Annotated in this window: 91 protein-coding genes, 1 tRNA gene and 3 rRNA genes (2 of these 95 cut by a window edge); 44 read left to right on the forward strand and 51 right to left on the reverse strand. The window is 65.3% G+C overall.

Annotated features, from left to right (window positions below):
- On the reverse strand, positions 1-328 hold the start of the coding sequence (locus tag EOHIBHHM_RS21600; RefSeq protein ID WP_497258156.1) for a M24 family metallopeptidase. The gene continues 947 nt to the left of window position 1, outside the view; the window shows 328 of its 1,275 coding nt (coding positions 1-328); it begins with the start codon at positions 326-328; its stop codon lies beyond the left edge, outside the window.
- A gap of 75 nt (positions 329-403) precedes the next feature.
- On the opposite strand from EOHIBHHM_RS21600, the gene EOHIBHHM_RS21605 reads away from it, so the two are divergent.
- The 3 genes from EOHIBHHM_RS21605 (at position 404) to EOHIBHHM_RS21615 (ending at position 2,358) form a co-directional block, all read left to right on the forward strand.
- Positions 404-1,129: an EthD domain-containing protein gene (locus tag EOHIBHHM_RS21605; RefSeq protein WP_497258158.1), complete on the forward strand. Its 726-nt coding sequence runs from the start codon at positions 404-406 to the stop codon at positions 1,127-1,129.
- A 2-nt stretch (positions 1,130-1,131) separates the two neighbouring features.
- Positions 1,132-1,734: an HD domain-containing protein gene (locus EOHIBHHM_RS21610; RefSeq protein WP_497258160.1), complete on the forward strand. Its 603-nt coding sequence runs from the start codon at positions 1,132-1,134 to the stop codon at positions 1,732-1,734.
- Positions 1,735-1,998: 264 nt separating this feature from the next.
- Positions 1,999-2,358, forward strand: a complete 360-nt coding sequence (locus EOHIBHHM_RS21615) for a cupin domain-containing protein (RefSeq protein WP_497258162.1) — start codon at positions 1,999-2,001, stop codon at positions 2,356-2,358.
- Between the two features lie 15 nt (positions 2,359-2,373).
- On the opposite strand, the gene EOHIBHHM_RS21620 is transcribed toward EOHIBHHM_RS21615, so the two are convergent.
- From EOHIBHHM_RS21620 to EOHIBHHM_RS21630, 3 genes are all read right to left on the reverse strand, one after another.
- Positions 2,374-3,339, reverse strand: coding sequence for an NAD-dependent epimerase/dehydratase family protein (locus tag EOHIBHHM_RS21620; RefSeq protein WP_497258164.1), 966 nt, complete (start codon positions 3,337-3,339; stop codon positions 2,374-2,376).
- A gap of 184 nt (positions 3,340-3,523) precedes the next feature.
- Positions 3,524-3,808 (reverse strand): hypothetical protein, encoded by a 285-nt coding sequence (locus EOHIBHHM_RS21625; protein ID WP_497258166.1) that lies wholly within the window; start codon positions 3,806-3,808, stop codon positions 3,524-3,526.
- A gap of 56 nt (positions 3,809-3,864) precedes the next feature.
- Positions 3,865-5,562, reverse strand: a complete 1,698-nt coding sequence (locus EOHIBHHM_RS21630; protein WP_497258168.1) for a thiamine pyrophosphate-binding protein — start codon at positions 5,560-5,562, stop codon at positions 3,865-3,867.
- A 249-nt stretch (positions 5,563-5,811) separates the two neighbouring features.
- Here EOHIBHHM_RS21630 and EOHIBHHM_RS21635 point away from each other — a divergent pair, with 249 nt between their 5' ends.
- Together EOHIBHHM_RS21635 and EOHIBHHM_RS21640 are read left to right on the forward strand one after the other, a co-directional pair.
- Positions 5,812-6,585, forward strand: coding sequence for an IclR family transcriptional regulator (locus tag EOHIBHHM_RS21635; protein ID WP_497258170.1), 774 nt, complete (start codon positions 5,812-5,814; stop codon positions 6,583-6,585).
- Between the two features lie 97 nt (positions 6,586-6,682).
- The gene (locus tag EOHIBHHM_RS21640) at positions 6,683-6,826 is read left to right on the forward strand and encodes a hypothetical protein (RefSeq protein ID WP_497258172.1); all 144 of its coding nucleotides are present in this window, start codon (positions 6,683-6,685) and stop codon (positions 6,824-6,826) included.
- A gap of 80 nt (positions 6,827-6,906) precedes the next feature.
- On the opposite strand, the gene EOHIBHHM_RS21645 is transcribed toward EOHIBHHM_RS21640, so the two are convergent.
- Positions 6,907-8,850: an archaea-specific SMC-related protein gene (locus tag EOHIBHHM_RS21645; protein WP_497258174.1), complete on the reverse strand. Its 1,944-nt coding sequence runs from the start codon at positions 8,848-8,850 to the stop codon at positions 6,907-6,909.
- A gap of 260 nt (positions 8,851-9,110) precedes the next feature.
- Positions 9,111-9,740 (reverse strand): rod-determining factor RdfA, encoded by a 630-nt coding sequence (gene rdfA, locus EOHIBHHM_RS21650; RefSeq protein WP_497258176.1) that lies wholly within the window; start codon positions 9,738-9,740, stop codon positions 9,111-9,113.
- A gap of 434 nt (positions 9,741-10,174) precedes the next feature.
- On the opposite strand from rdfA, the gene EOHIBHHM_RS21655 reads away from it, so the two are divergent.
- The 7 genes from EOHIBHHM_RS21655 (at position 10,175) to EOHIBHHM_RS21685 (ending at position 18,679) form a co-directional block, all read left to right on the forward strand.
- A complete protein-coding gene (locus EOHIBHHM_RS21655; RefSeq protein WP_497258178.1) occupies positions 10,175-11,272 on the forward strand; it encodes a DUF2334 domain-containing protein in 1,098 nt (365 codons plus the stop codon).
- A gap of 132 nt (positions 11,273-11,404) precedes the next feature.
- Positions 11,405-12,088, forward strand: coding sequence for a PIG-L deacetylase family protein (locus EOHIBHHM_RS21660; protein WP_497258180.1), 684 nt, complete (start codon positions 11,405-11,407; stop codon positions 12,086-12,088).
- A gap of 74 nt (positions 12,089-12,162) precedes the next feature.
- Positions 12,163-13,341 (forward strand): WbqC family protein, encoded by a 1,179-nt coding sequence (locus tag EOHIBHHM_RS21665; protein ID WP_497258182.1) that lies wholly within the window; start codon positions 12,163-12,165, stop codon positions 13,339-13,341.
- A 108-nt stretch (positions 13,342-13,449) separates the two neighbouring features.
- On the forward strand, positions 13,450-14,808 hold the full coding sequence (locus EOHIBHHM_RS21670) for an endo-1,4-beta-xylanase (RefSeq protein WP_497258184.1): 1,359 nt from the start codon (positions 13,450-13,452) through the stop codon (positions 14,806-14,808).
- A 70-nt stretch (positions 14,809-14,878) separates the two neighbouring features.
- Complete coding sequence (locus EOHIBHHM_RS21675) at positions 14,879-16,204, forward strand: glycosyltransferase family A protein (RefSeq protein ID WP_497258186.1); 1,326 nt, start codon at positions 14,879-14,881, stop codon at positions 16,202-16,204.
- Between the two features lie 148 nt (positions 16,205-16,352).
- Entirely contained in the window at positions 16,353-17,666 is a 1,314-nt protein-coding gene (locus EOHIBHHM_RS21680) for a nucleotide sugar dehydrogenase (RefSeq protein ID WP_497258188.1), read from the forward strand.
- 2 nt (positions 17,667-17,668) lie between these two features.
- Positions 17,669-18,679, forward strand: coding sequence for an NAD-dependent epimerase/dehydratase family protein (locus EOHIBHHM_RS21685; protein WP_497258190.1), 1,011 nt, complete (start codon positions 17,669-17,671; stop codon positions 18,677-18,679).
- Positions 18,680-18,941: 262 nt separating this feature from the next.
- On the opposite strand, the gene EOHIBHHM_RS21690 is transcribed toward EOHIBHHM_RS21685, so the two are convergent.
- Positions 18,942-19,448, reverse strand: a complete 507-nt coding sequence (locus tag EOHIBHHM_RS21690) for a DUF7970 domain-containing protein (protein ID WP_497258192.1) — start codon at positions 19,446-19,448, stop codon at positions 18,942-18,944.
- A complete protein-coding gene (locus tag EOHIBHHM_RS21695) occupies positions 19,441-20,259 on the reverse strand; it encodes a ParA family protein (RefSeq protein WP_497258194.1) in 819 nt (272 codons plus the stop codon). The genes EOHIBHHM_RS21690 and EOHIBHHM_RS21695 overlap by 8 nt, the downstream gene beginning before the upstream one ends.
- A gap of 309 nt (positions 20,260-20,568) precedes the next feature.
- Here EOHIBHHM_RS21695 and EOHIBHHM_RS21700 point away from each other — a divergent pair, with 309 nt between their 5' ends.
- Positions 20,569-20,985, forward strand: a complete 417-nt coding sequence (locus EOHIBHHM_RS21700; protein WP_497258196.1) for a Rieske (2Fe-2S) protein — start codon at positions 20,569-20,571, stop codon at positions 20,983-20,985.
- 267 nt (positions 20,986-21,252) lie between these two features.
- Here EOHIBHHM_RS21700 and rrf read toward each other — a convergent pair.
- The 4 genes from rrf to EOHIBHHM_RS21720 all read right to left on the reverse strand — a co-directional run bounded on the left by rrf (position 21,253) and on the right by EOHIBHHM_RS21720 (position 26,378).
- Positions 21,253-21,374 (reverse strand): 5S ribosomal RNA (gene rrf, locus EOHIBHHM_RS21705).
- 125 nt (positions 21,375-21,499) lie between these two features.
- A 23S ribosomal RNA gene (locus EOHIBHHM_RS21710) occupies positions 21,500-24,425 on the reverse strand.
- 269 nt (positions 24,426-24,694) lie between these two features.
- A tRNA-Ala gene (locus EOHIBHHM_RS21715) sits at positions 24,695-24,766 on the reverse strand.
- A 140-nt stretch (positions 24,767-24,906) separates the two neighbouring features.
- Positions 24,907-26,378: ribosomal RNA gene (locus tag EOHIBHHM_RS21720) — 16S ribosomal RNA — on the reverse strand.
- Together the 16S, 23S and 5S rRNA genes with 1 tRNA gene alongside form the textbook arrangement of a ribosomal RNA operon.
- A gap of 650 nt (positions 26,379-27,028) precedes the next feature.
- Between EOHIBHHM_RS21720 and EOHIBHHM_RS21725 the strand changes: the two genes are divergently transcribed.
- A complete protein-coding gene (locus EOHIBHHM_RS21725) occupies positions 27,029-27,412 on the forward strand; it encodes a CopG family transcriptional regulator (protein WP_497258198.1) in 384 nt (127 codons plus the stop codon).
- Between the two features lie 142 nt (positions 27,413-27,554).
- On the opposite strand, the gene EOHIBHHM_RS21730 is transcribed toward EOHIBHHM_RS21725, so the two are convergent.
- Both EOHIBHHM_RS21730 and EOHIBHHM_RS21735 read right to left on the reverse strand, forming a co-directional pair.
- Positions 27,555-27,818 (reverse strand): DUF7344 domain-containing protein, encoded by a 264-nt coding sequence (locus EOHIBHHM_RS21730; RefSeq protein WP_497258200.1) that lies wholly within the window; start codon positions 27,816-27,818, stop codon positions 27,555-27,557.
- Between the two features lie 170 nt (positions 27,819-27,988).
- Positions 27,989-29,233 carry a Cdc6/Cdc18 family protein gene (locus tag EOHIBHHM_RS21735; protein ID WP_497258202.1) on the reverse strand — a complete coding sequence of 415 codons (1,245 nt, stop codon included), beginning with the start codon at positions 29,231-29,233 and terminating at the stop codon, positions 27,989-27,991.
- A 1,610-nt stretch (positions 29,234-30,843) separates the two neighbouring features.
- Between EOHIBHHM_RS21735 and EOHIBHHM_RS21740 the strand changes: the two genes are divergently transcribed.
- The 6 genes from EOHIBHHM_RS21740 (at position 30,844) to EOHIBHHM_RS21765 (ending at position 37,248) form a co-directional block, all read left to right on the forward strand.
- Entirely contained in the window at positions 30,844-31,845 is a 1,002-nt protein-coding gene (locus tag EOHIBHHM_RS21740) for a DUF8471 domain-containing protein (protein ID WP_497258204.1), read from the forward strand.
- Positions 31,846-32,064: 219 nt separating this feature from the next.
- Entirely contained in the window at positions 32,065-32,490 is a 426-nt protein-coding gene (locus tag EOHIBHHM_RS21745) for a hypothetical protein (RefSeq protein ID WP_497258206.1), read from the forward strand.
- A gap of 350 nt (positions 32,491-32,840) precedes the next feature.
- Positions 32,841-34,100: a polysaccharide deacetylase family protein gene (locus EOHIBHHM_RS21750; protein WP_497258208.1), complete on the forward strand. Its 1,260-nt coding sequence runs from the start codon at positions 32,841-32,843 to the stop codon at positions 34,098-34,100.
- A 175-nt stretch (positions 34,101-34,275) separates the two neighbouring features.
- Positions 34,276-35,325, forward strand: coding sequence for a thermonuclease family protein (locus tag EOHIBHHM_RS21755; RefSeq protein ID WP_497258210.1), 1,050 nt, complete (start codon positions 34,276-34,278; stop codon positions 35,323-35,325).
- A 782-nt stretch (positions 35,326-36,107) separates the two neighbouring features.
- A complete protein-coding gene (locus EOHIBHHM_RS21760; RefSeq protein WP_497258212.1) occupies positions 36,108-36,800 on the forward strand; it encodes a hypothetical protein in 693 nt (230 codons plus the stop codon).
- Positions 36,801-37,038: 238 nt separating this feature from the next.
- Positions 37,039-37,248 carry a hypothetical protein gene (locus EOHIBHHM_RS21765; RefSeq protein WP_497258214.1) on the forward strand — a complete coding sequence of 70 codons (210 nt, stop codon included), beginning with the start codon at positions 37,039-37,041 and terminating at the stop codon, positions 37,246-37,248.
- Between the two features lie 123 nt (positions 37,249-37,371).
- Here EOHIBHHM_RS21765 and EOHIBHHM_RS21770 read toward each other — a convergent pair whose 3' ends face one another.
- Positions 37,372-37,713, reverse strand: coding sequence for a HalOD1 output domain-containing protein (locus EOHIBHHM_RS21770; protein WP_497258216.1), 342 nt, complete (start codon positions 37,711-37,713; stop codon positions 37,372-37,374).
- Positions 37,714-37,788: 75 nt separating this feature from the next.
- Entirely contained in the window at positions 37,789-39,123 is a 1,335-nt protein-coding gene (locus tag EOHIBHHM_RS21775) for a right-handed parallel beta-helix repeat-containing protein (RefSeq protein ID WP_497258218.1), read from the reverse strand.
- A gap of 383 nt (positions 39,124-39,506) precedes the next feature.
- Between EOHIBHHM_RS21775 and EOHIBHHM_RS21780 the strand changes: the two genes are divergently transcribed.
- The 3 genes from EOHIBHHM_RS21780 (at position 39,507) to EOHIBHHM_RS21790 (ending at position 44,461) form a co-directional block, all read left to right on the forward strand.
- The gene (locus tag EOHIBHHM_RS21780; protein WP_497258220.1) at positions 39,507-41,447 is read left to right on the forward strand and encodes a hypothetical protein; all 1,941 of its coding nucleotides are present in this window, start codon (positions 39,507-39,509) and stop codon (positions 41,445-41,447) included.
- A gap of 406 nt (positions 41,448-41,853) precedes the next feature.
- The gene (locus tag EOHIBHHM_RS21785) at positions 41,854-43,161 is read left to right on the forward strand and encodes a polysaccharide deacetylase family protein (protein ID WP_497258222.1); all 1,308 of its coding nucleotides are present in this window, start codon (positions 41,854-41,856) and stop codon (positions 43,159-43,161) included.
- Positions 43,162-43,462: 301 nt separating this feature from the next.
- Positions 43,463-44,461, forward strand: coding sequence for an AAA family ATPase (locus EOHIBHHM_RS21790; protein ID WP_497258224.1), 999 nt, complete (start codon positions 43,463-43,465; stop codon positions 44,459-44,461).
- A 50-nt stretch (positions 44,462-44,511) separates the two neighbouring features.
- Here the strand turns inward: EOHIBHHM_RS21790 and EOHIBHHM_RS21795 are convergent, their stop codons facing one another.
- The 5 genes from EOHIBHHM_RS21795 to EOHIBHHM_RS21815 form a co-directional block, all read right to left on the reverse strand.
- Complete coding sequence (locus EOHIBHHM_RS21795) at positions 44,512-44,958, reverse strand: hypothetical protein (protein ID WP_497258226.1); 447 nt, start codon at positions 44,956-44,958, stop codon at positions 44,512-44,514.
- A 274-nt stretch (positions 44,959-45,232) separates the two neighbouring features.
- A complete protein-coding gene (locus EOHIBHHM_RS21800; RefSeq protein ID WP_497258228.1) occupies positions 45,233-45,997 on the reverse strand; it encodes a DUF7519 family protein in 765 nt (254 codons plus the stop codon).
- Positions 45,994-47,334, reverse strand: a complete 1,341-nt coding sequence (locus EOHIBHHM_RS21805; protein ID WP_497258230.1) for a DUF58 domain-containing protein — start codon at positions 47,332-47,334, stop codon at positions 45,994-45,996. The genes EOHIBHHM_RS21800 and EOHIBHHM_RS21805 overlap by 4 nt, the downstream gene beginning before the upstream one ends.
- The gene (locus EOHIBHHM_RS21810) at positions 47,331-48,050 is read right to left on the reverse strand and encodes a DUF7269 family protein (RefSeq protein WP_497258232.1); all 720 of its coding nucleotides are present in this window, start codon (positions 48,048-48,050) and stop codon (positions 47,331-47,333) included. The genes EOHIBHHM_RS21805 and EOHIBHHM_RS21810 overlap by 4 nt, the downstream gene beginning before the upstream one ends.
- Positions 48,047-48,796 carry a DUF4129 domain-containing protein gene (locus EOHIBHHM_RS21815; RefSeq protein WP_497258234.1) on the reverse strand — a complete coding sequence of 250 codons (750 nt, stop codon included), beginning with the start codon at positions 48,794-48,796 and terminating at the stop codon, positions 48,047-48,049. The genes EOHIBHHM_RS21810 and EOHIBHHM_RS21815 overlap by 4 nt, the downstream gene beginning before the upstream one ends.
- Before the next feature lie 359 nt (positions 48,797-49,155).
- Here EOHIBHHM_RS21815 and glmM point away from each other — a divergent pair, with 359 nt between their 5' ends.
- The 7 genes from glmM (at position 49,156) to EOHIBHHM_RS21850 (ending at position 60,140) form a co-directional block, all read left to right on the forward strand.
- Complete coding sequence (glmM, locus tag EOHIBHHM_RS21820; protein ID WP_497258240.1) at positions 49,156-50,499, forward strand: phosphoglucosamine mutase; 1,344 nt, start codon at positions 49,156-49,158, stop codon at positions 50,497-50,499.
- Positions 50,500-50,678: 179 nt separating this feature from the next.
- Positions 50,679-51,716: a DUF7972 family membrane protein gene (locus EOHIBHHM_RS21825; protein WP_497258236.1), complete on the forward strand. Its 1,038-nt coding sequence runs from the start codon at positions 50,679-50,681 to the stop codon at positions 51,714-51,716.
- Positions 51,717-51,989: 273 nt separating this feature from the next.
- The gene (gene glmU / locus EOHIBHHM_RS21830) at positions 51,990-53,177 is read left to right on the forward strand and encodes a bifunctional sugar-1-phosphate nucleotidylyltransferase/acetyltransferase (RefSeq protein ID WP_497258242.1); all 1,188 of its coding nucleotides are present in this window, start codon (positions 51,990-51,992) and stop codon (positions 53,175-53,177) included.
- A 64-nt stretch (positions 53,178-53,241) separates the two neighbouring features.
- Positions 53,242-55,884: a lipopolysaccharide biosynthesis protein gene (locus tag EOHIBHHM_RS21835; protein ID WP_497258238.1), complete on the forward strand. Its 2,643-nt coding sequence runs from the start codon at positions 53,242-53,244 to the stop codon at positions 55,882-55,884.
- 220 nt (positions 55,885-56,104) lie between these two features.
- Entirely contained in the window at positions 56,105-56,737 is a 633-nt protein-coding gene (locus EOHIBHHM_RS21840) for a DUF7344 domain-containing protein (RefSeq protein ID WP_497257871.1), read from the forward strand.
- Positions 56,738-56,870: 133 nt separating this feature from the next.
- Entirely contained in the window at positions 56,871-58,415 is a 1,545-nt protein-coding gene (locus EOHIBHHM_RS21845; RefSeq protein WP_497257873.1) for a helix-turn-helix transcriptional regulator, read from the forward strand.
- A 498-nt stretch (positions 58,416-58,913) separates the two neighbouring features.
- Positions 58,914-60,140 carry a Cdc6/Cdc18 family protein gene (locus EOHIBHHM_RS21850; RefSeq protein ID WP_497257875.1) on the forward strand — a complete coding sequence of 409 codons (1,227 nt, stop codon included), beginning with the start codon at positions 58,914-58,916 and terminating at the stop codon, positions 60,138-60,140.
- Positions 60,141-60,264: 124 nt separating this feature from the next.
- On the opposite strand, the gene EOHIBHHM_RS21855 is transcribed toward EOHIBHHM_RS21850, so the two are convergent.
- The 14 genes from EOHIBHHM_RS21855 to EOHIBHHM_RS21920 all read right to left on the reverse strand — a co-directional run bounded on the left by EOHIBHHM_RS21855 (position 60,265) and on the right by EOHIBHHM_RS21920 (position 77,128).
- Positions 60,265-61,605, reverse strand: a complete 1,341-nt coding sequence (locus EOHIBHHM_RS21855) for a CapA family protein (protein WP_497257877.1) — start codon at positions 61,603-61,605, stop codon at positions 60,265-60,267.
- A 59-nt stretch (positions 61,606-61,664) separates the two neighbouring features.
- Positions 61,665-63,374 (reverse strand): asparagine synthase-related protein, encoded by a 1,710-nt coding sequence (locus tag EOHIBHHM_RS21860; RefSeq protein ID WP_497257879.1) that lies wholly within the window; start codon positions 63,372-63,374, stop codon positions 61,665-61,667.
- Between the two features lie 18 nt (positions 63,375-63,392).
- Positions 63,393-65,201, reverse strand: coding sequence for a glutamine--fructose-6-phosphate transaminase (isomerizing) (glmS, locus tag EOHIBHHM_RS21865; RefSeq protein WP_497257881.1), 1,809 nt, complete (start codon positions 65,199-65,201; stop codon positions 63,393-63,395).
- A 931-nt stretch (positions 65,202-66,132) separates the two neighbouring features.
- Positions 66,133-66,753: a DUF7344 domain-containing protein gene (locus EOHIBHHM_RS21870; protein ID WP_497257883.1), complete on the reverse strand. Its 621-nt coding sequence runs from the start codon at positions 66,751-66,753 to the stop codon at positions 66,133-66,135.
- Between the two features lie 163 nt (positions 66,754-66,916).
- Positions 66,917-67,867, reverse strand: a complete 951-nt coding sequence (locus EOHIBHHM_RS21875) for a glycosyltransferase (protein WP_497257885.1) — start codon at positions 67,865-67,867, stop codon at positions 66,917-66,919.
- Positions 67,864-68,892, reverse strand: coding sequence for a DUF354 domain-containing protein (locus EOHIBHHM_RS21880; protein WP_497257887.1), 1,029 nt, complete (start codon positions 68,890-68,892; stop codon positions 67,864-67,866). The genes EOHIBHHM_RS21875 and EOHIBHHM_RS21880 overlap by 4 nt, the downstream gene beginning before the upstream one ends.
- Before the next feature lie 84 nt (positions 68,893-68,976).
- Positions 68,977-70,299, reverse strand: a complete 1,323-nt coding sequence (locus EOHIBHHM_RS21885) for a nucleotide sugar dehydrogenase (protein ID WP_497257889.1) — start codon at positions 70,297-70,299, stop codon at positions 68,977-68,979.
- Entirely contained in the window at positions 70,292-71,680 is a 1,389-nt protein-coding gene (locus EOHIBHHM_RS21890; RefSeq protein WP_497257891.1) for a nucleotide sugar dehydrogenase, read from the reverse strand. Before EOHIBHHM_RS21890 ends, EOHIBHHM_RS21885 begins: the two co-directional genes overlap by 8 nt.
- The gene (locus tag EOHIBHHM_RS21895) at positions 71,677-72,261 is read right to left on the reverse strand and encodes an acyltransferase (protein WP_497257893.1); all 585 of its coding nucleotides are present in this window, start codon (positions 72,259-72,261) and stop codon (positions 71,677-71,679) included. Before EOHIBHHM_RS21895 ends, EOHIBHHM_RS21890 begins: the two co-directional genes overlap by 4 nt.
- 1 nt (position 72,262) lies before the next feature.
- Positions 72,263-72,421, reverse strand: coding sequence for a hypothetical protein (locus EOHIBHHM_RS21900; RefSeq protein ID WP_497257895.1), 159 nt, complete (start codon positions 72,419-72,421; stop codon positions 72,263-72,265).
- A gap of 158 nt (positions 72,422-72,579) precedes the next feature.
- Positions 72,580-73,050 (reverse strand): DUF7522 family protein, encoded by a 471-nt coding sequence (locus EOHIBHHM_RS21905; RefSeq protein WP_497257897.1) that lies wholly within the window; start codon positions 73,048-73,050, stop codon positions 72,580-72,582.
- The gene (locus EOHIBHHM_RS21910) at positions 73,047-74,756 is read right to left on the reverse strand and encodes a glucosamine inositolphosphorylceramide transferase family protein (RefSeq protein ID WP_497257899.1); all 1,710 of its coding nucleotides are present in this window, start codon (positions 74,754-74,756) and stop codon (positions 73,047-73,049) included. Before EOHIBHHM_RS21910 ends, EOHIBHHM_RS21905 begins: the two co-directional genes overlap by 4 nt.
- Before the next feature lie 247 nt (positions 74,757-75,003).
- On the reverse strand, positions 75,004-75,999 hold the full coding sequence (locus EOHIBHHM_RS21915) for a Gfo/Idh/MocA family oxidoreductase (protein WP_497257901.1): 996 nt from the start codon (positions 75,997-75,999) through the stop codon (positions 75,004-75,006).
- Entirely contained in the window at positions 75,992-77,128 is a 1,137-nt protein-coding gene (locus EOHIBHHM_RS21920; RefSeq protein WP_497257903.1) for a DegT/DnrJ/EryC1/StrS family aminotransferase, read from the reverse strand. Before EOHIBHHM_RS21920 ends, EOHIBHHM_RS21915 begins: the two co-directional genes overlap by 8 nt.
- Positions 77,129-77,452: 324 nt before the next feature.
- Here EOHIBHHM_RS21920 and EOHIBHHM_RS21925 point away from each other — a divergent pair, with 324 nt between their 5' ends.
- The 4 genes from EOHIBHHM_RS21925 (at position 77,453) to EOHIBHHM_RS21940 (ending at position 82,340) form a co-directional block, all read left to right on the forward strand.
- Positions 77,453-78,451 (forward strand): DUF8471 domain-containing protein, encoded by a 999-nt coding sequence (locus EOHIBHHM_RS21925; protein ID WP_497257905.1) that lies wholly within the window; start codon positions 77,453-77,455, stop codon positions 78,449-78,451.
- On the forward strand, positions 78,452-79,027 hold the full coding sequence (locus EOHIBHHM_RS21930; protein ID WP_497257907.1) for a metal-dependent hydrolase: 576 nt from the start codon (positions 78,452-78,454) through the stop codon (positions 79,025-79,027).
- 140 nt (positions 79,028-79,167) lie between these two features.
- The gene (locus EOHIBHHM_RS21935; RefSeq protein ID WP_497257909.1) at positions 79,168-80,625 is read left to right on the forward strand and encodes a right-handed parallel beta-helix repeat-containing protein; all 1,458 of its coding nucleotides are present in this window, start codon (positions 79,168-79,170) and stop codon (positions 80,623-80,625) included.
- A 191-nt stretch (positions 80,626-80,816) separates the two neighbouring features.
- Positions 80,817-82,340 (forward strand): right-handed parallel beta-helix repeat-containing protein, encoded by a 1,524-nt coding sequence (locus EOHIBHHM_RS21940; protein WP_497257910.1) that lies wholly within the window; start codon positions 80,817-80,819, stop codon positions 82,338-82,340.
- A 162-nt stretch (positions 82,341-82,502) separates the two neighbouring features.
- On the opposite strand, the gene EOHIBHHM_RS21945 is transcribed toward EOHIBHHM_RS21940, so the two are convergent.
- The 4 genes from EOHIBHHM_RS21945 to EOHIBHHM_RS21960 all read right to left on the reverse strand — a co-directional run bounded on the left by EOHIBHHM_RS21945 (position 82,503) and on the right by EOHIBHHM_RS21960 (position 86,313).
- The gene (locus tag EOHIBHHM_RS21945) at positions 82,503-83,762 is read right to left on the reverse strand and encodes a glycosyltransferase family 4 protein (protein ID WP_497257911.1); all 1,260 of its coding nucleotides are present in this window, start codon (positions 83,760-83,762) and stop codon (positions 82,503-82,505) included.
- Between the two features lie 134 nt (positions 83,763-83,896).
- The gene (locus EOHIBHHM_RS21950; protein WP_497257912.1) at positions 83,897-85,012 is read right to left on the reverse strand and encodes a sensor histidine kinase; all 1,116 of its coding nucleotides are present in this window, start codon (positions 85,010-85,012) and stop codon (positions 83,897-83,899) included.
- Positions 85,002-85,418 carry a response regulator gene (locus EOHIBHHM_RS21955; protein ID WP_497257914.1) on the reverse strand — a complete coding sequence of 139 codons (417 nt, stop codon included), beginning with the start codon at positions 85,416-85,418 and terminating at the stop codon, positions 85,002-85,004. Before EOHIBHHM_RS21955 ends, EOHIBHHM_RS21950 begins: the two co-directional genes overlap by 11 nt.
- Before the next feature lie 25 nt (positions 85,419-85,443).
- Positions 85,444-86,313: a winged helix-turn-helix transcriptional regulator gene (locus EOHIBHHM_RS21960; protein ID WP_497257916.1), complete on the reverse strand. Its 870-nt coding sequence runs from the start codon at positions 86,311-86,313 to the stop codon at positions 85,444-85,446.
- Positions 86,314-86,511: 198 nt separating this feature from the next.
- On the opposite strand from EOHIBHHM_RS21960, the gene EOHIBHHM_RS21965 reads away from it, so the two are divergent.
- The 4 genes from EOHIBHHM_RS21965 (at position 86,512) to EOHIBHHM_RS21980 (ending at position 92,940) form a co-directional block, all read left to right on the forward strand.
- Entirely contained in the window at positions 86,512-87,819 is a 1,308-nt protein-coding gene (locus EOHIBHHM_RS21965) for a right-handed parallel beta-helix repeat-containing protein (RefSeq protein ID WP_497257918.1), read from the forward strand.
- A gap of 185 nt (positions 87,820-88,004) precedes the next feature.
- Entirely contained in the window at positions 88,005-89,096 is a 1,092-nt protein-coding gene (locus EOHIBHHM_RS21970) for a glycosyltransferase family 2 protein (protein WP_497257920.1), read from the forward strand.
- Between the two features lie 34 nt (positions 89,097-89,130).
- On the forward strand, positions 89,131-91,116 hold the full coding sequence (locus EOHIBHHM_RS21975; RefSeq protein WP_497257922.1) for a hypothetical protein: 1,986 nt from the start codon (positions 89,131-89,133) through the stop codon (positions 91,114-91,116).
- Between the two features lie 195 nt (positions 91,117-91,311).
- On the forward strand, positions 91,312-92,940 hold the full coding sequence (locus tag EOHIBHHM_RS21980; RefSeq protein WP_497257924.1) for an alkaline phosphatase family protein: 1,629 nt from the start codon (positions 91,312-91,314) through the stop codon (positions 92,938-92,940).
- Between the two features lie 93 nt (positions 92,941-93,033).
- Here the strand turns inward: EOHIBHHM_RS21980 and EOHIBHHM_RS21985 are convergent, their stop codons facing one another.
- On the reverse strand, positions 93,034-94,521 hold the full coding sequence (locus tag EOHIBHHM_RS21985; RefSeq protein ID WP_497257926.1) for a sensor histidine kinase: 1,488 nt from the start codon (positions 94,519-94,521) through the stop codon (positions 93,034-93,036).
- 350 nt (positions 94,522-94,871) lie between these two features.
- Here EOHIBHHM_RS21985 and EOHIBHHM_RS21990 point away from each other — a divergent pair, with 350 nt between their 5' ends.
- Positions 94,872-95,075 carry a hypothetical protein gene (locus EOHIBHHM_RS21990; protein ID WP_497257928.1) on the forward strand — a complete coding sequence of 68 codons (204 nt, stop codon included), beginning with the start codon at positions 94,872-94,874 and terminating at the stop codon, positions 95,073-95,075.
- A 136-nt stretch (positions 95,076-95,211) separates the two neighbouring features.
- Here the strand turns inward: EOHIBHHM_RS21990 and ddfA are convergent, their stop codons facing one another.
- From ddfA to EOHIBHHM_RS22015, 5 genes are all read right to left on the reverse strand, one after another.
- On the reverse strand, positions 95,212-95,520 hold the full coding sequence (ddfA, locus tag EOHIBHHM_RS21995) for a DdfA family disk-determining factor (protein WP_497257930.1): 309 nt from the start codon (positions 95,518-95,520) through the stop codon (positions 95,212-95,214).
- Positions 95,521-95,668: 148 nt separating this feature from the next.
- Positions 95,669-96,124: a response regulator gene (locus EOHIBHHM_RS22000; protein ID WP_497257932.1), complete on the reverse strand. Its 456-nt coding sequence runs from the start codon at positions 96,122-96,124 to the stop codon at positions 95,669-95,671.
- A gap of 5 nt (positions 96,125-96,129) precedes the next feature.
- Complete coding sequence (locus tag EOHIBHHM_RS22005; RefSeq protein ID WP_497257934.1) at positions 96,130-96,504, reverse strand: DUF7344 domain-containing protein; 375 nt, start codon at positions 96,502-96,504, stop codon at positions 96,130-96,132.
- Between the two features lie 101 nt (positions 96,505-96,605).
- Complete coding sequence (locus tag EOHIBHHM_RS22010; protein ID WP_497257936.1) at positions 96,606-98,576, reverse strand: bacterio-opsin activator domain-containing protein; 1,971 nt, start codon at positions 98,574-98,576, stop codon at positions 96,606-96,608.
- 117 nt (positions 98,577-98,693) lie between these two features.
- Entirely contained in the window at positions 98,694-100,271 is a 1,578-nt protein-coding gene (locus EOHIBHHM_RS22015; protein ID WP_497257938.1) for a DUF7125 family protein, read from the reverse strand.
- Between the two features lie 199 nt (positions 100,272-100,470).
- Between EOHIBHHM_RS22015 and EOHIBHHM_RS22020 the strand changes: the two genes are divergently transcribed.
- From EOHIBHHM_RS22020 to EOHIBHHM_RS22030, 3 genes are all read left to right on the forward strand, one after another.
- A complete protein-coding gene (locus tag EOHIBHHM_RS22020; protein WP_449271723.1) occupies positions 100,471-100,626 on the forward strand; it encodes a DUF7563 family protein in 156 nt (51 codons plus the stop codon).
- Between the two features lie 294 nt (positions 100,627-100,920).
- A complete protein-coding gene (locus EOHIBHHM_RS22025) occupies positions 100,921-105,285 on the forward strand; it encodes a PAS domain S-box protein (RefSeq protein ID WP_497257940.1) in 4,365 nt (1,454 codons plus the stop codon).
- Positions 105,286-105,582: 297 nt separating this feature from the next.
- The gene (locus EOHIBHHM_RS22030) at positions 105,583-105,780 is read left to right on the forward strand and encodes a DUF7576 family protein (protein WP_497257942.1); all 198 of its coding nucleotides are present in this window, start codon (positions 105,583-105,585) and stop codon (positions 105,778-105,780) included.
- A gap of 561 nt (positions 105,781-106,341) precedes the next feature.
- Here the strand turns inward: EOHIBHHM_RS22030 and EOHIBHHM_RS22035 are convergent.
- The gene (locus EOHIBHHM_RS22035; RefSeq protein ID WP_497257944.1) at positions 106,342-106,623 is read right to left on the reverse strand and encodes a DUF7123 family protein; all 282 of its coding nucleotides are present in this window, start codon (positions 106,621-106,623) and stop codon (positions 106,342-106,344) included.
- Between the two features lie 741 nt (positions 106,624-107,364).
- On the opposite strand from EOHIBHHM_RS22035, the gene EOHIBHHM_RS22040 reads away from it, so the two are divergent.
- The gene (locus tag EOHIBHHM_RS22040; protein WP_497257946.1) at positions 107,365-108,993 is read left to right on the forward strand and encodes a COG1361 S-layer family protein; all 1,629 of its coding nucleotides are present in this window, start codon (positions 107,365-107,367) and stop codon (positions 108,991-108,993) included.
- The gene (locus tag EOHIBHHM_RS22045; protein WP_497257948.1) at positions 108,993-111,452 is read left to right on the forward strand and encodes an efflux RND transporter permease subunit; all 2,460 of its coding nucleotides are present in this window, start codon (positions 108,993-108,995) and stop codon (positions 111,450-111,452) included. The genes EOHIBHHM_RS22040 and EOHIBHHM_RS22045 overlap by 1 nt, the downstream gene beginning before the upstream one ends.
- On the opposite strand, the gene EOHIBHHM_RS22050 is transcribed toward EOHIBHHM_RS22045, so the two are convergent.
- The 5 genes in view from EOHIBHHM_RS22050 to EOHIBHHM_RS22070 are tightly spaced (at most 35 nt apart) and all read right to left on the reverse strand, a layout consistent with a single transcriptional unit that may run on beyond the window.
- Positions 111,430-112,287 carry a DUF58 domain-containing protein gene (locus EOHIBHHM_RS22050; RefSeq protein ID WP_497257950.1) on the reverse strand — a complete coding sequence of 286 codons (858 nt, stop codon included), beginning with the start codon at positions 112,285-112,287 and terminating at the stop codon, positions 111,430-111,432. The genes EOHIBHHM_RS22045 and EOHIBHHM_RS22050 overlap by 23 nt on opposite strands.
- 28 nt (positions 112,288-112,315) lie before the next feature.
- Positions 112,316-113,266 (reverse strand): AAA family ATPase, encoded by a 951-nt coding sequence (locus tag EOHIBHHM_RS22055; RefSeq protein ID WP_497258244.1) that lies wholly within the window; start codon positions 113,264-113,266, stop codon positions 112,316-112,318.
- A 35-nt stretch (positions 113,267-113,301) separates the two neighbouring features.
- Complete coding sequence (locus tag EOHIBHHM_RS22060; protein ID WP_497257952.1) at positions 113,302-114,201, reverse strand: DUF7502 family protein; 900 nt, start codon at positions 114,199-114,201, stop codon at positions 113,302-113,304.
- Entirely contained in the window at positions 114,198-114,830 is a 633-nt protein-coding gene (locus EOHIBHHM_RS22065; RefSeq protein ID WP_497257954.1) for a chromosome partitioning protein, read from the reverse strand. The genes EOHIBHHM_RS22060 and EOHIBHHM_RS22065 overlap by 4 nt, the downstream gene beginning before the upstream one ends.
- Positions 114,827-115,343: the final stretch of a VWA domain-containing protein gene (locus tag EOHIBHHM_RS22070; RefSeq protein WP_497257956.1), read on the reverse strand. It continues 1,886 nt past the right edge of the window; only the last 517 of its 2,403 coding nucleotides appear in the window; the start codon falls outside the window, past its right edge; the stop codon is at positions 114,827-114,829. Before EOHIBHHM_RS22070 ends, EOHIBHHM_RS22065 begins: the two co-directional genes overlap by 4 nt.

The following is a 115,343-nucleotide window of genomic DNA, read 5'->3' on the forward strand; positions in this document are numbered from 1 at the left end:
GACACGCGTAGCGGACGTCGTTCAGCCACGGGCAGTTGAACCGCTGGTTCGAGGCGTGGTCGGCCGTGTCCCAGTGGACGACGTTGCCGTCTTCGAGCAACAGCGAGTAGTGGTCCGCGCCGCTCCCGCCGGTCATCGCGAGACCGGTGACGTAGCGGATGTTGGGGTCCGAGAGGAGCAACATCGAACTCAGACCGGCGTCGCGCATCCGTTCGAGCGCGCGCTCCTTCCGTTCGTTGCGCATGCGCTTCGTGTCGATGCGCTCCTCCCAGTCGACGGCCATGGTTCCGCGGGTGCCCTCCATGAAGTCGCGTTCGTAGAACGTCATGTTCTCTCGTCCGCAGTGTGGTCCCTTAATTCCTCCCTCATGATTTATACTCACGAACCGAGTGGGTGGGAGTGAATGAGTCTCTACAAGCACATTGCACTTCTCGTCCGGAAGGACGGGATGAGCCACGACGAGTTCGTCGACTACTGGCAGACCAACCACACCCCCATCGCCCGCGAGATCGAGGGCGTCGTCAAGTACAGCACTGTCCAACCCGTGACCCCCGAGGCGGCGGAGTTCGACGGACTCGCGGAGCTCTACTTCGACGACCTCGATGCGCTCCACGACGCGCTCGGCAGCGAGGGCTCCCGCGACTACGACCCCGCGAAGGGGAAGGCCAAGGAAGCCCGTGAGGACGTCGACAACTTCCTCGACGTCGAGAGCCGCCCGCGGTTCATCGGCGAGGTCAAGGTTCAAAGAGACGACGCCGACGGCGACACGGACGGTCTCTACAAGCACTCGGCGTTTCTCGTCCGCAAAGAGGGGATGAGCCACGGCGAGTTCGTCGACTACTGGCAGACCAACCACACCCCCATCGCCCGCGAGATCGAGGGCGTCGTCAAGTACGACACGGTGATTCCGACGAACCCCGAGGCGGCGGAGTTCGACGGCGTGGCGGAGCTGTACTTCGAGGATCTCGACGCGCTACACGACGCACTGGGCAGCGAGGGTTCGCGCGACTACGACCCCGCGAAGGGGAAGGCCAAAGAGGCCAGAGAGGACGTCGACAACTTCCTCGCCATCGGCGAGCGCCCGCGGTTCATCGGGCGAGAGACCGTCCAGAAGGACGAACTCAGATAGCGATGGCGACCGACTTCAGCGACCTACGGACGCAGGTCGAAGACGCGTTCCCCGAACTCGCGGAGATCGACGACGACGAGTTGCGCGAGCAGGTCGTCGAGGCGTGGTGTCTCGGCCTCTCTCGTGGCGGGTGGCGCGACGTCCACGACATCCCCTACGCGTGGAACATCCACGAGACGGACAACGTCGAACACGTCCGCGGCGTGACGCGAATCGCCCTCAAATCGGCCGAAGAACAGCGCGAGTTCCACGGCGCGGAGCCGGATACGGACGTCGTCGTCGCCGCCTGCCTCCTGCACGACGTCGGCAAGTGCTACGAGTACGTCGGCTTCGTCGACGACGACGTGCTGGACGAGCCGAACCCCGAGTACGCCTCCTCGGAGGTGCCGCACTCCATCTCCGGCTACGCGCTGGCCCACGAGGTGGGCTGTCCGCTGGCCGTCCAGCGGGCGATCCCGCACTTCCTCGGCGAGGTGCCGACGCGGACGCTGGAGGCCGAACTGGTCAAGAGCGCGAACTCGGCGTCGTCGAACGCGATCACGTACGCGACGATGGGGATCAGTCTGAAAGAGTGGGTGCAGGAGTACTCGCAGACGCAGAAGTGAGTGGGCGAACTGTGGGGAGTACACGGAGTGTTCTCCCGATTCGGGTTCGGGGGGTGGTGAGCAGTGGAGGGATCGAGACGTGGCTCGGGACTGCTCGACAAACGAGACAGCCACGCCCTCCCCACCCGATTCGCTCACTCGCTCCCGCTCGTTCGCTCATCCCTCGCACGCTGACTGGCGTGACACGGAGGTCACGCCAGCGTGCGCCACAACGGAAGGCCGGCTGGACGCACCTTTTTCCGTCTCTCGTGTGAAGCGCCGACGATGCACGAACGACTCAACCTCGACGAGACGGACGCCCGCGACCTCGAGGAGTTCGACCCGAAGCTGAAAGCCGTCGGCTACGAACTCCGACCCGAACAGATGCGCCCGAGCGTCTGGGTGTACGAGGCGGGCGACGCCTCGAACCGACATTACCACGAGGAGCAGGAGGAGCTCTACCACGTGCTCTCGGGGCGTTTCGAACTGCGCTTCGAGGACGAGACCGAGGAGTTGACTGCGGGCGATATGATCGTCGTCTCGCCCGACGAGATCCGCCAGTTGGTCTGTGTCGAGGCGGGCGAGGTGTTCGTCGTCGGCGCGCCGTCGGTGAAAGACGACGGCGTCGTCGTCGACGACGAGTAGCGTCGGGGACTCGTCTCAGACCGCCTCCAACCCCGCCTCCTCGCGCAGCACGTCGATGTACTGCCGGAAGCCGGCTTCGAGGTCGTACTCGGGGTCGTAGCCCAGATCCTCCTTGGCCTTGGTCATGTCGAGTTTCTGCGTCCACGGGAGTTCGCCCTCGTCGGAGACGGTGAGGTCCGCGTCGGGCAGGATGTGCTGGACCGTCTCGGCGGCCTCGCGGATCGTCGCGAGTTCGCCGCGGACGTTGTAGATGCGCTGGGTCAGGTCCTCTTCGGGGGCGAAGGCGGCACAGCGGAACGACTGGGCGATGTCGCGGACGTGCTGCCAGTCGACGTGCTGGTCGCCGTACTCCACCGAAAAGGACTCGCCGACCGCGGGTTTCTCGACGATGTTCGCGAGGAACGCCGACCCGCCGGTCTCGCGGTACGGGCCGTAGGCGACGGTGGGACGGACGCCGACGTGCGAGACGCCGAAGTCCTCGTGGTAGACCTTCGCCTGGTGTTCGTTGTACTCTTTCGTCGCGCCGTAGAGCGTGTCCGGGTAGACGAGGTCGTCCTCCGTGACCCACCAGTCACCGCCGTCGTCGTAGTTCGTCGGCGGCGCGTAGACGGCGGCGCTGGAGGCCCACGCGACACGTTCGACCTGCTCCGAGAGGGTGCGGGCGGCCTCGAAGACGTTGTTCGTCCCCTGGACGTTGACGTCGAGCGCGAGTCGCGGGTTCTCGCGGGCGGTCGTCGTCAGGAGCGCCGCGAGGTGGACGACGTGGGTCGCACCGGTCTCCTTGATGGCGCGGATCACGTCGGTCGAGTCGGAGACGTCGCCGCGACGGATCTCCACGTCGTCGGCGATGCCGAGTTTCTCCAGGATACGGGGGTCCGTCGAGAGGTCGTAGGCGACGACGTCGTGGCCGTGTTCCAGCAGGTCTTCGGCGACGTAGGAACCGATGAACCCGGTCCCGCCAGTTACCAACACTGTAGACATGCTCGAAAGAGGTCGCGTCGCGAGCAAAAAGGTTTCCCAGGAACGTCCGTGTGGATTCGGTCGCCGATGCGACGGACGCGACGGCCTCAGCAGTAGCGCTGGAGCAGCCACGCGCCGCCGGCGCCGACGCCGAGCGCGACGCTCCCGAAGGCGACGAGGCCGAAAACGTGCGCGAACGCCTCGATCACCGGCCGCCCTCCCGTGGGCTCTTCGAGACGTTCGAGATGGGTTTCGCCTCCAGTCGCGCCCGTTCACGGGCGTTGGCGGCGACGCCGGCGACGAGCGAGACGCCGAGACTCGACAGCGCGAGCGCCGCGACCGGGAGCGAGAGCAGGACGCCGCGGACGTCGTCGGTGACGTAGAAGTACGGGAGCGACACGCCGAGGGCGAGCACCGTCGCGATCGCGGCGTTGGCGGCGAGCCACGAGGCCCGACTGCGGACGCGTTCGGCGGGGGTCTGGGTCAGCATAGACCGGAGTGGTCCCGGTCTCGTACATGAAGGTTCGGCGGCGAACGACGGTGAGGCTACTCGTGTAGTCCGCCGACCTGCGCGTAGAACGACGACTGCAGCGTCTCGGCCATGTCCTGCTCGCGGTCGATGCGGACGTCGACGACCGTGGGGACGTCGCTGGCCTTCCCCTCGCGCAGGGCGTCGGCGAGGTCGTCGGCAGTCGTGACGCGGCGACCGACCGCGCCGAACCCCTCCGCGACTTTCACGAAGTCGGTGTCGTGGAACTCGACGCCGGAGATGTCGTCCGGCCCGTGCTGCATCTGTCGGACCATCCCCAGACTCGTGTCGTTGAGCACGACAAATGTGGGAGAAACGCCGTACTCGACGGCCGTCTCGACGCTCGTCATCGTCATCGTGAACCCGCCGTCGCCGGCGACCGAAATCACGTCTTTGTCGGTCGCGAGCGCAGCCGAGACGGCCGCCGGGTTCGCCCAGCCCATCCCGCCGACGCCACCGCTGCCGAAGTAGGTGCGGACGGCCGGCGTCTGGAGGTAGTTCAAGAGCCAGAAGCGGTTGTTCCCCGAGTCGGCGGTGACGAGGGTGTCCTCGTCGACGACGGCCTGAATCTCTTTGGCGGCGCGCTGCGGGAGGATAGGGGAGGCGTCGGAGTCGCACTCCGGGGCGGTGAACGACTCGCGGGCCTCGCGGGCGCGGTCGAGCGCCCAGTCGTTCTCGCCGCCGCCGGCCTCGGCGAGTTCGCGCAGCGACTCCGTGGCGTCGCCGATCAGACCCACGTCCGCCGGGTAGACCCACCCCGCGTTCCGGGTGTCGACGTCGGCGTGGACGATGGTCTGCTCGTCGGGGCGGATAAACGTCGGCGCCTGCCAGTTGGTGTCCATCGGGTTCATCCGACAGCCGACGACGAGCAGCGCGTCGGCCTCGCTGACGACCCGGTTGGCCCCTTCGTGGCCGAACGACCCGATGACGCCCGCCGCCCGGTCGTCGGTCTCGGGGAACGTCGACTTGCCGAGATAGGAGGTGGTGACGACGGCGTCGTACGCGTCGGCGACGGCCGCGAGTTCGTCGTAGGCCTTCGCCGCGTGGACGCCGTTGCCGGCGACGATGACTGGGCGGTCGGCGTCGGCGAGGGCGTCGACGGCGGCGGCGACGTCCTCGGCGGTCGGCCGCGACAGCCACGTTCGGGTCTGCTGGACCGGGTCCCAGACCGGCGGAACAGGGTCGTCGGGGACGTCCTTCGTCACGCCGGTGCCGTCGAGGACGACGGCGGTGGGGCCGGGGCGGCCCGCGACGGCGTGTTTGAACGCCAGTTGGACGCTCCGCAGGGTCTCCGTCGGCGTGCGCGGGAACCAGTGTTCCTTCGTCACCCCGTCGAGGATCTTCGGCAGGTCCAATCCGCCATAATCGCCGCGGGCCTGCTGGTAGGGCGCGAGCGTCGAGTAGTCGCCGCGCTCGCTGGCCTCCGTGAGCACGACCATCGGCGACGACGACAGTCGCGCCTCCATCTGACCGATGACGCCCAGACTGCCGATCCACGGCCCCTGCCCGGAGAGGACGCCCGGTTGGCCGGTCAGCCGGCCGTGCATCTCGGCCATCACGCTCGCCTCGCGCTCGTCGCGCGGCCGGACGAGGTCGACGTCGGACTCGGGGAGGTGGTCGAACAGTTCGATGACGCGCCCGCCGGGATAGCCGAAGACGCGCTCGACGCCGAGCGCCTCCAGCGTCTCGACGATCGCTTCGGCGGTCGACGTCATGCGACTGACTCCGGGGTGCGGTCGGTAGGCGTCTCGGCGTCGCCGTGGCTGGGGTCCTCCCACTGGAGGACGCAGTCGGCCGTCTTCGTCATGCTACCGGATACCACTTCGTTCGGGTACTTTGCTCTGTTGGTGGTCGAACCCCTCGGGTCGACCCGTCGGCCGGAGAGACGAGAGGAAAAGAGAGACGGAGGCGTTCGTGTAGCTCGAACAAGATTTATGTGGCCGTGGTGCGGTCGATGACGTATAATGATGAACGAACCCCAGTCACGGCCGGTGAAGACGGCCGAAACCTCGTTCGCACTCCTCGAACAGTTGAGCGAGGCCGAAGGTGACTCACTCGGCGTCACGGAACTGGCCGAGCAGGTCGGGTTGGCGAAGAGCACCGTCCACCGACACGTCGCGACGCTCGAATCGCTCGGGTTCGTCGCCCGCGAAGGCAACGAGTATCGGATCGGCCTCCGACTCCTCGACTTCGGACTGCGAGCGCGCGACCGACACGACCTCTACCACATCGCCCGGCCGAAGGTCGAGGAGCTGGCCGAGGTGACGGGCGAGAAGGTGTGGTGTATCACCGAAGAACAGGGCCGAAGTGTCCACCTCTACGGTGCCTCGGGGGAGCACTCCGTGCAGACGAGCGCCCGAGCGGGCGCGTGGGGCTACCTCCACCAGCACGCCGCCGGGAAGGCCATCCTCGCCCACCTCCCGGCCGAGCGCGTCCAGCGGATCGTCGACGGGCACGGGCTGCCGGCGAAGACGCCGAACACGATCACCGACGAGACGGAGCTGTTCGAACAGCTCGAACAGATCGTCGACCGGGGTTACGCGTTCAACCGCGAGGAGTCGATCACGGGGCTGCACGCCGTGGGCGCACCCGTCACCGACGACGAGGGGGTCGCTATCGGCGCGATCAGCGTCTCGGGGCCGGCGAACCGCCTGAAGGGCGAGCGGTTCACCGACGAACTGCCGGACCTGCTGCTCGGCGCGACCAACGAGATCGAGATCAACCTGAGCTTCTCGTAACAGATTCGTTCGAACTATTCGGACAGGTGGAGAGAGTGTTACACGACTACGTACGTAACGGATCGTGAGCCCGGAGCTCCGGCGTCGAGGATGGAGCGTGACCGGACGTGACTCGACGGGTGGCGGCACGACGGAGGGAGGGCGGTGTGGACGCGAGACGGGGCGACGACAGGCCGGCCGCGTGAACGCGACGCGACGCGACGCGTTCGTCCCGGTCGCTCAGAGGGGTCATCGTAGCTAACCGGAAGACCAGCACTCCTCGGCGACCCACAGGGTTCGATTCTCCAGAAGAAAATCTACGAGCTTCTACGACAACCCCGCTCAGATGTCGGTGACGCGGGCGTGTCGCTCGTCGACGGCGGCGGCGTCCTCCGGGAGCAGCGCCACGACGAGGTAGTCGGCGTAGTCGGTCATGTAGTCGATGAGCTTCGCGATGCGTTCGGAGTCGATCGCCTCCAGCGAGTCCAAGAGGATGAACGGCAGCGTCTCGTAGACGTCGTGGGCGAGATACCCCGCGAGCGCGAAGATGAGCCCCGTCACCTCGCGTTCGCTCTCCGAGAGGTGGTCGACGGTGTCCTCGTAGGTGCGGCCGTCGGCGGCGCTCCGGATGATGTGCAGGTCGAAGTGGCTCTTGGTCACCTTGCGTCGACCCTCGCGGACCTCGCGTTCGGTGCGTTCGATCCAGATGCGGTCGATGTTCTCGTAGGCGAGTTCACCGAGCACGGCGTCCATGTGGTCGTTGAACTCGTCGACCATCTGCTGTTCGATGCGCTCGATGCGGGTCCGGAGCTCTTCGAGTTCCTCCTGGATCTCCTCGCGGCGCGTCTCCAGTTCGTCGCGCTCCGCGAGTCGGTCCTCGACCGAGCGGATCTCGTCTTCGACCGACGACAGCTCCTTCTCGAGTCGCTGGACCTCGAACTCGAGCTGGTTGGCCTCCTTGTGTCGGTCGAGCACCTCGCTGTACTCCTCGGTCTCGAGTTCGTCGACCTCGGTCTCGAGGTCCGCGAGCTCGTCGATGAGCTCGTCCTCGCGCGTCTCGAGGTCCTCGACGGTGTGTTCGCGGCGGCGGATCTCGTCTTCGATCTCGTCGAGCCGTCGGTCGAGCCGCTGTTTCTTCTTCTGGGTCCCCTCGAGCGACCGCTTCTTCGACTGGAGGTCGTCGATCTCGGAGGTCAGCTCGTTGCGGGTCGAGAGCTTCGAGGACCGCAGCTCCCGCAGGCGGTCGAGCGTGTCCTCGATCTGGCCGGTCTCGACCTCCGAACCACAGGTCCAACAGACGGTCGTGTCGGTCTCGACGAGCTGGTCGGTGACCGACCCGTTCGACTCCGGCTGGAGCGCGCTCTGAAACTCGCTACGGCCGCCCTCGAGCATCTCCTCGTTGAACTGGATGAGCGACTGGAGTTCGCTGACGACCGAGTCGATGGTCTCGGACTGCCCGCGCAGCCGCTGGATCTGCTTGTCGAGCTCCTGGATCTCGTCGTCGGGTGCGGTGGGGAGCTCCGAGCGTTCCTCGGAGACCTCGTCGCGGTCGGCGCGCAGCGCCTCGAGACTGTCGCGTTCGGTCTCCATGTCGAAGCGGACGTCCTCCAGCGCCGACTCCGTCTCGCGGAGCTCCTGGAGTTTGGCGTCCAGCTCGGACTGCTCCTCGCGGGACTCTTCGACGTCGGCGTCGAACTCCTCGAGCGCCTCGCGTTTCTCCTCGAGTTCGGCCCGCTGGTCGTCGATCTGGGACTGGAGTTTGGTCCGCTTCTCCTCGAGTCCGGGGAGGCGGCGTTTCAGTCCGTCGAGGTCGTCGAGTTTGGCGTCGATGTCGCGTTTGGTCGACTGGAGTTCGCTGATCTCCGCCTGGATCGCGTCGGTGTCGACCGGCCGCATCACGAGTTCGTGGAGGTCGTCGCCGCGCGCGACCGCCTGTCGCGCCTCGTTCATCTCGAGGAGGAACGCGAAGAGGTCGCCGAGTTCGGGGTCCTCGAGGAACGGGGTGCCGTCGGAGACGACGGTGCCGTTCCGTCGGCGGAGCGTCCGAGTGTACGTCTCGTCGCCGAGCTGGAGCTCGACGTGCGCCTCGTCGGCGTCCCGCTTGATGGAGACGTTGTCGCTGCCGAGCGCCGCCATGATTGCCTGCAGGAGCGACGTCCGGTTCGTCGCGTTGCGCCCGGTCAGCGCCGTGACGCCGCGCTCGAGTGTGACCGTCGTCTCGTCGATGCCGCCAACGTTCCTGACCTGAAGTTCAGCACGTTCGGCCGAAAACTGCCGAGATTCCATTAGTGTTCGGCATATGGTGCCCCTGGTATTTACGTTTCGGGGTCTCGTCAGAAGCGGTCTCGAGCGACGAGCGACGAGAGGTCGCGATCAACCGGATCGGCGTACTCGACCGTGTCGACGGCGTCGTCACGCGACCGGATCGACGCCGTCTGTGTCGTCACGCGACCGCCGGCGTCACTCCCTCACGCGACCGCCGGCGTCACTCCCTCACGCGACCGCCGGCGTCACTCCCTCACGCAACCGGGTCGGCGTCACCCCCCTCACTCGGCCGTGTCGGCGGCGTCGGCTGTGTCGGCGTCGTCGACAGCGGCGGTGTCGCTCGCGCGTTCCTCGAACAGTTCGCCCACGTCGTACGTCTCGCCGGTCGCCGTCTCGATGACGCGGACGTCGACCATCACGTCGAAGTCGTCGATGTCGAGACGACCGGTGTCCCGGAGGTTCTCGATGATGTTCGTCGCGACCGCGCGCGTCCGCCCCTTCAGCTGCTGGATCGTCTGTTGGTTCTTCTCGAGTTTCGCCCGGTCGTCTTCGGGTTCGGTCTGCTTCGAGACGCCGCGGTGTTTCGTCAGGTAGGTGTGGACCGCCTGGTGGGAGACGAAATCCCGGAGGACGCTCTCGACGTCGACGTCGTCGCGTTCGAGGGACCGCTTCGCCTCGGTCCGGACACCGCTGCTGACGTCGTCGCCGGTCAGCAGTCGGTACGTGTTCTCGACCTCGCCGTCGATGGGGTTCAGACCGGCCTCCCGCATCGCGCTCGCGAGGACGCGACGGTTGAACACGTCCGCCAGCGACCGGAGACTCTCTCCCTCGTCGACCCACCGTTCGACCAGTTCGTCGCCGAGTCCGTTCAACGAGTACGCGTCGATGACGCGACTGACCTTGCTGTTCATCGGATGTCTCCTCCGCTTCGAGTCGCCGCTCGTTCGCACGCGTCGGCCATTGTCGACCGTTACTCGGAGCGCAGTTAAAAACCCTCGCTCTGTGACGCGAGCGCCACGAGCGGGGCCGAGCGTGACCACGGAGCGTCGCCGACGAGTGCGTCTCGACGGGCGAGCGCGGTCGAGAGGGCCTGTTACACGAGTAGACGTGTAATCCGCGGCGGTCGTCGGTCTCGGCGAGGAGTCGGACGCGGCGGGGACGCGGCGAGGAGTCGGACGCGGCGGGGACGCGGCGAGGAGTCGAGCCACCGGCGGTCGGGTCTGCTCCGCGGTGGGAGGAACGAGCGTCCGTCTCGCGAGGTAGGAACTCCGTACCGACCGCCGACGGGACGGACGAGTCGGTAGGGCGTTCATACTCATTACCCCGCCTGCGTGTAGAGGTGGGTGTGACGACTCTGCTCCGCGGAGCGGTCGCAGTCGCCGCGTTGCTGCTCGTCGTTCTCGCCGTGGCGCTCACCGGCGCACCGAGTTTTCCGCTGCGCGGCGACGCCGACTACCGGACGGTCGTGATCTTCCGGAACGACGACCTCGAACCGGGCAACCGCGACGACCTCCGGCGGACGGTCGACCGCGTCTTCCTCGAGGCGGGGGTGCCGCTGACGAACGCCGTCGTCCCGACGAGCGGCGGCGAACCGATCGACAGAAACGAGGCGTTCTGTCGCGAACTGCGGGCCGTCCGCGACGGCAACTCCGGGCGCAACGACAGCTCCGGCCGCATCGAGTACGCGCTGCACGGCTACTTTCACGACGAGAGCGACACCGGCTTCTACAGCGAGCGGCGGCCCGACCTCCTGACCGAGTTCGGCGGCCTCCCGTCGGCCGAACAGCACCGCCGCGTCACCGAGGGGAACGTCGTCCTGACGCGGTGTCTCGGCGAACCGCCCGCGTCGTTCGTCCCGCCGTACGGCACCTACGACGAGGAGACGGTGCGGGCGCTCGTCGCCGAGAACGTCACCGTCGTCAGCGCCGACGCCTGGTTCACCGACCTCCACTACGGGGAGTCGAGCGTCTTCGAGACCGAGGGCGTCCTCCACGTCCCCCGGACCGGCGGGTTCGTCGAAGACTGGGAGACGTACGAGTTCTTCGACCGCGAGACGCTCCGCGAGGAGTTCGACGCCGCCTACCGGAACGGCGAGCTCTACGTCCACGTCCTCCACTACTGGACCTTCGACACGACGGCCAAGCAGGACGACCTCCGGTGGTTCCTCGAGTACGTCGCGAGCCACGACGACGTGCTGTTTCTGACCGTCGGCGAGTTCGCCGACGCCTACCGGGACGGACGGTTGGAGCGGGTCGACGGCGGGTGGATGCTCCACGACGAGTCGACGACGGGGGACGGCCTCACGACAGGGAATGGGCCCAAGACGGAGGGTTATCCCCCGTCGGGCGACGAATCCGCGACCGTCGTCGCCGACGAACGCCGGGTGGACGGCCGCGAACGCGACTCCGAGCGGGTCGAGCGCGGAAGCGACCGACGAGAGTGAGCGGCGAGCGACGGTGAGCGGTGAAGGTTGAACGATGAGCGACGACGTACCCGAGGCGTCGCCGGTAAGCCGTCGCTGCCGTCCCATCAGCGAGCGCACACTTACGGTCGTGGACGGCGAGCGTCGAGTCGAATGAGAGTGCTCTGTGTTGCTGCCCACCCGGACGACGAGGTGATCGGCGTCGGTGGAACGCTCGCGAAACACGCCGCCGACGGCGACGAGGTGTTCGTCCTCCTGCTCGGCGACGGCGAGATGGCCCGCTACGAGACGGTCACCCCCGAGGCCGAGGCCGGGATGCGGCGCCGACGGGAGGCCGCACGCGACGTCGGCGACGTGCTGGGCGTCGAATCCGTCCGCATCCTCGAGTTCTGGGGGAACCAACTCGACAAGGAGCCGTTCATCGACGTCGTGCGGGCCGTCGAAGACGAGATACGGCGGGTCGAGCCGACCGTCGTCTACACGCACCACTTCGGCGACCTCAACATGGACCACCAGTTGACCGCGCGAGCGGTGAAGACGGCGACGCGCCCCTTCGCGGACTCCTCGGTCGACCGCGTCTACTCCTTCGAGACGCTGTCGTCGACGGAGTGGGCGATGCCGACCGCGGAGACGGCGTTTCAACCGACAGTCGCGATAGAGATCGACGAACAGCTCGACCGGAAGCGCGAGGCGCTGTCGATCTACGACGACGAGATGCGCGAGCGACCCCACCCCCGGAACCCCGACAGCATCGTCCAGAACGCGCGGCTCTGGGGCGACAAGTTCGGACTCCGAGCCGCCGAACCGTTCGTCCTCCTCCTCGAACGACGGCGGTAAGCACCGTCGACTGCCGACCCCTCGTCGCGCACGGACAGCATATTCAAGCGGCGTCCCCTCGTTCTAGTGGCAGAATGGGTACGATAGTCGCCGCATATCAACCACACTACCTGCCACGGTTACACTATCTCGCACGGGCCCAGGAGGCGGACGTGTTCGTCGTCTACGACGACGTCCAGTTCGTGCGCGGGTCGCCACACCACAGAGCCGCCGTCGCGTCCGGCGACGCGGAGTGGCTCACCGTCCCGGTTCGGCACACCGGCGTCGACACGCCGCTCGTCGAGGCGCGGATCGACATGTCGACGCCGTGGACGGCGGCGCATCTCGAGACGCTCTGTGCGACCTACGGCGACGGGGCGCTCGAACTCGCGCCGTTCTACGAGCGACTCCGTCCGTCCGTGCTCGACGTGGGGTTCGTCCGGGAGCAGTCGGCCGAGCTCCTCGCGCTCGTCGACGGCGACGGCGACGTTCGGGCGACGCTGGAGGCGTTCGCCGAGGCCGACCGGCGGTGGCGCGAGCAGCGACAGGCGCTGAACGGACTGCAGGCCGAGAAGAACGAGCTCGCCGAACGGATCGCGGCCCGGAAGCGCGCAGACCCGACCGCGGCGATCGACGATCTGACCGACGGCGTCGCCGACCTCGACGCTCGGTTGGCGGCGGCCGAGACGACGTGCGAAGAGCTGAAACGCCGGCGTGACGACAACCTCGTCGTGCTGTCCGAGCAGGTCGCGGCGGCGGGCGGCGACGAGACGGCGGACGCAGTCGTCGACGTCGGCGTCGCGACCGACGGCGGCGGCAGCGACAGCAACGACGGCAGCGACAGCAACGACGGTCACGGCGGGGGGGTCGACGACCCCCTCGAGTGGATGCCGAGACGGGGGGTCTGGGACCTCGACAGCCCCGAACTCGACGCGCGACTGGACGGCGTCGCCGTCACCGATCTGACGGTCCCGTTGCTGGAGGAGCTGTTTCGGCGATTCGACGTGACGAGCGACGTCGTGCGGTCGAGCGAACTCGACGTCGAGCATCCGGGCGACGCCTCGGCGTATCTGGCGCGTCTCACCGAGGCGCTCGGCGGCGACTGCTACCTCTCGGGAGGGACCGGCTACGACAACTACCTCGACGAGACGCCGTTCGACGACCGGGGGTTCGACGTCGTCGTCCAGGACTGGGAACCGACGTGGCCCGACGGCAACGTCTGTGCGCTCGACGTGCTCTACGGAGCCGAGAACCCCGGAGCGTACGTCAGATGAAGGCGGGCGGAGCGACGAGGACGAGGCGAACCGGGAGCCGGAGACAGAAGAGCCGGAAGCAGAGGAGCCGAGAGCGGACGACAGCCCACGTCGGGGGGCGGTGAGCCGATGTCTCCGCTCTCCCGACGGGGCGTGCTCGTCGCGGCCACCGGCCTGCTGGCGGTCGGCTTCGGGTACTTCGGCTTCGGTCCGGGAGCGAACGGTCGGTCGACGGACGGCGAGGTGAGCGACCGGCCGGCGTGGGAGCGGGCGGCAGACGAGCGCATCCGAGCGCACCGGACGGCACCCTTCGAGGTCGTCGTCGAGGACGGCGCGGGCGACCGCGTCGCCGACGCGACGGTGACCGTCGAGATGCAGCGCCACCAGTTCGGGTTCGGGACGGCGGTCAACGCCGACTACTTCGTCGATGAGACCGAGGAGGGCGACGAGTACCGCCGCCGCATCCGGGAGCTGTTCAACAAGGCGGTGCTGGAGAACCACCACAAGTGGGGGTTCTGGGAGCAGCCCGACGAGCGCCGGCGAGCAGAAGAGACGACGCGGTGGCTGCTCGACAGCGGGCTGACGGTTCGGGGCCACACCTGCATCTGGCAGCGACGCGGCGAGGGAGCCATCCCCGAAGACGTCGACCGCGCCATCGACCGGGGCGACGGCGAGCACATCTCCCGACGGGCGCGGCAGCACGTCGCCGACGTCGTCGGTCACTACCGCGACGTCGACGGCTTCGCCGAGTGGGACGTGCTCAACGAACCGATAGCCGAGCAGGCGATGACGGCCGTCGTCGACCCGGAAGCACCGAGCGGTCGCGCACCGGAACTGCTCGCGTGGCTGCGGGTCGCCCGGGAGGCCGACCCCGACGCCCGCCTCTTCCTCAACGAGTACAACGTGCTCGTCGGCGACGACGAGGAGAAACGCGACGCCGTCGAGGCGACGACGCGGTGGCTGCTCGACAACGGGGGCGACGTCGGCGGGCTCGGACTGCAGGGACACCACTCGACGGCGGCACAGCGGCGGACGCCCGCGGAGCTACTCGACACGCTCGATCGGTTCGCGGCGCTGGGTCTCGCCCTCCAGATCCACGAGTACGACACGTGGGGCGACGACTGGGACGAGGACGAACAGGGCGAGTACTTCGCGCAGTTCCTGAAGACCGTCTTCAGCCACCCCGCGACCGTCGGCTTCCTGCTGTGGGGGTTCTGGGACGAGATCCACTGGCAGGGGAACGCGTCGCTGTTCCGCGCCGACTGGTCGCCGAAACCGGCCTACGACGCCTACGTCGACCTGGTGTTCGGCGAGTGGTGGACCGACGAGTCGGGACGAACGGGGTCCGACGGCGTCTACCGGACGCGAGCGTTCCTCGGCGAGCACCGGGTGACCGTCCGCACGGCCGACGGGGAGACGACGGAGACGGTGACGCTCGAGCGACCCGAGGCGACGACCGTCACCGTCGTCGTCGGAGTGCCGGGGTAGGGCCAGTAAGGGCCGCGAGTCGTCGAGTCAGCGGTCCATAACAATAGGTCGACGCCGAGTAGGGCGGCGTATGGCTGTCCCCCTCCCCTTCCCCGGTCTCGCGGCGGCGCTCGGGACGTACGGGAAGCTGTTCAAGCAGCGACCGGCGGCGGCGACCGACGGCGGGGCCGTTGCGACGTCGGCGACGGTGACGGCGGTGATCCCCGCCCTGAACGAGGTCGAGACCATCCCCTACGCGCTGACCTCGTTGGCGACGCAGACGACCAGACTGGACCGCGTCGTCGTCGTCGACGACGGGTCGACCGACGGGACGCTCGACGCCGTCGACGAACTCGCCGAGACGTTCGACCTCGACGTCGACGTCGTCGTCCACGAGACGCCACAGGGGAAGACGGTCGGAATCAAGGAAGTCGCTCGGTCGGCGACGACGGACAAACTGTTCGTCCTCGACGCCGACACGTTCGTCGAGAGCGACGACTACCTCGAGCAGTTGGTGGCGGCTCACGCCGACGGCGACGTCGCCAGCGCGTTCGGCGTCGTCCAACCGATCACCCTCCGCACGAAGGAGGCGTTCTTCGAGCGGCACGTCGACGGGACGCTGTCGAGCGACAGCGACGTCCGCGCTACGCTCCGGGCGCAACTCGACCGCCAACGGGATCGGGGGGTGGTCGGCTACGTGACGGGGACGCGGCCGATCGAGCAGTTCCGCAGCATCAACTACAGCGTCGAACAGGGGTTCTTCGCCGACGCCTTCATGCGGCTGTTCGGGACGACGCTGTTCCCCGTCGGCTGTGCGGTACTCTACGACCGCGAGAAGCTCGTCGAGGTGTTCGACGCCTACGAGGACGAACTCGGCGACGATCTGACGAACAGCGAGGACATCTTCGTCGGGTTCGCCTTCTGCGACCGGGGGTACGAGAACGTGCAGGTGCGGGACGTCGTCATGCGGTCGCACGTTCCGGGGCTGTCCGGGACGATGCGGCAGAACTACCTCTGGGGGTCGGGGTATCTCCAGAGCGCCTACTACTTCCGGAACGTCGCGACCCGCTACCGGAGGCGCGTCGTCGCCGACGGCGGCACCGAGCGAGTTCGCCCCCCGGTCGGGCGGGGCGTTACGGCACAGCTCGTCGACGGGCTGTACCCGATCACTGCACTCGTCATCCTGTCGCTGACGCTACTGGGCGTCCTGGGGACCGAGATCATCGGCTTCCTGCTGGCGTGGGAGTTCGGGCTCTATCTGACCATCGGACTGCTCACCATCCCCGACCGGCTCAAGCTCGTCCGCGACCTGCTGCCGTTCCTCGTCGTCCGGTTCCTGACGCTGCCGGTCGGCGCCTACACGTACCTCCGCGTGGGGTACGACCTGATTACCGGCAACCGAAGCTGGCGGAAGTGACAGCCTACCGAACGGACGGTGCGGTAGGCGGAGCGAACGGACACGACCGCGCCGGTCGACCGAGAGACGGGACCGCGATGGGACCGGTTAACCGGAGAGTACTCACCTCATGACTATCATGTCGAGATTAAAACTATTGTCGAAGGTTATGACACGACTCTGTATCGTCGGCCTCGGCTACGTCGGGCTCCCGCTCGCGGTACTGTTCGAGCGGGCGGGCCACGCGGTGACCGGGTACGACATCGACGAGCGGAAGGTACGGTTGCTCCAGACGGGGATCGACCCGGTCGGGGAGTTGGGCGACGACCTCGTCGCGGACGCCGCAGTCGAGTACTCGGCGGACCCGGCGTGCATCGAGCGTGCGGACTACGTCGTCGTCACGGTGCCGACGCCCGTGACCGAGGAGTCGGTTCCCGACCTCGGTCCGCTTCGGACCGCGGCGGCGACGATCGGCGAGCGGCTCCGGCCGGGGACGACCGTCGTCCTCGAGTCGACGATCCACCCCGGCGGGACGCGCGAGGAGCTGGCTCCGGCGCTCGAAGCCGCCTCCGGGCTGACCGCGGGCGTCGACTTCACCGTGGGCTACTCGCCGGAGCGGATCGTCCCCGGAGAGCCCCTCGAGTCGCTGACGGGACGTGTCAAACTCGTCGCCGGACAGGACGACGAGACGCTGGCGCGACTGACTCGGCTCTACGGGACGGTGTTCGAGCGGGTCCACCCCGCGCCGACACTCGAGACCGCCGAGGCGGCCAAGTGTCTGGAGAACACCCAGCGGGACGTCAACATCGCGCTCGTCAACGAGTTCGCGATGGCGTGTTCGGACGTCGAGGGACTCGACTACCGCGACGTGCTCGCGTCCGCCGAGACGAAGTGGAACTTCCACAGCTACCGGCCGGGACTCGTCGGCGGCCACTGCATCCCGGTCGACCCCTACTATCTCATCCATCGACTGGAGTCGTCGGACGTCGCCCCCGAGTTGATGCGGACCGCCCGGCGGGTCAACGAGCGGCTGTCGTCCTACGTGACCGGCGAGGTGTTCGACGCGCTCGCCGAACGTCGACGCCTGCTCGACGCGCCGGTGCTGGAGACCGACGGGGGCGCGCGGGCGACCGACACCGTGCTCGTCGCCGGACTGACCTACAAGCGGAACTCGAGTGACCTCCGCTCGGACGCGGTGAGGGCGGTCGTCGACGGACTGCAGACCGGCGGCGTCTCGGTCGTCGGCTACGAACCGCACGCGACGCCGGATGCGGTCGAGTCGGCGTTCGGCATCCCCGCCCAGACCGAACTCGACCCGACGGCGGTCGACGCGTTCGTCGTCTGCACGCCGCACGACGCCTTCCGCGAGGTCGACGTCGACGACCTCACGGGTCGGATGCGCGACGTCCCCGTCGTCGTCGACGTGCCGGGCGTACTCGACGGAGACCCGACGAGCGAGGCCTACCTCTACCGGAGGCTCTGACGATGAGCGAACGCACGGTGACGAACGGTCACCCACCCCGCGACGCCGCGCTCGGCTCCCTGCCGGGACGGACCGTCGCCGAAGAGGCCGCCGAACGACTCGTCGGCGAGCGCATCCTCGTGACGGGCGGGGCCGGGTTCATCGGCAGCGCCGTCGCCCGCCAGTTGACCGCCGGCAACGACGTGACCGTCCTCGATAACTTCGCGACGGGGACGGCGACGAACCTCGAAGGCATGTCGGTCGACACGGTGAAGGTGGACGTCACCGACAGCGCCGCCGTCGCCGACGCCGTCGCCGACCACGACGTCGTCCTCCACATGGCGGCGATGATGGGCGTCCGTCGGACGCTCGAGAACCCGCTGGGCGTCCTCGAGGTGAACATGGAGGGGACGCGGAACGTGCTGACGGCGGCGGCCGACGCCGACGTCGACCGGGTGCTGTTCGCGTCGACCTCGGAGGTGTACGGCGACCTGATCGACCCGCCCTACCCGGAGACCACGGCCGTCTCCCCGAAGACCAACTACGCGGTGGCGAAGCTCGCCGACGAACGCTACACCGCCGCGTTCTGCGAGGAGAGCGGTATCGACTACACTATCGTCCGGTACTTCAACGTCTACGGCGCTCGACAGGACTCCTCGCCGTACGGCTACGTCGTCCCCATGTTCATCGCACGGGCGAAAGCCGACGACGTGGTCCCGGTGTACGGCGACGGGAGCCAGACCCGCGACTTCACCTACATCGACGACGCGGTGGACGCGACGATTCGGGCGCTCGGTCCCACCGGCGCCGGCGAGACGTTCAACGTCGGCACCGGGGTCGAGACGCCCATCAGACGGTTGGCCGAGACCGTCGTCGACGTCGTCGGCAGCGGCAGCGTCGAGTTCGTCGAGAACCCGCGGCCGTACCGCATCGCACGACGGGGTGCGGACATCACGAAGGCGCGGACGACGCTCGGCTTCGAACCCAAGGTGAGTCTCGAAGAGGGAGTGCGACGCCTAGCCGACGAGCCGTGAACCCGAGCTCGAGAGCCGACAGCCACGGACACGAGACGGCGTCGACACTGCGGACACCGCGGGCGTTCCGAGCGGTGGAGAGTTCGTGGACTCTCCACGAGGTGCAGCGTGTCTGCGAAGTGTGAAAATTTTCGTGCCTCGTTTTGTGTCCGTTCCTCCAGAGATACCCCAGTAGAAGAAACATCTCGGAGTAAACTTCCGATGTTTTCAAAATGTCTACAATGTTTAGAATGTTCGTCTCCCAGTATGTCGACCGTCGTCGTCAGTCGTCGCGCTCCTCGAGGATCAGTTCGGCGACGGCCTCCGGGTGAGAGGCGACGGCTCGAACGAGCGCGTCGTGGAACTCCCGACCGGTCAGGTCGCGGACGTCGTGGTTGCGACGGAGGATGGACTCCACCTCGAACTCGACGTCGGCCAGCAGTTCCAGCGTCTCGGGGCGGACGTAGATGCTCTTCGCCCGGGTCGCGTCGAACTCGAACGCCGGCCCGTCGGCGTCCGCCGAGGCCACGTCGTCGATCGACGCGTCGGCGGGGTCGGCCTCCGTCGAACTCGCGTCGGGGGCGTCGTCGCCGTTGGCGGCGTCGTCGACGTCGGTGTCGGCTTCGCCGCCAGTCACGTCGCTTTCGACGTTCGCGTCGACCTCGGTGTCGTCGGGATCGTCGGTCGCCGTGCCAGCGTCGGCCTCGTCTGTCGTCGTGCCACCGTCGGCGTCAGTGTCGGCGTCAGCGAGCTGGTCGCCGAGACCGGCAAAGCGGTTCTCGTCAGGCATCGGCGACGCCCCCCTCCTCGACGATGCGAGCCAGCTCGTCGAGCCGACCGAGCATGTCGTTGTCCGCGTCGTACTCGCGGAGCGTCTGGCCCTCGCGCCACGCGCGACTGAACGCGATCCGGTGGCGGAGTCCCGGTCCCGGCGACTCGTCGAACTCGTCGCTGCGGGCGAACGTCGGCAGGAACTGCGCGAACGGCGACTCTTCGAGGTCGGCGATGATGCGCTTCTCCTCGTTGTTGCCGCTCAGGTCGTTCGGGACGATTGCGAGCAGGTCGATGCCGACCTCGTCACGGATGGGTCGGATCTGCTGTTCCCACATCCGCTCGAACCCGCTGACGCTGGGTTCGCTCATCAGCAACGGCACGATGACGTGGCGAGCACCGATGAGCGCGGCGTCTGAGAGGGGGCCGAGACTCGGTGGAGAGTCGACGACGATGTAGTCGTACCGGTCGTTGAGGAGCGGTTCGACGATGCGGCGACGCACCCAGAGCATCCCGAACGTCGAGTTGCGGATCCTGTCTTCGACCTCGTCGAGGTTGACGTGGGCGGGGAGGACGTCGAACGCGTCGCGTTCGTGAATGATCTCGGCGACGTCGACCGGGTCGGTGTCGGTGAGGAGATCGCCCACGTGGGGAGACTCCTGTTTGTAGAGGTCTTTGAGTCCGACGCCCTCGGTGGCGTTCCCCTGCTGGTCGAGGTCGACGAGGAGCACCTCGTGACCGCGCTCGCTGAGCGCGTCCGCGAGGTTGATCGCGAGCGTCGTCTTCCCGACGCCACCCTTCTGAAGCGAGACGCTCACTGCGCGTCCCATTCAGACACCCCCTGCACACAGTCTACAAATTGTAGAATGTTCGGACACTGTCCCCTGTTCGCACCGTGTCGCCCGTGTGCGCCGTGCGGACCGCGTCGACTGGTTCATTCGTATCGGGTGACTCAGTCCGGTCCACCTTAACGCTATCCCACTTGTGAAATGTCTGGCCTCGGTAGACTTTTGAAACATTGTACAGATTGTAAAAGTCTCACACTGGGGAAGAAGGCGGTGGGCGGAACGACACGGGCGACGAAGATCGACGACGAACCCGGTCGTTTTTGTGATCGACCGTCGTTTCAGACGAGGAAGATGAACGACGCGACACGACTCGCAGACCTGTCCGAGCTCTCGGTGGGCGGTTCGCTCCTCGTCACGGTTCGCGAAGCCGACGGCTCCGAGGAGGAAGTGATCGTCGTCCGAACCGACGACTGCGTCGCCGGCTGGAAGAACTTCTGTCAGCACGAGACCGACCAACGGCTGGACCGCGGGTTCGGGGCAGCGATTCGAGACGGTCAGATCGTCTGTCCGAAACACGGCTCGATGTTCGACGGGTGTTCCGGCTACTGTGACAGCGGGAAGGCAGCCGAGTCGACGCTCGTAGAAGTCGAAGTGGTAGTCGAAGAGGGCGTGATCTACCTCACCGACGATCAGTGTTCGTTTCTCCACGAAGGCGGGATCGACGAGGACGACGGGATGCCGGGGTCGTCTTCGCATCTGACGTTCTGACGACGTCTTCGAGTCGACCCCGGACGGGAGCGCCCACCTTCGCGCCGCCAGGCGCGATGGTGGGCCGACCGTCCGTCTCTGCTGGTGCTGAATGGTCGTTGCGGGCGCGGTGCTGCCTCGTTGCGGACGCGGTGCTGTGACGGGCGCTGGCGGTTGCTCGTTGCTCTCGCGCTCTGTCGGCGCGCTCGCTTCCGGGGGAGTGCTGCTGCTCGTCGCTATAAATGAAACAAGCCCCCGAGCGCCGGTGCTCGGAGGCTATAGTATGAGTGGAGGCGGCGAAGTAGTGTTCCCAGAGGGTCTCCCACTCCAGTACTTGCTACCACGCTGGTGAGCTTAACTTCCGTGTTCGGGATGGGTACGGGTGGAACCTCACCGCTGTGGCCGCCTGAACGCCGATCTACGGAATCGAACCGTAGTTGTGACCACGATCGGTGTGTGGCGTGATGACCGTTGTGTACGTGCATTCCAGTTAGCACCTGGACCCGTGTATCGGACACGGTGTCTTCCCATGCGGTATGAATGTGGCTTGGACTGTTAGTGCTCGCGGGCTGAACGCCTCGTTGCCTCGGCGCGTACACCCCGAGTCTATCGAACTCGTCTTCTACGAGTGTCCTCGGTGGTACTTCTTTTTCATGTGGGTTTCGAGCTTAGATGCGTTCAGCTCTTACCCCGTGGTGCGTAGCTTCCCGGCAGTGCCTTCTCAGACAACCGGTACACCAGTGGCACCCAAACGTAGTTCCTCTCGTACTATACGTTCGTTCACGTCAAGTACCGTAACACCCCCAATAGATAGCAGCCGACCTGTCTCACGACGGTCTAAACCCAGCTCACGACCTCCTTTAATAGGCGAACAACCTCACCCTTGCCTGCTTCTGCACAGGCAGGATGGAGGGAACCGACATCGAGGTAGCAAGCCACCGGGTCGATATGTGCTCTTGCCGGTGACGACTCTGTTATCCCTAAGGTAGCTTTTCTGTCATCTACGGCCCGCATCAAGCAGGCTCGTAGGTTCGCTAGACCACACTTTCGTGTCAGCGTCCCTCGTTAGGCAGGACACTGTCAGGCTTCCGTTTGCTCTTGCGCTCTTCCTCGGGTTTCCGACCCGAGTGAGGAAACCTTGGGGCGCGCTCGATATCTTTTCGAGCGCGTACCGCCCCAGTCAAACTGCCCGGCTACCGGTGTCCTCCGCCAGGAGTGAGAGTCGCAGTCACTAACGGGTAGTATTTCACTGATGCCTCGGTGGCCCGCTGGCGCGGGTACCTGTGTAACGGCTCCTACCTATGCTGCACATTAGCGACCACGTCTCAGCGACAGCCTGCAGTAAAGCTCTATAGGGTCTTCGCTTCCCCTTGGGGGTCTCCAGACTCCGCACTGGAACGTACAGTTCACCGGGCCCAACGTTGGGACAGTGGCGCTCTCGTTGATCCATTCATGCAAGCCGCTACTGAAGCGGCAAGGTACTACGCTACCTTAAGAGGGTCATAGTTACCCCCGCCGTTGACGGGTCCTTCGTCCTCTTGTACGAGGTGTTCAGATACCCGCACTGGGCAGGATTCAGTGACCGTACGAGTCCTTGCGGATTTGCGGTCACCTATGTTGTTACTAGACAGTCGGAGCGCCCGAGTCACTGCGACCTGCCCTTCTGCGGGGCAGGCATCCCTTCTCGCGAACTTACGGGACTAACTTGCCGAATTCCCTAACGTCGGTTGTTCCCGACGGGCCTTGGCTTGCGCTGCCAGAGTACCTGTGTCGGATCTCGGTACGAGTACCACGCTCGTCTTTTCACGGGCTCTGGGTACCACCGACTTGCGCTATCCCGGTGTTCGCTCGCTTCCTGCCGTTACGGCGTCCACGAGTTTCTCCGGTTCGACCGGGCGAAGGCCCGGCTCGGTGTTTCCCAAAGCGTCGACTTTTGATGGTGGTAGTACTGGAATATTAACCAGTTCCCCGTTTGTCCTACTCGAATTACGATAGGACTTAGGATCGACTAACCCTCGGCTGATTGGCAGTGCCGAGGAACCCTTACTCTTCAGGCCGTCGGGGTTACTCACCCGACTTTCGCTGCTACTGTGACCAGGATTTTCGTTACTGCGTGGTCCACACGAACTCTCGCCCGTGCTTCCACCCGCGCAGAATGCCGACCTACTCGATCGCCCGATGAGGGGCGCGGTCAGGTCTCGGAAGTGGATTTGAGCCCCGATCATTTTCGGCGCCTCGAACCTCGGCCGGTAAGCTGTTACGCTTTTCTTAGAGGGTAGCTGCTTCTAAGCTCACCTCCCGGCTGTTTAGGGCTCGAGACCACCTTCAATCGCACTTAATCCACATTTGGGGTCCTTAACCAGACTCTAGGTTGTCTCCTTCACGGTACCCAAGCTTACCCCGGAGTACCGGATTCCTCGCGTCCACGGCGTTCGTAAGTTCGGAGTTCGACAGGGAGGCCGACTCCTCTCGGAGGCGGGTCTCCCAATCGGTCGCTCTACCTCACGAACTACCTCGGCGAAGGTCATGCTTCGACATGTTTCGGTCGGAACCAGCTGTTGCCGAGTTCGATGGGCCTTTCACCCCTACACGAAGGTCACGAGAGGGTATTGTAGGACACCAACTCTAACAGGCCTCCACGTGCCTTTCGGCACGCTTCACCTTGCCCTCGTGTAGATCACTCGGTTTCGGGTCGTGTCCGGTTGACTCCCCGCGCTTGAACACGGTGGCCCTCGTCTTCCGAAGAAGACTGCGGCCGTATCGGTTTCCCTGCGCCTTCCACGATACTCGTGTTAGACTCGCCAACCAAACACACTCCCTGGTTCGTTTTTCAAAACGCACGACGGAACACCGGCTCCTCTCGAGTCCTACTGTCGGATCGCTCCGAGGTCGTTCGTCGAGAGGCCTTCTATGCCCCGTCGCTCTATCGCCAACTGATTTCAAGCCCTATTGCACCGCCCTTCTCGGGGTGCTTTTCAGCGTTCGCTCACGCTACTTGTTCGCTATCGGTCTCGAGTAGTGTTTAGTCTTCGCGGTCGATGCCCGCGAAATTCACGAGGGATATCCAACCCCCGCTACTCTGGAGCTGACGCGTCTCGTACTGGTCTGACTTACGGGATTGTCACCCTGTTTCATACTCCGTTCCAGGAGATTTCAGTCAGAGGGTCGGAGAGTGAGAGTCAGTCCGAACACCACATGTCCCGTGAGGGATTCGGTTTGGACTGTGTCGCGTTTACTCGCCGTTACTGACGACATCGCGTTTGCTTTCTTTTCCTGTCGGTACTGAGATGTTTCAATTCCCGACGTTCCCCATTGCGCAAGGCAATTGCGGTGAGGATTCCTATTCGGAGATCACTGGTTCTTTGTCTCCATGCGACTCCCCAGTGCTTTTCGCAGCTTGGCACGTCCTTCTTCGGCTCTCGAGCCGAGCTATCCACCAGCTGGCACAGTAGCCATTCTACTGATTCGGTGAATCAACCAGATGGTTGATTCGAGAGTCAACTCGTAGTGAGTTGACTCGGTGGGAACACTCCACTGCCCGATAAACGGGTCCAGTGGGTGCCTGGAATGCACGTACACACGGTCGTCATTGCACGTCCCGAGGTGTCTCTCGGGAGCGTGCGTCGAACCCTTCCCATCCTCGTTTTCACGAGATGGTGCATCAGTTCGTCGGGACCAGTACGTTGCCGGGTTTCCCACTTAAGGGAACCGGTCTCGTTTGGTCCGTCTATGGACCCACTGGGATTTGAACCCAGGGCTTCCTCCTTGCAAAGGAGGTGCTCTGCCGCTGAGCTATGGGCCCACCCCCTTGCGGGGGCGAGGAGTGTCAGCCTTGATAGTTCGTAGGTGCCCGATCGGGCGCTCGGTCGGCGACGTATCGAACTTGGAGTGCCACCTATGACTGTGAAGTGAGCCAGGCACGTCGGCCTGGTCTCGGTCGTTAGGAGGTGATCCAGCCGCAGATTCCCCTACGGCTACCTTGTTACGACTTAAGCCCCCTTGCGAAGCCCAGATTCGACACTCGTTGCGAGTGCCTCATCCGGACCTCACTCGGGTGCTTTGACGGGCGGTGTGTGCAAGGAGCAGGGACGTATTCACCGCGCCCTTCTGAGACGCGATTACTACCGAATCCAGCTTCATGAGGGTGAGTTTCAACCCTCAATCCGAACTACGACCGAGTTTCTGAGATTACCATCCTCTTTCGAGGTAGGAACCCATTGTCTCGACCATTGTAGCCCGCGTGTAGCCCAGCACATTCGGGGCATACTGACCTACCGTTGCCCGTTCCTTCCTCCGCTTTAGCAGCGGCAGTCCTCCTAATGTACCCATCCACGCGAACGTGATGCTGGCAATTAGGAGTGCGGGTCTCGCTCGTTGCCTGACTTAACAGGACGCCTCACGGTACGAGCTGACGGCGGCCATGCACCTCCTCTCTGTAGCTCAACATAGAGGTCATCAACCTGATGATCATTGCTACAGTCGATGCTGGTGAGATGTCCGGCGTTGAGTCCAATTAAACCGCAGGCTCCTCCGGTTGTAGTGCTCCCCCGCCAATTCCTTTAAGTTTCATCCTTGCGGACGTACTTCCCAGGCGGCCAATTTATCGGCTTCCCTACGGCACAGCACCGACTCGTAGTCGGTGCCACACCTAATTGGCATTGTTTACGGCTGGGACTACCCGGGTATCTAATCCGGTTCGAGACCCCAGCTTTCGTCCCTCACTGTCGGATCCGTCTTCTCGAGGTGCTTTCGCCATCGGCGGTCCGTCCAGGATTACGGGATTTCACTCCTACCCCGGACGTACCCCTCGAGCCTTCCGGTCCCAAGCCACGTGGTTTTCGCCGGACGCCCATCCGTTGAGCGGATGGATTTCCCGACGAACCTACGCGGCCAGCTACGGACGCTTTAGGCCCAATAATATCGGTCATCACTTGAGCTGCCGGTATTACCGCGGCGGCTGGCACCGGTCTTGCCCAGCTCTTATTCGTGTACCACCTTACGGTACACAAAAGCGAGGACTATATGCCCTCGCACTTGGGGTCCCCTTATCGCACTGTCGTGCAGTGTAAAGGTTTCGCGCCTGCTGCGCCCCGTAGGGCCCGGAATCTTGTCTCAGATTCCGTCTCCGGGCTCTTGCTCTCACAACCCGTACCGATTATCGGCACGGTGGGCCGTTACCCCACCGTCTACCTAATCGGCCGCAGCCACATCCTGCAGCGCCGAAGCGTTTCGTGCACTCCGCATTCCAGCGTGAGTGCGGTATGGAGTATTAGCCTCAGTTTCCCGAGATTATGCTCCTCTGCAGGGTAGGTTGGCCACGTGTTACTGAGCTTTCCGCTGCGATCTAAGTCGCGCAACTAGCATGGCTAAATCGGACCCCAATAGCAATGACCTCCGGCAGGATCAACCGGAATGTTTCCTCTCTCTGTTTGGGGGCAGAGAGAGGGGGTGGCGGGATTTCCACTCTGACGAGTGGGAATCACCATACACTCTGTAAAGAGTGCAATTGCAAGGTCCAAGTTCGGTGTGTCGATCGAGTCGAGTGACCGATCGGGTATCACCGAACTATCAAGGCTAACGTCAGATTCCGTCGTGTACGGCGGACCGCAGGGGCGGAATCCTCATCTTCTTCGGACCTGAACCAAAACGACGAAAGGGTATAAACCCAACGGATTCGTTTTGGCCGCGGGACGTCGTCCCACGAGGCCCACGTGTGAGATCGGGCCGAGGTGATCGGCCCGAAGTCACGGTGTGTCGTACGCATTTCTACGGATGGGCGGGTACTACTTAACAGCAGTGATATCGTTCAATATCCGAAAAATCATCCAAGATGAGAGTGAATGTCAAGAAGCGCGTTTCCAATCGACAGAGTTTCTGGATATTTGCGAAACTGCAAAAACTCAGGATGAGCGGGAAGATGATCATCTTGAGTACGACTGTGCGTGCGCGCATGCGAGGCCGACGCTCAAGGCCGTAGACCGACACTCGGTCCTGGAGAGACGATGGTTCTCGGTTCGGGGCACCCGAGTCGTTATAACAGTCCACGACGCAGGGACCAAGTAGCATGGCGAAAGACACCGTCCGCTATCCGGACCAGGTGGTCGACGAGATCGAATCGCTGGTCGAGGACGGGACGTTCGAGAGCAAATCCGAGTTCTACCGTTTCTCCGCGGAGTACATGCTCGAGCTGGTTTCTCCCGATTACGACGAAAAGACGTTCAGCTACGAGGAGCTGAAGACGGAGCTCGACTTGGAGTTCCCCTCCGACGTCGACGACGAGTACGTATTCGACGACGACTTTCTGCAGGCGGTGGTGTCGGTCCGAACGTACGGTCTTCGAGGGGAGTTCGAAGCCGGCTACGAGTTTATCGACGCGGAGATCGACACCGGGAGCAGAGCGGCCCTCGTCTTAGAGGAGTTGCTCGCGATGTACCGGAAAGAACACTGACCAGCGGGGTCGTACTGGGGTTCGAGCTGTCAGGAGACGTCGTCGACGAGAGCTCGTCCACTCGACGAGAGCGGATGGGAAGCGGAAGAGAACGAGAAACGGTGGAGAGACGCTGCGGAAGCAGAGCGCCGTCTGAACTTGTTTAACGTCCCGACGAAGCCGAGACGTGCCCTTCGATGGGGTCGTAGTCGATGGCGCCGAGTTCGGCGAGTCGCGGAAGGTGGACGTAGTAGAGTGCGTTCGCAACGCGGCGGCGGTGTGAGACGGGGTCGGTCTCACCCGTGTACTCACGCTCGTACACCCGGTTTACGAGCGTGTCGAACGACACGTGCCCGTGGCGTGCGTCCGAGAGTACCGCCTCGATCCGCTGTCGACGAACCGAGTCACGGTCTGCCGCGATGCTCACACCCTGGTCCCCTCCCTGCGATTGAGTCCCGATCGCCATCACCAGCGACTTCACGGGTAGAATACAAGAGTACACCAGACCGTCCCAGCCGTTGCAGACTGTTTCACCGGCGGTAGAGATGCTCACGAGGGCGAACAGAATCACCCCGAGCTCGAAAGCGGAAGAGACTGTCAGATTCCGATATCTTCGTAGCTCTCGAATCGCCCGTCGGTCGTGATGACCTTCTTGACGATGGTGGCGTCTTCGAGGAGACGGTGCTTACTGTAGACACCCCGGCCACGACCGCGGCTGGTTCGTGTCGAGTTGATCACGTTGAGGAACGCCTGTTCTTGGAGGATCTCGTTGACCCGACGTTCAGACAGGCGGTCCATCCCGATCTCGTCGACGATCTTCGTGTACGTATCGTAGACGCGTTTCGTCGAGAACTCGCTCTCGTCGGTCATGAGCGTCAGGAGTGCGAGTGCGAGCAGGATCGCCTTCCCCTGTACGGGTGTCCCGGCGATAATCTCGTTGAACCGATCGGCTTCGGTCCGCTCCTTTGCCTTCCGAACGTGTTCGACAGTCACCTCGGGCGTCTCCTCTTCGGTCGCGATCCGGCCGGCGTTCCGGAGGATGTCGATTGCCTTCCGCGCGTCGCCGTGTTCTTGCGCAGCGAGTGCGGAAGTCAGCGGGATCACGTCGTCACCGAGAACACCGTCGCGGAAGGCGTCTTTCCGGTTGTTGAGAATCTCGCTCAACTGGTCTGCGGCGTACGGTTTGAACACGATCTCGTCGTGTTGGAAGCTACTTTTCACGCGTTCTGTCAGTTGGTCGGGATAGTCGATCTTGTTGCTGATACCGATGACGCCCACGCTACACCGTTCGATGCGGCCGTTCTCTCCTGCTCGCGAGAGCTTTCGCAAGATCTCGTCGTCCTCGAGCATGTCGATCTCGTCGAGGAGTACGATGACGACGTCCGAACGCGTATCGAGGATGTGCCAGAGCCGCTTGTAGTAGTCGCCCGTGGAGAGTCCTCGCTCTGGAACAGTGACACCTGTCTCGTCCGGATCGTTGAGTTGAGCCGCGATCGTCTTCACTGCCGACGTCTCAGTGTTCTCTTCGCCACAGTCGACGAACGCCGTTCGGACGATGACCTCGTCTTTGGCTGCTTCGGTCGCGAGTCGTTGCGTGACGTGACGGGAGACGAGTGATTTCCCGGTTCCCGTCTTGCCGTAGACGAGGAGATGTTTTGGTGGGCGTCCGAAGATGGCGGGGTTGACCGCGTTCGCGACACGCTGCATGTGAGTGTCGCGACCGACGATCCGGTCGGGGCCGGGGATGTGACGAATGTCGAGGAGTTCCTCACGGGCGAAGATAGGTTCCTCGTAGCGGAAGAGCGAGTCGCGCTCTTTCTCGGGAGAGTCTCCGGCAGTCATCGAATACTACGCTTTTTCGGTAATGAGACGTATAAATGTACTGGGAGTCTGACGCCCCAATCGCGAATGTATATGTTCTAAAACACAGAGTAGAGCGTTTTCTATAGGAGATTCCGAGGAAGCAGCTGAAGACCGCCGCCGCGAATGAACAGGAGCGTGATGCTCGTCGTACCGTCTGGTCTGGAGGGCCTGATTGCGTTCTTGTTTTATAGCGATTGCCCGCTCATTGAGTATTTATTTGATTCGCGCGTGCGCGCGCGCGTGTGATTCGTGTGATACTGATACCAGACATCAGACATCGTTATACTCACATACGAGACGTCGGCTGTTGTTCTGACAGAGGTCTCCAAAAGTAGTCGTGAGTAGGTGGGAGATGGCAACGTTGGACGACAGTAGGCTTCGCGTGGAACCTGTGCTGTCGAAAGGAACCATCGGACACTACTGTCGCGAATGTATTGACTGACACCTCGTCACACCTGGGCGGGAACTCGGACACACCACCCTCGCGAATGTAACGACACGAGTTGACACGGTGATGAAGGACACTATGGTGAAGGACACTATCGTCGCGAATGTATCACTGGGTGGGATGGACAGTCAGATAGTCGAAGCGTCAACGTTACCGACCAGAACCGCACACACACCTCCCTCGCGAATGTAAACGGGACACACGGGAGGGGGGCGAGAGCAGGTCTCGTCGACCAAGACACCACGTTCGCGAATGTAACACTCCTCGAGGTGGCGGGCTCCGACGCTCCCGTGACCGTCCTGGCTGACGCCGCTCACCGGACTCACACACACCATGTTCGCGAATGTAAGTCCTGAAAGAGAGGGGTAGCAACGGCTGAAAGAGGAAATCTATCTCGAGAGAGTTCGTCGGGGAGAACTCGTCGAAGGGGAGTTCGTCGGGGAGAGTTCCTCGAGAGAGTTCGTTGAGTGGTTTGGGTGGCGGCTGTAGACGGGACTGTAGACGAATTTGAACGAGAGTAACAGAGCTGTACTGGTAGAGAGCTGCTTTCTCACGGGCGAGAGAGATATCAGGCAGACGAGAGTGAGAGAGATACGACGATCGTCGGGTTGTATCTGTCACTCGCCCTTCTTCACCTCATTTCCCATATACCAATAGAATTAAGAGTAATAGACGAGAAAAGTCCACCAAGTTAACTTCGGAAAAACACGAGAGAAACGATTCTTCGTTTCGGGCGGAGTCGAAACGAGGGTCGTCGTCTAGTCACCGGAGAACGGTTCGGTCGTTCGCCCTCGTCGTCGTCGAGTGGCGTCTCGGCTTCCGAACGGGTCTCTTCGGGAACTTACACGTCTTTCTCTCGTCGCCGCGTTCGGCGGTCCCGATCTCAACCCCTTGATTTCAACCCCCTCCCCCTCTCTCACACCGTTACATTCGCGAACATGGTGTGTGTGTGTGGTCGCTATCACCCCCAAATATCTCTGTAATATATCACAAGTTCCGCTCGTCACGTCGTCCCATCGGTCTCGGGACCGAGCTTCGTCCAGTTCGTTTAGGCGGTTACTACGGCGATCGGTTGGGAGGGTCTGGGTCTGAACAGTCTGGGCTGTTTTTATCGCATCCCGCAGTACGTACGACCCGAACCGTGACACGTTGGTATCGATCGACGGGAGATCTCCTCGTCGTCGCACTCTGGACCATCATCACCGCCACCGCCGTCCTCGAACTCGGCGTCGAACGGCCGGTGTTGCGAGCACTCCTCGTCACGCCGCTGGTGTTGTTTTTCCCCGGTTACGCTCTCCTCGAAGCGACGTTTCCCGAGCGGCCGGTATCGGCCGATCGCCGTACCAGTTCGGAGTCGAAAGAGACGTCGACGCGAGAGCAGTTCGGACTCGACAGCATCGACGGACTCGAGCGGTTCGTCCTCGCGTCGGTCGTCAGCCTCGGACTCGTCCCACTCGTGGCGTTCGTCGTCAACTACACGCCGTACGGTCTCCGTCTCCGGCCGGTCATGGTCGCTGTGGCGGGAGTGACCGTCGTACTCGTTGCGGTCGGGTTCGTTCGCCGTCTCAGATTGCCGGCAGAGCGACGCCGACGTACGACGTTCGTGGGCGGAGTCGCTGCGCTCTGGTCTCGATACGTAGCCGGCGACAGGAGCGCTGGTGCGTCCGCCGGATCGTTGACGCCTCAGACGAACACACATCGCGCACTCAATCTACTTCTCGTCTTTGGACTGGTGACGCTCGTCGGCACTGTCGGTTACGCCGCACTCGCGCCCCCAGACGATGGGGCAGGATTCACCGAAGCGTATCTGGTGACGCAGACCGACACCGGCGAGTACACCTCCGAGAACTTGCCGCAGGAGTTCACCGCCGGCGAGGGACAGCGACTCTTCGTCGCGCTCGGGAATCAGGAACACGAACGGGTCACGTACACCGTCGTCGCTACACTCGACGGAAACGAGCTCGGTCGAACCGAGGAGACGGTCGCCTCCGGAGAGACAGCGTACGTCGAACAGGAGATCACGCCACAGCAGACCGGAGATTCGCTCCCACTCCGGTTCTTCGTCTACAAAGACGATGCACCCGAGACTGCCAACGCAGAGACCGCGTATCGGACGGTCGACCTCTGGATCTCCGTCAGCTAGTCTGACTCTCTATCGGATGGCCTGACTCTCCGTCAGATAGGTCGGCTTGGCGGAGTTCGACCGCTCTTCTCGCCGACGCCGTTCGACTGTCGTTCGATGGCGCCTGACTATCGTCCGCCGCTCGATGGCGTCTGACTGTCGTTTCGCCACGTTTCTCGTCGTCTCGATAGAAAGCTTACGTCGAGCATAACTTTAATCCACAATCCCGAACGGCACAATATGGGTCAGAACCCTGGTGGTCAGTCGTCCAACGGTGGTCAGGCTGCCCAATCTGGTCAGCAGACCCAGCACGGCCGACAGCATCAGTCTGCACAGGGAGCCCAGCAGAACCAGTCTGCACAGGGTGCCCAGCAGAACCAGCCTGCGCAGGGGAACCCACGACGGAACCAACAGCCCCAGTCGCGACAGCGCGGCACCGGAGAGCAGATCGCGAGTTGGTTCACGGAGACGATCATTCGGACGGCAGTCGCGGTGTTCGGCGTCGCGCTCCTGCTGTTAGCGCTCGGACAGCTCGTCGGCGTCGACCTGCTCAGTACCGTCGTCGAGTTCCTCGCGTCCGGTATCGGCGTGTGGCTCGTCATCGCGTTCTTCGCGGTGTTGCTCATCGTCGCTGCGAGCAAGAGCTGGAACATCAGTCGGCAGTAGACCGACGCACTAGCGGTCGACCCTGGTTTTTTGCACGCCGGTCGTCAGTCGTTCATCAGTCGTTCGTCGACAGAGAGAAAACGGATCAGTAGTCGGTTTCCTTCCGTTCCGAGTGTCACGGTGCCGACGTATGGGTTAAATTTACGTGATGAATTCGTCCACGTTTGGCGATCGTTTCGACAGTTGTCCTGCTAAACCGTCGACTCAGCAGTTGTACCTCTCGTCCCCGATATCCGGGCGAGAGACGCTTACTTCCCAGTTAATGCGACTTAGTAGCTGTATTATAATGGGGGAACGCTCTGAACGGGAGAGTAAGGAAGATGAAGCGACCATCGACCCGCCGCAGTCTAATGGCAACGCTTGGAGCCGTCGGCGTAACCGGTCTTGCAGGGTGCTCGGGAGGCACCGGCTCGACCCCGACCGACAACGACACGACCTCCAATACGACAACCCAATCCGAGACAACCTCGGGCAACGAGACGACCTCAGGGTCCTCCGACGGCGAGAACCAGGCGTTCACGCGCGGTGAACTCGTCGAGGACTTCGAGAAGTTCGAGGACTCTCGATGGGGAACCATCGGGGGAACGATCAAACCCGACACCAACGAGGTGTACGCCGGGAGTCAGTCTCTCCACATGTCTAACGACAAGGGCCGGGTCGCGGGGATCTTCAAGTCGTTCCCGGACGGGCTCGATCTCTCGAAACACGATCTCTCGCTCGCCGTCAAGCTGGACAAGCCAGTTCGTGGCAAGATCGCAGCCGAGATCATCGCTCCCGCACGGAGCGACATGCTCACGAGCAAGCGGTTCATCCCCAAGGAGCTGAACGGCTGGACCCGTATCGATCTGGGCTACACCGGTCGGAAGGGCGACCCGGTTCTCAAAGGCGTCCAGGAGATCCGACTGATGGTGCAGTCCGAAGAGGGGACTGCCATCGACGTCCGAATCGACGACCTCCGGAAGATCCCGAAACCCGGCAAGGGGAAGGTGATGCTCCAGTTCGACGACGCCGTCACCTCCCAGTACGAGGTCGCGTTCAAGGAACTGCAGGACCGCGGCTGGGCCGGTGGCGTCGCCGTCATCCCCGACGCGATCAACAGTCAGGGGAACCTGACGACCGGACAGATGCGCGAGATGCGCGACGCGGGCTGGGACATGATGGCACACCCGCAGGTCCCGAAGCCGCTCCCCGCCTACTCCGAGAAGAAACAGCGCGAACTCATCAAGAAAGCGTACAACTACCTCGAGCTCAAGGGGTTCCCGAAGGGCGCTCGCCACTTCGTCGCGCCGTACAACCGGGTCAGCAAGACGACCCTCGACATCGTCTCGGAGTTCCACGAAGCAGGCTACATGTTCGGGGCCTGTCCGAACAACGCACAGCAACCGAGCAACATGCACGCCATCTCCCGCGTGATGGGGAAAGACCCGCAGGGAACGCGCCGTGTGCTGAACATCGCCGAGAAGTACAACCAGCTGGCCGTCATCCAGTTCCACGACATCGGTGAAGGTGAGGATTACGAGACATCGCCCAAGGACTTCAAGAACGTCCTCAACCACATCGAGAAGAAGGACATGGACGTCATCACGCCGTCGGACCTGATCGACGGGTAACCGACCGCAGCCGAACTCGAGACGAGCTCGTCTTCGACGGACGACGGCTCTTTTTGCCACCGCTCCCGTTCGAGCGGGTAGGATTCACGACGACTGACGACTTACCCGCGGCACACCACACCCACTAACAGATCACTCAGCGAACGCTTATCGAAGGCGGTCCGTGAGTAGTGATGTGCGCAGCGACCATCGGTCCGTGCTCCTGTCGGTCACACTCGTGATCACACTCGTGACTGCCGGCTGTGTCGGTTCGCTCCCGACGCCGGAGTCGCCGACGACGGAGCAGAACCGACCAGAATCGACGGCCACGGGTGACGCGAGCGTCGAATCGACGCCGGTGCCAGCACCGGGGACGACGAGCGGTCCGGTGAGCCAGGCACCGCGCGAGCAACCTCGCGGAACGGTCCCCGAGCTATCCTCGCCGACGCCGACCGCTCGACCGACGCCGTCTCCGACCACCCCGGCGGGGACGCCGGCAACGACGCTGACACCGATCACCCCGGCAGCGACGCCGACACCGACCGAGACGTCGGTCGCGTCGGAACCCGCACCCGCTCCGGCTCCCGCACCTGCTCCCTCCTCGGGCGGATCGGCTGCTCCGTCGCCGACGGGGGAGCAGTCGTCGTCGACGACGCCCACACGGACTGCGATACCCTCGACCGATTCCACATCGACCGCCTCGACCGATTCGACCGACTCCACGTCGACTGCTACTGCCTCGACCGATTCGACTTCCGGAACGACCGTCGAGGTACGCCGCGTCGTCGACGGCGACACGATCCGCGTCGCCTACGACGACGGGACGACGGGCCTCGTCGACCTGGTCGGTGTCGACGCCCCGGACCTCTACGGTGGGGGCGACCCCGAGGAGTTCGTCGGCGTCCCCGACACCGACGCCGGTCGGACGTATCTGTACGCCTGGGGATGGGTCGCCCGGGGGACGCTTCGACAGCTCGTCGCCGACCGGTCGGTTCGGCTCCGGTTCGTCGACGCGGTTCCCCCCGCGATCGACGACTACGCCACCACCGCCGAGGGCGACGACGTCCGTGTGGCGGTCGTCTCAGTCGAGGGGACGGACGTCAACCGGGCGTTGCTCCGGCGAGGGGTCGCCCGCGCGACGGACACCGACCATCCGGACCGGGAGTCGTACCTCGAGACGACCCGGACTGCACAGCAGGACGACCGTGGTCTGTGGGGGACGGCCGACGGACTGAGCGTCCCCTGATCGGATCCGTCACCGCACGGTCCCGTCACCGTTCTGTCAGGCGATTTCGACGCCGTCTCTCCCCGTCGAGACTGTTGAGGCGGCCGTTGCAACGATGTAAACTGTTGCTACCCCTCCCCCTCTTCGAGCGTATTCGACTGAGAAACCGGGTCGCTGTCGTCGAAATCCGGACTTACTCCTTCTCCGATGACTTTTGTACCCCCTTATGGTGAGAACACCGGACTTACGGAGCCAGTAACTAAAGTACTAGCAGACAGAGTGGGTAGTGACGCCTCTCAGTTCGAGGGGTGTCAGACTGCACGGGTCGAGACGGAACAGAGGGGTCCCTCCTCCCATCCCCTTGCCAGCCACCCCTCCCCACCGTTTCGTTCTTCACACCGCACGACACTCCGAGTCCTCACCGTCTCTAGCGCTCGGCTCGCCACGCCACCGTTCGAACCACTGCTGTTATACCGTGTCCGAGTCGTACCGCCGTCCTCGACGAGTCTGCTCTCCAGACCTCGACGAGTCTGCTCTCCAGAGACAGCGCCGTGCGTCGGACAGACGGTGTCCGCGTTCTGTCTTCTGCCTCGAGTCGCTCTCTTCGAGAGCCCCGCTTCGCGAGTCTTCCCGCTCCGAGCCTCTCGCTCTCGGCGCGTCCGTGAGTTTCGTCGCGTCTGTGGATCTCGTCACGTCAGTGGACGACCCCCTTTCGACTCGAAAACCGTCGATACAGAGACGCTGTCGCCTTATCAACCGGGTAATAATGGTCCCTGTCTGTGAATTCCCGGGTAGAGCATACGATGTCGACTGCAACTCTACGACCCGATGGAGCAACTACTGGTGGCGGGGGCGATCGCCGGAGCGAGCGACGTCGCTCGGAGGACTCGCCGTGGTCGTCTCTGCTGGCGTTCGTGACCGTCGTCTTCCGCAGAGCGGCCGACGACGGTGGTCGGATGATACAACTCGGGCTGTTTCTGGCGGGCATCCTCTTCTTTCTCGGCGGCGTCGCGATCGTTATCGGCATCCCCGGGGCGGGAAGCATCACCCCAGCCCCGGCCAACGACACGATGACGGAGACGCCGATGAACGACGGCGTCGACGACGCTACGCCCACGCCGCCCCCGGAGACGACCGAGCCGTCTCAGCAGACGCAGACCGCCGAGCCGACCCAGACGGAGGGGGGGACGTCGGACTCCGAGACCGCGACACCGGGGGGCAACCAGACGACGACCGACTCGTCCGGCTCGGACGACCGGAACTCCGACGGTGGGGATTCGGACGATCAGAACTCGGACGACGGGTCGCAGACGACGTCGACGCCGGAGTCGACGCAGACGACAACTGAGACGACGCAGACGACGTCGACCACGGAGACGACGTCGGAACCGACGCAGACGACGTCGACGCAGACGACGTCGACCACCGAGACAACGCAGACGACGCAGACCACACAGACGACATCCGGCTCCGGTAACGATTCGGTGTTCGGCTAACCGACGCCGCGCGAGTCCACGCAGTCGACAGCGTTCGCCGTCCTTCGGGGGTTCTCCCGGCTCGATCCACTCGCTCGATCCACTCGCTCGACCCCCGCCCTCGACCCCCTCTGTCGAAAACTTATCGGTATCAAAGGAATTAAACCATCTCAGATACTGACTAGACGCGAACGCAGGGTGGGAATGATGAACACGGGCACGGGTAACCGAGAGACCCGCTACAGAGACGGAGTGTGATATGAGCTACGCTGAGACAACACACGGCGTCACACAGGAAGAATGGCCAGACTACGCGCTCGAATTCACGTTCAATCCGCGAGATCCGGCACTCGCCGACGAACTCGACCCCGACGAGGTCGTCATCTTCGAACCGTCGGGCGACGACATCGGATCACGGTGGATCTCCGGGAAACGCGACTCGTACGTCGCCGTCGAAGAGATGCGTTGAGAACTGTCCGCGACTGTAGTTCCTTCTCTCTCGTCTCTGCACGCGTCTCCGAACCGTCACACCCGTCGATCGGTTCGCGCCTCGACCGCCAGTCGGCGGTCGGGCAGTGTCGGCAGCGTCGCTTCACGGCCCCGAGTCGGCGTCGTAGCTCGGTGTCTCGACGACGACGACGCCGTCGCCGTAGACGGTGACGTCGTGATCCGACACGGGAAACTGGACGACGCTCTCGGCGGGTCGGGCACCGTCGTCGGTCGGCAGAAACAGCCGTTCGAGCGCGTCGGTGTTCACCACGGAGTACAGCGGCTCGAGGTCGGTCGGGCGGACGCCAGCGACGGCCGACACGGCCTTGACGACGGTCGTCACGAGCGGTGTCTCGTCCGTCCAATCGTGCTGGACGCTGTAGACGTCGCGGTCTGCCGTCGACGCGGCCTGCCTCCGCGAGCCGTCTTCGTCAACTTCGGTCATGGGATCGGTCCGTGTATCGTTCATCTGATATAGTACCTAACATAAGAACTCTCGGATTCTTCTGGTATCGCTCGATCAGAGCTCCTGTCCGTCCATCGTGCTGACCCAGCGACTGCCGTTCCAGAGACACAGCCCCCACGGTGAGTCGTCGCCGCCGTCGTGGACGCCGATGTCTCCTCGACGCGTCCCGTCGACGCCCGAGAGGTCGGTCTCCTGGACGATGCCGTTGCTCCGAGTCCGTTCGTCGCCTCGCTGTTCGAGGAGCGGGGTCTCGTCGAGCGCACAGTGGGATGGGCTGTGGACGTCGAGGTCGGTCGTGCTGATCGCCAGCACGAACGAGGAGTCGTAGTTCCGGTACGTACAGTTCTTCACCGAGGTGTAGATCGTCCCGTCGAGTGCGATGGCCGTGTAGGCCTGCTCGTGGCCGTTCTCGAAGTCGCGTGCGAAGTTCCCCTGGAAGTAACAACCGTCGACGGTGAGCCCGGCGGCCGACCCGGTCGCGTAGACGTCGATCGGCGACTTCTGGCGGGTGCCGTTGCCTTCGAAGTAGACGGCGCTGAGTAGCTGTCCAGCACCGCTCCGGGCGTCCACGCCGTACTTCCCGTTGTTCTGAATCGTCCCGCCGTAGATACGACTCGAGAATCCACGAAGCATGACGCCGTAGCCGTCGTTGAACTCCGAGTGACAGCCGAAAAAGGACGTGCTGTGCGGACGTGCCTCGGTATCGAGGCGGAACCCGTTGCCACCGCAGTTCCACGTCATCACGTTGCGGAAGGTGATGCCGAACGACCCCTTGTGACCGGTCTCGTCGGCGTACTCGTCGACGGCGACGCCGTGGGAGTTCGTGTTCCAGACGACGATGTCCTTGTACGACGAGTAGGGGGCGGCGCGGATCCTGAGGCCGATCTCGCCGCCGACGATCTTGAGGTTCTGGACGGCCGGACTGTTCCGGTAGTCGTTGTGACCGCGGCCGAGCACCTCGACGACGTTCTCGTCGACGTCGCCGGCGTCGATCACCGATCCCGAAGGGTGGCCGCCGGTCAACGTCACCTCCTTCTGTTCGTAGTTCAGGACGATCGGGAACTCCTCGCCGGCTGCCTGTGCGTCGTACGACGAGTGGACGAAGACGACGTCGCCGTCCTCCGCGGCGGCCCAGGCGTCCGCGATGGTCGCGTAGCCGCCGTCGCCGACGATGAGGCGGCCGCCGAGCGAACCGACGCTCGGGTCGACGCTCTCGACGGCCGTCGTCTCGACCGACTCGACGGCTTCGACGTCTCTCCGCTCGGTCGTCGTGGCGGCCACTCCCCCGGTGGCCCCCGCGACCGTCGCCGCACCCGTCGCTCCGACGAACTGACGGCGACTCAGTCTGCTGGTGTCTGTGCTGTCTTTCCGTAGTGGCTTGCCAGCCATGCTCCTCCGTCCGGTGAAACCCGCTTCCGACACTTGAACCACAGCTAACCATTTCGTAACTGGCGGCCGTTACCCGGCTGTAAGCGGTCTTACGCACCTAATAAGGCGAATTCGTTGCACTGTTGCTCGCCTCCGTCAAGTGTCGCTTGCGTTGAGCGTCCTGTTTACTCTGCTTATAACCAAACTGGAGAGTCACGAAGGGCGAACAAGGAGCGATATCTGGTGAGCATCATCTGGAGTGTGTCCCCCTCTGACGTCGGCGTGACCGAACGGACCGCAGGGCCGGTTCGAGTGCTCTCCGGCGCGACGTTCCGCTCGCCCGTCTCGACTCGTTACCTCCCCTCCGTGAGAGCACCGTCTCCCGCTCTCCTCGCTCGCTGACGATGGGGATCAGCACACGGTTTCGCGCGTACGACCGGCTCGCAGCGGTGCTCGGGATCGTCGTCGCCCTCGCACTGTTACCGCTCCAGCTGTTCGTCTCGCACATCTACGCACAGACCATCCCGGTCGTCGTCGGGGGGGCGAGTGTCGTCTATCTCCTCGCGACGCGGCGGCAGACGGCGACCCGTCCGTTCAGGCTCCCGCAAGTGGCCGCACATCTGTTACCGCCCGTCGTCGTCTTCGGGTCGGCGGCGCTGGTGCTCCTGGCTCACACGCAGGGGCGTCGGACCGGGTTGTTCTACGTCGCCGCGGCCGCACTCGGGACGCTCGTCCTCGCGCAGGTGCTGTTCGTCGACGACGCCGACCTCCACCCCGGCGTCGTCCTCGGTCAGATCGTCGTCTTCGCCGGCGTCGTCAGGTTCAGCTCGCTGCTGACCACGCCCGGCTTCGTCGGCATCGACGTCTGGGTCCACATCCCCGAGTTCACGCAGGGGATGTTGTCGGCCAACTCGATCGGCGGGATGGGACAGACGAAGTACGTGATGGCGCCGCTGTACCACCTGCTCGTGGGGACGACTGCGATGTTCGCGGACGTCTCGCTCCGGACCGCGCTGTATCTCTCGTTGGGGGTCACGATGCCGTTGTTCGTCCTCTTCGTCTACCTCCTGAGCCGGACGCTCGTGCCGACGCGATGGGCGCTGTTCGCCACCGCCCTCTACGCGTTCAGCGACTCCGTCATCCGGTGGGGGATCCACCTCATCCCGACGAGTCTCGGACTCGCCTTCTTCCTCGCGGTGCTGTATCTCGTCGTCCGCGTCATGCAACAGCCGACGGGGCTCCGCGACACGTTCCTCCTGCTTCTCTTCTTCGTCGCACAGGCGTTCACCCACCAGGTGTCGTCGTTCATCACGCTCGTCCTGCTGTTGGCGGGGTGGATCACCCGCCTCGGCATCGGCACGGGGTTGTTCGACCGCCAGCTCGGCGGCGACGACGGCTTCGATCTCGATCGGTCCGGAGCCATCCCCTTCGGCGGCTACTTCGCGTTCAACCTCGGCCTACTGACGCTCATCTGGAGTCTCACCCCCTACTACGGCCAGCCGTTCCTGAAGACGGCGTTCCTCTTCTTCTGGAACTCGGTCGGTGGGGGACTCGGCGACGTCGCCGGGGCCGCGAGTGGTGGTGGCGGCGGTGGCGGCGGTGCGGGCGGGGCGGCACCGACGTTCCTCGAGTTCGTCGTCCTCAACTTCGACACCATCGGCTTTCTGCTGTTGCTCTTCGGGACCACCGTCGGATCGCTGTACGCGCTCCGACGCGGCCGCACGAACCAGGCGGTGCTCACGCTCGTCGTCGCCGTCGTGTTGATGACGTTGTTCACGCTCGTCCCGCCGCTCGTCGGCGTGGGGACGTTCCTCTCGGGTCGTTGGTTCGCCTTCCTCTACGCCGGGATGGCCGTGCTGTCCGCCGTCGGGTTCGAGTACCTCCAGCGAGGGCTCTCTCCGAAGGTGTTTCTCGTCCTCCTCCTCGTGGTTCTCTATGCGTTCCCGATGGTGATGATCGCCTCGCCGAAGGCGACCGTCGACAGCCCGATGATGGAGAACGACCGCCCTCGCTACAGCTTCACGGAACAGGAACTGGCCGCTCACGACACCGTCCTCGACATCACCACGGGGAGTCCGACCGATCCCATCTACACCGACCATCCGTACACCTCGATTCTGAACCCACACGGCGAACCACGGTTCGGGACGGCGCGGATACCACCCGACGGCGTCGCCTCACACGACGAGGTGCTCTATCGGGAGTACCAGCGGACCGGTGCGCCCGTCTTCCGCACCGGGACGGGTGCACAGCGCATCTACCCGATCGAGGAGGGCGTCATCTGTAGCGGCCGTCACGAGACGGTGTACTCCAACGGCGACGTCAAACTGTGTCGCTCCGTCTGAGCTGACGGTGTCGCTTCCGAGGCGACGACCGACTGTCGGCGTGTTCGCTGTTCCGTCGGCATGCTCACGGTGACGGTCGCCCGCGTCACGCCGTCGAGGCCACGACGGCGAGAGACAGTTCACTCGGCACGTTGACGCGACGCCGCATCCGTTCGGATCGCTCACGCCCCACGACAGTCGTTCTCAGCGAACTGTCGAAGATCGGACGACTCGCGGTCGAGAGTGCCGCCTATCGGTGATTTACATTCGCGTCGGAGGTGTGTCGCCGACGACACGTTCGCCGTTCAACGGTTGCGAGTTCGTTTCAGTCGGCTCTGGGCCTTTATATCGCACCTAAGCGATCGCCGTGTCGATTCTTATGCGGCTTATAGTAGTGTTCCCCCACTCGGTAATGTAATTTAGAGAGATGGCATCCGACCGCAAGTTCCGTCGCCGTGCGTTCCTCGGCAGTATTGCCGCAGCCTCTTCGACACTCGTCGCGGGCTGCAGTGGAGGCACCGGCTCGACGCCTTCTTCGAACACCAGCGAGAACGAGACGAACACGGGTACCGGTACAGGCACCGGGACGTCCGACGGGACGTCGAACCCCGACGGGGCGCAGTCCGACGACCCCGGGACGAACAAACCGATGAACCCGAAGGGAGCGACGTTCGAGGACCTCTCTTTCTGGCAGGCACAGGCGAACGTGACGCTCAAGGGTGACTCCGAGAACGCGTATCAGGGCAGCCAGTCGGCCCGCATCGAGGGGAGCAGCGGGTCGATCTCCCGCGAGTTCCCCGTCCCGATGGACTTCTCGAACAAGGACATCTCTATCGCGGTCAAACTCGACAAGCCGGAGCCGACGAACCTCCGTATCTGGCTCGAGGACTCCAACGGCGATCAGACCCGACTCATCCAGCAACTCAACCAGAACCACCCCGACACCTGGATGCGGATCAACCCCTCGATCAACAGCGCCAAGGCCGACATGGCCAGCATCGAGTCGATGCTCATCACGCTCGACGGCGACGGCGCGAACAAGAAGTACTGGGTGGACGACATCCGCTTCCACGAGAAACAGGCCGACAAGGGGCAGGTGATGCTCTCGTTCGACGACATCCACGCCTCGGTCTACCACCTCGCGTTCCCCATCATGGAGGAGTTCGGACTGAAGGGCGTTCTCGCCGTCTCCCCGGACATCATCGGTAACGACGGCCGGATGACGAAAGACGAGATCCAGGAGCTCCACGACGCCGGCTGGGAGATCGCCAGCCACGGCAACGACATGCAGGGGCTCTACGGTCTCCGGCGTTCGGCACAGAAGAAGAAGATCAAGCGGGCGAAGAAGCTCATCAAAGACAACGGCTGGGGCGAGTCGACGGCGTTCATGTACCCCGGCGGCGGCTGTGACAAGAACACGGTCGAACTCGTCCAGAAACACCACGAACTGGGCTACCTCGCGTTCAAGGGCTCCGAGAAGGGGCTGTCGCAGTCGGCGATCATGGGGCCGATGTTCGTCAACCGCTCGCGACCGAACACCCACAAGGCGGTCAAGAACCAACTCGACGTCGCCACTGCCTACAACGGACTGTACAACATCTACCTGCACGTCATCGGCGACGACGCCCAGAACGACAAGCAGGCGTTCCGCCAGATGTGTCAGCACATCGCAGACTACAAGAAGCAGGGGAAGGTCGAGGTCGTCCAGCCCTCGGACGTCGTGCTGAAAGAGTAGCCCCCTCTCCCCTCCCCGGACCCCTCCCCTCACCCCCGACTCGACTCGCGCCGCACCACTGCGGCCGGTCGACGTCGCTTCGCTGCGGCACTACCACCGTAGTCGAGCGCGTGAGTCTCTGGTTTTGGTTGGACGGGTTTCCCCGTCTTTTCGGTTCGGACACTCGCGTACCGACGGCCGAGACGCTCCCTCTCCCAACAGACCGTGTTCACGAACCCGACGAGGAGCGACAGCACCACGGGACCGAACCCCGGTTACGAGACTGATAATTAAGCCCTCCGGCAGCGTGGTGTCTGACAGCATGGACGTAGACGCTGTCTCCGACCGAAGTACTGCGATTCTCGACGAGGTCTCCCGCGCCGTCATCGCCGACGAGAGAGTGCTCGAAACCGTCCTCACCGGGTTTCTCGCCCGCGGGCACGTGCTCCTCGAGGACGTCCCCGGCACCGGGAAGACGCTCACCGCCAACTCGCTGTCGACGGCGCTGGGGCTCTCCTTCTCGCGCATCCAGTTCACTCCCGACCTCCTCCCGGCCGACGTGACCGGCACGCACATCTTCAACGAGAAGAGCCGCGAGTTCGAGTTCCAACCCGGCCCCATCTTCGCGAACGTCGTGCTGGCCGACGAGATCAACCGCGCCTCGCCGAAGACGCAGTCGGCACTGCTCGAAGCGATGGCGGAGGGCCAGGTCACCGTCGACGGCGAGACGCGGGAACTGCCGGACCCGTTCTTCGTCATCGCAACGCAGAACCCCGTCGAACAGGAAGGAACGTTCCCGCTGCCGGAGGCGCAGAAGGACCGCTTCATCATCAAGACCAGCCTCGGCTATCCCGACGAGGAGGGGGAGCTGGAGATCCTCAACCGTCGCGCCGAACGGACGACGCGGACGCCGAAGGCGACGCCCGTCACCGACGAGCGAGAGGCCCGCGCGCTCCAGTCGACGCCCGAGGAAGTCCACGTCGAGCGCAGCGTCCGCCGCTACATCACCCAGATCTGCCGGGCGACCCGGACGGACAGTCGGGTGAACACGGGTGTCTCGCCGCGCGCGACTCAGCGGCTGTTCGAGGCGTCGCGAGCGATGGCGGCGACGAACGACCGCTCCTACGTCACCCCGGAGGACGTCAAACGGATGGCACGCCCCGTCCTCGCACACCGACTCCAGCTGACAGCCGACGCCCGGGTGGGGAACGTCGAGAAGCGGAGCGTCGTCGCCGGCATCCTCGACGAGGTCGAGGTGCCATCGGTCAACACGGCGAACGGCGCCCGAGAGACGACCTCCCACCGCAACGCCGGGGACTGAGAGACAGAGACGAAGTCGAAATCGAGAAACGGTGTCGGTCGCCGGCCCGCTCAGGGCGACAGCGCCGCGTCCAACTGCTCGGTGTAGGTGCCGAGCATCGCTCGTAGCACCTCCTCCGGTGGTCTCTCGTCGCCGTCGACGATGCCCTCGGGCCACCAGTCGTCCTCGTGGCTCGCTTCCTGTTCTGCGATCTCCTCGACGGCGATGACGTCGTTGCGCTGGTCGACGTACCGGGTCACCAGTGTCGCGAATGTAACGGCGTCAGCGAGGTCGGCGTAGTTGACGAGCGGGACGCGAGCGGTGGGGTCGTCCAAGTCGGGGACGGCGTAGACCTGGTAGGCGTTGGCGGTATCCTTCGGGACGTCGGGGCGGACGTGGACGTCGTCGCCGTGGTAGTGGACGTCCGCGGTGGTGATGGAGACGCCGAGCGAGAGCTCGTCGTCGTCGCGCTCGAACCCGCTGCCCGTCTTGGTCCACTTGCCGGAGATGCTTGGCATAATACTGTGTTGGAGGGGTTCGCATAAGAATCGGCGGATGTCGATGGAGGAGAGAGAGAGAGTCCGTTTCGTCTGCTCTCACGCTCGACTCACAGTCACGATCTGCTCCGAGTGCCTGCTGAGAGACGCCGAGAACTACTACGAGCGTCTGTACGTCCCATCTGTCACTCGGTGGGAGGGGTGCGCGAGGACGTTTGTACGACGCTCTCTGTCTCTCGTTACGAGGGGTGTCTCCCGACCGAAACCGGACACGACCACCTCACTCGACACGCCCTCAGTTGTACAACCCGACGAGCAACAGCACGGCCGCGCCGAACAGCGCGAACAGCCCCACGAGCGGGACGTTCGTCACGTTCAGGTCGTGGAAGCCGACGGCGGCGGCGACGGCGACGCCGCCGTACAGCGCGGTCGCCGCCGAGTGGCTCACCTCGACCGGCCACGTGCGGGCGTCGACGCCGATCTGTTCGCCGAGGTTGATCGCCTGCTCGCCGGCGTCCCAGGCGACGATCGTCGCGGTGAACGCACCCAGGAGCGACAGCATCTCCGTCCCGTGGACGAGCCCCGAGAGGCCGATGGTGAGGACGACGAAGGCGGCCCCCAGCGAGACGAAGGTGCGTGAAAAGCGCTTCCAGACCGGGAGGACGCCGCAGGCGACGAAGAGCGGACCCAGCAGTCCGGGGGCGACCTCGACGCGTTCGCTCACCGCCTCTCCCTGGGTCACCACGACGCCGACCGACGCCAGCGAGACGGCCACCCCGGCGAGGGCGAGCAGTCCCCCCGTGAGGCGGTGACCGCGGTGCCACGCCGCCCCGCCGAGTGCGAGAACGACGATCCCGGCGACGTCGACGCCGAGCGCGAGTCGCTGGGCGTCCGTCGTGCCGACGAGACCGACGGCGACGACGGCGGCGACGACCGCGACGACGCTGCCGACTGTCGTCGGCCGGCGCGCGATACTCTTCGCGGCGTTCGTCTCGGGAGGGGCAACGCTCCCGTCGGAGCGGGTGACCGCCGCCTCAGATGACGTGTTCGAGTTGCTCATGCGATCTGCTCCTGTGTCCGCAGTAGTTCGGTTCCGAGCCGTTCGGTCTCGGGGTCCCAGTCGACGACGGGGATGCCCGACTCTCGAAGCGACCGGATGCGGTTGTCGCGCTCGGTGGCCGCGAGTCGCCCACCCAGCGTCGCGTCGGACGTCACGTCCGGACTCACCACTGTGACGCGCGTGCCGTTCGCCTCGAGTCCGAGCGCCATGCTGACGACGTCGGGGTCGGTCAGCGGCGAGAGCAACACTACCTGGGCGTTGCTCCCGAGTCGCCGCTGGAGTTCGGCGTGTTGGCTCTGGAGGTTCCACTCGCCGTCGCCGCCGTCGCTACTCTCGTCACCGTCGACGCCCTCGTCGATTCCGCTCACACCGCCATCGCCTGTTCGCTCGTTCTCGCCCGGTGGCACCGTCGAGAACGTCGGACTCGTCGCGAGCAACGTCTTCGCGGCGTCGTCGTGTTCCGGGCCGGTTCCGGGTGCGAGCCACGCGAACTCTCGGCCGACGCCGGCGACGCCGACGAAGTTGCGGGTGTTCGACAGCGCAGACAGCATCTGCTCTGCCCCCGCGAGGCTGTGGGCGACCGCGTTCTGCTCGTCCGGCCGGCGCGCACGGTAGGCGTCGACGGTGGCATCGACCAGCAGGACGACCGACGCGGTCCGCTCCTCGCGGAACTCGATGGTGGTCAACTCGCCGGTCTTGGCGTGGCGCTTCCAGTCGATCCGACTCATCGGGTCGCCGTGACGGTACTCGCGGGTCTGGTGGAACTCGATGCCGCTGCCACCTTCGTCGGTGATGAGACGGCCGCTGTGGCGTTCGGTCTGCTGTCGGAGCGGCACCTCGGGCACCTCGCCCGTACAGGCCAGTTCGGCCTCAGCGTCGACCGTCGTCTCGACCTCGCGCGTCCCGGCGACGTCGCGGGCGACGACGGTCGCCGGCTCGAACCGGTGACGGCCGCGCTCGGCCTCGACGGTGTACTCGAACTCCGTCGTGCTCCCCGGCCGGAGGACGGCGGCGTGTCGAGGCGACCCGTCTATCACCTTCAGCATCGGCGGGACGCCGTCGACGAGACGGAGGTCCGCGAGCGTCCCGCTCCCGGTGTTCTGCACGCGGACGGTCACGATGACCGCCTCGCCGTCGTCGGGGCTGTCGTCGCTGAACCGACGGTCGACGTCGAGACTCACCTCGGGCGCCGTCGTCAGGTGTGGGTACGCCGCGAACGCCGCGCCGACGACGCCCAAGAGGAGGACGAGCGGCCGGGCGGCGACGACGCCGACGCCACCGACGAACAGGGCGACGGCGACGATGCCGCGCCACCGTCGGGTGCGACGGACCGTCATCGGTCGTCCTCCGTCCGGCGACTGCCTTCACTCCCGTCGCTGCGCTCGGTCGCTCCACGCTCCACCGCTCGTCCGCCGTCGGTCGCGTGCCGGATGTCGTCGCGAGTCGACCGCTCGTCGTCAGCCCGCCGCTCGCCGCCGGCGACGATCGCTTCGGCCGCCCGACGAGCGCCGTGTTGGAACCACGACCGACCGCGCAACGCGGCCGAGACGCGCGAGGAGAGCGGCGGACTCGGTCCCTCGGCACCGCCGACGAAGGCGGCGGCGTCGCGGTCGTCGGTCCACGCGCCGGTTTCGACCGACTCGCGTGCCGTCTCTCTTCCGCAGTTCTCCCGTCGCATCACGGTCTGGGTCGCCGTCTCTCGGAGTCGACCGCGAACCTGCTCGTGGGCGTCGCCGAACAGTCGATCGCGCAGTCCGACGCCGTCGGCGAGGACGGCGTCGAACCCCGCTCCCGGCACGGGCGCGGTCCGAACGTCCTCGGGGTCCGGCGGCGTCGCCTGGTCCTGGCCGCCGATGGCTCGCAAGGCGAACACGACGAACACGACGGCGAGCGCCGCCGCGCCGAAGACGACGAACAGCTTGTAGTCGCTGCCCGCGGCGTCGACTGCCTCGCCGACGGGGATCGACCCGCCGAGCTCCGGCGTCACGAGGACGCCGAGCGCGAGCGCGAAGACGAGGACGCCGAGCGCGACGACCGGGGTTCGCGCCCTCATCGACTCCCTCCGAGACCGAGTTCGCGACGACTCCGTTCGACCTGCTTGCGGTAGTCGTCGGTGAGCGTCATCTCGCCGTACCGGACGTCCTCGAACGCTCGGCGGAGCTGGTGGACGGCGTCGGGGTCGTACCCGGCGGCGACCGCCTCGTCGGCGCACTCGGCGGGCGTCTTGGCGTGCGGTCGGTCGACGCCGGCCGTCTGCACCAACTCGTGCCACGCGGCTTCGACGTCGTCTCGCGGCCGCCACTCGACTCGCTCGCCGTCGTCGTCGTCGTCGTGCCCGCCGGACGAGGGGACGAGCGCGAGGAACGGTGCGACGAGCCGGTGGCGGTAGCGATAGGCGAGGCCGACGACCGTCAGCACCAGCAGCGCCCCGATCAGATAGGGCAACAGCGCCTCGAGCATCGCGAGGATGATGTCGAGTAGACTCCGTTCGTCGGTCTGCGACGAACTGTCGGAGCTGGCCGAACTCGACGAGCTCGAGCTGGACGACGACGCGCTCGCCGCACTCGCACTCGACGAACTCGAGCTGGACGACTGGGACTGCTCGTTGGCCTCGTTTCGTTCGACCTCCTGTTTCACCTCTGCTGCGTCCTCTCTCCCGATGGGGAGGGTGTCGTAGTCGAGTTCGATGGCGTCGTCGGGGTTCGACGTCAGCGACGACTCGAGCGTCGTCGACGCCACCCCCATGGAGGCGACGCAGGCCAGGGCGACGACGACGGCGACGACTCGCTCTCTGTTCATACCGAAAGTGTGACTCCTTGTACGTTCTCTACTAGGTACCTCAATAGTTATTCGGCGTCTAAGCGTTTCTCGGGACGGTTTTTGCGCGTTCGGATCGACGTCGATCGGTCTTCACGTCGGCGTCGATCGGTCTCACGTCGACGTCGTTGCGCGTCGTCTCGCCGTGTTCGCCGACGTGCGCGGCGTCCAACAGATCTCGCGTCGGCGTCCTCTCGCACCGTCCCGCCGTACTCGCCGACAGTCGCTCGGGGAGTCGAGATACGCACGGCGGTTCGGTACCCGTCGCTCGCGCTGTCAACCAATCGAGTTTACGACGGGTATAATCAAGGCCTACCCGGGTGTGTGTCGAAGTAATGAGCCTGTTCGGTACGAGCGGAATCAGAGGACCAGTCGGCGACGAAGTGACGGCGGAGCTCGCCCTGTCGGTTGGGCGAGCGGTCGCCTCGGAGGGCGCGGCGACCGTCGTCGTCGGCCGCGACCCCCGCGGGAGCGGCGAACTGCTGGCCGACGCGGCGAAGGCGGGCGCTCGCGAGTGTGGGGCCGACGTCGTCGACCTCGGGATGGTGTCGACGCCGACGCTCGCCCGGAGCGTCGCCCGCCACGACGCCGACGCCGGCATCGTGGTCACCGCTTCCCACAACCCCGCACCGGACAACGGGCTGAAGCTCTGGAACCCCTCCGGACAGGCGTTCGACACCGACCAGCGCGAACGGATCGAGTCGCGCATCCTCGACGAGGAGTTCGACCTGCAGGCGTGGGACGGACTCGGCGACGAATCGACCGAGGACGACGCCACTGCCCACCACGTCGACGCGCTGGTCGCGTCGATCCGCGACGAGTTCGACGGAGACGAAACGCCGCTCGAGGGGCTCTCCGTCGCCGTCGACGTCGGTAACGGAGCCGGCGGCGAGACGGCCGACGCGCTGACCGAACTCGGCGCGCACGTCCACACGCTCAACGCCCAGCCGGACGGCCGGTTCCCGGCGCGACCGAGCGAACCCACCGCAGAGAACTGTACGGCGCTGTCGGCGTTCGTCGCCGAGTCCGACGCCGACCTCGGCATCGCCCACGACGGCGACGCAGACCGGATGCGCGCGGCCACCGAGTCCGGTCAGTTCGTCTCCGGCGACACGCTGCTCGCCCTGTTCGCGCGGGCGGTCGTCTCGGAGGGCGACCGCGTCGCCGCGCCGCTCAACGTCAGTCTCGCCGTCGACGACGAACTCGAGGCCCGCGGTGCGTCCCTCACGCGCACGCGCGTAGGTGACGTATTCGTCGCCGAGCGCGCCACCGAACCGAACGTCGTCTTCGGCGGCGAGTCCAGCGGCGCGTGGATCTGGCCCGACGAGACGCTCTGCCCCGACGGGCCGCTGGCCGCGTGCAAACTCGCGGCCATCGTCGCTCGCGACGGCTCGCTCGACGCGCAGGTCGACGAGATCGCCACCTACCCGCTGCTGCGAGAGAACCGCGAAGTCGAGGGGAAGTACGACGTGATCGCCCGCATCGAAGAGGCCGTGACGGCCGCCTACGACGACGAGCAGGTTCAGACGATCGACGGCGTCCACGTCCAGACCGACGAGGGGTGGTTCCTCATCCGGGCCAGCGGGACACAGCCGCTCGTCCGCGTGAAGGCGCAGGCCCGCTCCGAGGCCGACGCCGAGGCGTTGCTCGCGAGCGCACTCGAATTCCTCGACGACGCGGCGTAGTCGGGCACGACGAGCCCGCTCGTGTTCGCAGCCGCCCGTGACGTCTTCGGCCGGCCACGAACGCAAACCACTAACACCGACGGAGAGTAGCCGCCGCTGTGACACCGACGACGCTCGACACGTTCGACGGCCCCACCTACTCGACGAACGATGACTGACGCAGAACTCGCCAACGCGCTATGACTGACGCAGAACCCGGCAACACGATGCGTGAGCGGGTCGGGAACCGACGGAGCCGACTCCAGCTCTACGTCCAACTGAACGTCAACCGGCTGCTGTTCACGCTCGTCGTGAGTCTCATGTTCTTCGTCTCGATCGTCGTCCTCAGCACGTTCGACGAGACGCCGCTCCGCGTGGTCATGCGAGCGTCGGACCCCGTCGAGACGCTGTTTCAGGGGTATCTGACGGCGATCATCACCGGCGTCACGCTCGTCGTCACCATCTCGCAGTTGGTGCTCTCACAGGAGCTCGGTCCGCTGGGTGACCAACGCGACCGGATGGAGGGAGCCGTCGAGTTCCGTCGTCGCGTCGAGGAGTTCTTCGACGCGACGCCGCCGCCGGAGCCGTCGTCGTTCCTGCAGGCGCTCATCGACATGAGCTCGGAGAACGCAGAGGAACTCGGCGAGACGATCTCCGACGACCACGACGAGGAGTTTCTGGAGAAGCTCGAGGGGTTCCTCGACGAACTCGTCCAGAACGCCGAGGTCGTCAGCGACGAACTCGAGGACGCTCAGTTCGGACGGTATCAGGTCATCAAGTCGGCGCTCGACTACAACTACTCGTGGAAGATCTACCAGGCGCGCCGACTCCGACGCGACTACGCTGAGGAACTCTCCGAGGCGGAGGAGGCGGCGTTCGACGATCTCACGCAGGTACTGGAGTTCTTCGGACCCGCCCGCGAACACTTCAAGACGCTCTACTTCGAGTGGGAGCTCGTCGACCTCTCGCGGAAGATGCTCTACATCTCCGTACCGGCGCTGACGATCGCGGTCGCGATGTTGATCGTCGTCGATCCGTCGACGCTTCCGGGGTTCACGTTCGGCATCGACAACATGTACTGGATCGTCATCGGCGCGGCGACGGTCTCGTCGATGCCGTTCTTCCTGCTCGGTGCGTACATGATCAGACTCGCGACCATCGCCCGCCGGACGCTCGCCATCGGCCCGTTCATCCTCCGAGAGTCGGGGCGGACCGACGCCATCGACTGGGAGTCCTGACCGACGCCGTCGCGGACGACCTCCCCACTCACTTCGCCTCGTTTCGTCCGCTCCCTTCCGCTGGCTCCGTCTGCTCGCTCACCGACCCGTTCTCGCCGTGCGGTCCCACTCGACGTTCTCCCCTCGAACCCGCAACGTCGAAACAGTGGTTTAGCGACTGCCAACCACCCGCGAAGCGCCGGCCCAGTGCACTTTGTGACCCGATCTCGTGACTCGCTCTCTTAACCGGCTCATAATAATGGGCGCTTAGTGAGTAGCCGCAGTCAGCAAGACATGCAGGCAGTCATCTTAGCCGCTGGCCAGGGGACCCGAATCCGCCCGTTGTCGGAGACGACGCCGAAACCGATGCTCCCGGTAGCGGACCGCCCCATCGTCGCCCACGTCGCAGACACCGCCGTCGAAGCGGGCGCGGACGAACTCGTCTTCGTCGTCGGCTATCTCGGCGACCACGTCCGCGAGTACTTCGGCGAGGAGTACCGCGGTCTCCCCGTCGCCTACGTCGAACAGGACGAGCAGGTCGGGACTGCCGACGCCGTCAACGAGGCACGCGAGTACCTCGACGGCGAGTTCGCCGTGATGAACGGCGACAACATCTTCGACGCCGAGAGCGTCTCGAAGCTCTTCGACGCCGCACCCAGCGTCGCCGCGTACACCGTCGACGACCCGACGAGCTACGGCGTGCTCTCGACGGACGACGGCGGCTCGGTCGTCACCGACATCGTCGAGAAACCGGACGACCCGCCGACGACGATGGCCAACGCCGGGGCGTACGTCTTCCCCGCCGAGGCACGCGAGTATCTCGACGTCCCCGCGAGCGAGCGTGGCGAACACGAGATCACCGACGTCCTCGAACGCGTCATCGACGAGTTCACCGTGACGCCCGTCGAGGTCGACCGCTGGCTCGACGTCGGCCGCCCGTGGGAACTGCTCGAAGCAAACGAGATCCTGCTCTCGGATCTCGAGCGTGACCTCCGCGGCGACGTCGCCGAGGGTGCGGACCTCCGTGGCGACGTCGTCGTCGAGGAGGGGGCGACGGTCGAACCGGGCGTCGTCGTGGAAGGACCGGCGCTCATCCGTGAGGGAGCGAAGGTCGGCCCGAACGCCTACGTTCGCGGGGCGACGGTCGTCGGCAAGGACGCGAGAGTCGGCCACAGCGTCGAGGTGAAGAACAGCGTCCTCATGGAGGACGCGCACGTCTCGCATCTCTCGTACGTCGGCGACAGCGTCCTCGGCCCACACGTCAACTTCGGGGCTGGCACGAACGTCGCCAACCTGCGCCACGACGACGAGGACGTCCACCTGATGGTCAAAGGTGAGTACACCTCGACCGGGCGGCGGAAGTTCGGCGTCGTCGCCGGCCCGCGCGCCAAGACCGCGATCAACACCAGCCTCAACCCCGGGACGAAGCTCTCGCTCGACGCGACGACGAAACCCGGCGAGTCGGTGATGGAAGACCGGTAAGCCCCCCGTTTCCACCGCACAGTACCACTTCCCGAACACCTGATCCACCACTAAACTACAGCCCGTGTCACGGAGTCTCGTCACCGCGTTCGCCTCGATCGCCGGCTCGCGAATACTGGTCATCATCGCCTCGGCCGTCATCTCGCCGGCGCTGGTCTACTTCCTCACGACCGGCGAGTTCGGTCAGTACGGCTCCGTGATGGCCGTCTTCAACCTGCTGATGATCCTCGTCAGCTCGGGTATCAACAGCGGGGTTCGCAAGTACATCTCCGAGGAGCGCGACGACGACCACTGGAAAGATCACGTCTTCGCGTACTACTTCCGGCTCGCTGCCGGGCTGGCCGCGCTCGCAGCCGTCAGTCTCGCGCTCGGCGCTTACACCGGCGTACTGTCGAGTCTCCTGAACTCCGACAGCAACATCTCGACGTACTTCTACCTCCTCGCGTTTCTCGTCGTCGCCTCGCAGTTCCGCGAGTACGTCCGTCGCGCGCTGATGGGGCTGAAGTTCGAGCACATCGGCGAACCGCTCCGCGTCATCGAGAAGATCTCGTTCGGTGTCGTCGCCGTCACGCTCGCCGCACTCGACTTCGGCGTCGTCGGCGTGCTGTTCGGACTCATCACGGCGAGCATGCTCGTGTTCAGCGTCGGGCTCTTCTTCATCGCGAAGGAGATCCGCCTCTCGTACGTGCTGAAGCCGCTTCCGGACGACTTCCCCCGGAAGGAGATGTTCCACTTCAACCATCTCACCATCGTCTACGTCTTCCTGCTCACGTCGATGTACCACATCGACGTCATCTTCGTCCAGTCGTTCATCGGCTCGACGGAGGCGGGGTTGTACAAGATGGCGCTGGTGTTGGTGGAGTTCCTCTGGGTCATCCCGCGGTCGATCCAGTCGGTGATGATCCAGTCGACGTCGAACCTCTGGGTCGAAGGGAAGATAGAGCAGATCCAGGAGATCGCCGCCAAGTCGACGCGGTACGCCCTGCTCATCACGATGCTGCTCGCGCTGGGGATGGGCGCACTCGCGGGCGACTTCGTGCCGCTGTACTACCCGAGCGTCGAGACCCCCGAGACGGTCGTCACCGCCATCCTGCTGTTGCTGCCGGGAACGCTCGGCTTCGCGATGGCGCGACCGCTGCTCTCTATCAACCACGCGAAAGGCGACATGCGATCGCTCATCGCCGCGACGGGCGCGGCGGCCGGCATCAACCTCGTGCTGAACGTGCTTCTCATCCCCGGTCTGGGCCCGGTGCCCGAACTCGGGACGCAGGGAGCGGCCATCGCGACGAGTATCGGTTACGGGTCGCTTCCGATCTTCCAGGTGTGGGTGGGTCGACGGTTCGGCTACGACCCCTTCGCGGACGTTCGGTTCCCCCGCCTCATCACGACGGGTCTCGTCGCCGGCATTCCGATCATCGGACTCACGCTCCTCATCGACAACTCGTTCGTCGCGCTGCTCGTCGTCCCGCCGGTGGGGTTCGTCGTCTACGTGGCGACGGCGATCGTCACCGGGTCGCTTCCCACCGGCGAGTTGTTGAGTCTCCTCGGGTCGCTCCCCGAACCGTTCGCCTCGAAGGCGCGGGCGGTCGAGCGACGACTCGACGGGAGCGGGTCGCTGGGTGGCATCAACTCGCAGTCGATCTTCAGCGTCGCGCTTCCGGTCGTCGGCATCGTCTTCTTCGCCATCGGTATCAGTTTCGTCGCAGGCGTCCCCGGAATCCCCGGTCTGGGAGGTGACGACGACAGTCCGGCGACGCCGGGCGGGAACGTCACCTCGACGACGCCGACCCAGAACGGGTCGCTGACCGACAGTCCGACGGCGACGCCCACGGAAGACGGGGGGACGAACACCGACGACAGCACGGACGAGGCGACTCCCTCGCCGACGGCGACCGAGACCGAGACGGAGACCGACGACGGCGGCGGCGGGTTGTTCGGCGACGACGGGCTGTTCGGCGGCGACGAGAGTGACGACGACAGCGAGAACGACGACGGTAATGACGGGAACGCAGACGGTACTGACGGCGATAGCGGTGATGAGAGTAGTAACACCGACGGCGGCAACGCCGACGACACGACGGACTCACCGACGGATTCGCAAACGGATTCGCCGACGGACTCGCAAACGGATTCGCCGACGGACTCGCAAACGGATTCGCCGACAGAGACGACGACGACGGACTCACCGACAGAGACGACGAACTCACCGACGGAGACGACGAACTCGCCGACGGAGACGACGAACTCACCGACGGAGACGACGAACTCGCCAACGGAGACGACGAACTCACCGACGGAGACGACGAACTCGCCGACGGAGACGACGAACTCACCGACGGAGACGACAACGGACGGCTCATCGACGGAGACGACAACGGAGAACTCGTCGACGGAGTCGCCGACGCCGACACCATCCGGGACGCCGACGCCGACACCATCAGAGACGCCGACGGCGACGCCGGCCACCTCACAGACCACCGAGACGTCGACACGAACCGAGACGACGCAGACGTCGACACGGACTTCAAATGAGACTTCGACGCCGACCGCCACCTCGACTCCGACGTCGTCGACCGAGACGCCGACGTCGAGTACGACGACGTCAAATACGACGACGTCGAGTACGACGACTGACACGTCGACCGCAGAGTCCACCACTGCGACGTCGACAAGTGTGTCAGATGACACGTCTACGACCGAAGCATGATCCGCTCACACGACGTGTGTGAGCACGTCGCAAAACATTTCACTTATCTTGGGAATCTGGCCGTCACGAACGGTCTACGACCTGTTTAAACGGTTCGAAACCGATTTCGTCGGACGCGTGTCGGACGCTCAGACGCCAGAAATCAGCCGTTGCAACGGTGTGCAACGGTCGGGAGTGTCGGCCCGGTTTATTATCAATCCGTTATTCCGCTTGACCAGCGATGAACGCAACGCAGTCGACCCGTGCATCCCCCGCGTCCGCCGAGGCAAGCGGCGACGTGGCGCAGTTCGAACCGCTCTCGAAGGACAAACTGTTCCACATCCTACAGAACCAGCGGCGACGATACGCCCTCCGGTACTTGCAAGGGACCGAGGGCGTCGTGGACATGCGCGACGTCGCCGAACAGGTCGCCGCGTGGGAGCACGACACGACCGTCCAGCAGCTCACGTCCAACCAGCGTCAGCGAGCGTACATCTCGCTCTACCAGTGTCACCTGCCGAAGCTCGACGACGAGGGGATCATCGAGTACAACCAGCAGCGTGGCTTCGTCGAGCGAACGCCGTTGGCGAACCAGCTCGATCCGTACCTCGAGACCGATAACTCGACGGAGGAACAAGAGGAGTCGGAGGCAGACGACGAGTCGACGCCGGCACGGGAGGGCCGGCAGTCCGGCGCGTCGGAGTGGATGGCGATCGGCGGCGTCGCAGTCGCGGCGCTGCTGTCGGCGCTCACCGCACTCGACGTGTCGATGTTCGCCGGGATTCCGGACCTCGCGGTGGCTGGCGTGGTCCTGTGTCTCTGTTCGTTCTTGACACTCAGACTTCCCCGTTCGCTGTCACAGTCGATTCGGTAACGCCATCCGCGGTACGCACCCCGATTTAGTAGGTTCGCGGTCGACCCGCTGGTCATAACCGTGAACTCTACGTGGGAGGACATAATTCTGTGAACACGAACAGCGGACAAGCCGTTCCGTCCCGACCCGACCCATGCACATCCGTACACGCGCCGCGGTACTCACCGCGTTAGTCCTCATTGTAAGCCTCGTTGCGGCCCCCGTCGCTGCCGCCACCGCCCAGCTCGGTGCGGTCACCGTCGAGGGCGACGCCGTCGTCCAGACGGGCGCCAACGAGACGTATCTCTGGCAGTCCGAACCGTTCTCGGTCAACACCTCGTTCGCCACGGACACGGGTGGCGTGTATCAGTTCTGTCTCGAGGCACAGAGCGAAAACGGATCGGAACGGCTGTCGTGCCAGTCCCAGTCGGTCGATCCGGGGACGACCACGTCGGTGTCGTTCGCGATCGAGAACGTCTCTGACACCGCACTCGCCGGAGAGACGCAACTGAACGTCTCTGCGTCCGAGTCGTTCAACAGCAGCAGCGCGACGACCAACCGTTCGGTCACCGTCCACGTCATCACGAAGGACGGCGACTTCGACGACGACGGCCTGAAGAACCGGGCGGAGGTTCGACACGGGACCGAGATGAACGGCACCGACACTGACGACGACGGCTTACAAGACGGCCCCGAGGTACAGGACTACGGAACCGACCCGACCGACAACGACAGCGACGGCGACGGTCTTCTGGACAGTCGGGAGCTACAGATCGGGACGGAGCCGACGGACCCGGACACGGACGGCGACGGACTCACCGACGGCGAGGAGATAAACGAATTCGAAACCGACCCGAAGGGGACCGACACGGACGGCGACGGTCTCCCCGACGGCGAGGAGGTGCGACGGCACAAAACCGACCCGACGAACCCGGACACGGACGGCGACGGCCTCCGCGACGACCGGGAGATAGTGCAAGGGACGGCCCCCAACGACAGCGAGGCCGACAGCGACGGCGACGATCTCAACGACACCCAGGAAGTCGAACACGGGACGAACGCCTCGAAGGCCGACACCGACGGCGACTTCCTCTCCGACTCGACGGAGGTCGAACTCGGCACCGACCCGAACGACCCGACCACGCCCCTCGTCCTGCTCGCCGGACTCGGTTTCCTCGTCGTCGGGGTCCTGGGCTTCTTCCGCGTGTTCGGTTCCGAGGACGTCCGCACCTGGGTCGCCGAGCGCGACGTCGTCTCCCGCGTGGCGACGCTGACCGCCACCGACGCGGCTACCAACGGTTCGGACGTCTCGACGAGCGACGGGTCGACGACCCCGTCGTCGCCAGCGTCCGCCGAACCCGTCGGGCCTGCCACCCCTACTGCTTCCGCCGGCGACGGTTCGACGGACGCAACCGACACAGAGGCGGCGGACGACGGACTCCCGTTCGATCTCTCGAACCCACTCACCGACGAGGACGAGGTGTTGAAACTGCTCTACGAGGCCGACGGCCGACTCCGACAGAGCGAGATCAACAACTCGACGGAGTGGTCGAAGTCGAAGGTCAGTCGACTGCTCTCCAGCATGGAAGACGAAGGGAAGATTCGGAAGATTACCATCGGCCGCGAGAACCTCGTCACGCTGGCCGATCGGGTGCCGCAGAGCGCCGAGTCGCCGTTTGACGAGGACGACGCGGCGTGAGGTAACGAGAGACGATCTCTTCTGAGCCAAAACCGGTCGTTCGTTGCCACATCAAGTCAAAACGTAACTTCGGTGTCTGCAAAAGCATATCGTGGAAACACGAAGACCCTTCACCAGGGAATCTGCTCTGAGAGGGGGAGGGGGGTTGTCTCGAGAAGACTCCTCTGGAATGTACGCCTTGACGTTCGATTTCCTGTTTATCGTTGCCGGTACCAGCAAATTTAAAATCAGATTTCAAACGTTTCCTAACTATAACTAGTGCGAAGAGAGACGAAGACTCGTATTCGAGATCTCTCTGGTGTCGTTTCTATATGGTGAGCTCACGTCGCGTACATGGTTTCTCGAGACAACCCCCCCCTCACCCCATACACGAACCAGCTACCAGGGTAGGTTCGTGTGTGATTTCTCAGGACAACCCCCCTCTCTCCCTTCTTTCACGAGACGCACGAGACTCTCGAGACAGGGGGTTTATATTATCTCTGTCAGAGTGTTCTGACAATGGATTCGTTCGCCGACGCTACAGATTCACTGTTCGTCGAGGATGACGCGCTCAGACGAGACTGGACTCCCGACGAACTTCCGGAGCGAGAGACTGAGTTGTCGCAGATACATTCACTACTTGAACCGGCGGCACGCGGTCAATCGCCACTCAATGCGTTCATCTACGGCAAGACTGGCCAGGGGAAGACAGCCGCTGTCGATGTTAAACTTCAGCAGTTAGAGGAACATGCAGACAGTCGAGACGACCTCTCGATCACGCCAGTCAAACTCTCGTGCAACAATCTCTCGGGGTCGTACCACGTCGCTGCTCACTTGCTCAAGACCCTGCGTGGACCTGGCGCGCAAGTTCCTCGTGGATACGATCTGCAGACTCTCTATGACAAAATCTACGCAGAACTCAACGACATCGGTGAAGTCATTATCGTGGTCCTCGACGAGATAGATTCCATCGGAACTGACGATTCGCTTCTGTACGAATTTCCTCGTGCAAGATACAACGGTCATCTTGACGATGGTGTGCGTCTGTCGGTCATTGGTATTAGCAACGACTTCGCGTTCCGGGACAACCTGTCTCCGAAGGTCAAGGACTCGCTCTGTGACGAGGAAATTGAGTTCGCGCCGTACGATGCGAACCAACTCCGGCAGATTCTCCGTCGACGGGCCGACATTGCACTTCGAGACGATGTACTTGGTGACGACGTCATCCCCCTTTGTGCGGCGTTCTCTGCGCAGGAGAGTGGTTCGGCGCGTCTCGCAATCAAATATCTCGCTAAGGCAGCGTCACTTGCTGATTCCGAGGGTACATCCGTAGTCGAGGGTCGTCATGTTCGCAACGCCGAGGACGAGATCGAACAAGAGTTCATCAGTAAGGGAATGCGGAATCTCACCACTCACGACCACCTAACGTTGTGCGCGGTCGCACTCTTGGAGGCAGACGAAGAAACTCCGGCACGGACGCGAGCCCTGTATAGAGAGTACCAACACGTCTGCAAAGAACTTGAGGTCGACCCGTTAGTGCAGCGGCGGATGCGTGATCGGCTCTCTGACCTCAATCTGCATGGTATCATTCAAATCCACCAAGAGAACAAGGGACGGAATGGCGGGAACTTGTGGTTGTGCGAACTTGACGTGAGTCTTGAACAGACAGTCGAAGTATTGTCGGGTGTGAAGCGGTTCGAGTCAGTTGCCGAGATGGTTCAGGAGCGGTTATCTCTATCTCACTAAACACCAGATGCTGTGCCGAGAGTCGTAGCGCGCGAGATCTGATGAGTCGCTTGTCTTCGCTATTCTGCATACGATTCACCTCGCCTGTTGCGAATCCCGACCGACCTCTAAAAACTCTCACCGACTACCGAAACTGCCCGAGCACCGCCTTCACCGTTCGCTGTTTCGACGACGGCAGGTCGTACAGCTGTTGGTCCTCGGTCCAGGCGAACAGCTCGCGGACGTCGCGTCGGATCTCCGGGGTCCGACGGTCCCGGACGTCGCCGGTCTGCACGGCGAGCGCCGTCTCGATGGCGTCGCGGTGTGACTCGTTGCGGACGACGTTCAACAGGGTCAGCAGTTCGGTCCGCCGCTCCTCGGCGTCCCACACGTCGTCGCCGAGCGCCGCCTTGGGGTCCTTGAGCAGTTGGAGCGGACCGGAGGCGGTGCCGGCGCGGAGCCAGTTGCTGTACCGCTGTTCGAACAGGCGGAGGGCGATCTCCTGCCAGTAGGCGTGCAGGCGTTCGCGGTCGGCCGTGAGCTCCGAGACGCGGTGCAGGTAGTCGAGGTGCTCGTCGACGTCGCGGTCGCGACCCATCTCGTCGACGACGCCGTCGACCAGTTCCGTCGGGAGCAGGTCGACGCCGGTGACCGTGTCGCCCCGGAGCGTCAGTTCGACGCAGAGCCCCCACTTCGTGTTCGGGCGGTTCGACTGGTCGAACAGGAAGTTGCCGAGACTGTAGTAGATGGGACTGTCCTCGTACACTTCCCACCCCTGTGCGACGTGGGGGTGGTGGCCGACGACCGCGTCCGCGCCGGCGTCGACGAACCCGCGGAGCTGCGCCTGTCGCTGCTGGGGCGGCAGCGGGGTGAACTCCACGCCGCCGTGGGCGACGACGACCACGACGTCGGCGTCGGCGTTCGCCTCGGCGATCCGACGCTCGGTGCTGCGGTGGGAGGCCCACGCCGTCCCCGGCGTGTCGCGTTCGGCGACGCCGAACTCCCGTTCACAGACGTTCACCACCGCCACCGACGTCTCTCCGACGGTGACGGTCAACGGATCGAGCGCCGCGTGCTGGTTCTCTCCCGCGCCGACGGTCTGCAGGCCGACGGCGTCGCAGGCGTCGAGCGTCGCGGTCAACCCGCCCTCGCCGTAGTCCATGATGTGGTTGTTGGCGAGACAGGCGACGTCGAAGCCGGCGTCCGCGAGCAGTCGTGGTGCGGTCGGATCCGACGCCTTCGCCGGCCCCGCCTTCGCGATCGGGTCGCCGTCGCCGGGGATCGGTGCCTCCAGATTGACGAGCGCGTGGTCGGCCGCCGCGATGCGCTCGCGGAGGCCGTCACCGATGGGGTCGTCGGCGAAGTCGCTCCGGTAGATGCAGTCGCCGGCGAAGAACAGGCGTCGCTCGGGCGAGTCGTCGATGCTGTCACCGTCGTCGGTGTCGACGTCGACGAGGCTGAGTCGGTCTGCTGGTGTGGTTGTCATAGAGTCGAATCAGAACTGAGTCGTGATGGTGCGTTCGGTGACGGGCGGTGGAAGCTGACTCACGTCGAGGTCGACGGTGGGCGCAGCAGTTGGTCCGGTGTACAGCGCGACTCGCCCGTCGCGAACTCGATCCACGTCGTCAGGTCGTTCATCCGGAGTTTCACTCGCGGCGGCAGGCCGTGGACCTCCTCGTAGCCGGGGAACAGTTTCTGATCGAGGTTGTTCCGCTCGTACAGTTCCTTTCGGTCCGGCCACGGGTTCTCGAAGGCCCGGACGCCGGGGAGTTTCTCGCGGAGGAACTTCTCGATCTGGTTCATCCGGAACGAGTGGTGCGGTCTGTCCGGCGGCTGGTGACGCAGGATGTCGGGGTCGAGTTTCCGGAGCGCTTGCAGGAACGTCTGGGTGTTGCGGCGTTCCGGCGGCGTCTTCAGGTGCCAGTCGAGCAGTTCGCGGTCGACGGCGACGAAGCTCTCGACGTAGTGGTCCGCGAGATGACCGCGGAACGGGAGCGTCGGCTTCTGTTTGACCCCGAGCAGGTCGATCGCGTTGTGTGGGTCGTCCGCGCGGTCGAAACACGCCTCGTAGCGGGGTTCGATGACGTCGCGGGCGAACTCGTCCGCCGAACGACTGTCGAGCACCCCCCAGTCGGGGAGGTCGACGTCGCTGCCGAGGAATCCCAGTTTCTCGGCGAAGTGCTGTGAGACGTCCGGTTCCGGCTCCAACCCCTGCAGCGGGAACGTCCGGTCGAACAGCTCGAGTCCCTTGCCCGGGAGGAAGAACCCACGGAACAGCGTGTCGAACAGCATCCCGTGGTAGACGGTGTCGACCTCGATCTCGTCGTTGTTGCCACGGTGGTGGATGTGCAGCGACTCGCGGATCCCCTGTGAGTACTGGATGACCTCCGGGCGGACGTCGAGATAGCGTTCGGTCACCTCGAGCGTCTCGTGGTCGATCCCGTACTGACCGGCGAGCCGTTTTGCGACCTTCACCTCGTCGGAGTCGGGGGTGCCGAGCGTGTAGCCGACGTCGAGGTTCGGGTGCTGTGAGAGGATCGCACGCGAGTCGTAGCCGGCGCTGAGGAGCATCCCCTTCCGTCCGGGGAGGTCGATCCGTCGCTGGATGGCCCGCTCCAGTCGCTCGGCCAACTCCGTCGCGTAGTCGAACGTCTCCGGGGGCTGCGGGTCGTAGACGAACCGCGACAGCTCGCCCGTCGTCTCGGGGGTGAGATAGCCGTCGAACGGCACTCGGTGGAGTTCGTCGAACACCGTCGCCTCGTCGAAGGCGACGCCGAAGTGTGTCACCTCGGTGAGTGCCTGTTTGTCGAGCGACGCGTTCGGCACCGCCTGTGCGACGTTCGCCGCGTCGGTCCCGAACACGCGAACACCCGGTGCGTCGGTGAAGTAACACTCCCACGAGCGGATCGCGTCGGTGACGAGTTGGGCGTCGCCGCCGCGTTCCACGTAGGCGAGATACGAACCGTTCAGAGCGTCGAACGCGTCGTCGCCGACCTCGGCGTACCGGGCCAACAGCTCCTTGGCCGGCGAGACGCCGGTCTCCGAGACGACCTCGCCCCAGATGACGCAGGTCCCCGCCTCGCCGTCGTGTGCGACGGTCCGGCCCGGGAGCCCGTAGCCGAGATCACGGACGCCGATGGTCGCCTGCTTGGTCTCGACGACCGCGTTGAAGCGTGCCGGGTTACAGAAGCGCTCGAAGTCGGCTCGCTCGCCGAAGACGCCGAACAGTTCGTTCTGCATCGTCGATGATGTCACGAGAGGTATGTCGATGCGCTATTCCACCGTTACGCTCTTCGCGAGGTTGCGCGGCTTGTCGATCTCGCGGTCGAGCAGGTCGGCGGTGTAGTAGGAGACGAGCTGGAGTTGGACGTTCGCGAGGAGCCCAGCGATGTCGGGGTGCGTCTCCGGAATGTGGAGCACCGTGTCGGCGAACTCGTGGACGCTGTCGGCGTCGTCGGTGACGGCGACGATGTCGGCGCCGCGGGTGTGCGCCTCCTCGGCGTTCTTCCGCGTCTTCTCGCCGTTCTCGCCCGTGAACATCGAGAACACGACCGACTTCGGCGTCACGAGCGCGAGCGGTCCGTGTTTCAATTCGCCCGAGGCGAACCCTTCTGCGTGCTCGTAGGTGATCTCCTTGAACTTCAGTGCGCCCTCGAGTGCGACGGGGTACTCGTTGTCTCGGCCGATGAAGAAGTACGAGTCTTTGTCGAGATACTTCTCGCCGACCGCCTCGGCCGTCGACGTCTCGAGCACCTCGTCGATGTACTCGGGGAGCTTCTGGAGTTCGGTGAAGAACTCCTCGTTGTCCTCACGCGGCGTCCCCTGCTCGAGGTCCTGGGAGAGTCGGTGTGCGAGCAGCGTCAGCGTCGCGACCTGCGAGGAGAACGTCTTGGTCGCGGCGACGCCGATCTCGGGGCCGGCGCGGATGTACAGCGCGTGGTCGGCCTCGCGGGCGGCGCTCGACCCGACGACGTTCGTCACTGCGACGGTCTCGGCGCCGGCGTCCTGTGCGGCGCGGAGCGCCGAGATGGTGTCTGCGGTCTCACCGCTCTGCGTGACCGCGATGGTGAGCGTGTTCTCGGTCACCGTCGCCGTGTCGTACTCGCTGGCGATGGTCGCCGTCGCGCGGATCCCAGTCCGCTGGAGCTGCTGTGCCCCGTAGAGTGCGGCGTGATAGGAGGTCCCACACGCGATGAACTCGACGTGGTCGACGTCGTCGAACGTCCCCGGCGGGAACTCTTCGAGGTCGACGTCGCCGTCGTCGGTGATACGGCCACCGAGCGTGTTCGAGAGGGAGTCGGCCTGCTCGTTGATCTCCTTGAGCATGTAGTGGTCGTACTGACCCTTGCCGGTCTCCTCGGCGTTCCACTCGACCTCTTCGACGTCGCGCTCGACGACGTTCCCCTCGCGGTCCGTGAGGACGAGGTTCTCGGGTGTGACCTCCGCGAAGTCGCCGTTCTGGATGTACATGACCTCGTCGGTGAAGTCGAGGAACGCGGGGACGTCGCTCGCGAGATAGAAGCGGTCGTCGTCGACGCCGACGACGAGCGGCGAGTCCTGCCGCGCGGCGTACACCTTGTCCTCGCCGTCGACCATCAGCGCGACCGCGTAGCTGCCGTCGAGCTCGTCGACGGCGGTCTTGAACGCTTCCTCCACGTCCATCCCGCGGTCGAGGTGGTGCTCGACGAGATGCGGGATGACCTCCGTGTCGGTCTCGCTCTGGAACTCGTAGCCCTCGGCCTCCAGCTGCCGGCGGATGGACTCGTAGTTCTCGACGATGCCGTTGTGGACGACGACGACCTCGTCGGTCTGACTCGTGTGCGGGTGGGCGTTGTCGTCGGTCGGCGGCCCGTGGGTGCTCCAGCGGGTGTGGCCGATGCCGACGCTGCCGTTCGGCACGTCGCTCGCGATGGTCTCCTTGAGCTCGCTGATCTTGCCGGCTTTCTTCCGGACGGCGATCCCGCTGCCGTTCTGGACGGCGATCCCAGCCGAGTCGTAGCCGCGATACTCCAGGTTCTCGAGGCCGGTGAGCAGCTCACCGACTGCGTCGTCCGAACCGACGCACGCGATGATCCCACACATCAGTAGGCTCCCTCCGTGCTGCGGTCAGTTTTCTGCGCGGTCCAACCACCGTGGTTCCGGTCGAACGTGCCCGGTCGGTTCATGTTGTGTGTGTCTCCTCCCGCGCACTCCCGGTGCGGGAGATGACGCGGCTCTGTGACTGCTGCTTTGGCTGTAAGGCCCATTATTATACGTGGGCTAACAGTCTGAGCCCTCCATACGCCGATTTTCGCCGTCGCGTTTAGGTGTCGGTGAGGATGCAATCGTCGACAACGGCCCCAGTTGCGACTATCCGCTCACACACCGAATTTCGGGCCGTATCGCGCTTAGGACAGGGGTAAACGGCCTCGGACAGCCGAATTCGGCACTCCCGCCGATTCGAGTCGGTGAGTCGGAGACGTCGCGGCCACCTCGTATCTGTTACTAAGATAACAAGAACTTACTCCTCGGTCGGCGGTCACCGTCCCTCGCCCGAGCGGTCGGTGAGGTCCGCGGACCGGTATCCGTCTCGATACTCCCGTCGCGTGAACGTCGTCGTTCTCCTGAGTCGACGACCCGGCGCTCCCGCCGTCGGTGGCTCGGCGGTCTCGCGAGGCGGGGAGCAGCCACTCCTGACGACCATTTAGATTACTGAGCTGGTAAGTCAATTTAGCGAGACAGTAGCGCGGTGCGTGTGTCGTGACAACAGTTGATATGGCGTCAGATCGGCACAACGATCGGACGACGTCCTCCGATCTGCCGCACTCGCGGGCGAGCAGATCGGCGTCGGTCGACCCACCGGCGTCGCTGTGGCTCTCTCGCGCACTCCGGTCACAGAACAGGTCGTCCCGGCCAGTACGTCCGGCGGTAGCTCAGAGGGTCGTCCTCGACTCGCATCGATGTGCACCACGAGAATCGAACCCCGTGGTTCGCCGGGCGTCGCTGGTCTCCCGGTTGGCGACGGTAACGCCTCTCAGATGCGGTTCCGGTAGGTGAGTCCCACCGTGACGAAGAGGAACATCCCAGTGATGAAGGTCGCGAGGTAGCTCGACAACGCCGTCGGCGCGACGCCGACCCACGACGCGGCGGTGAGTGCGACGCCGACTGCCGTCGCACTGCTGTAGTAGCGCGTCGAGTCGGCCGTCGGTTCGACGACTGACGCTGCCGAGGCGGCGACCGCCTCGTCGGAGTCGCTCTCGGTATCCGCCTGGGAACCGACGTCAAGATAGTGTTCGAACCGGTCTGCGAGAGCGGTCCGTTCGACGACACCGCGGCTCTGGTTGTACTCGACGATCCCCTTCTCGTCGAGCTTCGGCAGGTGCGACTGGTAGAGCGCGATGTAGACGCGCTGCCGTTCGTTGGAGGTGAGCTGCTGGACGGTCGTGTCGTGCTCCCACGCGGCGACCTGCTCGGCGACGTCGCGCATGTCGACGCGCTCCTCGTCGGTCGCCTGGAGGTACTTCAGCACGCGGCGACGACGCTGGTTCTGCAGGATGTGAAACAGGTCGTCTTTCGACAGGTCGGCAACCGCCGGTTCGTCGTCGGTCTCGTCTCGATGCTCCGTCCCCGTCTCGACTGTCTCTGCCGTACTCATCACTGTTCTCGTTTCAGTAGACGGACGTTTTCTCCATCAACGTCTCTCCCAAACAGTTTGGGAGAGACGAGAATCTGTCGAACCGAGGTAACCAGGGGGGCGTTCAGAACCCCAAAACAGGTTGAATCCGGACGTCTCGTCACCGACAGCGCGTCACAGGGCCTTATACGACGGATTGATAGACGTCGAGCAGGCGGTCGCCCATCTCGTCGAGCGACAACCCGTCGACCACTTCGCGGCCGTCCGAGCGGGCATCGCCGGCGACGACGTCGGCCAGTCCGGCGGCCAACGCGGCGTCGTCGTCGGTGACGACCGAGTTCGTCACGCCGTCGAGCACGTCGGGGGCGAACCCGACGGGCGTCGAGACGACGGGGACGTTACAGGCGGCCGCCTCGCGGACGACCATCGGCCCGCTCTCGTACTCGGAGGTGACGAGCAGTGCGTCGGCCGCGTTGAAGTAGTACGGCATCTCCTCGTAGTCGACGCCCGACACCGTCCGCAGGTCGACCCCGGCCTCGTCGGCGACGCGCTCGGCGCGTGCGTAATCTTTCACCGGCCGCTCGGTGTCGTAGGGGAACAGCGCGATCTCCTCGCCGACTGGCCAGCCGACGCGCTCGCGTGCCTCCGTCCGGTCGATGGGGCGGAACAGGTCGGTGTCGACCCCGTACGGGATGCGGTGGTGCGGCACCGACAGCTCCTCGGACAGCGGTTTCGACGGCGAGACGACGGCGTCGAACCGTTCGCCACAGAGCTCGCTGAGCGTCGCGAGCCACGACGGACCCAGCACGTCCGACCCCCAAAGCGAGAGGACGATCGGACGCACCGGCTGTGCCAGCGCCATCGGTGCGGTCAGCCCGTAGTTGGCGTGGACGAGGTCGAACTCCTCCAAACTCCGGCCGAGCGTCTGCAGGTAGAAGGCGAGATACTCTCGCGGCCCGCGACCCTCGCCCGCACGCGGGACGACGACCGTCACGCACTCGACGCCGCGCTCCTCGAGCACCTCGACCTGCTTCCGGAAGAACGACCGCTCGGAGGTCGTCAGTTGCAGCACGCGGAGGTCGACGCCGTCGGTCTCCTCGTCGGCTGTCGCCGTCGGCTCCGATTCCGGACTCATCGGAGTGCGTCCAGCACCGTCTCGGTGACGTCGTTCTTCTCGTCGAGCAGGCGCTCGCGGCGGGCGTCCCAGTCGTCGCCCTCCTCGCCGTCGAGGATGGCGACGGCCGTCTCGAGCGCGTTGGCGTGGCGGTACGCCCCCTGACAGTTGTAGAGCAGCCCGTAGCGGGCCTCGATCTCGTCGGTGTACCCCATCCGCAGCGTGTTGACGTAGACGGCGGGTGTGCCCAGCACCGCGCTCTCGACGGCCATCGTCGCTCCCTCGCCGACGAAGAGGTCGGCGTACGCCAGGACGTGGTGGATGCGGTGCGGCGCGACGGTGGCGCGGCGGTCCTCCAACTCCCCGGGGAGAGAGGCCTCCGACGTGATGATCACCTGCGCGCCCGTCGCCTCCAACTGCTCGACCACGTCGCCGATGTCGTCGAAGCCGGCCTCGCCGACGTCGTGAGAGGCGTCCCACGAGACGAGTCGGAGCACGACCAGCTTCTCCTCGGGGTCGACGCCGAGCTCTTCCAGCACGCTCGGGTCCGGGTCGAACCGGTCGGGGTGGAGGTAGGCCAGTTCGTGGTAGCCCGCGTACTCCCGCTGGCTGCTCCCGGCGTCGTCGTGGAAGCACTCGGGCGTCCACACCTCGTCGGCGACGGGGAACGTGATCTTGTTCGCCGGGGCGTGCTCGGTGTCGGTGAAGACGACGCTGCGCGCGCCGACGAGCGCGGCGACGTGCGCCACCGCGGTGCCGCCGATGGCGGCCATCACGTCTGGCCGAAGCTCACGGGCCCGCTTCAGCAGTTTGTACTCGTACTGTAGCTGCGAGGTCGCCATCCCGCCGACGCCGCCGAGCACGCCGCTGCCCTGTCCGTCGAGCAGCACCTCGTGGTCGATCTCGTAGGCGTCCAGCAGGTCGACGGCGACCTCCTTGTCGCGGGCGAACACGTACACCTCGTGGCCCTCGTCCTCCAACTCCTCGATGGCGTGCTTGAAGAAGTGGACGTGTGCCGGATGCTGGATGGTGATGACGTACTTCATGCTCCTGTCTCCGTGGCGTGTCCGCGCCGACTCGACGTGCGTCCGTCCTGAATCATCGTGGGCTCCTCCTGAATCACGGTCGGCTTACAGGTTGTCGTAGGCGAAACCGGCCGCCGTCGCCACCTCTTCGTCCACCGTGTTCTCGACGTCGATGAGCACCGGCCGGTCGTTGAGGTCGGCGGAGATGCCTTCGACGTCGAGGTCGGCGAACTCGTCGTGCGGCGTGGCGAGGATGATCCCGTCGTAGCCGTTGAAGTCCATCTCGTCGGCCATCTCGATGCCGAAGTACTCCGCGCTGGCCTCGTCGTCCGCTCGCGGGTCGTAGCCGACGAGCTCGACGCCGTACTCCTGCAGTTCGCTGATGACGCCGCGCACCTCGGAGGTGCGGATGTCGCCGACGTTCGGCTTGTAGGCGAGACCGAGCACGAGCAGGCGGGCGTCGGAGAGCACCTTCTTCTGGTCGTTGAGCGCCTTCAGCGTCAACTCGGCGGTGTGCTTCGGCATGTACTCGTTGACCTCGCGGGCCTGCAGGATCAGCTTCGGCTGGTACCCCTTCCGCTCGGAGCCGTGGGCGAGGTAGTTCGGGTCCACCGGGATGCAGTGGCCGCCGACGAGCCCGGGGTGGTAGTCGTGGAAGTTCCACTTCGTCCCCGCCGCCTCGAGCACGTCGTTGGTGTCGATGTCGAGGTGGTCACAGATGATCGAGAGCTCGTTCATCAGCGCGATGTTGAGGTCGCGCTGGACGTTCTCGGTCACCTTCGCCGCCTCGGCTGTCTCGAGGTTGGGCGCCTCGTGGATGCCCGCGTCGACGACGGAGCCGTACAGCTCCGCGAGGTCGGCGAGCACCTCGTCGGTCGAGCCGCTGACGATCTTCACGACCTCCTGGAGCGTCCGGTCGGTCCCCGGTGCGAGCCGTTCCGGCGAGTAGCCCAGGTAGAACTCCTCGTCCAGCGTGAGCCCCGACTCCTCCTCGATGATCGGTCCGAGCACGTCGCGGGTGACGCCAGGGTAGACGGTCGACTCGAGGACGACCGTGGTGTCCTCGGTCAGGTTCTCCCCGACCGTGCGGGCGGCGGCCTTGATGAAGTCGAGGTTCGGGTTGTTCATCTCGTCGACCGGCGTCGGCACGGTGACGATGACGTAGTCGGCCTCCGCGATCTTCACGGCGTCGGTCGTGAACTCGACGTCGCTCTCGGCGATGGTGTCGTCTCCGAGGTCGCCTTCGGTCGTGTCGACGCCGTCGTCGAGCGCGGCGATCTTGTCCTCGTCGATGTCGAATCCGGTGACCTCGTGGCCCTCTCCGTCGAAGGCGACCGCCAGCGGCAGGCCCACGTAGCCCTGCCCGACCACACAGATTCGTTTGCTCTCGGCTCTCGTGTCGCGTGCTTCCGTCGTTGCTTCAGACATTGATACCAACTCCTCGGTAGTGGATCGCGTCGTGGCCACGTAGTTCGGTCAGCGACTGACGGCCGTCCACGACGACCAGCCGTCCGTCGTTCGGTGCGAGACTCGTGAGATCGAGGTCGTCGAACGCCTCCTGCGGCGTCACGAGCACGACCGCGTCGTACGTCTCGGCGATTTCGTCCATCTCGACCAGGTTCGCGCCGGCCGACTCGAACGGGTCGGTGTGAGTGTTGACCGGGTCGACCGCGTCGACGTCGACGCCCTCCTCGATCAGTCGCTCGACGAGCGGCAGCGCGGGGGTCGCGCGGATCTCGTCGACGCCGGGTCGGTACGTGAGTCCGAGCACGAGCGCCGTCGACTCGGCGGGGTCGACGCCCTCGGCGTGCAGCCCGTCGAGGGCGTGGTCGGCGGTGTAGCGCGGCATCTCGTCGTTCGTGTCGCGGGCGGCCCGCATGACGGGCGTCTCCGTGTCGAACTCCTTCATGATGAACCGCGGGTAGTACGGGATACAGTGACCGCCGACGCCCGCACCCGGCGTGTGAATCTCACAGAACGGCTGAGTGTTGGCCGCCTCGATGGCCTCCGTCACGTCGATGTCGAACGCCTCGGTGTGCTTCGCCAGTTCGTTGGCGAGGCCGATGTTGACGTCGCGGTAGACGCCCTCGAACACCTTGACCGCCTCCGCCGTCGTCGTGTCGGAGACGGTGAGGATGTCGTTCGAGTTGATGTGGCTGTAGATGAGTTCCGCGACCCGCGTGCTCTCCTCGTCGGCGCCGCCGACGATCTTCGGGTAGGCGCCGCGGATGTCTTCCAGCGCGCGCCCGCTCGCCGTTCGTTCCGGGCAGAACGCGAGGCCGAACTCGCCCAGTTCGAGTCCGGACTCCTCCTCTAAGATGGGCAGCAGGCGGTCGACGCAGGAGCGCGGCGGCAGCGTCGACTCGGCGATCACCATGTCGCCCTCCTCCAGTCCGCTGGCGATGTCGCGCATCACCGACTCGACGATAGAGAGGTCGGGTGCGCCGTCGTCGTCGATGAGCGTCGGGACGATGACGACGTGGACGCGGGCGTCCGTGGCGGCCTCTTTCGGGTCCGAGACCGCCCGGAAGGCGTCGTGAGAGACGAGTTCGTCGACGAGTTCGTCGAGTCCCGGCTCGCCCGCGATGTGGTTCTCGCCGGCGTTGAGTCCGGCGACGACGTCGGGGTCGACGTCCGCGCCGGTGACGTTGCCCGTCACCTCGGCGTAGACGCTCGCCAGCGGGAGGCCCATCTTGCCGAGGCCGTAGACGGCGACGGGTACCTCGCCGTTCGTGAACGCCGTCTGTTGGTCGTCCGTCGATGCATCACTGCCGTACAGGGGGGTCCCTGTGTTGACTGCCTCACTCATGCGAGTTCGTTCTCCGTGTCGAGTTCGTCGGGGAGGGGGCGGTGTTCGGCGGGGGAGCCGACCGCGAGCGTCTCCGGCGGCACGTCCTCCGTCACTGTGGAGCCGGCGGCGACGAACGCGCCCTCGCCGATGGTGACGCCGGGGAGGATGGTCGCGTTCGCGCCGATGGAGACGCCGTCCTCGATGGTCGGCCCCTGCATCTCGACGTCTTGTCGGACCGGGTAGGGGTCGTTCGTCAGCGTCGCCTTCGGCCCGATGAAGACGTTCGAGCCGACGGTGGTGTGCGTCGGGATGTAGACGCCCGTCTGCAGGCTGACGTTCGAGCCGATCTCGCAGGTTCCGTCGATGACCGTCTCGGTGCCGACGACGACCTCGTCGCCGATGGTGGTGTCCTCGCGGACGAGGGCGTTGTGACCGGTGACGAAGTCGTCGCCGACGTCGACGTCGGCGTAGACGATCGTCCCCTCTCGGATGCGCGCTCGGTCGCCCAGCGTCGTCGGCGACACGTCGTCGCCGTGCATGTAGCCGACCGTCGCGCCGTCGTCGATCTCGCAGCAGTCGCCGGCGTGGTACCAGCCCATCTCAGCCCTCCACGCTGGCGGTGGCCGTCTCGAAGTCGATTCGGTCGTCGGTGGTGTCCGTGTCGTCGTCCGCTGGCGCGGCGACCCTCCGGGCGGCGACGCCGAGCGCCGCCAGGGTGATGCCGAGAAGTGCCAGCCCGACGAGGAGTTTGCGGGTCATCTCTGGGTTGCTCTCACTGTCTCTGTGTCCTCAAAGGCGTTTTATTATGGGCGGAGTAAGGCCGCGCTTAGGCGTGCGTTAGGGTGATAAACGCCGCTGAAAACCGGATTTCTCCACGCTGAGTGGCTCTCGTTGACATCCCACTCGACGGACTGCGCTCAGAGCTCCAGCGCGGCCAGACAGTCGTCCATCAGGGGGTTCTTCGAGATGAACACCGACGGCTCCAGCGACACCGCGACGCCCTCACACGCGCTGAGGAAGAAGAACGTCTCCGTGACCGTATCGTAGTTCTTCACCACGAAGTTCAGCGTGTCGTGGTCCTCGTGTTGGTGACGGATGGTGCGTCCGAGCGACTCCATCCCCGTCGCCTCCATCACCGTCTCCAACTCTGTCTGCGCTGTCGGAACCGTCTCGTCGCCCCGCAGGTAGACGAGTTCGTACGTCCCCGAGTCCTGAAACAGTTCCGTGTCGGTCGAGTAGTGGACGACCGCCCGCAACCCGTCTCCGATCTCTCGCTGCAGCAACTCCGCAAGCCGTTGTGCCCGTTCCATCTGCTTCGAGAACAACGGCGGCGTCCACGCTGTTAGCTGTTTCCTTGTCGACGAGGCGCCGCCGACCCGGTCGGTCACTCGCGGACGGCGTCGGCGAACGCCCCGAGTTCGGCGGCGGTGAGCACGTCGTCGAGCAGCCAGTAGCTGTGGACCGACCCCGTGAAGTTCTCGCCGCCGGTCATCGCCCCACCGAACACCGTATAGGAGTTGTTGAAGTGGAACGTGCCGACGCTGTCGATCGACTCCAGCATCTCCCCGTCGGCGTACACCGTGTACCCGCCGTCGCGGACGACCGCGAGCGTGGTCGGCGTCGTCGCGTCGCCACCCCTGACGGTGCTCTCGGCTCTCCCGCTGTCGACGGTCACCGCCCACTCGCCGTCGCGGACGTCGACTCGCATCCCCCGCGTCTTGTCTCGCTTGCCGTAGTCGAGCACGCGGGCGTCCTCGCCGTCGCCCGGCGCGACCGACAGCAGGAGCGTGAACGAGCGACGCTTGAGGAGTTCGGGGAACTCGTGGGGGATGAGCACGCGGTCCTCGTCGGTGCCGGCGAACGCCCGGCCCGCACCCAGCGTCGTGTCCGTCGTCGCCGACGTCCCGCGGATCGTCCCGTGACGCGACCCGCAGCGGTCGAAGACGACGCCGTCGAGGCCGTGGCTGAAGTCGTACCACGCGGTCACGCCGTACTCGTCGACGACGTCGCCGGGGGCGGGCGTCGGGTCGACGGTGGGGACGTCGTAGATACCGATGCTGTAGTCTTCCTTCGACGCCGTCCCGTCGACCGCACACCGCCACCCCTCCCCGTCGCCGAGCGACCACGGGTCGAACGTGTGCATCGTCGTCGCGTTCCAGCCGACGCCGAACTCCGAGAGCACCGGCGAGGAGGCGACCTCCTCGTCGGCGTAGCTGCTCGTCGTGAGGTCGGTCACGCGGTAGGCGCGGGTCTTGTCGCCGTACTGGTCCTCGAGATCCTGGAAGAAGAAGTAGATCTCGCTGTCGACGACGAGCGGTCGACCGCCCTGTCGGGCCGCCTCTCGACGTCCCGTCACCACCGGGTTGTTCTCGTGGGGCGTCCAGTCGGTCGCCTCGAGCTCCGTCGAGTGGTAGAGCATCACCTTGTCGTTGTCCTTGTCGGTCGCGAGCCACCAGCGGCCGTCGTAGCGGAAGAACACCGGGTCGTGCGAGTAGTAGTCGACGTCGATGGCGTCGCCGACCTTCGACCAGTCGGTGGGGAACTCGTCGGCCTTCCACAGTTCGACCCGCTTGCCCGTCGGCGGACACATGTAGTACTCGCCGTCGTACTTCCAGATCAGCGGGAACGAGGTGTGTTCGTCCTTCTGGAGGACGACCTGGTCGTACTCCCACTCCAGCCCGTCGTCGCTGGTGGCGTGTCCGATGGGAGCGTCCGGTCGCCGGTCGTGGTTGACGATCTCGAAGAACATGTGCCACTCGCCCTCCTCGACGAACATGAACGGGTCGGCGACGTAGTCGACGTCGCCGTAGTCGGTGACGTCGGCGGCGGTCAACACGGGGTTGTCGGCCTCGGGGCTCGGACCGGCGACCAGCGGGAGGACGCCGGGCGTCTCCGTCGGCCACGGAGGAATGGTGTCACCGCTGTGGACGAACTGCGGCTCCGGTGTCGTCGTCTCGGTGTCGGTCGGCGTGTGGGAGGGCGTTCCCGTCTCCGTCGGCGTCTGTGCCGGTTCGGTGGACTGTCCGATGCATCCGGCCAGCCCCGCCGCGGCAGCCGAGAGGGACCAGAGGAACGTCCGCCGTTTCTGTTCCATACCCCGACTTCCGCTTTCTGGTGGTGTAAATGAGCGCGACTGTTCAATACACTCATAGATATCGAGAACGGCCAAAACGACCGGTTAAGGCGCTCTTGTTTGTATACTAACCCAAAACGTCTCTCGCCACTATCGCGAGCTGACAGGACCGGCGCGTCGCCGTCTCAGTCTGCCGACGACGGCGTAGTTGGGTGTGATTACTTCGAAAACAGCCGCCACGAAAAGTAGACTGGGCCGATCTGGGGGGTCAGTCGTCCTGCGTGACCGGGGTGTGTTCGGTCCGCGTCGCCGGTTCGTCCGCCGCGAGTTCGTCGAGTTCGCGAGTGACCTCGAGTGCGCGGAGGCCGTCCGCGCCGGAGACGACCGGTTCGGAGCCGGTGCGCACCGCGTCGGTGAAGGCCGCGAGTTCCTTTTTCAGGGGTTCGCCCTGGTCGACGGTGAGCTTCTCGACGACGTTCTCGTGTCGGTAGCGGACGTCGCCGTCCTCGACGTACTCGGGTGCCGACTGGCGGTGGATCTCGATGCTCTGGTCGATGTAGTCGACCTTCACGCGCGCCTCGGCGGCCGAGATGGTCAGCTGTCGGACCTTCTCTTGGGTGACGCGACTCGCGGTCAGTTCGGCGACCGTCCCGTCGTCGAACTGGAGGTTGGCGGCACCGTAGGCACCCTCCTGGGTGCCGACGGCGTTGACCGAGCGGACCTCCTCGCCGACGATGGCGAGCACGATGTCGATGTCGTGGATCATCAGATCCATCACGGCGCTGTCGTCGATCTCGCGGTCCAGCGGCGGGCCGAGTCGCTCGGCCGTCACCGCGATGACGTCGAGGTCGTCGACGAGGTCCATCAGGGTGCGGACCGCCGGGTTGAACCGCTCGACGTGGCCCACCTGTAGTACGACGTCGCGCTCCTCGGCGAAGTCGATGAGCGTCTGGCCCTTCTGGGGGTCCTCGACGAACGGCTTCTCGACGAGCACGTTGACGCCCGCGTCGATACATTCGCGGGCGGCGTCGAAGTGGTACTGCGTCGGGACGGCGATGGAGACCGCGTCGGCCTCCTCGAGCAGTTCGTCCATCGTGAGCGCTCGCGTGTCGAAGTCGTCGGCGACCTCCTCGGCGCGCTCCATCGCGGCGTCGTAGACACCGACCAGTTCGACGCCCGGCAGGTCCCGGTAGATGCGGACGTGGTTCTGTCCCATACTGCCGACGCCGATCACTCCGGCTTTGACTGTCTCTGAGTTAGACATGGGTTACCTCCTCTCTGCGGGCGAGTTCGTCGACCGGCTCGACGTCGATCTCGTGCATCACGTCGACGATGGTCTCGAGGTCCTCCTGCGTCAGGTTCGGGTGGACCGGCAGCGAGAGCGCCTGCTCGGCGACGGTTTCGGCGACGTCGAGGTCGGTCGGTCCCGAGTAGTCGTCGTACGCCTCGAGTTCGTGGATCGGGTTGGGGTAGTAGACGCCGCTGCCGACGCCGTGGTCGTCGAGCTGCTCGACGAGTTCCTCGCGGTTGCCCACCCGGATCGTGTACTGGTGGTAGACGTGACGCAGTCCCTCCGGCTCCGTCGGGGTGACGGCCGCGGTGTCCGCGAGCCCGTCGGTGAGGAACGCCGCGTGTTCGCGGCGGGCCTCGTTGAACTCGCGGATGCGGTCCATCTGTGCGACGCCGATGGCGGCACAGAGGTTCGTCATCCGGAAGTTGTGGCCGACCTCGACGTGTTCGTAGCCGGACTGACTCCGACCGTGGTTGATGAACTGTCGCGCGGCGTCGGCGACGTCCTCGTCGTTCGTCGTGATCATCCCGCCCTCGCCGGTCGTCATGTTCTTCGTCGGGTAGAACGAGAAGCAGGCGACGTCGCCCATCGAGCCGGCGGTCTCGTCGTGGTAGCCCGCGCCGTGTGCCTGTGCGGCGTCCTCGACGAGCGGGACGTCGTACTCGGCGGCGATCTCGCGCAGGTGGTCCATCTCGGCCGACAGGCCGTAGAGGTGGACCGGCATGATGGCGTCGACGTCGCCGTCGCGCTCGCGGATCAGCTCTTCGACCGCGTGCGGGTCGAGGTTGAACGTCTCGGGGTCGACGTCGGCGAAGGCGGGCTCAGCGCCCGCGAATCTGATCGTGTTCGCCGTCGCGACGAACGAGAAGGGCGTCGTGACGACGGTGTCGCCCTCGTCGACGCCTGCCGCGGTCAGCGCCGCGTGCAGCGCGGTGGTGCCGTTCGTCGTGGCGACGGCGTGCTCCGCGCCAGCGTAGTCGGCGAAGCGGTTCTCGAACTCCTCGACGGCGTCGCCCGCGGCGAGCTGGCCGGACTCGAGGACGTCGACGACTCCCTTCAGTTCGGCGTCTCCCACCTCGGGGTCGGCGATCGGAATACTCATCTGGCTCCCTCCATCTGTTCGCTCCGACGGACGTGCGTCCCGTCCGGTCTGTCGGCCGGCGTGACTGTCGGAGCGCCCTTGTGGCCCAGTCGTCGCATCACCAGAGTAGAGAAGAGAGAGTGGCTTTATTATCGGCCGACTAAGCGGTGTCACGGGCCGTTTCCGTCGGTTCCTGTGTGACGCTACGCCCCGCGTAAACGTTGCAACCGCGTCGACCGCAGAAAGGCATATTTGGACTTAGGCACCCGCTATGACGGAGAATTCGGAGGTTTAGGCGTGAACGGTGCTCGGGCTTTTTAGTTGCGGAGCCAGTAGTCGTCGTCAATGACAGCCGTGTACGAGTGGGTAGCCGACCTGTTTCTCGCCATCGTCGCCGCGCTGGCGGCGGCGGGAGCGGTCTACGTCGGTCTCTCGGGACCGATCCGTATCCTCGCACTCCTCCCGATCGTGTTGTTCCTTCCCGGGTACGCGATAGTCTCGGCGCTCTACCCCGAGGGGACGCCGCGGTTGCGTTCGCGCTCGATTCGCGCTCTCAACCGGGCCGAACTCGACGACCCGACCGGCGTGAGCTACCGTCGCATCGGTCCGACCGAACGAGTGGTGCTCGCACTGGCGCTCAGCCTCGTCGTGCTCCCGATGACGGCGTACGCGCTCAACTTCACGCCGTTTGGCATCGCCACGCTACCGCTCGTCGCGATCATCGCCGGCGTGACGGTGCTGTTCTCGATACTGGCGGCCGTCCGCCGCGCGTTCGTCGCTGCCGACGAACGGTTCACGGTCGGCAGTCTCCTCCCGAGCGGGATGTTCGCCGGACTCGGCGGTGGGACGTACAGCCTCCTGTTCGTCGCGAGTCTCCTCGTGCTCGCCGCGAGCGCCGGCGTGGCCGGTCTCGCGTCGCCCGCACAGGACACGTTCACCGAGACGTACCTCGTCACCGAACAGAACGGTAACGTTACCACCGAGAACGTCGGCGAAACGGCTCGCAACGGTGGAACCGTCCAACTCGCCATCACGAACCAGGAGAGAGAAGACGTGAGCTACACGACCGTCGTCCAGCTCGAACAGGTGCAGAACGGGCAGGTGACGAACGCCGAGCGGGTCGACTCGTTCAGCACCGCCGTCGCCGCCGGCCAGACGGAGCGGACGCCGTATCAGGTCGAGCAGTCCGGCGGCGACAACAGTCGGTTGGCGTTCCTCGTCTACAAGGGCGACCCGCCGTCGAACCCCTCCCGTGACAACGCCTACCGCGTCGTCCACGTCTGGCTCTCCGCCCCGAACGGACAACAGGCGCTCGCCGCGCCGTCGTCCTCGGGGGCCGTCTAGATGTGGCCGTGGGGACACGCCGCCTTCGGCTACGTCCTCGTCTCTCTCGGATCGCGGTTGACACGCGGTAGCCCCCCGAGCGGTGCGGCCGTCTTCGCCCTGCTCGTCGCGACGCAGTTGCCGGACCTCGTCGACAAGCCGCTGTCGTGGGTGTTCCACCTCTTCCCGCAGGGCGTCTCAGTCGCCCACTCGGTGTTCGTCGCCGTCCCGCTCGGTCTGCTCGCCGTCGTCGCCGCGGCCCGACTCCGCCGGCTGGAGGTCGGCGTGGCGTTCACCGTCGGCTGGTGGTCGCATCTCCTCGGCGACGTCGCCACGGCCTTACTCTACGGCTACGGGACGGAGTTCGCGCTCATGCGCGTGCTCTGGCCGGTCGCGACGTTCCCGCCGTACGACGACCAGCAGGTGGCGCTCGAACGGATCCTCGGCTACCTCGGCGAGTTTCTGACCGCGCTGTCGACGACCCAGCAGGTCGGCCTGCTCGCCGTCTACTTCGGCCCCTTCTTCGTCGCGTTTGTCCTCTGGCTCGTCGACGGCGCTCCCGGCGTGCGGGAGATTCGGGAGCTGGCGAACATCTAGACTATTTTGTGATTCTTTTCGCCCAAACTGTTTATTTCTCCATTCTAGAAGGGAATATCCTTCACATTTGTATCTTGTGGCCGTCTGTTAGTTCTGTTTCACAACTCTTATCAACAAACCCGATTGTGGAGAAATTGCAAATGCCTGAGACCCCAGACAAGACGTTCAGTCGACGTTCCGTCCTTGGCACGGTCGGGGCGGCGGCACTCGGCGCGACGGTTCTCTCCGGTCGCGCCTCTGCAAGTCACGACTCCTACGAGACGATCGACATCGTCGACGCCGGTGCGGACAACACCGGCGGCGACTCTATCACCCCTGTCCTCGACGACGTTCTCGACGACAACAGGAAGATCTACTTCCCGCCCGGCGAGTACTACGTCGACGAAGGTGTCCGATTCACCGACTTCGAGAAACTCTGGCTCTACGGCGAGGACGCCACCATCGTTCCGGCTCCCGCCGACGAGTTCGACGGAGCGGACCACATCTTCAAGCTCGGGACGGACTACGCACCGGGTGACTGGCTCCACATCGGCGATCTCACCTTCGACTTCACCGCCGAGAACACGGGAGTGCGAGCCATCCAGGCGCAGGTCAACGACTGTTACATCCACGACGTCGATTTCGTCGGCGAACACGACGCCGGCACGCACGGACCGATGCTCGTCGACATCATCGACGAGGACAGCATCGCCGCGGTCGACCGCGTCCGGATGCCCGACGGCGGCGCGTGGACGGAGAACACCGAACAGGACGGCGACCCCGTCGTCCAGTGGGGCCCCACCGGCTTCATCGTCAGTCCGTATCACAACGGGACTCTCTGGGTGCGCGACTGCGTCATCGGCGGCTTCCCCGACAACGGGCTCTACGACTCCGGCGAGGATGGCACCGTCGTCGTCCGCGGCGGCCAGTTCGAGAACAGCAACACGGCGAGCATCCGCCTCGACGGTCACCGAAGCATGATCGACGGTGCCACCATCACCGTCGACGGCGCACGCAACGACGACGCCGCCCAGCAGGCGATCCGTCTCGACGGCGGCAGCGGCTGTGCCGTCAAGAACACGGAGATCGTCCTCGAGGAACCCACCGCCAACGGGATCACCGTCCGCTCCGGGGTCGACTCCGCGAAGATCGAAGGGACGACCATCGACGTCACGGACGGCTACGTGAACGCGGCCATCATGGTCGAAGAGGGTGCCGGTCGGACGGTGATCGACGACTGTTCCGTCGACCTGGACGCCACCGGGCAGGCCATCGAACTCCGCCCCGGTGACGAACCCTGTGTGATCGAGAACACCACCGTCACCGGCGACGGCTCCGGCGCGACGGGCGGCCGCGAGACCATCATCTGCGACCGCGACGGCTCGCTGCTCCGCTCGAACACGGTCGAACACTCCGGGCCGGGCTACCGCCGCGGCGTCGTGCTCCGCGGCGACGACGTCACCGTCTCCGGCGGTCGCTACGAGGCGACGCACCACCCGATCGTCGTCGAGGGCGACGACGCCACTATCGAGAACGTCACGGCCAGCTCCTACGAGGGTTACGACGCGGTCGACGTCGACGGCGGAAGCGGACTCCGACTCGTCGACAACGACTTCTAGACCGACGCCGTCGACGCGCCGGTCGTCACACTCGACTCACTTCTCAAAATTTTCACTCGGTCTCGAGTAACTATGGTGGCGATTTCTCGAGAAGTATAGTCTTTCTGGCCGTCTTATTTATATTTTGTGGCCAAGCAGAGATTCAATTTCAAAATACTTTTCAATAAAAACGACTGTCTGAGAACTGCGTTATGCCTGAGACCCCAGAACAGACCTCAACTCGAACGCTCGGTCGTCGATCCTTCCTTGGCACGGTCGGAGCGACGGCCCTGGGTGCTGCAGCCTTCTCCGAACGTGCTTCGGCGAGCCACAGCTCCTACGAAACGATCAACATCGTCGACGCCGGTGCGGACAACACCGGCGGCGACTCTATCACTCCGATTCTCGACGACGTTCTCGGCGACAACAGGAAGATCTACTTCCCGCCCGGCGAGTACTACGTCGACGAGGGGATCCGGTTCACCGGCTTCGACAAACTCTGGCTGATCGGTGACGACGCGACCATCGTCCCCGCTCCCGCCGACGAGTTCGAGGGTGCCCACCGTATCTTCAAACTCGGCACCCACTACGCGCCGGGCGACTGGCTCCGTATCGGCTACTTCACATTCGACTTCCGTGCGCACAACACCGGACTCCGCGCGATCCAGGCGCAGGTCAACGACTGTTACATCCACGACGTCGATTTCGTCGGCGAACACGACGCCGGCACGCACGGGCCGATGCTCGTCGACATCGTCGACGAGGACAGCATCGGCGCGGTCGACCGCGTCCGGATGCCCGACGGCGGTGCGTGGACGGAAGACACGGACCGCGACGGCAACCCCGACGTCAGATGGGGCCCCACCGGCTTCATCGTCAGCCCGTACCACAGTGGCAAGCTCTGGGTGCGCGACTGCGTCATCGGCGGTTTCCCCGACAACGGACTCTACGACTCCGGCGAGGACGGCCGCGTCGTCGTCCGTGGCGGTCGGTTCGAGAACAGCAACTCCGCGAACATCCGCTTGGACGGCCATCAGAGCACGATTCAGGACGCGACAGTCGTCGTCGATCACGCTCGTGACCGAGACAACAACCAGCGCGGCATCCGCCTCGACGGTGGCTCCAACTGTTGGGTCGAGAACTGCGAAATCGTCCTCGCGGAGCCGAACGGCCACGCCATCACCGTGATGCCGGGGTGTGGCTCGGCGAAGATCGAGAACACCTCGATCACGCTCGGGGCCAGCGACGAGTCGAACGACGCCGCCATCATGATCTCGGAGGGCTGCGGCGACGTCGAGCTCCAGAACGTCGACATCGAGATGCACTGTCCGGGACAGGCGATCGATATCGAACCCGGCGACGGCGACGTGCTCGTCGAGGAGTGCACCGTCACGGGCGAGGCCTCCGGCGCGATCGGCGGTCGAAACGCCATCCGCTGTGAACGCGACGGCTCGCGGTTCTACAGCAACACGGTCGAACAGCCCGGACCGGGCTACCGCCGTGCGCTCGCGCTCGTCGCCGACGACTGCGTCGTCTCGAAGGGGAGCTACGAGTCGACGCACCACCCGATCGTCAACGACGGTAACGACAACGTCGTCTCGAAGACCACCGCCCGCTCCTACGACGACTACGACGGCCTCAAAGTCGCCAGCGGCGACGTCGAGCTCTACTGGAGCACCGTCTACGAGGGCGTCGCCGGTTCCTACGACGGTTACGGCAACGAGTTCCCGAGCTGACGCGGTCGGCTTCGTTCCCTCCGTCCACTGCTCCGCTCGTCCACGTCTCGTCCGTGCATCTGACACTCACCGTGCCGCAAGACGTGGTCTGGAACTGCCCTTTTCGGCTCTCCTTTCCTCTCCTCTTCTCTCTTCTCCTCTCCTCCTTCTCGTCTGTCGCTGTCACTGCGTGACGACGCGCTTCTGCGTCGCGACCTCCCGGTAGAGGTCGGAGTACTTCCCGATGACCGTCTCCGGGGCGAACCGCGGCAGTTCCTCGTCGATTGCGGCGTAGTGGTCGTCGTAGTCGGCGACGAGACGCTCGAAGGCGTCGGCCAGCGCCGCGGGGTTGCCCGCCTCGAACGGTTCGCCGGCGTCGCCGACGATGAAGTCCATGCTGCCGACGTCGGAGACGAGAAGCGGCGTCCGCATCGACAGCGCCTCCAGCACGACGCGCCCGAACGGTTCGTCGATGAGTCCCGGGTAGACGAACGCGTCGGCCTCGTCGTAGACGTCGGGGAGGTCGTCGTGGTCGACGTAGCCGAGCCAGTCGACGGCGTCGGCGACGCCCTCCTCGTGGGCCAGCTCCTTCAGCCGCGTCTCGTACGGCCCCGCGCCGACGATCTCGAGTTCGACGTCGTGGCCGCGCTCGCGCATCTCCGCGAGGCCGGGGATGAGCACGTGCAGCCCCTTGATGTCCTGCAGCGCACCGACGTAGAGCAGGGTGACGGGGTCGCCGTCGTCGACGCCGGCGTCCGGGTCGGGCTCCTCGCGGTGGAACGCCTCGTCGTAGAAGTGCGGGATGACGGTCGTCCGCTCGCCCGGGAACCCGAGCGCGTCGTAGTCCTCCTTGAGGTGCGGCGAGAGCGCGTGGTAGGCGTCGATGTCGCTCGCCCGCTCGATCGACTTCCGGACGAGGTCGATCTTCCCCAGCGAGGAGTAGCTCGCGCGGAGTTCGCGCTCGACGCCCTGCCGGCGCTTGACCGCCGTCGTGGCGATACAGCTCGCACACTTCCCGGTCGAGGGGCCGGAACACTTCTCCTCTCCGTGGTACATCATGTCGCCCTTGGGGCAGACCGGCACGTAGGAGTTCAGCGTCGACAGCGTCGGAACGTCGAGTTCGGCGAGCAGCGGGATGAACGCCGACGAGTAGGAGTGGACGAGGTCGTGACGCTCCATCGCGGGCAGTTCCTCGCGGAGCGCCTCGTGTTTCGCGGCGATCGGGTGCGGGAGCTTCGAGAGGTTGTCGTGCAGCACGTACTCGACGCGGTCTTCGGCGGGTAGCTCCGCGTCGGCCGAGTCCATCTGACTCGACACGTAGACCGTCAGGTCGTGGTGCTCGGACAGGCGCTCGATGAGGAGCGTCGACGTCTCGACCGCGCCCGACCCGGGCGCACCGGGACACTCCGCCGGGACGAAGCCGACGTCGAGTCGTTCGCTCACGCGGTCCCCCCCGTCGGTCGTCGTGCTCGCGCGTTCATGTACAGGTGGTAGATTCCGGGGCGGCTTTATTATCGCCCGCGTAAAGCGGTCGGTGACTCCCGGTGGCCGCTGCGGTGGACGCGCCGGACCGTCGGTCACTCGACCCGTTCGAGTTCGACGTAGAACACCGCTCCCTCGGGGTGGTTGTCCTCGACCCAGACGTCGCCGCCGTACTGCGCGACGAGCTGTTTGACGAGGTAGAGCCCGATTCCCGTCCCACTGCTCTCGGGGCCCTGTTCGCCCTCGCCGAACACCGTCTCCTTCCGCCGGTCGGGGATACCGGGGCCGTTGTCGGCGACGGAGACGACGACGCGGCTCTCGTCGGTCTCGACCCGGACGGTCACCTCGGGCGTCTCCTTGTCGTTGTAGAGGATGGCGTTCGACAGCAGGTTCGCGAACACCGACGACAGCAGGTCGTTCGCCCGGACGTTCACCGGCGGGATCTCGCCGTCGACGTCGACGACGATCCCGCCGTACAGCTGTCTGGCGCTCTCGATCTCCGACTCGAGCACCGACTGCAGCGAGACGTCGGCGAGGTCGGCCGCCTCGCTGCCGGTGACCGAGGAGACGATGTCGCCGATGCTGCGGGTCAGCTGGAGGATGTGGTTGCTCGTCCGGACGATCTCCTCCAACTGGGACTCGCCGTGGTGGTCGACGTGCTCGGACAGCTCCCGTGCCCGGCCGACCACGAGCGTCATCTCGTTGCGGATGTCGTGGCGGGTCAGCTGGTTGAGGATGCGCAGCTCCTCGGCCTGCTGCCGGAGCGTCTCCTCGGTCTTCTTCCGTTCGATGGCGTACCGGATGGCCCGCATGAGCACCTCCGGCGTCACCTCGTCTTTCACGAGGTAGTCCTGTGCGCCGTGAGAGACGGCGTCGATGCCGAGTCGCTCCTCGGGGACGCCCGTCAGCACGATGATGGGCGTCGTCTCCGTCCGGTCGCGGACGTAGTCGACGGTCTCGAGTCCGTGGCTCCCGGGGAGGTTCAGATCCAGCAGGACGACGTCGAACTCGACGGCCGCCAGTCGCGGTTCGACCTCGGTGATGCGGTCGCAGTGATACAGCGTGACCCCCTCGTTCGAGGGCTCGGCGTGGTCGTCCGGGTCGTCGACGACGGTGACGGGGTGTTCCGCGTCTCGGAAGTGCTCCTGGAGCAGGCGGGCGTCCCCCGGGTTGTCCTCGACGAGGAGGACGGTGATGTCGTCAGGAATCATCGGTGAGTGGCGGCAGTGTTGCGGCGCGGACCCAAAAAGACTCGATTCGCTCGACGGCCTCGTCGAACCCCTCGGGGTCCGAGGGCCGTTCGACGTGGGCGTTCGCGCGCTGGTCGTACGACAGTTCACAGGCGTCCGGCGTGTCGCCGATGGTGATGACGGGGAGCCGTCGCAGCGTCTCGTCGGCCTTCACCGACTGGAGGAGCTCCATCCCGTCGCCGTCGCCCTCGAACTCGACGAGCAGCAACTGTGGCGGCACCTCTCCGCTCTGCAGTCGGCCGAGCGCGGCGTCGGTCGTGGTGGCGACGGCGAGGTCGAAGCGGTCGGCGCGGTCGAACGCGCCCGCGAGCGCCTCGTCGCCGGTCGCGGCGAACAACAGGACGTCGACTTCGGTGTCGGATGACATCGGTAGCTCTGGACCCTCTCGGTGTTCAGGTGTCGTTCAACAGTGCCTGTACGTCGCGGACCGTCGACTCCTCGTCGGCGTCGTCGACGCTCGACTCCAGTTCGCGCAGCCGAGCCTCGACGCGCCGATAGCGGTCGTCGCGCTGGAGCGCCCCTTCGGTCTTCTCGGCTCGGAGCACCGCCCGCTTCGCGCTCAGCGCGAGATACTCCTGTACCTCGTTGTCGTAGGCGTTCCGTGCCAACACGTCGGCGATGACCTCCTTCAGCTCCTCTTTGGCCCCCGGTTTGACGATGTAGGCGTCGAACCCCATCTCGAGGATGTCGAAGTCCGGTTCGACCGCGCTGAGCATGATGACCTGACACCCCAGTCGGAGATCGCGGATGCGGTCGAGCACCTCCTCGCCCGACAGGCCGGGCATCCGGCGGTCGAGCAGGACGACGTCGATCTCGTCGGTGAGCTTTCTGAGCGCCTCCTCGCCGTCGTAGGCGCGTTCGATCTGGTACTCGTCTTCCAACCAACTGGCGTGCATCGTCACCAGCCGTGGGTCGTTGTCGACCACGAGCACCACCGGCCGGGTGTCCTCTCCCAGATGCTCCGCTCCCCAGTCGGACAACGCGTCGATGACCGACTGCATGTCTCGACCGTGTCGGGTCAGATCGTACTCGACGCGGCGGGGCGATTCACTGACCTCGTTTCGGTTGACGAGTTCGTTCTCGACGAGGTCGTCGAGACTGTCCGTCAACACTTTCGCCGAGATGTCGAGACGTTGCTTCAGCTCGCTGAACCGGAGGGGGCCGTCCCGAAGGAGCGACTGGATGATGACCGGATGCCACTTCTTCGAGATGAGGTTCACAGCCGCGACCATCGTCTCGACGTCGGTGTCGTTGCGCCTCACCACGGTTTTTCTTACGTCCACTCTGGGCGTGACAGGTATTGTTATAGGCCTGATAAGGTCTCCCTACTCCCGACGTCGGTGACGCCGTCCGGGGCTTATCAGCCACCTAAGCGAGTTACTCTCGGGTGACGCGCCAGCTAACCGTTGTGTTAGTTCTCATTGATACACTGACAGACGTTCTGGAAAGATAGAATCCGAATGGAAACCAGACAGCAGACAGGAGAGAACGGAATCGATCGCCGAACGTTTCTGGGGGCGGCAGGTGCGGCCACGTTGCTCGGTTCGGCCGGCGGCCGAGCACGTGCGACGTCCGACGCGCCGATGGCGCTCGGCGACGCGGCGGAGATCGACTCGGTGACGGGGATCGCGAACCTCGGCGGGAAACTCGTCGTCGGCCGCGGCGGCTACCGGACGATCCAGGCGGCGTGGGACGACGCTCGCAGCGGCGACGTCGTCTACGTCCACTCGTCGTACGACGCACAGGAGGCGGGCGAGGAGTTCCCGATCGTCCTGAACTACGAACAGAAGGAGGTCATGCTCACCGGCGGCCACCCCTCGGGGTCGGTGATCGACGCCGGCGACGTCGACGCGAACGTCGTCGAGGTGCTCGGTCGCGGGATGAACGACTACCGGAACAACCCGCTCGTCCAGAACCTCAAGATCGTCGGCGGCGAGATCGGCCTCAGGATCCGCGCTGCCCCCTACTCGTCGTACAAGGACATCGTCGTCTACGGGACGAACTCCCACGGCGTCTCCGTCGAGGGGTACACCGACGACACCGGGTTCAAGGGGACGTTCGGTGCCACCTTCCGCAACGTGATGGCGTGGGGCTGTGGCGGCACGGGGTTCCGCCTCGACACCGACGCGCGTCCGCACAGCACGTCTTTCTTCGGCTGTCACTCGGAGTTCAACGACGGCTACGGCGTCCAACTGCGCGGCTACTCCTGTCGGTGGGTCGGCGGCACGATCCAGAACAACGGGAGTCACGGCGTCGACGCCCGCAGCGGCTGTAGCCAGTTCCTCAGCGGCGTCTACTTCGAGGGAAATGGCACCACGATGGAGTACCCGGTCGAGGTGTACGTCTCCGCGTCCGCACCCGGGTTCACCTGCGACACCTGCTACTTCCAGGGCAACTTCGCCCGCAACTTCGCCAACGGACTCGACCGCTGTGCGATCGGCGTCGCGGTCAACGGGGCGGCACAGGCGTCGGTCTCGAACTGTACGTACCGCAACTACGAGAGCTGCTTCCTCCTCGTCCGCGACGCTCGCGACGTCGACGTCCACCGGCCCTCCCACTGCGCGCTCGACGACACGACGTTCCTCGAATACGACGACTGCGAGCGACTCCGCAGCGACGGCTGCGTGCAGGAGGACGACCTCCGTACCGTCGAGGGGGCCTACCGGGGCGACATGGGGATCCACGACGGATCGGGCGACGCGCTCTGGGGGCCGGCCGTCTGGAACGGCCGCGAGTGGATCAGCGTGATGCGACCGGACGTCATCTGAGGCAGGTGGGGGAGTCGGACCGACGGCTCGGAGAGATCGGAGACGCGTCTCTGTCACCCGTTAACACGGACTCTCCAGCGGTCTGACGGCACTATGGAGTTCTTATCGCTCGGTTTCGGTACTTAGGCGGTGTATTATAAAGCACGTAGGGAGAGCAGACGGAACTACGAGAGCCACGCATCACCATGTACCGAGAACACACCATCGGCATTGTCGTCCCTGCGTACAACGAGGAAGGCTACGTAGGCGGCGTCATCGACACGTTCCCCGACTTCGTCGACCGCGCGTACGTCGTCGACGACGGGTCGACGGACGAGACGTGGGAGGAGATACAGGAGCACGCGGCGTCGTACAACGACGACCACGCCTCGGAAGCGGCGAGCTTCGAGGACGTCGTCGTCCCGATCCAGCACGAGGAGAACCGCGGCGTCGGCGGCGGCATCAAGACGGGCTACCTCGCGGCGCTGGACGACGACGTCGACGTCGTGACCGTGATGGGCGGCGACGGACAGATGGACCCCGACGTGCTGACGAAGTTCATCGACCCCATCGTCGACGACGTGGCAGACTACACGAAGGGCAACCGCTTCATGCGCGAGGAGGACTTAGACGCCATGCCGCGGTTCCGCCTCGTCGGCAACTCCATGCTGTCGCTGCTGACGAAGATCGCCAGCGGCTACTGGAAGATCGCCGACCCGCAGAACGGCTACACCGCCATCTCGAAGGAGGCGCTCCAGCAGGCCCCCATCGAGGACATGTACGAGTACTACGGCTACTGTAACGACCTGCTGGTGAAGCTCAACGTGGAGAACCTCCGGGTCGCCGACGTCGCGCACTCCGCCGACAGCGTCTACGACGAGGAAGACTGGAAGAGCCACATCGAGTACGACGAGTACATCCCGAAGGTGTCGTTCATGCTTCTGCGGAACTTCCTCTGGCGGCTGAACCGCAAGTACCTCCTGAAGGACTTCAACCCGACCGCGTTCCTCTACTACTTCGGTGCCGGCGTCTCTGCGGTCTCCGTCGGCGGCGCGGTCGCCTCGCTCCGCAAGCGGAAGGCCGAGTCCGGCAGCTGGGCGCTGTCGCTGTTCCTCGGCGTCGCCCTCCTGCTGTTCGCGATGGTCTTCGACATGGAGGCCAACAGCGACAAAGAGGTGCTGATCGACGACCAGGCGGTCGCGGGCGGCATGGCCGCAGACGACGCCGCGTCCGACGCGGACGTCCCCGCCGGACAGCGGGACGGCGTCACGGACGCCGCGACGGCGGACGATGACTGAACGACGGACGCCGACCGACTAACCCCCTCTCACCATGAGCCACAAGACACCGAACTCGCTGTTGGGGATGCTGAAGAGCGGCCGACTCGACATCATCGGCGCCGTCGGCGGACTGCTCGCCGCGGTGTTGATGCTGCCGCTCCAGCTTCTCGCCTCGCAGGTGTACATCCAGACGCTGCCGCTCGTGCTCGGCGTCGCGTCCGTCCTGTACTTGCTCGCCTCGCGGACCGAGAGCGAGAGCACCATCGCCACGCTGACGCCGCAGGCCGCACGACTGTTGCCGTCGCTGTCGGTCGTCGGGATGGCGGTGCTCGTCGCGCTGGCGACGTTCCAGGGCGACCGGACGCTGCTCTACTACGACGTCGCCGCGATGACCGGGATGCTGGTCATGGCACAGGTGTTCTTCACCGACGACGGGGAGTTCTCGCCGACGCTCATCCTGACGCAGATCGTGCTTCTGGGGCTCGTCGTCCGACTCACCGCGCTCATGACGTCGCCGGGCTACGTCGGGATCGACGTCTGGTCGCACGTCTCGAACTGGACGACGGCCATCTACCAGACGCAGTCGCTCGACCCGATCGCCGACCGGAAGTACTTCGCGTCGCCGCTGTTCCACCTCCTCGTCGCCGGCGCGGCGCTGCTGTTCGACCTCGGCGTCAGGGAGGCGCTGTTTCTCTCCTTGGCGGTCGCGATGCCTATCTCGGTGCTGTTCGTCTACTCGACGACCAAACTGCTCGTCGGCGTCCGCTGGGCCGTCTTCGCGGCGGCCGCGTACGCGATGATCGGCCACGTCGTCGAGTGGGGGATCCACCTCATCCCGACGAGCCTGGGGCTGATCTTCTTCCTCGCGATCCTCTACAGTCTCACCCGCGTCCTCCATCTCGACTACAAGCTCCGCGACTTCGTCCTCGTGGTGGTGTTCAGCGTCGCGGTCATCCTCACCCACCAGATCTCGGCGTTCATCATGCTGGTGTTCACGGGGGCGGGGCTGCTCGCGCAGTTCGCGCTGAGCTTCGGGCTGTTCAACCCCCGGATGTCGAACGCGCTCGACTTCAGCCCGCAGGACACGGTGAACCTCTCGGGGCTCATCGCGTTCGACCTCGGGCTCATCACGTTCATGTGGTCGCTGACGCCGTATCAGGGCGGGACGTTCCTCGCGACCATCTTCAGCTACCTGCGGAACACGATCGACTCCTCGGCCGGCTTCCTCGCACTCGCCGGTCCGGACGGGAGCACCGGCGGTGCCGCCGCCGGCCCCGACCGCGGGATGACGCTCATGCAGCAGCTCGTCCAGTACATCGACGTCGCCGGCTTCCTGCTTCTGCTCCTGTTGACGATCGTCGGGAGCATGTACGTGCTCCGGCGGGAGAACGCCTCCCACGCGACGTTCACGGGCGTCGTCGCCACCGTCGCGATGCTCGTGTTCGTCTTCGGCTTCCCGCTCTTCGGCATCCGGACGTTCGTCCCCGGGCGCTGGTTCGCCTTCCTCGCGGCCCCGATGGCGGTCATCGCCGCCCTCGGCGTCGCGTTCCTCGTGAAGAACCTCACCCCACGGACGGCCGTGATCATGTTGCTCATCTTCACCGTGGCGTTCCCCACGGTGACCGCGGTCGCGAGCCACGGGACGCTCGACTCCCCGCCGTTCGCCGACACGCAGACGCGCTACAGCTACACCGACGCGGAACTGGCGGCCACGAGCACTATCGGGGATATCCAACCTGCCAGCACGGAACGGCCGTTGCACACCGACCACCCGTACCAGACGGTGTTCGACAGACGCGAGGACACGCCGACGAAACCGATGACCGTCGCCAACGGATCGGCGTCGACGGCGAACGAGACCGTCGTCTACCGCGACTACCAACAGCAGGGCGCGGCCTACGTCAGAGACGGTTTCGGCTTCTCCTACCAGCCGTCGCTCTCCGAACAGCAGGCCTGTAGTGGCACGCGCGACGTCACCTACACCAACGGCGAGGTGACGATGTGTACGGCCGCGGGTTCGAGCGGCGGTGGCTCCTGATGCCACCGAAACGCCTGCCTACCGGTTCGGTGTATCGCACGCCAGATAGCAGTCTCCGGCTTATCGGAGGCATAATTAAATGAGTAACACCCATACGACAGATACGATGACTGCGGAAGGGACGCTCACGACACGGCAGGACACGCTCGCCGACGTCGGGTCGCAGCAGCTGGCGACCGACCGAGGTGAGCGCCGATGACCGACGACGATCGGATGGAGGCGCTGCTCGTCGGGATCGACGCCGGCTGTCTCCCCGTGTTCGAGCGTCTGTACGAAGAAGAGGCGATTCCGAACATTCGCGAACTCTGTGAGTCCGGCGCGAGCGGCCCGCTAGAGTCACAGATCCCGCCGTGGACGCCGAGTGCGTGGCCGTCGATGTACACCGGAGTCAACCCCGGCAAGCACGGCGTCTACGGCTTCGTCGACTACGACGGCTACGACTGGCGCGTCGTCGGCGGCGAGGACGTCAAGGAACACTCCATCTGGTCGCTGCTCGACCAGCACGGCAAGTCTAGCGTCGTCGTCAACGTCCCGGTGACGCACCCACCCGAGGAGATCGACGGCGCGGTCGTCCCGGGGTTCATCGGCCCCGAGAACCCCCGCTGTCACCCCGAGGGGACGCTCGACGAACTCCGCGAGGAGCTCGGCGAGTACCGGGTCTACCCGAAGTACGCCCGTGGCGACGACTCGCTGTCGGACGACGAGAAGATGGACGAGTACGAGACGCTCGTCCGGATGCGCGGCGGTGCGTTCCGCTACCTCGCGAACAAACACGAACCGGACTTCGGCTTCGTCCAGTTCCAGAAGACCGACACCGTCTTCCACGAGTTCGAGGGCGACGAGGAGAAAGTCGAGCGCGTCTACCGTGCCACCGACGACGAGATCGGGAAGATCGTCGAGGAGTTCGACCCCAAACGGATCTTCGTCGCCAGCGACCACGGGATGGGTCCCTACGAGAAGTACGAGTTCCGTGCCAACCAGTTCCTCCGCGACGAGGGGTTCGTGAAGACGACGAAAGGCGGCAAGGGGATGCCATCGTGGAACCCGATCCGGAACCAGCTGCGCGAAGGCGAAGACGAGGACACGTGGGAGCCGTCGACGGCCGAACGCATCGCCGCCAGCGCGGCCAAGTTCGGCCTCACCGCCGACCGTGTCGGCCACGGCCTCCGCAAACTCGGCCTCGACACCATCGTCAAACAGTACGCCCCGGAGAACATCACACGCACGGCCTCCGAACAGGTCGACTTCCCGAACTCGAAGGCGTACATGCGCGCCAGGACGGAACTCGGCGTCCGCATCAACCTCGAGGGCCGCGAACCGAACGGCGTCGTCTCCGAGGCGGAGTACGACGAGGTGCGCGCGGAGCTCATCGAGCTACTCCGCGGCGTGTCGACGCCCGACGGCGACCGAATGTTCGAGGACGTCGCCCCACGCGAGGAGTACTTCCACGGCCCCTACGAGGAGAAGGCGGTCGACATCGTGCTCGTCCCGAACGACTTCGAGCAGTTCCTCTCGGCGCACGTGCTCGACGGTTACTTCGCGCCGCCGACGGAGACCTGGAACCACAAACTCGCCGGCGTCTTCGCCGCGACGGGCGAGGGGATCGACGCGACCGCCGACGTCTCCGACGCGCACCTGTTCGACGTCGCACCGACGATCATGGCCGCGATGGGGATCCCCTACAGCGACCGGATGGACGGGCGCGTCCTCCCCGCCGTCGACGACGTCGATCCGGAGACCTACCCCGAGTACGAGTCCTCGGACGCGACGGCGCTCGCCGACGACGGCGTCGAGGACCGCCTCGCCGACCTCGGCTACCTGTAACCGTCGCACACAACCGCTCGTTCTCGTCCCGGTCTGCCGCCGTACGTCCGTCAGCGGTGAGTTCGTCGGACGGGCGGTCGGACGGAACGAACGTCACCCCGCGGACGACGACTCCTCTTCGGGGAGCGTGAAGTAGAACGTCGACCCCTCGTCGACGGTCGACTCGACCCAGATGTCGCCGCCGTGGTGGTCGACGATCTTCTCACAGATGGCGAGTCCGATCCCGCTTCCGTTCTGTCCCCCTTCGCCGGAGAAGATGTCGAAGATCGACTCCTGTCGCTCGTCGGGGATGCCGACGCCGTCGTCCGTGACGGCGAACTGCCAGCCGTCGTCGACGCGGGCCACCGAGACGTCGACGCGGGGCGGGCCGTCTTCGGTGTACTTGATGGCGTTGGCGACGAGGTTCTGGAACAGTTGCGTGAGCTGTCCGGGGTCGCCGTGGACCGTCGGGAGGTCGTCGGTCTCGACGACGGCGTCGCTCTCGTCGATGGCGATCCGGAGGTTCGAGCGAGCGGTGTCGACGACCTCGTCGACGTCGACGCGCTCGAAGTCGCGCGTCTGCCGGCCGACCCGCGAGTACGCCAACAGCCCGTTTATCATCTCGCGCATCCGCTCTGCCCCCTCGACGGCGAAGTCGATGAACTCCTGGGCGTCGTCGTCGAGCCCCTCACCGTAGCGGCGTTCGAGCAGTTCGAGGTAGCTCGACACCATCCGCAGCGGTTCTTTCATGTCGTGGGAGGCGACGTAGGCGAACTGTTCGAGTTCGGTGTTCGACTGTTCGAGCTCCGCGACGACCTCGTCGAGTTTCTCCTCCGCCTCTCGCCGTTCGGTGATGTCGCGTCCGACGCCGCAGATGAACTGCTCGTCGCCGGAGCCGACGAGCGACGCCGTGAGTTCGTACGGGACGACCGACCCGTCCTTCGTCAGGAGGTCGGCCGTGAACCGGATGTCGGAGTCCGACCGCATCTCTGCGACCTTCGACCGGACGTCGATGTCGCCGACGAAGAACTCTCTCGGCACCCGGTCTCTGATCTCGTCGTCGGTGTAGCCGGTGACGGCGTTCAGCCGGTCGTTCCAGCGCACCAGGTTGCCGTCGAGGTCGGCGAGAAACAGCACGTCCGGCAACCCCTTGACGACGGCGTCCGCGAACGTCCCGTCGCCGACGACGTCGGCGAAGGTCCGCTCGCCGAGCGACCCCGTCGACGTCCCGCCGTCGCCGAGGGAGACCTGTCCGTAGTCGCCGACGGGAGTCGCCGGCGCGTCGGTGACGAGCGTCTCGACGGTCGAGGCGAGTCTCGCGCCGCCCGCGGGAACCGTCTCGTCGTAGCGGTCGGTCGGGAGGTCGCCCGGCGCGTCGGTCTCGACGACGACCGGGAGCGTCGGCGTCCGGTTCTCGACCGTCGAGAGGAAGCTCGCTACCCCGTCGACGTCGTCGTTCACCACGACGACGTCGAACGGGGCGACGGAGAGTCGCTCCAGCGCCTGCTCCGGGGTGGCGACCGCACAGACGCTCAGCTCGGTGCGTACGACGAGCTCCGAGAGGCTCTCGCCGTCACCGACGTAGAGGAGATCGACGCTCACGGTGGTTCCATCCTCGGAGTCGACACTCCGGCCGCTGGAGGACCCCCCGCGTTCGGTCGACTGGTACCCTCCTCTTTCGACCCCGACTGTTCCATAGTTGTTTCACGTGAATCCGACAAGAAATATGTTACTCAATGCGACGGTGTGACAAAGAAGACTCTCACCGAGGGTGGAACGTCTCGAAGACCGGTCGAAACCGGCGAAATCGGGGGTTACTGCCCAGTAAGCCCGACAACTCACTTATCTGTTATGTCAAGTATATATCCCACCCGGCTGTAGCAGCGCGGTAGACCAACTGTGATCGCCCTCGCACACGAGCCACCCGACCATCCGAGATCAGGAGCGGACGAATGAGTATCGACGAACGACAGTCGTCGGCGACCGGCGACTGGCCGCGCTTCACGGTCAAGTACGCCTTCGGGCGTCAGGTCCCCGGAATCGACGCCGTGTTCGAGGCCGACGAGGTCGTCCTGTTCGATCCGACGCGGACGGGGAACGCCGACTGGCTCTCGGCGAAGAAAGGATCGTACGTCCCACTCGAGGAGACGCGTTGAACTCGTCGTAGTTCTCGTCGCAGTTCAGAGACGCTCTCCGTGCGAACTGACTCCTGTAGCTCGCCGGACCACTGATTCTCCGACCGACTCCGGTCTCGAGCTCCACGGGATCGACGGCTCCCGACGACACCCCCGCTCAGTCGCGGTAGGAGACCGGCTCCGCCGACACCTCGCCGTCGCCGTGGATCGTCACGTGGTACCCCTCGAAGACGAACGCGATGTAGCCGTCGGTACGCTCGTCGCCGTTGTTCGTCGGCACGAACAGGCGGTCGAGCGCCTCCGGGTCGATCGTTCCGTGAAGCGGGTCGAGGTCGATCGGTCGCACGTTCTCGGCGTCGGCGACGAGGGTGACCACGACGTGGCTCGGCGTCTGCTCACCGCCCCAGTCGACCGTTGTCGTGTACGTCGATGACTCGGTGTCGGCGTCGTGAGTGGCGTAGTCCATCTCTGTTTTCCTCGACAGACTGTCTGTCTCTGGAGAACAATACGACTACAGACATAAATAATGACCGCCCACTCTCGACGCTCGAACTCTCTCCTTCGTATGAGTACCGATTCCGGCCGAGATGTCGCCTAGATGTATATTTCTTCGGTCACTTCGGTTGCCGGACGACGGTGAGCCAGAAGTCGGTGATCTCTTCGACGACGTCGAGGATGTCGGGGAAGTGACCCGGTTTGGTGACGTAGGCGTTCGCACCGAGCGTGTACGCGTCGTCGACGTCCTGTTCGGCGGTCGAGTCGCTGAACACGACCACCGGGATGTGTCTGAGTTCGGCCGTCTGCTTCAGCTCTCTGAGGACCGACTTCCCGTTCTTCCGGGGGAGGCCGAGATCGAGCAACACGAGATCCGGCTGTGGGACCGAGGCGTGTTCGCCCCGCTGGTGGAGGAAGTCGAGCGCGTCGACGCCGTCTTCGGCGAGATGCGTCCTCGTTCGGTCGTCGACCTCGGCGAACGCCTCTTCGACGAGGCGGCTGGTCGCGACGTCGTCCTCGACGAGCAGCACGTCGGGCGTCTCTCGAGTCGACGGGGGAGATGTCGTCGTCGACATCGGTCTCAGGCGTCGTCCGGGCCGAGCGAGGCGCGGATCTCGTCGAACCGACGGCCGTCGTCGGTGACGGTCGTCAGGTTCGCCTCGGGGTCGTAGCTGACGAGCCCCTCCGCGGCGAGTTTCGGGAGGTGGTGGTGATGCAGGTCGATCGCGATCTGCTGGCGGTCGCTCTCCGCCTCGTTCGTCGCGACGTGGCGTGCGAGCTCAGAGAGCGGGACCGTCGTCTCCGTCGCGACGAGATACCGGAGTGCGTGCCGCCGTCGGCTCGCGGCGAGTACGTCGAACAGTCGATCGAGGACGTCCGCGGAGAGATCGGCCGGTGTGGTCCCAGCCGACACCGCCGCGCCGTCCCGTTGCCCGGATTCGAACGCAGAGTCCATGTTCGTCTAGACGGACACAGACTATCATCAAAAGAAAAACGCCCAAACAGTTTGGCTCACCACACTGTCGGCTCTGGCGGCAGGTGGCGACAGTCGCGGGGTCAGTCGGCGAGCAGAACCGAGAGCAACTTCCGCTGTGCTGCCCGGAGATGTTCGTGGAACGTCGCCGGCGAGATCCCCAGCGACTCGGCGACCTCCTCGCCCGTGCTGGCGCGCGGCCACTCGAAGAAGCCAGCGTAGAACGCCGTCTGTAGCGCACTCCACTGGCGTTCGGTCAGGCTCTCGCGGAACGTCGCCCACAGCTCCTGTCGCGACTCCAGCTGCCGTTCTGTCTCGCGCTGTGCGAGGAGTTCGACCTCGTCGTACGTGGCGTCGAGCGACTCGACGATGGTGTGGAGCTCCGCGTTGTAGGGGAACTCGACGGTGACCACGTGCACCCCGTCCTCTACGGTGAGCTCCGTCACCTTCCCACCGAGTTCGCCGAACAGACGGACGATCAGATCGTGTGTGAAGACGAACTCGAACAGCGCCTCGTCGTCGTGTTCGCCGACGAGACGGACGTGGTCGACGTGGTCCGACGCCGTCGCCATCGCCAGGATGCCGTCGGTGTCCTCGCAGGGCGTCGAGAAGTACTCCAGATACGAACCGCCGGGTTCGGAGACGATCCCCTCGTAGGTGAACGTACAGCCGAGTTGCTCGGAGACGCCGCCGAGGAAGGGGTCCGAGTCCCTGATCTGGAAGTCGAGTTCGTTCAGCCGGTCGGTTAGGAGCGCCTTCTTGTTCTCGGCGGCGTTGATCGCGTGACCGATCGTCTCGCCGAGCTCGCGGAGCACCGTCTGCTCGTCGGCGTCGAACGCGTACGACTCGTCGGCGTAGATGTTCAACGCACCGTACGTCGTCTCGCCGTAGACGAGCGGGACGGCGATGGAGGAGCGGTAGCCGCGGTCGATCGCCGCCTCGCGCCACGGTTCGAACGTCGGGTCGCTCTCGATGTCCTGGATGACGTGCGCCTCTCGCGTCGACAGCGCCTTCCCCGCTGGCCCCTTGCCGGTCGCACCGCCGCCGACCGTCACCTCGATCTGTTCGAGGTAGTCGTCGACGCTCCCGGCGGAGGCTCGCGGCGTGATCTCCCGACTCGTCGCCTGGTCGTTGCCGATCCACGCCGAGACGTAGCGGTCGGCGGCGACGAGTCGTTCGCACACCGTCTGTTCGATCTCCTCCCGACTGGACGCCTGCACGAGCGCCTGGTCGATGTCCCGGATGACGGCGTTCAGTCGGTTGAGCTTCTCGAGTTGGTCGCGCTGGCGTTCGACCTCCTTCTCGCGACGCCGACGGTTGGTGACGTCGCGGATGATGAGCTGCACCGCGGGCTTCTGTTCGTAGGTGATCGGTGCGGCCCCCACCTCGACGTAGCGGACGTCGCCGCCGGCGAGGAACCGTCCCTCCATGAAGCCAGCCTGCTCCTGGGCGGTGTCGACGCCGGCGACCATCGTCGCCAGCGAGTCGCGGTCCTCCTCGTGGATGTACTCGAACAGCGACTCGCCGTACACCGCCTCGGGGCTGTCGACGTGGAACAGCTCCGCACCACGGCTGTTGAGGTAGGCGATCTCGCCCTCCTTGCTCACCGTCGCGATGGTCTCCGGAGCGACCTCGAGCAGCCGTCGGTACTGTTCGCGCTGTTCGCGTAACTGCAGCGACAGCTCGCGGGAGCTCAGGAGGTTGTTGAGCCGTCCCTCGAGTTCGGCCTTCTTGATCGGCGTGGTGATGAGTTCGTCGACGCGGTCGCGGACGACGCCGTCCATCTGTTGCCAGACGTTCGAGCCGTACCGTTCGAGCTGTCGCTCGGGGATGACGAGGAGGTACGGCAGCAACACGGGTTTCTCCCGTTGCTTCCGCTCCATCAGCGCCTCGTCGTGTTCTTCCATCGCGACGCGGTCCATCAGACAGAGGTCGAACGGCTGATCGAGGTCCGAGGGTCGACGCCCTTCGACGACGTCGTACTCGTTCGCCAGCCACTCCGCCAGGAGTCGCCGGTTCTCGGCTTTCCCGATGAACAGGAGGATGCGACTCATTCCCCCTCCAGTCGCGTCTGCCTCCGTCCCGTCTCCCAGTTTCGGGGGAGGTCGACGACCCCGTTGGGGTCGCCTTCGCGTTCGACCGCACTCCGTGCCCGGATGTCGGTCATGGGGTTACTCTGCGTCCCAACCGTCGCGTCGGTGGTCCATCCCCGACGGGTGGTTTGATCTGAACGGTGGCGACCGACCGCCCGTCGGTCCTCGCTGCTGGCGGTCGGTCAGCTGTTGGTTGTCCGCTCTGTCCTCGAGGTCGACCCACGTCGGGTTGCCGCTGAGGATCCCCGTCAGTCCGAGCAGCGGCTCTCCGATCTGGAGGCCGTACTCGGTGATGCGGAACTCGCGGACGTGTCGCTCGAAGTCGCTGGTGCGCTTCTTCAACACCCCGATCACCTTCCGCATCTCCGACTCCATCTCGATGTGCTGGATGAAGACGATGTTGTCCGAGAGATAGCTGAGCCCCTCCTGTGTGAGCTGGAACTCGCCGACGATGGTCTGCATCTCGTTCATGAGGATCACCGTCACGCCCATGTTCTTCAGATACCGACACAGCGAGTGGAGTTCGTTGATGATGTCCTCGTCCTGGTCGCGAAGCGCGAGTCGATACCCCTCGACTCCGTCGATCATGACGATGCGGGTGTCGTTCTGCTCGACCTCCTCGCGGACGCGGTGGGCGAACTCCGTCGCCGACAGCTGGAGCGCCTCCACCTCCTCGATGGCGAGCGTCCCCTTGTCCATCATCTCGGTGACGGGCATGTTGATCGACTCACACCGGTGGACGAGCGTGTTCTTCGCCTCCTCGAAGGAGTAGACGACCGAGCGCTCGCCGCGACCGGCGGCCTCCTTCATGAACTGGACGCCCGTCGTCGTCTTCCCGACGCCGGGCGACCCCGAGACGATGGTGACCGTCCCGCGTTCGAGCCCGCCGTTGAGCAGTTTGTCGAGTTCGGGGACGCCGGAGGTGATCGACTCGTTGGCGAACTCCTTGTCGTACATCTCGGGGAGCAGTTTCGGGAACACGCTGATCCCCCCGTCGTCGATACGCAGCGAGTGGTCGCCGTCTTTGATGCTCGACCCGCGGAACTTCGGGACGGAGACGATCCGACCTTTCTCGACCCGTCGCAGGTGGACGATACCGTCGCTCATGAACTGGAGGTCGTCGTCCGGTGCGGAGGGGGTGTCCTGCGAGGTGAAGAGCACCGTCGCGCCCTGCTCTTTGAGGAACTGCATGAACGAGAGCACCTCCTTGCGGAACTGGTACTCGTCGGGCGAGAGATACCGCAGTTGGGTAATCGGATCGACGAAGATGCGGTCCGGGGCGACGTCCTGGACCTGCTCGGAGATGCGACTCGTGAGCGACTCGTCTTCGACCTCGTCGGGCGCGAAGATGTCGTACGAGAGGTTGTCGACGAAGAACTCCGAGTCCGGACTCAGGTCGAGGAAGTCGACCCCCGAGACGTCGATGCCGAGCGAGTCCGCGTTCTGCTCGATCTCGTCGGTCGGTTCCTCGAGGTTGACGTACAGCGCGTTCTCGTCGTTCTCGACGCCCGCCGTGAGAAAGTGCATCCCGAGGATACTCTTTCCCGCTCCCGGTTCGCCACGTATCATGTAGGTTCGATTCGGAACGAGACCACCGTTGAGAACCTCGTCGAGGCCTGCAACGCCGGTTGAGACTCGGTCCTGTTCCCGACTCATTGGCTTGATAAACACGACGGCCCATTATGTAGTTTGTGTCCTCACAGACGGTGAGGAGAACCGGGAGACTGCGCCGTAATTTCGACCGAACCTTGTCAGATATCTATCACACACCCAAAACAGTATGGGCCGAAACGGTCGGGAGTGAGTGAAACGGTCACAACTCTTAACGTGTAACCTCCGTAAGACTGTATTCGCCATGCCGGAATGCCAAAACTGCGGGTCGTTCGTCACCGAAAGTTACGTACGGGTGTTCGCGCCGAACGGGTCGGAGCACCCGCGCGTCTGTCCGCACTGTGAAGACAAACTCCGAGACGGCTCCGAGATCAGAGAGGCACGTAGCCGCCGGCACTGACGGAGGTCGGCGACGCGTCGTCCGTTCGCTCTGCTCTGTCCGATCTCGCCGTCTTCTCTGTCCGATCTCGCCGTCCGTTCTCTCGACAGACGCTTCTGCCAGTACAACTATACCACCCCCCTTCGAAGACGGACGTGCGGTTCACACCCTGCGTGCGAACCGCAGCATTCCGGCATGTTGGTCGTCCACGCGACCACGGGGCGTCCATTACGTGGACGCTCTTTGCGGGATATGCCTGGTTGTGCGCCGTGGACGTAATCGTGTTATAGGGTGAGTGCTTCGACAGTAATAGAGATGGAGCTCTCGACCAGCGTCCTCTACGTCGCGGCGGACCGAACGACCGCCGCTCCTTTCGTCGAGGCCGTCAGCGCGGAGTTTCCGTCGCTGTCGGTCGACGTCGTCACCGCCGCCGAGAGCGCGCGAGTCCGACTCGACCGCGGCGACGTCGACTGCGTCGTCGCCGAGGCGGACGCGAGCGGCGTCGCCGGCGGCAACTTCCTGGCGGGTGTCGCGGACGTCCCGACCGTGCTGTACACCGCCGCCGACACCGCGGACGCCGTCCGGACCGCTCGAGAGACCGGCACGGACGTCGTGTTCCGGTCCGAGGGAGGCGGTCCACACCGACTCGGTGCACGGATCCGTTCGCTCGTCGCGCCGACGCCCGACGCGCCGACGCCAGCCGTGCCGACGGCCGCACCGGACGGCGGATCGGTCGAACCCGCCCGGCGGTCGGTCGTCGAGGCGATGGTGGAGGCGGTCGACGACGGGCTGTACGCGCTGGACGCCGACGGGAGGTTCCTCGCGGTCAACGAGGCCTACGAGCGACTGACCGGCTACGACCGCGAGGAGTTGCTCGGCGCGCACGCGACGACGGTGACGAACGACGCCGTCCACACCGAGGTCGACGAGATACAGGCGGCGCTCGAACGCGGCGAGGACGTGCCGACGTTCAGAACCGAGCTCATCCGACCCGACGGGACCACGATTCAGGTCGAGGCGCACCTCTCGTTGCTCCCGCTCGGCGACGGCGAGTGCGGTCGCGTCGGCGTCGTCCGTGACGTCACCGAACGCGAGCATCTGAAGTCGGAACTCGATCGGTTCAACGACCGAGTGACCGACGCGCTCGTCGCCCTCGACACCGACTGGCGGTACACGTACGTCAACGATCGGGCCGAGCAGATCTTCGAGGGGACGAAATCGGAGTACCTCGGCGAGGTGGTGTGGGAGGTCACGCCCGGCCTCACGGGCACGGCCGCCGAGACGAACCTCCGCGAGGCGATGGCGACGCAGGAACCGACGTCGTTCCACATGCAGTCGGTCGACGGCGACCGCTGGTTCCACGTCAACGCCTACCCCTCCGAGACCGGCCTCTCCATCTACTTCCAGGACGTCACGGAGCGCAGAGCGCGCGAGCAGGCGCTCGAACGGTACGAGACGATCGTCGAGACCGTCCAGGACGGCATCTACACGGTCGACGAGGACGGCACGTTCACCTTCGTCAACGACGCGTACGCGTCGCTGCTCGGCTACGAGCCCGAGGAGCTTCTCGGCGAACACGTCTCGCTGGTCGTCGCCGACGAGACGGTCGAAGAGGCCAGCGCGGTCGAGGATCGACTCCGGTCCGGGGAGGCGGAGACGGCGACCATCGAGACGCGTCTCACGACCGCCGACGGCGAGTACGTCCCGGTCGAGGGGACGTTCGCACTTCTGCCCACTGAGCGGGGCGACGAGCGCGTCGGCGTCGTCCGCGACGTCACCGAACGGACGCGGCGGGAGGCGGAGTTGAACGCGCGGATCCGCCAACAGACGGCCACGGCCGAACTCGGACGGCGCGCGCTCGAGGGCGACAGTATCGACACCCTGTTCGACGAGGCGGTCGAACTCGTCGCGGAGACGCTCGACGCGGACTACTGTAAGGTGTTGGACCTCCTCCCCGGCCGCGAGGAGCTGCTGTTGCGCTCGGGCGTCGGGTGGCGCGAGGGGATCGTCGGCGAGGCGACCGTCGGCAGCACCGAAGAGGCCTCTCAGGCGGGCTACACGCTCCAGTCGGAGGAACCGGTCGTCGTCGACGACTTCGAGGCCGACGCCCGGTTCGACGGTCCCGAACTGCTGACCGGCCACGACGTTCAGAGCGGGATCAGCGTCATCGTCGGCCCGACGGCGGAGCCGTGGGGGATCCTCGGCGTCCACGACACGGAACGCCGCGAGTTCTCCGATCACGACGTCAGTTTCGTCCAGAGCGTCGCCAACGTGCTGGCGACCGCCATCGAGCGGATGCAGCGACAGCGCGAACTCCGCCAGTACGAGTCGATGTTCGAGACGGTGAAAGACGGCGTCTACGTCCTCGACAGCGACGGCCGCTTCGTCTCCGTCAACGAGGCGTACGCCGACATCACGGGCTACGACCGCGAGGAGTTGCTCGGCGCGCACGCGACGACGGTCTCCGAGGAGATCTACGAGTTGACCACCGAACGGCAGGCGTCGCTCGACGCCGACGACGACGGGACGGTCCGCAGTACGATGGAGACCGCCGACGGCCGGACCGTCACCCTCGAGTTCCGCTTCGTCCCGTTCACCGTCGAGGACGGGTCGGAGGGTCGCGTCGGCGTCGTCCGCGACATCACCGAACGGGAGCGACTCCGCTCCGAACTGGACGAGGTGCTCGACCGCGTCACGGACGGGTTCTTCGGACTCGATACCGACTGGCAGTTCACCTTCGCCAACGAGCGGGCCGAGGAACTCATCGCGAGCCCCTCGGAGGAACTCGTCGGGGAGTCGATCTGGGAGAAGTATCCGTCGGCGGTCGGGACGGCGTTCGAGACCGAGTACCGCCGCGCGATGGAGACCCAACGGTCGGTGAGCTTCGAGGAGTACTTCCCGCCGCTCGAGACGTGGTTCAGCGTCCACGCCTACCCCTCCGAGACCGGGCTCTCGGTGTACTTCCGGGACGTGACGGAGCGAAAGCAGCGCGAGGAGCAACTCTCTGCGCTCAACCGGACGATGCAGACGCTGTTAGACACGACGACTCCCGAGGAGGTCGTCGACATCGGCGTCGAGACTGCACGCGACGCGCTGGCGCTGTCGACGACGCTCATCCTCCGGTACGACGAGTCGTCGGGACGGCTCTACCCCGGTGAACAGACCGCCGACGAGGCGGCGGCGGTCGACGACGCGCTCGTCGACGGCGACGACGCCATCGCGTGGCAGGTGTTCGTCGAGAACGAACCTCGCGTGTACGACTCGCTGTCGGCGGAGCTGAGCCGCGAGACGACCGTCGAGAGCGTCGTGCTCGTCCCGATGGGACGGCACGGCGTCCTCCTCGCTGCCGACGCCGAACCGGCGGCCTTCTCGGAGAACGACCTCTCGCTCATCGACATCCTCAGCGCCAGCGTCCAGACGGCGCTGGACCGGGCCGACCGCGAGGAGACGCTTCGAGAGCGTCGTGACACGCTGGAGGAACAGAACGAGTCGCTCGACCGGCTCCGCCGCATCAACGGCGTCATCCGCGAGATCACCGGGACGCTCACGCAGGCGTCCACGCGCGAGGAGATCGAGGAGGCGGTCTGTGATCGGTTGGCGACGACCGACCCGTACCGATTCGCGTGGATCGGATCGAGAGACGCCGTCTCCGGCGAACTGTCCCCGCGGGTCTCTGCCGGCGACGAGCAAGGGTTCCTCTCGACGCTGAACGCGGCGGACGGCGACGCCGACGAGAGCCGACCGGCCGTGCTCGCCGCCGACACGCTGGAACCGGCGGTCCAGAACACGATCCCCGGCACGCCGCCGTTCGACCCGTGGCGCGAGGCGGCGCTCAAACGCGGGTTCCGGTCGTGCATCGCCGTCCCGATCGTCCACCGGGAGACGCTCTACGGCGTCCTCTGTCTCTACGCCTCCGAACCGAACGTGTTCAACCAGATGGAGCAGACGGTGCTCGGCGAACTCGGCGAGATCATCGGTCACGCGCTGAACGCCCTCGAACGCAAACGGGCGCTCACGAGCGAACGCTCGGTCGAACTCGACTTCGAGGTGGCCGACCCGCTGGACCAACCGCTCCGATTCGTCGCCGACCTGGAGGCGACGTTCGAGTACCAGAACGTCGTCCAGCGGAGCGACGGCCACCTCCATCTCTTCTTCGTCGTCCGCGGTGCGAGCGCCGAGGCGGTGTTGGACGCCGGATCGACGGCTATCGACGTCACCGACCTCACGCTCGTCGCCGACCGTGGCGAGGAACTGCTGTTCGAGTGTACCGTCGCCGCGGAGACGCTGTTCGCGACCCTCCTCGAACGCGGCGCGCGCCCGCAGACGGTCTCGATGGAGGGGCCGACGGGGCGGGTCGTCGTCCGGTGTCCACAGAACGTCGAACCGCGCTCGATGGTCGAACTGCTCGAACGGCGGTTCGAGCGGGCCGAGCTCGTCGCCCGCCGTGAACACGACGATCCCGTCTGGACGCGACAGGAACTCCACTCGGCGTTCGAGAACAACCTCACCGACCGACAGGAGGAGGTGCTCCGGACGGCACACTTCGCGGGGTTCTTCGAGTGGCCCCGCGAGAGCACGGGTGAAGAGGTCGCCGAGATCCTCGGCGTCTCACAGCCGACCGTCCACCGCCACGTCCGAGCCGGCGAGCGAAAACTGTTCTCGCTCTTGTTCGACGAGTGAGTGACTCTACTCACCGATTTATACTGTTAACCCCTCTCCGACCGGGGGAGGTAGCAGTATAGCGTCAACCCCTATTGACGTGTGGCGAGTTCGTCTAGTCAGCATGGAGCGCGACGCCGGACGCCCCGGTCTGTGGTCGAACGGAGTCGTTCGCCGTCTCGCCTCCGTACGTTCGACGTCCCGTGTCGCTGCGGCGGTAACACGACCGGCTCCCCCCGTGGTCAGTGAACCGACGCGGCCGCGACGTCCGAACGGTCCGTCCGAACGACCGACCCCGAGACAGCTATCCCGATCCCTATGAGCAAACAGGACACGACAACCACGAACGTCTCTCACGAACCGAAGGAGTTCGGCTCCGACACGTGCTCGACCTGCGGTCGACGCATCGACACGACTCGGTGGCGACCTGCGACGACTGGTCGAGACGAGACGGGCCAGTACCAAGTGCACGTCTTCTGCGACGCGGACTGTCGCGGCGGCTGGGCACACGACTGACCGAGCCGTCCGCGGTTCCCGCCGTCCGGACCGCCCAGACGCCGGACTCCGCATCCGACGCTCTCTCCGACTCCGGTCGAGCCGCCGATCCGACCCGGTCACTCGACGAATATATCTCTTCGAACATTTTCGAAAAGACGAACTGCATCTAACTATCATCGGTCCGTCCCGTTCACGGCGCGCCCTCGTCGCCCGCGCGCGACGGTCGACCAGTCAGTGGGCGTCGCCAGAATCGGAACTCGACGCCCGAAACCAGGCGCAAAAGCCCCCTCTACCGGCGCTATCTCGTCTCTCGGCGTCCACACTCCGGACCGACGTCCGTCCTGACCACCGCTCTCGTCGTTTCGTCCGTCGCTCGCGCGGAGAGCCGACGTGTGCGTCCCTCAGAGTCTCCCTCGCACGTTCGTCGACTGGTGTGGACGCTCTCACCGCGTGTGGGAAACCGTCGGGGAGACGGTTCTCTGATAGAGGAATTATAATGTCTAATTACATATGTCTATACTGGTATGAGATCGGAGCGGGCGGTAGCGGAGGGCCAAAGAGGAGGGCCGAAGAGGAGGGTCAGGCGGGGAGTGCGGCGGTGGTCTCGACCGACTGGGGTTCGGCGCCGGCCGGGACGATGTGCCAAGTGGTCGCACCCGTGTAGGACCAGCGTTCGATCTCGAGTTCGGTCGTCGAGTCGCGGAGTTTGTACATCAGCGCGCCGATCTGCTTCGGCGACAGGCCGACGTCGTCGGCGATGAACTTGCCTTTGAAGTAGAACTCGCCGTCGCGGGCCTTCTCCAGGAGGAACTGTTCGAGTCGCTCTTCTTTCGAGACGTCAGCGGGGTCAGGGGTACTCATTCTCTCCACCTCTGTCGTACAGTATCGTTCGCGGCTTGCTTATACCAGGAAGATGCTGTCGAGCGCTTCGGGTAGCTTCACGTTGACACCGCTGACGGGACGCGCTCTGCTCGCCCGAAGACGTTTCTCGACACGACTCGGGTCTTTATTTCGTTTGGCTGTCGCCGACCAGATGGGGGCGGACGTCCGTCCGTCCCGCGTAACTCTCTCCGTCGCTGGACAGTCACCGTGAAACGTCAACGGCCCGTTACGGCGACGGATCGCTCGCCGTCTCCGACGGAAACGACCGCCTTCCAGTTTTCCCGTTCGGTTCGGCGGAGTCTCTGCCCGAACGGTCTCTCCGGACAGTACGGTGCCGGCACGCGGTTTCTGGCGGCCGTCGGCCAAACGCTCCGTTGCGACGGACCGTCCCGCCGACACGTCGTGCAACGTCACGTTCGTCGGTTCTGTCTCGCCGATACGTCGAGCGCTCACCGCGCAGGTCTGTCATCTCGAGCGACTATGACATCGTGAAACATGGTTCGGACCGAACACGCCTCAGTGCCCAGTTTCCTGCAGAATCTGACTGGCTGAACTGAATGCGTCCCGCGCACGAGCCGAATCGGACTCCTCGCTCTCTCGACGGCGGTCTCTGACAGCGTCCCCGACTGTCCGTCCGAGCGCACGATGGACTTTTGCGTCCGGGAGACCTCTCGTCTCCCAACGAGAAGCCCGTCTTCGGTAGCGTCGCTTCCGGTCCACATGAACTCCCTCCCCGCAGTCGTCGTGCTGAGTCTCGTCCTCGCGACGGTGTTCGCCGGTCCCGTCACCGCACAGGTCGACACCACGCAGGTCATCGGCGAACCGGACCTGCGGGTGGTCAGCCCGACCTACCGGTTCACACCCGGACAGGAGGTGACGCTCGACCTCTACGTCGTCAACGAGGGCGACGTCCGGAAGGGTGGCCCGGCACAGTACGTCGAACGGGTGACGACCGCCCGCGCGACGACGGTTCGCCTGCGCGCGGGCGACGCGCCGGTCGAGGTGACGAGCGGGCGCGTCCCCGTCGGCGAGGTCTCGACCGGCACCGCCGGCCCGTTCGGCGTCTCTCTCGTCGTCGCCGAAGAGGCCCCTCCGGGACGCTACCGTCTCCCAGTTGACCTCGAGTACATCTACACTCGTATCATCACTATCGACGAGGAAGCTTCGAACCCCGCGCCGCGCTATCTCGACGTCGAGGTGACCGAGCGGCAGTACGTCGAGTTCGTCGTCGAGGATACCGCCCGATTCGCCGTCGTCGACGCCAGCACCGACGTGCTCGTCGGCGACCGCGGGACGTTCGACCTGACGCTCCGCAACGTCGGCACGGAACCCGCCAGCGACCTCCGGGTGGCGCTGACGTCGACGAGCGAGGAGCTGCAGTTCGGCACCGGGACGACGACGGCGGGCGGCTTCGTCACCCGTCTGGAACCCGGCGAGACCGCCTCGCTCCGCTACACCGTCAGCGTCGCTGGCGACGTCGTCGACCGCGACTACCCCGTCGACGTCGCCGTCACCTACACCGACGTCGACGGCATCCGCCGCGAGGGGCTGCCGCTGTCGTCGAGCGTCCGCGCCGACGCCGAACAGGCGTTCTCGCTCGGCGGCGTCGCCACGACGCTCAGCGTCGGTCAGGAGGGGACGGTCACGGGGACCGTCTACAACGACGGCCCCGAGTCGGTCTCCTCGCCGGTCGTCGAACTCGCCGTCGGCAGCGCGTTCCTCGACGTCCCCGAACCGGAGTTCGCGCTCCCCGACCTCGCCCCCGGCGAGTCGGCCGACTTCATCTTCGACGTCGACGTCAGCGACGCCGCCACCGCCGGCTTCCGCGAGTTCACCTTCGACGTCCGCTACCGGACCGCCCGCGGCGACGTACGGACGAGCGATTCGCTGCCCGCCCGCGTCGAGATCGCCCCCGAGCGGCCGGTGTTCCGCGTCGAGCCGCTCTCGGATCCCGTCCCCGCGGGCGGGAGTGACATGCTCGTCTTCCGGGTGACCAACGACGGTCGCGAACGGGTGACCGACGTCACGGCGAAGGCGTTCTTCGACGACCCGCTCGACAGCGACGACGACGAGGCGTTCGTCGCGGCGCTCGACCCCGGCGAGTCGACGAACGTCACCTTCAGTGCGAGCGTCGCGCGCGGTGCCGCGAGCAAGGTCTACCCCGTCTCGGTCGACTTCGAGTACGACACGCCCGACGGCGATACGGAGATCTCCGAGGCGTACCGCGTTCCGGTCGCGGTGACCGCCGCCGAGCGGCGTGGTGTCGGTCTCGACGCTCCGACCTCGCTCGTCGGCGTCGGTCTCATCGCTGTCGTCGTCGCGGGCGTCTGGGTCTGGCGGCGACGCTGATGCGCCCGAGGCTCCAGCGACTCGTCGACCGCGGCGACGCATGGATCGTCGACCGCCCGGGTCGAGTCGTCCTCGCCTTCCTCCTCGTGACGGCCGTCTTCGGCGTCGGGCTCGCGAACGTCTCGACCGAGAGCGGCACCGAGTCGTTCTCCGAGGACCTCCCCGAGCAGCGGGCGCTCGACGCCGTCACCGACCGGTTCGAGGACCCCTTCGACCCGGACCCACAGACGACGCAGCTGATCCAGTCCGGCGAGAACGTCGTCTCGAAACCCGGACTCGTCCGGATGGCCGAGGCGCAGTACCGCCTCGCGGAGCGTCCCGACCTGCGGGTCGTCTCGACCCGGAGCGCCGCCTCGCTGGTCGCGACCCGGCTGGACCCCGCGGCGACGACGCTGGAGGCCCAACGCGACGTGCTCCGCCGAGCGCCGCCGGACGTCGTCAGACGAGCGGTTCGCGAGACGGCCGCCGAGGACCCCGCGTTCGTCCGCCTGCTGAGCAGGGACTTCAACCGACGGAGCGCGACGGCGTCGGCGACGGTCGCCATCGTCGAACACGACGTCCCGGGCGACCCCGCCGAACAGGGAGCGACGGGGGAACTCACTCGCATCCAGCGGACGAGCCAGCGCGTCGTCGCGACCGTCGGCGGCGACATCCGCGTGTTCGGGGCCGGTATCATCAACGACGAGTTCTCGACGGTCATCGGTGACTCGCTTCTGGTGGTGATTCCGGCCGCCGTCGTCCTGCTCGTGGCCTTCCTGATCGTCGCCTACCGCGACCTCGTCGACCTCCTGCTCGGGATGGTCGCACTCGGGACGACGATCGTCTGGACGCTCGGCTTCATGGGGCTCGTCGGCATCCCGTTCAGCCAGATCCTCATCGCCGTCCCGCCGTTGCTCTTGGCGGTCGGCATCGACTTCGGCATCCACGCCATCAACCGCTTCCGCGAGGAGAAAGCGACGGGCACCGACCGCGAGACGGCGATGCGCCGCACCACCGACCAACTGCTCGTCGCCTTCTTCCTCGTCACTGCCACCAGCGTCGTCGGCTTCGCCGCCAACCTCGTCAGCGGTCTCCCACCGATCCGGGAGTTCGGCGTCGTCGCCTCGGTCGGCATCGTCTTCGCCTTCCTCGTCTTCGGCGTCTTCCTCCCCGCGTCGAAGACCTACACCGACGACCTCCGGGAGCGCTACCCCCGGATTCCGACGTTCAGTCAGGCGCCGCTGGCCTCCGCGGAGTCGACGGTCGGCGGCGTGCTGCGCGTCGGCGTCGTCGTCGGCCGTCGCGCCCCGGTCGCGGTCGTCGCCGTCGCGCTCGTGGCCGCCGCCGGTGCCGGCGTCTACGCCACCGGCGTCGACACCACGTTCACCCAGGAGCAGTTCCTCCCGCCGGAGGAGACGCCGGCGTATCTGGCCTCGCTCCCGGAACCGTTCAGGCCGAGCGAGTACACCATCACCCGCGACATCAACTTCCTCGAAGACACGTTCGAGGCGAGCGAGGGCGACCAAGTGGTTATCTACGTCGAGGGACCGATGACGCGCGACGCCGCGCTCGAGTCGATGGCCCGCGCCGGCGACGACCCGCCGTCGACGTTCGTCCGCGACGGCCGCCGTGCCGAGGAAGAGAGCGTCGTGACGCTCGTCCGCTTCCAGGCCGCCCGGGACCCCGCGTTCGCCGCGCTCGTCGAACGCAACGACGCCGATAGAAACGGTATCCCCGACAAGAACCTCGAGCGGGTCTACGACGCGCTGTTCGCCTCGCCGGTCGGCGACGCGGCCGAGACGTATCTCACCGACGACTATCGGAGCGCCCGCGTCCTCTACACGGTGCAGGGCGACGCCGCCGACGCCGAGATCACCGCCGACGCCCGCGCCGTCGCCGACGAGTATCGATACAGAGCGACGGCGACGGGCGAGATCGTCGTCTTCCAAGCTGTTGCGGATCTCATCTTCGAGTCGGCGATCCTCAGCCTCGCGCTCGCGCTCGTCGGCACCGCGGTGTTCCTCGTCGTCGCCTTCACGGCGCTGGAGGGGCGGCCCTCGCTGGGGCTGGTCAACTTCCTGCCGATCGTGTTGACCGTCGCCTTCGTCGCGGCGACGATGCGACTCGTCGGCTACTCGTTGAACGCCTTCACCGCCACCGTCCTCGCCATGACCATCGGACTGGGCATCGACTACTCCGTCCACGTCGTCCACCGGTTCGTCGACGAACTCGACGTCGTCGGCGACCCCGTCGCGGCGGCGACGGCGACGGTCGTCGGGACCGGCGGCGCGCTCGCCGGCAGCATGCTCACCACCGTCTTCGGCATCGGCGTGCTCGTGCTCGCCGTCTTCCCCGCCATCGGCCAGTTCGGCGTGCTGGCGGCCATCAGCGTCGTCTACTCCTTCTTCTCGTCGATGCTCGTGCTCCCGGCTGCGCTGCTGCTGTGGCACCGCGCAGTCAGTCGGTCCACACCCGCGTGAACGAGTCGAAGAAGTCGTCGCCGGTGTCGATGGGAACGTAGGCTGCACCTCTGTCCTGACACTCGTCGCCGATAGCGGTGACGTGGTTCGTCAGTCGTTCGCGGTAGTGCTCGCGGAGCCGTGACCCGAAGTAGGTGCGGAGTTGTTGCGGGGATTCGACGTCCTCGAACCGGGTGTCGCCGGCAGCGGGTGGGTTCCACTCGTCGGGCGTCAACACCCCTGCGACGACGAGGTGGTGGTCCGACAGCGCGTCCAGCGCCTCGCCGAAGACGGCAGGCTCGATCAGACAGTCGCTGGCGACGAGGACGAGCGACTTCGTGTGGATGGTAGCGGCGTACTCCTCGAACGACTGCATGAAGTCGGTTCCCGCGGTCGGCGTCCGCTCGTTGAGTAGTTCGATGAGTTCGAGCACCGTTCCCCGGTTCGATCGCCCACTGTCGAGCCGTTCGGCCGTCTCGCCGAAGACGACGAACCGGAAGTCGTTGCCCTCCGCCGCGGTCAGGTAGGAGAAGCCGAGCCCGAGTTTCGCACCGTACTCGTACTTGTTCGTCTCGCCCTCGCCGAACCCCATCGACGCACTCTCGTCTAGGAGGACGTGAACCGTCAGGTTGCGCTCGGATTCGTACTGCTTGATGAACAGGTCGTCCGTCCGGGCGTACACTTTCCAGTCGATGAGGCGGGTGTCGTCGCCCGGCGCGTACGGGCGGTAGTCTTTGAACGTCAACCCTTCGCCGACCGTCTGGGCGACCTGCTCGCCCTGGAAGATACTACTGATGCGGCGTTTTCGGGCGGTCGCGAACGCCTCGATCTCGTCGAGGAACTCCGGGGTGATCATAGCAGTTCGTCGTGGTTCACGTTTCGTCTCACAGCAGGTCGGCGATGATGGAGTCGGCCGTCATCCCCTGTCGCTCGGCGCGGAAGTCGAGGATGAGGCGGTGTCTGAGCACGGGTGCGGCCATCGCTTCGATGTCGTCGCTCTTGACGTGTGTGCGTCCGTCGAGCAACGCCCGCGCCTTCGCGGCGACGACGAGCCCCATGCTCGCCCGCGGACTCGCCCCGAAGTCGATGTGCTCGGTGTCGCGCGTCTGCCGGACGAGTTCGATGGCGGAGAGTTGGAGGTCGTTGGCGATGGGGACTTGCCGCGTGAGTTCCTGCACTTGACGGAGTTCACCCGCCGTCAACACCGTCTCGATGGGGATCGCCGGGTTCAGACTCCGCGTGTAGCGGTTGACGATCTCCTCTTCCTCGTCGAGGCCCGGATAGTCGACGAGGATCTTCATCAGGAAGCGGTCGGACTGTGCCTCCGGAAGCGGGTAGACCCCCTCCTGGTCGATGGGGTTCTGCGTCGCGAGCAGGAAGAACGGTCGCGGCAACTCGTAGGTCTCACCACCGACCGTCACCTGTTTCTCCTGCATCGCTTCGAGCAGCGCCGCCTGCGTCTTCGGCGTCGCACGGTTAATCTCGTCGGCCAGCACGACGTTCGCGAACACCGGCCCGCGCTCGAAGACGAACTCTCGGCCGCGCTCGGTCTCGCGGATGAGCTCCGTCCCAGTGATGTCCGACGGCATCAGGTCCGGCGTGTTCTGGATACGCGAGAAGGAGAGGTCTGTCACCGATGCGAGCGTCCGCACCATGAGCGTCTTGCCGAGGCCGGGGTTCGACTCCAGCAGGGCGTTGCCATCACAGAGCAGACAGGCGAGCAACTGCTCGACGACCGCCTCCTGACCGACGATGCGCTTGCCGACCTCCGTCCGGACGCGGTCGAGCGTCTCGGTGACAGCGCCGAGGTCGAACTCCTCTCCTGCGGTCTCCATCTGTGCTTCGCCACCGTTCTCTCTCGTCTCGTCGTTCATTCGTCTTCCTCCCGTATCTTCAGGTTATACTCGCGGATGAGGTCCGCGTCCTCCAGCACTTCACCGGACGCAAACCCGGCGCGCTGGGCCTCGATGGCCGTGTCGCTGGCGAACCCGCCCGTGTTGTAGGCGCGTTCTTCAGAGTCGCCCGCACCGCCGCCGACGTCGACCGAGACGGGGAGTTCCTCGCTTCCGGCCGTGACGTCTTCCGGTTCGCCGAGTACTAGTGACCCGTCGCGTAGCTCTTCACCTCCGTCGCCGACACCGGACACTGGGCCGCCGCTGCCGCCCCCACCCCCGCCGCCACCACCTAACTGGGCGTCGATGTCGAAGTCGTCGATCGTGAGCTCTTCGATAGTGACCTGGGCGGTCACGAGCGACAACACGACCACGAGTATGAGACAAATGGCCAGCCGTCGACTGTCGATCAGCCCCGCACTCGACGTGTCACGGAGTCGGGTCAGGACGTCGTCGTACAGTGTTCGCGCCAACGGCCCAGTCTCGCCGCGAACGTACGCGTCGCGGGCTGTCCGGAGTGCCTCGTCGACCGACGGGTTCAGTCGCTCGAACCGCTCGACGAGTGGTCGGCGAGTGCGGAGTCTCACGCCGAGGACGAGCGCGAGGAGCGTCGCGACCGCGACCGCAGTGAGTCGGACGTCGCGCTCGACGGTCGGGCCGAGTGTCCCCACGAAGAGGTTGACGACGAGTCCGGCCAGCGCCGCCTCGGCGATCGCGTGGACGAACGCCGCCTTCCGCCCCTCGCGTCTGACCTGTCGGACCGCGGCGGCGATCCGCTTCATCTCTGCTCGGTTCTGTGCTTCCGCATCCGTCTCTTGGGTCTGATCGGGTGTCGACACCACGGTCGACTGGGCCGCCTGTGGGGTTTCGTCGCTCACAGTGGCACCTCCGCGAGACGGCCAGCCTCGCTTCGGGCGTCCGCGAGTGCGTCTTCCAGTTGGCGGATGCGGTCGCGCAGGTCCTCGTTCTGCCGTTCGAGTGCACCCACGTCTCCTTCGAGCGCGTCGACCTCGTCGGAGAGCTGGTCGTTCTGCTGTTCGAGGTCGTCGTTCCGGTCGGCGAGCGCGTCGTTGACGTCTTGGAGGTCGTCGTTCTCGCGTTCGAGTTCGAGCCGTTGGCGTTCGAGGTCCGAGACACGCCGTTCCAACGCGGAGACTTGCGAGCGCACCCGGACGAGTTCGGTCCGCGTCGATTCTAACGCTGCGCGGGTCTCGTCGAGCGTGCCTTCGGTCACGCGGAGCTCCTCACCGACCTGTTGGAGGTCGCTCTCTCGGGTTTCGAGGCTCTCGTTCAGCTCCACGAGCTGACCGCTCACGCCAGTGATTTCGCTCTCTCTGGCGGCGAGGTTCGCGCGGAGAGCCTCGTTCTGTGCTTCCAACCTCTCGTTCCGCTCGACCAACTGGTCGACCGACTCCTGGTAGTACATCGTCGCACCGGCGGTCCCCAGCACCGAGAGGGCGACGAGGAGCACGAACGTGAGGTTGATGGTTCGGCCGATAAACGTCATCGTCCCTCTCCAATTGGTGCGCCACGGTAGTATAGCTTGAGTCGACGGACTGCCACGTCGAGGAGGTAGACCACGAGTGCGGCGGTCAGGAACATCCACGCCAGCGACTCGCGAACCAGTCGGACCTTCGTCGCCCGCTGCCTGGCGAAGTTCGCGATGAGCCGTCCCTCGTCGGCCGCGAAGCTCCGCCCACCGGTCGTCTCGACCGCGCTCGTGAGCGTCGGTGCGGGGCCGAAGGCGGCGTACTCGGCCGGATAGTTCACCGCGTACTCGGCGTCGAGTAGCGTCTCGAACCCTGTCTCGACGGGAATGACGGTCGCCTCGTACCGCTCCTCGCTCACTCTGACGAACCGAACGTCCGGTGCCGTCGGGCGGTTGCTGCCGAGGTAGGTCGCCGTGACGGCCTCGCCGACGCGCGTGTCCGGCACGTCGACGACGTCCGCCTGCTTCCGCTCGGGGTCGCCGACGGCCCAGTTGACGCCTTTCGTCAGGACCAGCGAGTCCGGGCGGGCC

It is taken from the genome of Halogranum roseipondis (genome assembly GCF_059695585.1).

Excerpts from the sequence above, each read along its gene's own strand:
- EOHIBHHM_RS21895 (WP_497257893.1), bottom strand. The coding sequence starts at position 72,261 with ATGGGCTGGTACCACGCCGGCGACTGCTGCGAGATCGACGACGGCGCG.
- EOHIBHHM_RS21990 (WP_497257928.1), top strand. The coding sequence starts at position 94,872 with ATGAGTATCGACGAACGACAGTCGTCGGCGACCGGCGACTGGCCGCGC.
- EOHIBHHM_RS21735 (WP_497258202.1), bottom strand. The coding sequence starts at position 29,233 with ATGACTGCCGGAGACTCTCCCGAGAAAGAGCGCGACTCGCTCTTCCGC.
- rdfA (WP_497258176.1), bottom strand. The coding sequence starts at position 9,740 with ATGAACAGCAAGGTCAGTCGCGTCATCGACGCGTACTCGTTGAACGGA.
- EOHIBHHM_RS21970 (WP_497257920.1), top strand. The coding sequence starts at position 88,005 with ATGTACCGAGAACACACCATCGGCATTGTCGTCCCTGCGTACAACGAG.
- EOHIBHHM_RS21645 (WP_497258174.1), bottom strand. The coding sequence starts at position 8,850 with ATGGAATCTCGGCAGTTTTCGGCCGAACGTGCTGAACTTCAGGTCAGG.
- EOHIBHHM_RS21765 (WP_497258214.1), top strand. The coding sequence starts at position 37,039 with ATGAGCTACGCTGAGACAACACACGGCGTCACACAGGAAGAATGGCCA.
- EOHIBHHM_RS21700 (WP_497258196.1), top strand. The coding sequence starts at position 20,569 with ATGAACGACGCGACACGACTCGCAGACCTGTCCGAGCTCTCGGTGGGC.
- EOHIBHHM_RS21620 (WP_497258164.1), bottom strand. The coding sequence starts at position 3,339 with ATGTCTACAGTGTTGGTAACTGGCGGGACCGGGTTCATCGGTTCCTAC.
- EOHIBHHM_RS21975 (WP_497257922.1), top strand. The coding sequence starts at position 89,131 with ATGAGCCACAAGACACCGAACTCGCTGTTGGGGATGCTGAAGAGCGGC.
- EOHIBHHM_RS22065 (WP_497257954.1), bottom strand. The coding sequence starts at position 114,830 with ATGACGTTTATCGGCCGAACCATCAACCTCACGTTCGTGCTCCTCGTC.
- EOHIBHHM_RS21605 (WP_497258158.1), top strand. The coding sequence starts at position 404 with ATGAGTCTCTACAAGCACATTGCACTTCTCGTCCGGAAGGACGGGATG.
- EOHIBHHM_RS21855 (WP_497257877.1), bottom strand. The coding sequence starts at position 61,605 with ATGACAACCACACCAGCAGACCGACTCAGCCTCGTCGACGTCGACACC.
- EOHIBHHM_RS22005 (WP_497257934.1), bottom strand. The coding sequence starts at position 96,504 with ATGGACTCTGCGTTCGAATCCGGGCAACGGGACGGCGCGGCGGTGTCG.
- EOHIBHHM_RS22040 (WP_497257946.1), top strand. The coding sequence starts at position 107,365 with ATGAACTCCCTCCCCGCAGTCGTCGTGCTGAGTCTCGTCCTCGCGACG.
- EOHIBHHM_RS21635 (WP_497258170.1), top strand. The coding sequence starts at position 5,812 with ATGATGAACGAACCCCAGTCACGGCCGGTGAAGACGGCCGAAACCTCG.
- EOHIBHHM_RS22055 (WP_497258244.1), bottom strand. The coding sequence starts at position 113,266 with ATGGAGACCGCAGGAGAGGAGTTCGACCTCGGCGCTGTCACCGAGACG.
- EOHIBHHM_RS21870 (WP_497257883.1), bottom strand. The coding sequence starts at position 66,753 with ATGAGTACGGCAGAGACAGTCGAGACGGGGACGGAGCATCGAGACGAG.
- EOHIBHHM_RS22025 (WP_497257940.1), top strand. The coding sequence starts at position 100,921 with ATGGAGCTCTCGACCAGCGTCCTCTACGTCGCGGCGGACCGAACGACC.
- glmS (WP_497257881.1), bottom strand. The coding sequence starts at position 65,201 with ATGTGTGGGATCATCGCGTGCGTCGGTTCGGACGACGCAGTCGGTGAG.
- EOHIBHHM_RS21775 (WP_497258218.1), bottom strand. The coding sequence starts at position 39,123 with ATGGCTGGCAAGCCACTACGGAAAGACAGCACAGACACCAGCAGACTG.
- EOHIBHHM_RS21685 (WP_497258190.1), top strand. The coding sequence starts at position 17,669 with ATGAGCGAACGCACGGTGACGAACGGTCACCCACCCCGCGACGCCGCG.
- EOHIBHHM_RS21825 (WP_497258236.1), top strand. The coding sequence starts at position 50,679 with ATGACTGACGCAGAACCCGGCAACACGATGCGTGAGCGGGTCGGGAAC.
- EOHIBHHM_RS21770 (WP_497258216.1), bottom strand. The coding sequence starts at position 37,713 with ATGACCGAAGTTGACGAAGACGGCTCGCGGAGGCAGGCCGCGTCGACG.
- EOHIBHHM_RS21625 (WP_497258166.1), bottom strand. The coding sequence starts at position 3,808 with ATGCTGACCCAGACCCCCGCCGAACGCGTCCGCAGTCGGGCCTCGTGG.
- EOHIBHHM_RS21610 (WP_497258160.1), top strand. The coding sequence starts at position 1,132 with ATGGCGACCGACTTCAGCGACCTACGGACGCAGGTCGAAGACGCGTTC.
- EOHIBHHM_RS21780 (WP_497258220.1), top strand. The coding sequence starts at position 39,507 with ATGGGGATCAGCACACGGTTTCGCGCGTACGACCGGCTCGCAGCGGTG.
- EOHIBHHM_RS21725 (WP_497258198.1), top strand. The coding sequence starts at position 27,029 with ATGGCGAAAGACACCGTCCGCTATCCGGACCAGGTGGTCGACGAGATC.
- EOHIBHHM_RS21955 (WP_497257914.1), bottom strand. The coding sequence starts at position 85,418 with ATGTCATCCGACACCGAAGTCGACGTCCTGTTGTTCGCCGCGACCGGC.
- EOHIBHHM_RS21660 (WP_497258180.1), top strand. The coding sequence starts at position 11,405 with ATGAGAGTGCTCTGTGTTGCTGCCCACCCGGACGACGAGGTGATCGGC.
- EOHIBHHM_RS21950 (WP_497257912.1), bottom strand. The coding sequence starts at position 85,012 with ATGATTCCTGACGACATCACCGTCCTCCTCGTCGAGGACAACCCGGGG.
- EOHIBHHM_RS21760 (WP_497258212.1), top strand. The coding sequence starts at position 36,108 with ATGTCGACTGCAACTCTACGACCCGATGGAGCAACTACTGGTGGCGGG.
- EOHIBHHM_RS21840 (WP_497257871.1), top strand. The coding sequence starts at position 56,105 with ATGAACGCAACGCAGTCGACCCGTGCATCCCCCGCGTCCGCCGAGGCA.
- EOHIBHHM_RS22030 (WP_497257942.1), top strand. The coding sequence starts at position 105,583 with ATGAGCAAACAGGACACGACAACCACGAACGTCTCTCACGAACCGAAG.
- EOHIBHHM_RS22020 (WP_449271723.1), top strand. The coding sequence starts at position 100,471 with ATGCCGGAATGCCAAAACTGCGGGTCGTTCGTCACCGAAAGTTACGTA.
- glmU (WP_497258242.1), top strand. The coding sequence starts at position 51,990 with ATGCAGGCAGTCATCTTAGCCGCTGGCCAGGGGACCCGAATCCGCCCG.
- EOHIBHHM_RS21750 (WP_497258208.1), top strand. The coding sequence starts at position 32,841 with ATGGCAACGCTTGGAGCCGTCGGCGTAACCGGTCTTGCAGGGTGCTCG.
- EOHIBHHM_RS21935 (WP_497257909.1), top strand. The coding sequence starts at position 79,168 with ATGCCTGAGACCCCAGACAAGACGTTCAGTCGACGTTCCGTCCTTGGC.
- EOHIBHHM_RS21785 (WP_497258222.1), top strand. The coding sequence starts at position 41,854 with ATGGCATCCGACCGCAAGTTCCGTCGCCGTGCGTTCCTCGGCAGTATT.
- EOHIBHHM_RS21930 (WP_497257907.1), top strand. The coding sequence starts at position 78,452 with ATGTGGCCGTGGGGACACGCCGCCTTCGGCTACGTCCTCGTCTCTCTC.
- EOHIBHHM_RS21795 (WP_497258226.1), bottom strand. The coding sequence starts at position 44,958 with ATGCCAAGCATCTCCGGCAAGTGGACCAAGACGGGCAGCGGGTTCGAG.
- EOHIBHHM_RS21695 (WP_497258194.1), bottom strand. The coding sequence starts at position 20,259 with ATGGGACGCGCAGTGAGCGTCTCGCTTCAGAAGGGTGGCGTCGGGAAG.
- EOHIBHHM_RS21875 (WP_497257885.1), bottom strand. The coding sequence starts at position 67,867 with ATGAGTCCGGAATCGGAGCCGACGGCGACAGCCGACGAGGAGACCGAC.
- EOHIBHHM_RS22045 (WP_497257948.1), top strand. The coding sequence starts at position 108,993 with ATGCGCCCGAGGCTCCAGCGACTCGTCGACCGCGGCGACGCATGGATC.
- EOHIBHHM_RS21745 (WP_497258206.1), top strand. The coding sequence starts at position 32,065 with ATGGGTCAGAACCCTGGTGGTCAGTCGTCCAACGGTGGTCAGGCTGCC.
- EOHIBHHM_RS21800 (WP_497258228.1), bottom strand. The coding sequence starts at position 45,997 with ATGAGCAACTCGAACACGTCATCTGAGGCGGCGGTCACCCGCTCCGAC.
- EOHIBHHM_RS21680 (WP_497258188.1), top strand. The coding sequence starts at position 16,353 with ATGACACGACTCTGTATCGTCGGCCTCGGCTACGTCGGGCTCCCGCTC.
- EOHIBHHM_RS21850 (WP_497257875.1), top strand. The coding sequence starts at position 58,914 with ATGGATTCGTTCGCCGACGCTACAGATTCACTGTTCGTCGAGGATGAC.
- EOHIBHHM_RS21940 (WP_497257910.1), top strand. The coding sequence starts at position 80,817 with ATGCCTGAGACCCCAGAACAGACCTCAACTCGAACGCTCGGTCGTCGA.
- EOHIBHHM_RS21965 (WP_497257918.1), top strand. The coding sequence starts at position 86,512 with ATGGAAACCAGACAGCAGACAGGAGAGAACGGAATCGATCGCCGAACG.
- EOHIBHHM_RS21670 (WP_497258184.1), top strand. The coding sequence starts at position 13,450 with ATGTCTCCGCTCTCCCGACGGGGCGTGCTCGTCGCGGCCACCGGCCTG.
- EOHIBHHM_RS22015 (WP_497257938.1), bottom strand. The coding sequence starts at position 100,271 with ATGAGTCGGGAACAGGACCGAGTCTCAACCGGCGTTGCAGGCCTCGAC.
- EOHIBHHM_RS22050 (WP_497257950.1), bottom strand. The coding sequence starts at position 112,287 with ATGATCACCCCGGAGTTCCTCGACGAGATCGAGGCGTTCGCGACCGCC.
- EOHIBHHM_RS21920 (WP_497257903.1), bottom strand. The coding sequence starts at position 77,128 with ATGAGTATTCCGATCGCCGACCCCGAGGTGGGAGACGCCGAACTGAAG.
- EOHIBHHM_RS21665 (WP_497258182.1), top strand. The coding sequence starts at position 12,163 with ATGGGTACGATAGTCGCCGCATATCAACCACACTACCTGCCACGGTTA.
- EOHIBHHM_RS22010 (WP_497257936.1), bottom strand. The coding sequence starts at position 98,576 with ATGAGTCGCATCCTCCTGTTCATCGGGAAAGCCGAGAACCGGCGACTC.
- EOHIBHHM_RS21615 (WP_497258162.1), top strand. The coding sequence starts at position 1,999 with ATGCACGAACGACTCAACCTCGACGAGACGGACGCCCGCGACCTCGAG.
- EOHIBHHM_RS21900 (WP_497257895.1), bottom strand. The coding sequence starts at position 72,421 with ATGACCCGCAAACTCCTCGTCGGGCTGGCACTTCTCGGCATCACCCTG.
- EOHIBHHM_RS21980 (WP_497257924.1), top strand. The coding sequence starts at position 91,312 with ATGACCGACGACGATCGGATGGAGGCGCTGCTCGTCGGGATCGACGCC.
- EOHIBHHM_RS21880 (WP_497257887.1), bottom strand. The coding sequence starts at position 68,892 with ATGAAGTACGTCATCACCATCCAGCATCCGGCACACGTCCACTTCTTC.
- EOHIBHHM_RS21885 (WP_497257889.1), bottom strand. The coding sequence starts at position 70,299 with ATGTCTGAAGCAACGACGGAAGCACGCGACACGAGAGCCGAGAGCAAA.
- EOHIBHHM_RS21925 (WP_497257905.1), top strand. The coding sequence starts at position 77,453 with ATGACAGCCGTGTACGAGTGGGTAGCCGACCTGTTTCTCGCCATCGTC.
- EOHIBHHM_RS21690 (WP_497258192.1), bottom strand. The coding sequence starts at position 19,448 with ATGCCTGACGAGAACCGCTTTGCCGGTCTCGGCGACCAGCTCGCTGAC.
- EOHIBHHM_RS22000 (WP_497257932.1), bottom strand. The coding sequence starts at position 96,124 with ATGTCGACGACGACATCTCCCCCGTCGACTCGAGAGACGCCCGACGTG.
- ddfA (WP_497257930.1), bottom strand. The coding sequence starts at position 95,520 with ATGGACTACGCCACTCACGACGCCGACACCGAGTCATCGACGTACACG.
- EOHIBHHM_RS21790 (WP_497258224.1), top strand. The coding sequence starts at position 43,463 with ATGGACGTAGACGCTGTCTCCGACCGAAGTACTGCGATTCTCGACGAG.
- EOHIBHHM_RS21810 (WP_497258232.1), bottom strand. The coding sequence starts at position 48,050 with ATGAGGGCGCGAACCCCGGTCGTCGCGCTCGGCGTCCTCGTCTTCGCG.
- EOHIBHHM_RS21910 (WP_497257899.1), bottom strand. The coding sequence starts at position 74,756 with ATGGAACAGAAACGGCGGACGTTCCTCTGGTCCCTCTCGGCTGCCGCG.
- EOHIBHHM_RS21845 (WP_497257873.1), top strand. The coding sequence starts at position 56,871 with ATGCACATCCGTACACGCGCCGCGGTACTCACCGCGTTAGTCCTCATT.
- EOHIBHHM_RS21915 (WP_497257901.1), bottom strand. The coding sequence starts at position 75,999 with ATGTCTAACTCAGAGACAGTCAAAGCCGGAGTGATCGGCGTCGGCAGT.
- EOHIBHHM_RS21805 (WP_497258230.1), bottom strand. The coding sequence starts at position 47,334 with ATGACGGTCCGTCGCACCCGACGGTGGCGCGGCATCGTCGCCGTCGCC.
- EOHIBHHM_RS21630 (WP_497258168.1), bottom strand. The coding sequence starts at position 5,562 with ATGACGTCGACCGCCGAAGCGATCGTCGAGACGCTGGAGGCGCTCGGC.
- EOHIBHHM_RS21815 (WP_497258234.1), bottom strand. The coding sequence starts at position 48,796 with ATGAACAGAGAGCGAGTCGTCGCCGTCGTCGTCGCCCTGGCCTGCGTC.
- EOHIBHHM_RS21675 (WP_497258186.1), top strand. The coding sequence starts at position 14,879 with ATGGCTGTCCCCCTCCCCTTCCCCGGTCTCGCGGCGGCGCTCGGGACG.
- EOHIBHHM_RS21890 (WP_497257891.1), bottom strand. The coding sequence starts at position 71,680 with ATGAGTGAGGCAGTCAACACAGGGACCCCCCTGTACGGCAGTGATGCA.
- EOHIBHHM_RS22035 (WP_497257944.1), bottom strand. The coding sequence starts at position 106,623 with ATGAGTACCCCTGACCCCGCTGACGTCTCGAAAGAAGAGCGACTCGAA.